The following is a 115,343-nucleotide window of genomic DNA, read 5'->3' as shown; positions in this document are numbered from 1 at the left end:
TTCAGCTCGAAGTTACCGGATTGGCCGGCGACGGTAATGACCGTGTCATTGCCGATCACCTGGGCCGCGACCATGGCGGTCGCCTCCGGAATCACTGGGTTGACCTTGCCCGGCATGATCGAGGAGCCCGGCTGCAGGCCTTCCAGCTCGATTTCACCCAGACCTGCAAGCGGGCCGGAGTTCATCCAGCGCAGGTCATTGGCGATTTTCATCAGCGAGACCGCGGTGGCTTTCAGCTGGCCGGAGACGGCGACGGCGGTGTCCTGAGAGCCGATCAATGCGAACAGGTTTTTGCCCGGCGTGAACTTCACGCCAGTGAGGCTGCTCAGTTGTTGGCTGAAATGTGCCGCGAATTCAGGGTGCGCGTTGATCCCCGTGCCGACCGCCGTACCGCCCTGGGCCAGGGCCTGCAAGCTCGGCAGCAGGTCTTGCAAGTGGCCGATATTGGCCTTGAGCTGTTGCGCCCAACCATTGAGCACCTGGCTCATGCGTACCGGCATGGCGTCCATCAGGTGAGTGCGGCCGGTCTTGATGTACGGGTGAACCTCCTCGGCCTTGTGTTCGATTACCTGGACCAGATGCAGCAGGGCCGGCAGCGTTTGCTCGTGCAGCACCAAGGCGGCGCTGACGTGGATCGTGGTCGGAATGATGTCGTTGCTGCTTTGGCCACAATTGACATGGTCGTTGGGGTTGATCGCCTCGCCCAACAGCCGTGTGGCCAGAGTCGCAATCACTTCGTTGGCGTTCATGTTTGAGCTGGTGCCGGAACCGGTCTGGAAGATATCCACCGGGAAGTGCGGCATGAAATCGCCTTCCAGCAAGCCTTGGGCGGCATCGACGATGGCCTTGCCCTGGCTTTCGCTGATCTGCTTGAGGTCGACATTGACCTTGGCGGCGGCAGCCTTGGCCAGGATCAGCGCGCGAATAAATTGCTTCGGCATGCGTTGGTTGCTGATCGGAAAATTGTTCACCGCGCGCTGGGTTTGCGCGCCATACAAGGCCTCGGCCGGCACCTGCAGTTCGCCCATGCTGTCGCGTTCGATACGGGTGTTACTCATCGGAGGATCCTTGCACCAGGTCAGAAACAGAAAGGGAAGGCAGCAATTCGCAAGTTGCCAATTGCCAGGCAAAGGTCTGCCAGCGCTTGAGGCGGCAGGCGCAGTGAGAGAGGTTTTCCAGGTCGCGCAGCGGGCGCCACGCTTGGTCGAGACACGTGGATCGCCAATGCCAGGGCAAGGCGATATCGCTGGCAGTGTCGATCAACAGGCGAAAGGATGTTTCGGCAATCGTCCATGGATGCGTCGCGGTGCAACACGCCAGGTATCGACCCTCGTTGAGGTAATGTTCGATCAGGCGAGGTTCATTGGGATCGAGGCCGCAGCGAATCTGACGACTCATCCATCGCCAGCTTTCCAGGTACGGATCCTCATGCAGGACAGAACTCATGATCCACACTCATTCGGTAATGATATTTATTATTAAATGATATTGAGAATCAAAACAAGAGTGGCACATGAATCCACCTATGACACAGGCATAAAAAAGGCGCGCCATCTGTAGGATGGCGCGCCTTTGTAGTGGAGCGTGGTGGTGTTTTAGCTACCGGCTACAGTCATTCGCTCAATCAGTACCGACCCCGTACGAATGTTGCTGCGCAACTCCAAGTCATTACCCACCGCGACGATTTGCTTGAACATATCGCGCATGTTGCCAGCAATGGTCACTTCCTGAACGGCGAACTGAATCTCACCGTTTTCCACCCAGAAACCCGCCGCGCCACGTGAGTAATCACCGGTCACCATATTCAGGCCACTGCCCATCAATTCGGTGACCAGCAAGCCTCTGCCCATACGACGCAACAGCGCAGCCTGGTCCTCGTCGCCATGGGTCACGAACAGGTTGTGCACGCCACCAGCGTTGGCGGTGCTTGGCAGGCCGAGTTTGCGACCGGAGTAAGTACCCAGGACATAGGACACCAACTCGCCCTTCTCGACGAACGGTTTGGCATAGGTAGCCAGGCCATCACCGTCGAACGCCGAACTGCCCATGGCACGCATCAGGTGCGGTCGCTCATCAATGGTCAACCACTCAGGAAACAGCTTCTGGCCGATTGCCCCCTCAAGGAATGAGGACTTGCGGTACAGGTTGCCACCCGAGATGGCGCCCAGGAAGCTGCCGAACAGGCCACCGGCAAGTTCGGCCGAAAACAGCACAGGCACTTCACAGGTCGGCACCGGGCGCGCGCCCAGACGGCTCGCCGCACGCTGCGCCGCGCGCTGGCCAATGCTGACCGGGTCCGCCAGCAATTCGCCCTTACGGCTCACGTCGTACCAGTAATCACGCTGCATCTGGCCATCGGCTTCGGCGATCATCACGCAGCTCAGGCTGTGCCGAGTGGAGGCGTAACCACCGATAAAACCATGGCTGTTGCCGTATACACGGCAGCCCTGATGCGTGTTCAACGTGGTGCCGTCAGCATTTTTGATACGGGGGTCGGCATCAAAGGCCGCTGCTTCGCAGGTCAGCGCCAATTCGATCGCCTGTTCAGGCGTGATGTCCCAGGCGTGAAACAGATCGAAATCCTTCAAGTCTTTCGCCATCAACGCTTTGTCGGCAAGACCCGAGCTTTCGTCTTCAGAGGTGTGCTTGGCAATTGCCAATGCAGCGGCGACAGTTTCACGAATCGCCTCCGGCCCGCTGGCCGACGTGCTGGCCGAGCCCTTGCGCTGCCCCGAATACAAGGTGATACCGAAACCCTGGTCGCGGTTGAACTCAACGGTTTCCACTTCCCGCTGGCGTACCGACGTCGACAGCCCCTGCTCCAGCGACACCGCCACTTCACAGGCACTGGCCCCCTGGCGCTTGGCCTCGGCAAGGATCTGCTCGACTTGTTCCTGCAGTGCCGGTAACGCTTGCGGACCGACGCTTTGGGCTGCACTCATGGTTTTCTCCACTCAAATTCTGCTTTCGGTTAAGGCCATCGAGCGACCGGGCCGGACAAGCGGCCCCCGACTGGTTATCATGGCGGCGTTTCTTTGCGGACTGCCACCATGGTTGATTCTTACGACGACTCCCTCGATGGGGAGAAAAGCAAAACCCAGGTCAAACGTGAGCTGCATGCTCTGGTTGACCTCGGCGAGCGCCTTACAACGCTCAAGAAAGACTTGATTGCAAAACTGCCACTGACCGACGAAATGCGCCGGGCGCTTGCGGATGCACCCAAGCACACCGCGAATATCGCGCGTAAAAGGCACATCATGTTTATCGGCAAGCTGATGCGCGATCAGGACACTGACGCGATTCTGGCGTTGCTTGATCAAACCGATGCCTCCACTCGCCAGTACAACGAACGTTTCCATAACCTGGAACGTTGGCGTGACCGCCTGATCTCGGGCGATGACGCGGTGCTGGAGAAATTCGTGCTGGACTATCCGGATGCTGACCGCCAGCAACTGCGCTCCCTGATCCGTCAGGCTCAGCACGAGCAGGCGCATAACAAGGCGCCGGCCACCAGCCGTAAAATCTTCAAGTACATCCGTGAGCTGGACGAGACTCAACGCGGCCTGCGCTGATCCTCTTCCCCGGGTGGCGACCTTCGCCACCCGAAGCTCCGGCCCTTACGACCCCGTGCCACCCACGGTGATCGCATCAATTTTCAAGGTTGGCTGGCCGACACCCACCGGCACCGACTGCCCATCCTTGCCGCACGTGCCGACACCGCTGTCCAGCGACAGGTCGTTACCGACCATCGACACCTTGCTCATGGCTTCCGGCCCGTTACCAATCAACGTCGCCCCCTTGACCGGCGCGGTAATCTTGCCGTCTTCGATCAGGTACGCCTCGCTGGTGGAGAACACAAACTTGCCGCTGGTGATATCCACCTGGCCGCCGCCGAGGTTGGCGCAGTAGATCCCGCGTTTTACCGAGGCGATGATTTCTGCCGGGTCGCTTTCGCCGCCGAGCATGTAGGTGTTGGTCATGCGTGGCATCGGCAGGTGCGCGTAGGACTCGCGACGGCCGTTACCGGTGCGCGCCACGCCCATCAGGCGAGCATTGAGCTTGTCTTGCATGTAGCCCTTGAGCACGCCGTTTTCAATCAGCGTGGTGCACTCGGTGGGCGTACCTTCGTCGTCGACGCTCAGCGAGCCACGGCGACCGGCCAGGGTGCCGTCATCGACAATGGTGCACAGCTTGGACGCGACCATTTCGCCCATGCGCCCGCTGTAGGCGGAACTGCCCTTGCGGTTGAAGTCGCCTTCAAGGCCATGGCCCACCGCTTCGTGGAGCAGAACCCCGGACCAACCCGAACCCAATACCACCGGCAGCGTACCCGCCGGCGCCGGAATGGCCTCCAGGTTGACCAGCGCCTGGCGCAGCGCTTCACGGGCGTAACCCATGGCGCGGTCTTCAGCGAGGAAATAACGGTAGTCGGTACGCCCGCCGCCGCCATGGCCGCCGCGCTCGCGGCGACCGTTCTGCTCGACGATCACGCTGACGTTAAATCGCACCAGCGGCCGCACATCCGCCGCCAGGCCACCGTCAGTAGACGCCACCAGAATGCGTTCCCAAACGCCGGCCATGCTCACCGTGACTTGCTGGATGCGCGGGTCGAGCGCGCGGGTAGCGGCGTCGATACGCTTGAGCAAATCAACTTTTTCCGCGCGGCTGATCACTTCAAGGGGATTGTCCGGGGCATACAACTGCGCCACGTCCTGAGTGCTGAACGCCTGCACCGTACCGTTCTGGCCGGCGCGGGAAATCGAGCGCGCCGCACGCGCCGCCAGGCCCAGGGCTTCAGGGGTGATTGCGTTGCTGTAGGCAAAACCGGTCTTTTCACCGGATTGCGCGCGCACGCCCACACCTTGGTCAAGGTTGAAGCTGCCTTCCTTGACGATGCCGTCTTCCAGAGCCCAGGACTCGGAAATCTGCCCCTGGAAATACAGGTCGGCTGCGTCGATGCCTGGCCCGGCCAGATCGCCGAGCACGGTTTGCAAACTTTCGATGGTCACGCCACCGGGTGCCAGGAGGTGTTCACTGACTGAGGACAACAACTCGCTCATAGGTTTGGCCTTAAATTCATCGTTCCGAGGCAGGCCGCTGCGCGCCCTGCGAGAAAAAGCGCCGATGGTTGACCACCGGCATGCGCGCCCGTATCGACGCCTGTTCACTGCTGTCGCGTTCGGCCAGTAACACCGCTTCGCCTTGATCCTGTTGTGTCAGCACGCGCCCCCAAGGGTCGACAATCGCCGCGTGGCCGTAGGTTTCACGCGGGCCTGGATGTACGCCGCCTTGAGCGGCCGCCAGCAGATAGCACTGGGTTTCGATGGCACGCGCACGAATCAGTACATCCCAATGCGCAGCACCGGTTACCGCTGTAAAGGCCGAGGGCGCGGTAATCAATTCAGCCCCCGCCGCGCGCAACTCGCTGTACAGCTCGGGGAAGCGCAAGTCGTAGCACACCGTCAGGCCCAAACGCCCCACCGGCGTGTCCGCCACCACCACATTGCCACCGAAAGCATAGTCGTCGGATTCGCGATAACGACCTCGAGCATCCGCCACGTCGACATCGAACAGGTGCAGCTTGTCGTAACGGGCAACGATTTCGCCCTGATCGTCGATCAGCAGCGAGCAGGCGTTTGACTTGGCGTTGGGTTGGTCCTTGGGCGGCAACGGCAATGTGCCGGCCACTATCCATAAGGTGAGGTCGCGGGCGGTCTGTTTCAACCATGGCAGGATGGGGCCTTCGCCTAATGCTTCGGCGCGACCGATATCGGCTACGTCACGGCGGCCCATGGCGGCGAAGTTTTCCGGCAGCACTGCCAGCTTTGCACCGCCTGCCGCCGCTTGTTCCAGCAAGCGCCGGGCCTGGGCCAGGTTGGCCAGGACATCGCTCTGGCTGACCATTTGAATTACCGCAAAGGACATAGGCCGACACTCCGTAAAGGGCATGCGGCCATGCTACTCCACAGGCTCTCAGTTTGGTTTTTCAAATGGCTTGTCGAAAGTGATTTTTGGATCCTTCCAAGGACCTTGCACCTTGTATTGCACGCTGGCGAAGCGCGACACGCGGTCACCGATCAACTTGTCGATCAGGAACAGCGCGCCACCAATGGCCGGCGCCCCCACGATCAACGCGGCAATCGGCAGGTTATTGGTCACCGGCAATGTAACCAGCAGCTTGGCATCGACCCGGTCAGCGACCAGGTCCAACGTGCCATTTAGCTCAAGGTTAGTGGATGGCCCAGTCATGGTGATGGGCTCACGGGTCACGAACACGCCATTACTGGCGGCCAACAAACCTTTGACCCGGTCATAACTCAAGCCTTTGCCCAACAAGTCCGAGAAGTCCAGTCGCAAACGGCGCCCAATAGAATTGAAGTTCAGCAAACCAAACACCCGCAGGGCTTGGGCACCACCTTCAACCTCAACGAACTGGCCTTTGCGGAACGCCGCATCCAGGCTGCCGGAGAAACGCTTGGGCCCGACCCAGGCCGGCGAACCCGGCCAGCGACCGTCCACGTCGAGGTGGAAGTCCTCGCTGGTCACCGTTGGCGCAAAGCCCCAGCCCTTGAGTACATCGGCGATGTTCTTGCCATCCAGGCGGCCTTTGTACCAACTGCTGCTGGCGCCCGGCGCACCTTCCCAGCCACCGGCCCCCTTGAGTTGCATGCCTTTGAGGCCCAGGTCCAGGTTGTTGAAGGCCAGCCCTTTGGCGGTTGGCCGGATCTTCAGCGACCAGGCCCCCACCAGGTCCGGCCCCTGGAACAACTGATTGATGGCGATATCCAGTGCAGGGATGTCTTTTGGATCAATATCAGCCAACGGGTCGGGCGCATTCTCATCCGCCTGCACCGTCGGGTCCACCGCCGGCAATTTCACGTACTGCAAGTTGATCGCAATAGGTGCCCCCTTGGCATCTGGCAGGTTCACAGCGCCTTTGGCCTGCTGGCTGTCGAACTGCAAACCCCAGGCAGCCGGCTTGCGATCCAATTGCAGATTGACCTGATCAAACTGCGTACCAAAACCGGTGAGCTTGCCGACCTTGAAATCTGCGCCACTGAGCAGTTGCTTGGCACTGCCGCCTGGATCATTGCCGGCGTAGCGGTTGACCAGTTTTTTCCAAGGGTCGATGTCCAGCTCAGACAACACACCGCGAATGCGCAGGCCTTTTGCAGCTGGCAGCACGGCGTCCCCATCCCCCAGGAACAACTCCCCGCGGCCGTCATTGAATTTGTCGGGTGGCGAGGCAAAGGTAAAGCTCGCCAGCTCGCCGTAGTCGAACCAGTAGCGACGCTCCGGGCCCTGCAAAGTCATGCGAAACACGCTGTCGCGACCCTGGCTGGCGGGCATGCCAAACGGTGCCGGCAAATCGACCGCTACGCCCTTCATGCTGGAGCTGACCATCAGCTGGCTATCGGCGCCATCCAGGGTCAGTTGCAGTTGATAGGGAATATCGCCGGACACCGGCATTGGCTGGCTGATTTTCAACCAGTCCGTCAGGCGTTTAACCGTGACTTGGCCTTTGGCGGTAACGCGCGTACTGATATTGCCCGGCTTGCCATCAGCGAAGATTTGCGCGGTGATCGGTCGGTCAAACGCTTGCGCCGAGATGTTCTGACCACTCAAGCCCTTGGTACTGTCGAAGCGGAAATCACCTTTGAGCTGAGTCAGGTCCAGGGTCGGCTCGGCCAATTGCAGACGGGACTTGTCGGTCTGGAAGTCCACCACAATCTTTGGCTCAGTGCCCTTGGCCAATGGAATGTCCAGGTCCAGCGAGCCTTGCAGGTCACCCTCGCCTTTCCACCCGGCAAAAGTCGAGCCGGTGCCTATCGGCGCCTCCTGGAGGATTTTCAAGCCATCGCCCAAACCACCGGCAAACCCACCGGTGATCAGCAGGTGACTGTCCTTGCCGGCCGGCGCGTGAGGAATGTTGACGTAGACGTCCTTGACCTTGGTGTCGAGCAACTGGCCCTTGCTCGCCAGGATGCGTACGCCGCTCTCCTCGACGAACACTTCGCCACTGACCTTGCTCACATGGGGCCAGCCCGGCTGGAATGCCAGTTCGGCGTCATGCACCTTGAAGAACAGACTGATATTGCGTGCAGCCGGCAGTGCATCGTGGTTCAGCGAGCCTTGGTACTGGAAGAAACCCTGGTCAACCGCACCTTTGAGAATCGCCGTGCGCAGCCATTCATCCAATGACGGGCTCAACACCGCTGGCAGGTACTTGGGTGTGAAACGGCCATCGCCATCGACCATGCCGACCCGCAGGTCCATATAGTCTTCCTGGCTGTGGTCAAAATGCAGACGAATCAGGAAGTCCGCAGCAACCTTGCCCTCCTCGCCCAGCACCTTGATGTACGGAGCGATCAGGGTGAAGCCTTCCTTATCGAGCTTCCACGTCAGGCGCGCGTTGGCCTGGATGTACTGCCAGGGCTTGGCGAAGATCGGGAACAGGTGCAAGGAAAAGTCCTTGCTGTCCATGCGCAGTTCGCCGTGGCCCAGGTCGCCGCTGATGCTGCCGGACACGTTCCGCGCGGCCGGTGCGCCAAAATATGCATCGAAGCCGATGCGCTCCAGGTTTGCGGCAAAGCTGACCTTCTGGTCGCTGGTGTCCTGGGGGCGGAAATCCACCAGCACATTGCGCAGCAAGCCGGTGGCTTTGAGGTGTTCTATGGTTTTGGCAAAGCCTTCAGGAAAGGGTGCCAAGGCATTCAGCAGCGGCGTGATGGGCGTCAGGTCGAGGCGATCAGCCTGCAGCTTCCAGACTTCCAGGTCCTTGTCGGTAGCCAGGCTCTGCTGCAATTGCAGGCGTGACTCCCAGCGCGTGTCACCGATGTTCATCGCCAGCGAATCAAACAGCACCTTGAGGCCGGAATCGCTGCGTTGCAGGTAAGCTGTCAGGGCAAGGTTTTCAATATGCACCGGCTTGCGCTCGGCGTAGCTGCCCTTCACCTGAGGTGAATTGAGGCGTACCGCTGCGCTTTGCACTGTGCCCTTTGCCCAGGTCAGCCAGAACTCGCCACCCGCTTTGAATTGGGTGAGTTTCCACTGCTGGGTCAGCTTGGCCGGAATCCATTTTGCCCAATCGCTTTGGGGCAGGCTGAGGTAGGCTTCGACTTGGCCGTCTTTCCATTGGCTGGCGCGAATTCGGCTGCGCAGGCTCAGGGCAAGAGGCTGGCCATCAGGCAAGGTCAGGCGGGCATCGAGGCGTTGGCGGGTGGCGCCGGTGTGCAGGCTCAGGCCTACGTAAGTCAGGGTCAGCGGCGACTGGTCGAAGGGTTGCAAGGTGACTTGGCTATCGAGCAGCGACACACGCTTGACCATTTGCATACGCGTGAGCAATTGCTCCGGGTCCAGCGGCTGGTCATCCTGCACCGGCAAGCCTTGCAGCGCCCAATGGCCATCCTTGTCTTCCTTGACGCTCAATTGCAGGCCACTGACTTCCAGGTGGGCAATGCGCACTTCGCGTGCCATCAGGCTGGCCCACAGATCCGGCACCAATTCAACCTGGTCAAGGCGCAAGGCACTGCTGCCCTCGCCGACCATCACGTCGTGGGCCAGCAGCACCGGCGCGAAGCCGCTCCAGCGCCCTTCCAGGCTGCCGATGTGCACGGGCATATCCACCGCGGCCTGGGCCTTGGCTTCGATTTCGGCGCGGTATTCAGCCACCAGCGGGGTCAATTCACGACCCAGGCTCACGTACACCGCTGCCAACACCAGCAGCAAGGCGCACAAGCCCAGGCCCCAACGGGTCAAAGCGGCAAAAAAGCGTTTCAGACGCTCCATGTCAGGCGACCCTCAAGGCAGTTAGCGGACGGCAGATCAAGGTCTGCCGGTCTCGAAGAAAGAAAGCGATTGGGGATCAGAGCAGCACCACGTCGTATTGTTCCTGGGAATACATGGTTTCGACCTGGAAGCGAATCGTGCGCCCGATAAAAACCTCCAGTTCAGCGACGTTACCGGACTCCTCATCCAGCAACCGATCAACCACTTTCTGGTTGGCGAGCACTCTATAACCTTCGGCTTGATAGGCGCGTGCCTCCCGTAAGATTTCGCGGAAAATCTCGTAGCAAACCGTTTCCGGGGTCTTTAACTTGCCGCGTCCCTGGCAACTGCTGCACGGCTCGCAGAGCACTTGCTCGAGGCTTTCGCGGGTACGCTTGCGGGTCATCTGCACAAGGCCAAGCTCGGTGATGCCGATGATATTGGTCTTGGCGTGATCGCGTTCCAGTTGCTTCTCGAGCGTGCGCAGCACCTGGCGCTGATGTTCTTCATCTTCCATGTCGATGAAGTCAATGATGATGATGCCGCCCATGTTGCGCAGGCGCATCTGACGGGCAATGGCGGTGGCCGCCTCGAGATTGGTCTTGAAGATAGTCTCTTCGAGGTTGCGGTGGCCAACGAACGCGCCGGTATTGACGTCAATGGTGGTCATGGCTTCCGCCGGGTCGACCACCAGATAGCCGCCGGACTTGAGCGGCACCTTGCGCTCCAGAGCTTTCTGGATCTCGTCTTCAACGCCATACAAGTCGAAAATCGGCCGTTCGCCAGGGTAGTGCTCCAGGCGATCGGCAATTTCCGGCATCAATTCGGCGACAAATTGCGTGGTGCGCTGGAAAGTTTCCCGCGAGTCGATGCGAATTTTCTCGATCTTCGGGCTGACCAGATCGCGCAGGGTGCGCAGGGCCAGGCCGAGGTCTTCATAGATGACGCTTGGTGCGCCGATGGTTTTGATCTGAGCGCCGATCTGGTCCCACAAACGCCGCAGGTAGCGGATATCCATGAGGATTTCATCGGCACCGGCACCTTCTGCGGCGGTGCGCAGGATAAAGCCACCCGCTTCCTTGATACCTTCGGCAGCCACGCAGTCGCTGACCACCTTTTTCAGGCGCTCGCGCTCGGCTTCATCTTCGATCTTCAAGGAAATGCCGACGTGGGCGGTGCGCGGCATGTACACCAGGTAACGCGAAGGAATCGACAGCTGAGTCGTCAGCCGCGCGCCTTTTGAGCCGATAGGGTCCTTGGTGACCTGCACCACCAGGCTCTGCCCTTCATGCACCAGCGCACTGATGCTTTCGACCGCCGGGCCTTCGCGCAAGGAGATTTCCGAGGCATGGATAAACGCCGCGCGGTCCAGGCCGATATCGACGAAAGCAGCCTGCATCCCCGGCAACACGCGCACGACTTTGCCTTTATAGATATTGCCGACAATCCCGCGCTTTTGAGTGCGCTCGACGTGCACTTCTTGCAGAACACCGTTCTCTACCACCGCCACGCGCGATTCCATCGGCGTGATATTGATCAGAATCTCTTCACTCATGGCTGGGTCTCGTTCAGGCGTTTTCACAATAGTGACCGATCGCTTAAGGCTTGGCGCGCAAGTAAGGCGTTCAGCGCGCGGTAAGGTTTTGCCAACAGGGTATGCCGAATTGGCCAAGCAGTTGCGCGGTTTCGCACACCGGCAGGCCTACCACGGCGGAATAGCTGCCATTGAGCCCGGCGACAAACACCGAACCAAGCCCCTGGATAGCATAGCCGCCTGCCTTGTCCTGAGGTTCGCCACTGTGCCAGTAGGTTGTAGCCTCCTCGACAGAAATACCGCGAAACCGTACGCGACTGCTGACACAGCGTGTTTCGCAGCGCGAACCGTCGGTGACGGCAATGGCGGTCAGCACCTCGTGCTCACGCCCGGCCAAGGCCATCAACATCGCCAGGGCGTCGGCCTGATCCACCGGTTTGCCGAGGATCTGCCCATCTACGATCACGGCCGTGTCAGCACCCAGCACGCAGATGCCCGCGCCGTGTTCAAGCGCAGCAAAACCCGCCGTAGCCTTGCCGCGCGCAAGGCGCTCGACGTAGGCCACAGCAGGTTCGTTTGTAAGAGGAGTTTCATCAATAGCGGCGCTGACCACGGTGAAGGGCACACCGATCTGGGTCAGCAATTCACGCCGCCTTGGGGAACCCGAAGCCAGATAAAGCGAATTCATTCCAGACTCTCCCTGTAGGGTTCGATAACCAGGCAGAGCCTCGCAATCCATTCAATTGATTTTGTAGCGACGACGTAATCCACGCAGACCGAAACTGACCCATGGCCACAGCAACGCACTGACCAGCGCCGGCAGCACCAACGCCAGGGTCGGCTGGCGGTTACCGGTCAAGGCGCTGAGCCACAGTTGCACCAACTGCGCCAGGCCGAAGATCACCAGGATCACCAGGCACTGCTGCCACATCGGGAACATGCGCAAGCGTTGTTGCAACGACAGCACCAGGAAGGTGATCAGGGTGAGGATCAACGCGTTCTGGCCCAGCAAGGTGCCATAGAGCACATCTTCCGCCAAGCCCAGGCACATCGCGGTGACCATCCCGACTTTATGCGGCAAGGTCAGCGACCAGAAAGCCAGCAGCAAGGCCAGCCATAAAGGACGCAGGATTTCCATGAATTGCGGCAGCGGCGAAACGCTGAGCAGCAAACCGATGGCGAACGTCAGCCAGACGATCCAGCCATTGCGCGAATGAGTACCGGCCATTATTCCTCCCTCTGCCGCGTGGTTGCCGGGGCGGTAGCCGCTGGCCGGGTTGCCGGTGTGGCAGCAGGCGTCGACGCTGGCGGCTTGGCCGCAGCGGGTTTAGCCGCACGCGCGCTGTGAGCTGCTGGCTTGGCAGGCGTCGCGACAGGTGCGGCCGGGGTTGCCGACGGTGCGGGCGGCCCGACGAACGCCGGTTTCGGCACCGTAGCGGGGATGGTGGGTACGGCGCCGTTCTGCTTGTCTTCCGCTTCCTGCGCCTGGGCGGCGTCATTGGCACGTTCTTCGGGGGTGCGGTTGTCGCTGAACACCAGCAGCAAGTAGCGGCTACGGTTCAAGGCAGCCGTCGGCACGGCACGCACGATGGCGAACGGCTGACCGGAATCGTGGATCACTTCCTTCACCGTCGCCACTGGGTAACCCGCCGGGAAGCGCTGGCCCAGGCCGGAACTGACCAACAGGTCGCCTTCCTTGATGTCGGCAGTATCGGCAACATGGCGCAACTCAAGGCGCTCCGGGTTACCGGTACCGCTGGCAATCGCGCGCAAGCCGTTGCGATTCACCTGCACCGGGATGCTGTGGGTGGTGTCCGTCAGCAGCAATACCCGCGAGGTGTAGGGCATCAACTCGACCACCTGGCCCATCAGGCCACGGGCATCGAGCACCGGCTGGCCAAGGACGACACCATCGCGCTCACCCTTGTTGATGATGATGCGATGGGTAAACGGATTCGGGTCCATGCCGATCAACTCGGCCACTTCGACCTTCTCGTTGACCAGTGCGGAAGAATTGAGCAACTCGCGCAGCCGAACGTTCTGCTCGGTGAGGGCCGCCAGCTTTTGCATGCGCCCCTGCAGCAGCAGGTTTTCAGTCTTGAGTTTTTCGTTCTCGGCGACCAGCTCAGTGCGGCTGCCGAATTGGCTGGCCACGCCCTGGTAGAGACGTTGCGGCAGGTCGGTGATCCAGTAGGTCTGCATCAACACCAGCGACATCTGGCTACGCACGGGCTTGAGCAGCGCAAAGCGGGCATCGACCACCATCAGCGCGACCGAAAGCACGACCAGCACCAATAAGCGCACGCCCAATGAGGGGCCTTTGGCGAAAAGCGGTTTAATAAGCCGCTCCTCCCAGGCAAATGTTCTCTTTATTCATACGGCATCAAACCGGCCTGGATGCAGATTGAAGAAGATAAACGCCAACAGGCAGCACTGCAAAGTGCTGCCTGCGGACGAAGCATGAACCATCCAGGCAATCTTATTCGCTGGAGAGCAGGTCCATGGTGTGTTTATCCATCATTTCCAGTGCACGGCCACCGCCACGGGCGACACAGGTCAGCGGGTCTTCGGCGACGATCACCGGCAGGCCGGTTTCCTGGGCCAGCAGCTTGTCGAGGTCACGCAGCAAGGCGCCACCACCGGTCAGCACCAGGCCACGCTCGGCGATATCGGAAGCCAGTTCCGGAGGCGATTGCTCCAGGGCGCTTTTCACGGCCTGAACGATGGTGGCCAGGGACTCTTGCAGAGCTTCCAGCACTTCATTGGAGTTCAGGGTGAAGGCACGTGGAACGCCTTCGGCCAGGTTGCGACCGCGAACATCAACTTCGCGCACTTCGCCGCCTGGGTAGGCGGTGCCGATTTCCTGCTTGATGCGCTCGGCGGTGGATTCGCCGATCAGGCTGCCGTAGTTACGGCGCACATAGGTGATGATCGCTTCGTCGAAGCGGTCGCCGCCAACGCGTACGGATTCGGCATACACCACACCGTTCAGGGAAATCAGGGCGATTTCGGTAGTACCACCACCGATATCCACCACCATCGAACCGCGTGCTTCTTCAACCGGCAGGCCGGCACCGATCGCAGCAGCCATTGGCTCTTCGATCAGGAACACTTCACGCGCACCGGCGCCAAGGGCCGATTCACGGATGGCACGACGCTCAACCTGGGTGGACTTGCACGGAACGCAGATCAGCACACGAGGGCTGGGCTGCAGGAAACTGTTTTCGTGAACCTTGTTGATGAAATACTGCAGCATCTTCTCGCAGACACTGAAGTCGGCGATCACGCCGTCTTTCATCGGACGAATGGCAGCAATATTGCCTGGTGTTCGGCCGAGCATGCGCTTGGCCTCGGTGCCAACGGCAACGACACTTTTCTGATTACCATGGGTCCGAATGGCCACAACCGATGGCTCATTCAGAACGATTCCGCGCTCGCGCACGTAAATAAGGGTGTTGGCAGTGCCCAGGTCAATGGAAAGATCGCTGGAAAACATGCCACGCAGTTTCTTGAACATGGGGAAAGGACCCTAGGCAACGCGTGGGTAAAAAAGTGCGGCAAACTCTAACAACGACAGGGATTTTGGGCAAGGCGCCAATGTGCTAAATTGGCCGACTTTCTGTGCACCAACCCCCACAATCGCGGCCATATGACCGTAGAAATGCGGTAGTGTTCCGACAATCTAACACACGGACGCCCTCCGTTCTGTTTTCCACTGGAGAATCCCATGGCGCTTGAACGCTCCGACGTGGAAAAAATCGCTCATCTGGCCTCGCTTGGCCTGAATGAAGCCGATCTTCCACAGACCACCGCAGCCCTGAACAGCATTCTCGGGCTGGTTGACCAAATGCAGGCCGTCAATACCGACGGCATCGAGCCCCTGGCTCACCCGCTGGAAGCCAGCCAGCGCCTGCGCGCAGACGTTGTGACCGAGCGAAATAATCGCGAGGCCTACCAGTCCATCGCGCCAGCGGTCGAAAACGGCCTGTACCTGGTTCCGAAAGTCATCGACTAAAGGGAAAGAGCCTTTCATGCATCACATGACTCTGGCCGAGATCGCCCGCGGTCTCGCCGACAAAAAGTTTTCTTCCGAAGAGCTGACCAAGACCCTGCTTGCGCGCATTGCCGAGCACGATCCCAAGGTCAACAGCTTCATCAGCCTCACCGAAGAGCTGGCCCTGAGCCAGGCCAAGGCCGCCGACGTTCGTCGCGCCAACGGTGAGAATGGCGCACTGCTGGGCGCACCAATCGCCCACAAAGACTTGTTCTGCACCCAGGGCATTCGCACCAGTTGCGGCTCGAAGATGCTCGACAACTTCAAGGCGCCGTACGATGCCACCGTGGTCTCCAAGCTGGCCGCCGCCGGGGCCGTGACCCTGGGCAAGACCAATATGGACGAGTTCGCCATGGGTTCGGCCAACGAATCCAGCTACTACGGCGCAGTTAAAAACCCGTGGAACCTGGAACACGTGCCCGGCGGTTCGTCCGGTGGTTCGGCTGCCGCCGTTGCCGCGCGCTTCCTGCCGGCCGCTACAGCCACCGACACCGGTGGCTCGATCCGCCAGCCAGCGGCCTTCACCAACCTCACCGGCTTGAAGCCGACCTATGGTCGCGTTTCCCGTTGGGGCATGATCGCCTACGCGTCCAGCCTGGATCAGGGCGGCCCTCTGGCGCGCACTGCTGAAGACTGCGCGATTTTGTTACAAGGTATGGCCGGGTTCGACACACAGGACTCCACCAGCATCGATGAGCCGGTGCCGGACTACAGCGCCAGCCTCAATACCTCGATCAAAGGCCTGCGCATCGGCGTGCCGAAAGAGTATTTCAGCGCCGGCCTCGACCCGCGTATCGCCGAACTGGTGCACAACAGCGTCAAGGAGCTGGAAAAGCTCGGCGCCGTGATCAAGGAAATCAGCCTGCCGAACAATCAGCACGCGATTCCTGCGTACTACGTGATCGCGCCGGCAGAAGCCTCTTCCAACCTGTCGCGTTTCGACGGCGTGCGCTTCGGCTATCGCTGTGAAAACCCGAAAGACCTCACCGACCTGTACAAACGCTCCCGTGGCGAAGGCTTCGGTGCCGAAGTACAACGCCGGATCATGGTCGGTGCCTACGCCCTGTCGGCCGGCTACTACGACGCGTACTACCTCAAGGCGCAAAAGATCCGTCGCCTGGTGAAGAACGACTTCATGGCCGCCTTCGAAGAAGTCGACGTGATCCTCGGCCCAACCACGCCGAACCCGGCCTGGAAGATCGGCGCCAAGACCGGCGACCCGATCGCCGAGTACCTGGAAGACCTGTACACCATCACCGCCAACCTCGCGGGCTTGCCGGGCTTGTCCATGCCTGCCGGTTTCGTCGATGGCCTGCCGGTCGGCGTGCAATTGCTCGCCCCGTATTTCCAGGAAGGCCGCCTGCTCAATGTGGCGCACCAGTACCAGTTGAACACCGACTGGCACACCCGCACCCCTACCGGCTTCTGAGGAGAACACTATGCAATGGGAAGTTGTGATCGGGCTGGAGATTCATACCCAGCTCGCCACCCAATCGAAGATTTTCTCCGGTAGCGCCACCACGTTCGGCTCCGAGCCGAATACCCAGGCCAGCCTGGTAGACCTGGGCATGCCCGGCGTCTTGCCGGTGCTGAACCAGGAAGCGGTGCGCATGGCGGTGATGTTCGGCCTGGCGATTGACGCCGAGATCGGCCAGCACAACGTGTTCGCGCGCAAGAACTACTTCTACCCGGACCTGCCCAAGGGCTACCAGATCAGCCAGATGGAGTTGCCGATCGTCGGCAAGGGCTACCTGGACATCCCGCTGGAAGACGGCACCATCAAACGTGTCGGCGTGACCCGCGCGCACCTGGAAGAAGACGCCGGCAAGAGCCTGCACGAGGAATTCCCGGGCGCTACCGGCATCGACCTGAACCGTGCCGGCACGCCGTTGCTGGAAATCGTGTCCGAGCCGGACATGCGCAGCGCCAAGGAAGCCGTGGCCTACGTCAAGACCATCCACGCGCTGGTGCGCTACCTGGGCATCTGCGATGGCAACATGGCCGAAGGCTCGCTGCGTTGCGACTGCAACGTGTCGATCCGTCCAAAAGGCCAGATCGAGTTCGGCACCCGCTGCGAGATCAAGAACGTCAACTCGTTCCGCTTTATCGAAAAGGCGATCAACAGCGAAGTGCGTCGCCAGATCGAGCTGATCGAAGACGGCGGCAAGGTGATCCAGCAAACGCGCCTGTACGACCCGAACAAAGACGAAACCCGCGCCATGCGCAGCAAAGAGGAAGCCAACGACTACCGTTACTTCCCCGACCCGGACCTGTTGCCGGTGGTCCTTGAAGATTCGTTCCTCAATGACATCCGCGCCACCCTGCCGGAATTGCCGCAGCAGAAACGCGAGCGCTTCCAGGCGCAGTTCGGCCTGTCGGTCTACGATGCCAGCGTGCTGGCTTCCAGCCGTGAGCAAGCCAACTACTTCGAAAAAGTCGTGAGCATTGCCGGCGACGCCAAACTAGCGGCCAACTGGGTGATGGTTGAGCTGGGCAGCCTGTTGAACAAACAGGGCCTGGAAATCGACGAAGCCCCTGTCACCGCCGAGCAACTGGGCGGCATGCTGCTGCGCATCAAGGACAACACCATCTCCGGCAAAATCGCCAAGACCGTGTTTGAAGCCATGGCCAGCGGTGAAGGCAATGCCGACGACATCATCGAAAAGCGCGGCCTCAAGCAAGTCACCGACAGCGGCGCGATTTCGGCCGTTCTCGATGAAATGCTGGCGGCCAACGCCGAACAGGTCGAGCAATACCGCGCCGCCGACGAAGCCAAGCGCGGCAAGATGTTCGGCTTCTTCGTCGGCCAGGCAATGAAAGCGTCCAAAGGCAAGGCCAACCCGCAACAAGTGAACGAACTGCTGAAGAGCAAGCTCGAAGGCTGATTCGCAACACTCTGAGAGCAGGAACCGGCCTATGTGGGAGCCGGGCTTGCCCGCGATGCAGGCACCTCGGTCCTTCAAATCGACCGCGGTGATGCCATCGCAGGCAAGCCAGCTCCCACATGAGCCGGGGCCTGCATTTGATACGGGGGCATCCTTGATAATGAAGCGTCTACTCGGCCTGCTGGCCCTGTTCTCTCTGTTGGCCGGTTGTGCCAGCGGCCTCATCGACCCCAACGGCTACGACGAAACCGGCACCGCCTCGTATTACGGCGCCAAGCACCATGGCAACAAAACCGCCAGCGGTGAACCCTTCAACCAGAATGCCCTGACCGCCGCCCATCGGCGCCTGCCCTTCGGCACGCAGGTCAAGGTAACCAACCTCGACAACAACAAATCCGTGGTACTGCGCATCAATGATCGCGGCCCACATACCCGTGGGCGCCTGATCGACGTTTCACGCAGGGCCGCCGAACAACTCGGTATGCTGGGCAGCGGCACTGCGCGGGTTCGCGTGCAAGCCATGAGCAACTAATCAAGGGAGCCTTGGCCATTTCCGCATTAACCGCCCTCTCGTCCTGGAGCCTGATCGAACTGGTCAGCGGCCTGGTGTTGCTGATCGTCGGCGCTGAAATCCTGGTGCGCGCCGCCGTGCGCCTGGCGGCCAGCCTCAAGGTGCGGCCACTGATCATCGGCTTGAGCATCGTCGCCTTCGGCAGCAGCGCGCCACAGATGACCGTGAGCCTGCAGGCCACCCTGGCCGGTAATACCGATATCGCCGTGGGCAGTGTGATCGGCAGCAGTATCTTCAACACGCTGGTCACTCTGGGCCTCGCCGCGCTGATCATCCCATTGCGCGTGTCCCGGCAGTTGGTGCGCCTGGATATCCCGGTGATGATTTGCGCCGGCCTGCTGGTGTTTACCCTGGCCGCCAACGAAGAACTGACCCCGCTCGATGGCCTGTTCCTGCTGATTGCACTGGCGGCCTACCTGGGTGTTTTGCACTATCAGACTCGCCACTCCCGCCGCCCGCGCACACTGGACACCGTGGCCAGGGCGCCCTGGCTGAGCAGCGCATCGCTGATGCTGAGCGGGCTGTTGATCCTGGTGCTGGCCGGGCATTTGCTGCTGGGCGCAGCAGTGGACGTGGCGAGCGACCTGGGCTTGTCCGAGCGCATCATCGGCCTCACGCTGATGGGTGTCGGCACCTCGCTGCCGTGCCTGGCAACCTCACTGATTGCCGCGCTGCGCGGCGAGCGCGAGATCGCCGTGGGCAACGTGATCGGCAGCAACCTGTTCAACCTGCTTGGGGTGCTCGGGTTTACCGCCCTGGTGGCGCCGTCGCCGCTGTCCGTGTCGCCCAATGCGCTGGATTTTGATTTGCCGGTGATGCTCGGCGTGATTGTGCTGTGCCTGCCGGTGTTTTATACCGGCTACCGCGTCACCCGCGCCGAAGGCCTGGTGTTCCTGGGCCTGTACCTGGCGTATGGGCTGCATGTGGTGTCGTTCACCTTTGGCATGCCGCTGGCCACCAAACTTGAACAATTGATGCTGTATTACGTCCTGCCGGCGCTGGTGGCGTTCCTGTTGTTCAGCTCGCTGCAAGCCTGGCGCCGCCAACACAAGAGGGAGTCGCTATGACCGATCAGAAAAAGCCCGGGGTTGAAATGCGTCGCCAGGTGATGGGTGATGTGTTCGTCGACCGCGCCTTGGGGAATGCCACCGAGTTCACCCAGCCGCTGCAGGATTTCGTCAACGAACACGCATGGGGCAGCGTGTGGAACCGTGAAGGCCTGCCGCTGAAGACGCGCAGCCTGATCACCCTCGCCGCCCTCACTGCGCTCAAGTGCCCGCAGGAACTCAAGGGCCACGTGCGTGGCGCCCTGAACAACGGGTGCACGGTGGAGGAGATTCGCGAGGCGCTGCTGCATTGCGCGGTGTATGCCGGCGTGCCGGCGGCGATTGATGCGTTTCGGGCGGCGCAGGAAGTGATTGAGGCGTATCAGGCAGATAAGCAGTGACTGCTAGATAGCTATCGCAGCGATGCGGCGATCCGACAAGCCAGCTCCCACATTTGAAGGTATTCACAGTTCAAAATGTGGGAGCTGGCTTGCCTGCGATTGGCCCTCAAACACACCGAAAAACTCAGATCCAACCACCCGCCTGCAACACAAAAATCCCGATATTGGTGGTCACCGCCGCCATCAAGGTAGTAATCACAATAATCGCCGCCGCCAGTTCATGATTGCCCTCGGCCGCCCGGGCCATGACAAAACTCGCCGCCGCCGTCGGTGCGCCGAAGTACAAAAACAGAATCCCCAGTTCCGGCCCTCGAAAGCCCAGCAACCACGCGCCCAGCGTCGCGAACACCGGCAGGCCCACCATCTTCACCAGGCTGGCACTCAACGCCATGCTCCCGCTTTTGCGCAAGGCCGCCAACGACAAGGTGCCACCGATGCAGATCAACGCCAGCGGCAAGGTCATGTCCGCCAGGTACTGCCCCGACGACTCCAGCCAGCCCGGCAGGCCGATCTTGAAAATCGCGAACGGCGCCGCGGCAATCACGCTGATGATCAGCGGGTTGGCCGCCACACTTTTGAAGATGCTCCACGGGTCGGACTTGATCACCGGGCTGTACACCGCCAGCACGATGGTCGACAGGGTGTTGTAGAACAGGATCACCAGGGCGGCGAGGATCGCGCCGAGGGAAATGCCGTAGTCGCCGTACATGCTGGCCGCCAGCGCCAGGCCGATCACGCCGTTATTGCCGCGAAACGCGCCCTGGGTGTAGATGCCACGGTCTTCGGGCGGGCAGCGGAAAATCGCCCAGCCCCAGGCCAGGGCAAAGCTCAGCAGCGTGGCGACGGCAAAGTAAATCAGCAAACCCGGCTTGAGCGCCGCGTGCAGGTCGGCATGCAGGATGCCGAGAAACAGCAGCGCCGGCATGGTGACGTTGAACACCAGGGACGAGGCTGTGTGGATAAAGTTGTCGTTGATCCAGTTGATGCGCTTGAGCAGCACACCGAGAAACAGCATGGCAAACACCGGCGCGGTGATGGTGAGGGTGGTGAGGAAGATAGCCAGCATGCCGGGGAGAACCTTGGGTGGGTGTCGTCAGGTGGCTAATGATAAGCCAGATTCACCCGGATCGTTCCCACGCTCTGCGTGGGAACGCATCCGCGCCCCTTCACAGCGGACGCGGAGCGTCCAAGGAGGCATTCCCACGCGGAGCGTGGGAACGATCAGCGGAGCGTGGGAACGATCAGCGGAGCGTGGGAACGATCAGTCAGGTGATCGGTGCCGGGTTGAACAGGGTGATGTCGTTATGCAGTTTATGCCGCTCCGCCCACGTCTGTTTCTTGCCGCTGGCCACGTCCAGGTAAAAGTGGAACAACTCCCAGCCCAATTCCTCAATGCTCGCACGCCCGGTAGCGATGCGTCCGGCATCGATATCGATCAGGTCCGGCCAGCGTTGCGCCAATTCCGTACGCGTCGAGACCTTCACCACCGGCGCCATCGCCAACCCATAAGGCGTGCCACGCCCAGTGGTGAACACGTGCAGGTTCATCCCGGCCGCCAGCTGCAAGGTGCCGCAGACAAAGTCACTGGCCGGCGTCGCGCAAAAGATCAGGCCTTTGCCTTTGAAGCGCTCGCCTGGGCCGAGCACGCCGTTGATCGCACTGCTGCCGGATTTGACGATGGAGCCCAGGGACTTCTCGACGATATTCGACAACCCGCCTTTCTTGTTGCCCGGCGTGGTGTTCGCGCTACGGTCCGCCTCGCCTTTGGCCAGGTAACGGTCGTACCAGTCCATTTCCCTGACCAGGGCCTGGGCAACTTCTTTGCTCTCGGCACGAGAAGTCAGCAGGTAAATGGCGTCACGCACTTCAGTGACTTCGGAAAACATCACCGTCGCCCCGGCCCGCAGCAGCAGGTCCGAGGCATAGCCGAGCGCCGGGTTGGCGGTGATGCCGGAAAACGCATCACTGCCGCCGCACTGCATGCCCAGGATCAGCTCCGACGCCGGCACGGTTTCGCGGCGGCGCAGGTCGAGTTTCTTCAAGCGCACTTCGGCCAGCGCCATGATCTGCTCGATCATCTCGGTAAAGCCATGGCTGGAATCCTGCAGCCGATACAGCCACGGCTCGCTCAGGTCGACGGAGCTGTCGTTGTCGTGCATCACCTGCCCGGCCTGCAGCTTCTCGCAGCCCAGGCTGATCACCAGCGCTTCGCCGCCCAGGTTCGGGTTGCGCGCCAGGTTGCGCACGGTGCGGATCGGGATGTAAGCATCCGTCGCGGTGATCGCCACGCCGCAGCCGTAGCTGTGGGTCAGCGCCACCACGTCATCGACATGTGGGTACTTGGGCAGCAACTCGTCCTTGATGCGCTTGACCGCATGGTCCAGCACGCCGGTGACGCACTGCACCGTGGTGGTGATGCCGAGGATATTGCGCGTGCCCACGGTGCCGTCGGCGTTGCGATAACCCTCGAAGGTAAAGCCTTCCAGCGGCGCCTGGGTTTCAGGCACTTCGGTGGACAGCGGCAGGCTGTCCAACGGCGGCGCGGTGGGCATGCGCAGTTGGTCTTCCTGCACCCAACTGCCACGTGGGATCGGCGCCAGGGCGTAACCAATGGTCTGGCCGTAGCGAATAATCTGACCGCCTTCCGGGATGTCTTCCAGGGTCACTTTGTGGCTTTGCGGGATGAAATCCACGGTCACCAGGCCGTCCGGGAACTCGGTCCCGGCCGGTACGCCCTGGTCGTTGACCACGATCACCACGTTGTCGCGCTCGTGCAAACGGATCGAGCGCGGCGAGTCGGCATGTTCAATCAACTGCATTACATCGCCCCTCAGGAATGCGCTTGGGTAAATTGGGTCAGCTCGGGCCCTTTGCTGGGCGGCTCTTTGAGCACCACACGCTTGATCGGGCCAACGATCACCAGGTAGCTGAACACCGCCAGCAGCGCGTTGGCACCGACAAACACCAAGGCCCACTTGAACGAGCCGGTGGTGGCGATGATGTAGCCAATCACGATCGGCGTACTGATGGACGCCAGGTTGCCAAACATATTGAACAGGCCGCCACTGAGCCCGGCGATTTGTTTCGGCGAGGTGTCGGACACCACCGCCCAACCCAGTGCGCCAACGCCTTTACCGAAGAAGGCCAAGGCCATGAAGCCCACCACCATCCATTCGATATCCACGTAATTGCACGCGACGATGCTGCACGACACCAGCAAGCCGCCAATGATCGGCGCCTTGCGCGCGAAGGTCAGCGAGTGGCCCTTGCGCAGCAGGTAATCGGAAATCAACCCGCCCAATACGCCGCCGATAAATCCGCAGATCGCCGGCAGCGACGCAATGAAGCCGGCCTTGAGAATGGTCATGCCGCGTTCCTGCACCAGGTAAACCGGGAACCAGGTCAGGAAGAAATAGGTGATGCCATTGATGCAGTACTGCCCCAGGTACACGCCGAGCATCATGCGGTTGGTCAGCAGTTGGCGGATGTAATCCCATTTGGGTCCGTCGGTTTTCTGGCCATTGGCCTTTTCCTGATCCATGTCGACCATCGCACCGTTCTCGGAGATGTACTTGAGTTCGGCGTCGTTGATCATCGGGTGTTGGCGCGGGCTGTGGATAATTTTCAGCCAGATCAGCGAGAACAGTACGCCAATGCCACCCATCACGATAAACACGTGCTGCCAGCCGAAGGTGTAGACGATCCAGCCCATCAGCGGCGCGAACAGCACCGTGGCGAAGTATTGCGCCGAGTTGAAGATCGCCGAGGCCGTACCGCGTTCGGCGGTGGGGAACCAACCGGCCACGATGCGCGCATTACCGGGGAACGACGGCGCTTCGGCCAGGCCCACCAGGAAGCGCAGCATAAACAGCGCGACGATGGCAGTGGAGACACCAAACTCGCCGACATAGCCTTGCAAGATGGTGAACAGCGACCAGGTGAAGATGCTCAGGGCATAGACTTTTTTCGAGCCGAACCGGTCCAGCAGCCAGCCACCGGGGATTTGCCCGGCCACGTAGGCCCAACCGAATGCGGAGAAGATGTAACCGAGGGTGACCGCGCTGATGCCGAGGTCTTTTTGCAGGCTGGAGCCGGCGATAGCGATAGTAGCCCGGTCGGCGTAGTTGATCGTGGTCACCAGAAACAGCATGAGCAGGATCAAATAGCGGACGTGGGTCGGCTTGGTCGCTTGCATGAAGATGTACTCCCACTAATTATTTTTTTTGCGGGTAAGCATTTCTGTTTTAAGTGCAGGAGCCGCTTTCTGTGGGAGCTGGCTTGCCTGCGATAACGGTGTATCAGTCAACATCTCTGTGACTGATGTACCGTTATCGCAGGCAAGCCAGCTCCCACACAAGCCAGTTCCCACGGGTGTTACGTGTTACGACCCGATGTAGCTGGTTTTCACCACGGTGTAGAACTCTTGCGCATAGCGACCTTGCTCACGCGAACCGTACGACGAACCCTTACGCCCCCCGAACGGCACGTGGTAATCCACACCGGCGGTCGGCAGGTTGACCATCACCATCCCGGCCTGGGAGTGGCGCTTGAAGTGGTTGGCGTACTTCAGCGAGGTGGTGGCAATACCCGCCGAGAGGCCGAACTCGGTGTCGTTGGCCATGGCCAGCGCCGCCTCGTAGTCCGCTACGCGAACCACGTTGGCCACTGGGCCGAAGATTTCTTCACGGCTGATGCGCATGGCGGCTTCGCTGTCGGCAAACAGCGTCGGCGCCAAGTAGTAACCTTCGGTGTCACAGGTGACCAGGCCGCCACCGCTGACCAGCCGCGCGCCTTCGCTTTGGCCGATGTCGATGTATTTCAGGTCCTGATCCAGCTGGGCCTGGGAAACCACCGGGCCAATGTCGGTGCCGCTTTTCAGCGCGTGGCCGACTTTGATCGACTTCATGCGCTCGGCCATGGCCGCGACGAACTGGTCGTGAATACCGGCGGTGACGATCAAGCGGCTCGAGGCGGTGCAACGCTGGCCGGTGGAGTAGAACGCGCTCTGTACCGACAACTCGACGGCCTGCTTGAGGTCGGCGTCGTCGAGAATGATCTGCGGGTTCTTGCCGCCCATTTCCAACTGCACTTTGGCCTGGCGCGACACGCAGCTGACGGCGATTTGACGACCAACGCCGACCGAGCCGGTAAAGCTGATGCCGTCGACTTTCGGGCTGTTGACCAACACATCGCCGACCACACGGCCGCTGCCCATCACCAGGTTGAACACACCGGCAGGGAAGCCGGCGCGGGAAATGATTTCGGCCAGGGCCCAGGCGCAACCCGGCACCAATTCGGCCGGTTTGATCACCACGCAGTTGCCGTAGGCCAGGGCCGGGGCGATTTTCCAGGCAGGGATCGCAATCGGGAAGTTCCACGGCGTGATCAAGCCGACCACACCCAGGGCTTCGCGGGTGACTTCAACATTCACGCCCGGGCGCACCGACGGCACGTAGTCACCGGACAAGCGCAGGCATTCACCGGCGAAGAACTTGAAAATGTTGCCGGCGCGGGTCACTTCGCCGATGGCTTCGGGCAGGGTCTTGCCCTCTTCCCGGGCCAGCAGGGTGCCGAGTTCTTCGCGGCGCGCGAGGATTTCACTGCCGACTTTATCCAGGGCATCGTGACGAGCCTGGATGCCGGAGGTCGACCAGGCCGGGAAAGCAGCGCGGGCGGCGTCGATGGCGGCGTTGACTTGGGCTACGTCAGCCTTGGCGTATTCGCCGATGACATCGGACAACTCCGACGGGTTGATATTGTTGCAGTAGTCGGCACCGGCCACCCACTCGCCGTTGATGTAGTTCTCAAAACGTTTGGCTTGGGACACAAATCTTCTCCTGACGCAAAAGGCCGCTGATCTCTCAGCGGCCTTGTTGATGAGTTACTGCGGACCTTGCTTGTCGATCAGCGCGGCCAGGGCTTCGTATTCTTCCGGCAGCAGATCGGTCAGCGGCGTGCGGACCGGGCCTGCGTCGTAGCCGGCGATTTTTGCACCGGCCTTGACGATGCTCACGGCATAACCGGCTTTGCGGTTACGGATGTCGAGGTAAGGCAGGAAGAAGTTGTCGATGATCTTGCCGACGGTGGCGTGATCGTCCTGGGCAATCGCGTGGTAGAAGTCCATCGCGGTTTTCGGGATGAAGTTGAACACCGCCGAGGAATAAACCGGCACGCCCAGGGCCTTGTAGGCAGCGGCGTAAACTTCTGCAGTCGGCAGGCCGCCGAGGTAGCTGAAACGGTCACCCAGGCGACGGCGGATCGAGACCATCAACTCGATGTCACCCAGGCCGTCTTTGTAGCCGATCAGGTTCGGGCAGCGTTCGGCCAGGCGTTCCAGCAAGGGCGCGGTCAGGCGGCAGACGTTGCGGTTGTAGACCACCACGCCGATCTTGACCGACTTGCACACCGCTTCCACGTGGGCGGCAACGCCGTCCTGGCTGGCTTCGGTCAGGTAATGCGGCAGCAGCAGCAGGCCTTTGGCACCCAGGCGTTCGGCTTCCTGGGCGTACTCGATGGCCTGGCGCGTCGAACCACCGACACCGGCGAGGATTGGCACGCTGGTGGCGCAGGTATCAACAGCGGTCTTCACCACTTGGGAATATTCGCTGGCGGCCAGGGAGAAAAACTCACCGGTGCCGCCGGCGGCGAACAAGGCCGTGGCGCCGTACGGGGCCAGCCATTCCAGACGCTTGATGTAACCCGCCTGGTGGAAGTCACCCTGCGCATTGAAATCGGTCACGGGGAAAGACAGCAGACCGTGGGAGAGGATGGACTTCAGTTCTTGTGGATTCATTATTCGAACACCCTGGGCGAAGACTTTCTATCGAAAGGTTGTTGTTGGTTTTGGTGATGTCGTACGTCATCGTACAACTATAAAAAGATTCGTCAACTGCAATTCATCGGGCTTCATCCGCGGCTAAGCGTTTAAACCTGACTTCTTGACGTAGGAAATTATTCCTCTATGCTCCAGATAACTGTATATGCATACAGTTATCAAGGAAGATTCCTACGACATAGCAAGGAGCTAACATGTCAGGTCTTGAACTCGCAGCACCCGAAAAAACCCCACCGACTCTGCGTTTCGAAGGCGGTGAACACACGGCTATCGGCGATGAAACGCTGTTGCGTTTCGTCAAAGATGCCCCGGCGATTCCCGCCCACCAAGTCGAGCTGCACCTGCCCAACGGGCTGGCGCTCACCTACGGCCAAGTGATCGCCTTGGGCGGTGACTTCTATGGCATCCCTGGCCAACCCATCAGCGATGGCGCCACGCCTGCAGAGCGCGTGCAACGCTTTGGCGCCGCGTTCAATTCGCTGGCAGTGCTGCCCGCCTCGCGGGAAGAAGCCGGGAAGATCCTCGCGGTGATGCAAAAGGAGATCAACGCGGTCAAGCAGGCGATCAAGGACGGCAAACAACCCCATGAAGCCTATGACGCGCTGGGCGATACGTTGTCTGAAGAATGGAACCGCATCACCGGCGGTGGCAGTGCGGTGTCGGCCTTGATTCCACTGGGGCGCTATTTGAAGTTGGCCGCGGACAACGCCGACCATTTCGGCGAATGGGCGCTGTCGGCCTACCTGGCCGGGCATACGGCGGCGTTGCAACAAGCAGTCGTAGCCCATCAAACCGGCACCGACCAGGCACTGGAACTGGCCTATGCAATGAACAGCTTTGCTGATCACTTTTTGACCGACCTGTTTTCCGCCGGCCATCTGCGCGTGCCGCGCAAACAATTGGCCGCGGTGGTGACGCCGGGCGAACTGGGCTCGCTGATCAGCCGCTTCATGCACGATGAAGACAGCAAGTTCGGGCTCAAGGTGCGCAATGCCAAGGGTGATCAATGGCATGCCTATGGGGATAAACGCTACTTCGACGCCATCGACGCGGACAATCGGGCGATGGTCAAACGCGCGGTGCAGGCCTCGGCTGATGAGATCTTTGAGACCTTTATCAGCGGTGTCGCGCCCTCCCCGGCCAACTTCAAGGCGCCGCTGTACGTGCCGGACCTGAATGCCGCGCAGAACCCGGCGAACAATTTCTCGCCGCTGTTCAAGATGGAGGGAGACAAGGTGCTGCGTCGCAAGGACGTGAATGACCTCAACGACAAACACTGGACCAATGATTGGTGGGGTTGGAGTACGTACTTGCTGCTTCAGTCTTACAAACCTAACCAGCCGGCGAACTAAAAAGGTAGATCATTCCTACGCAGAGCATGGGAATGATCACTGTGGGAGCTGGCTTGCCTGCGATGCCGGCGACTCGACCTTTCAGACAGACCGAGGTGCTGCAATCGCAGGCAAGCCAGCTCCTACATTAGATCTGTGTAGCCCTTAAACGCGCTGCGCCTCTGCCTCTTCATGGGCATGGCGCAGGCGCTCGCGGCTGTTGGTCAGGTGCAAGCGCATGGCTGCCCGCGCCGCATCCGAATCCTGGCGGGCAATCGCCTCATAAATTTCTTCGTGTTCGCGGCTCAGGCGGCCCATGTAGTGCTGCTGGTCATCATGGGCCAGGCGCGCCGAATTCAAGCGAGTACGCGGAATGATGCTGGTGCCCAGGTGGGTCATGATGTCGGTGAAGTAGCGGTTGCCGGTGGACAGCGCAATTTCCAGGTGGAACGCGAAGTCTGAGGCCACTGCATCGCCGGCGTGCGCCGCGCTTTCATTCAGGGCATCGAGGGCGGCACGCATGGCGGCCAGTTGCTCGTCGCTGCGACGCAACGCGGCAAGGCCTGCCGACTCCACTTCCAGGCTGATGCGCAGTTCCAGAATCGCCAGCACATCACGCAGTGTCACCACCGTGGCCGGGTCAATGCGAAAACCGCTGGGGCTTGGCGTGTCCAGCACAAAGGTGCCGATACCATGCCGCGTTTCCACCTGCCCCGCCGCCTGCAAGCGCGAGATCGCTTCACGCACCACGGTGCGGCTGACGCCATGGGCTTCCATGATGGCCGACTCGGTGGGCAACTTATCGCCACGCTTGAGTTGGCCGTCGCGGATCTGCTCGGACAACACCGTGACCAATTCCTGGGCAAGGCTGCGGCGCTTGCGGGGAAGACGAGGGGCGGTGTTGGCGTTTTCCATGATGAACCATCTTTCTCGGCGAACTTGAGCCCGCATCATAGCCCATGGCGGTTGTACGATCACCGTTCTGTCGCGACTTTCATCCACATCCTTCGCGCAAAAAAATGCCCCGACATATGTCGAGGCATTTTTCCGGCTCGCCCGAGGGTGAAAGCCGCTTACTTCACCACTTTCAGGCTCGGCCGACCGCTTGGACGCGGTGGCTCGGAATCGGGTGGTGGCACATCATCACCGTCTTCGCCTTCGATCGATTCGTCGTCCTCGAAAGGCGACTCCAGATCGAACACCATGCCTTGGCCATTCTCACGGGCATAGATCCCGAGAATCGCACCAATCGGCACGAACAGCGTATGCGGCACGCCGCCAAAACGCCCTTCAAAGCTCACCGCCTCGTTGTCCATGTGCAGGTGGCGCACGGCACTCGGCGATACGTTCAGCACAATTTGCCCATCACTGGCAAAACCCTGCGGTACGTCAACTTTCGGAAATTCAGAGTTGACCAGCATGTGCGGGGTGCAATCGTTGTCCACAATCCACTCATAGAGCGCGCGGACCAAATAGGGTCGACTGGAGTTCATCAGCGGCTCCTTAAGCCTTAGCGCATATCGCGTTCGACACCAGACAGACTCGCCTGGAAAGCCTCACGCGCAAACTGGCGCTCCATGTAATCAAGCAACGGCTTGGCCGGCCGCGGCAGTTCAATACCGAGAATCGGCAAGCGCCAGAGTATGGGTAATAGGCAGCAGTCCACCAAACTTTGTTCCTCGCTGAGGAAAAAAGGTTTGTCGGCGAACAGCGGCGAAACACCGGTCAGGCTCTCACGCAATTCCTTGCGTGCCTGCACTCGAACGGCTTCTTTTGTACGTGAATCCAGAATCACATCCACCAGCCCGCACCAGTCACGCTGGATCCGATGGATCAGCAGGCGGCTGTTGGCACGCGCCACCGGGTATACCGGCAGCAAAGGCGGATGAGGGTAACGCTCATCCAGGTATTCCATCACCACGGTTGACTCCCACAACGCCAGGTCACGATCGACCAGGGTGGGCAAGCTGCCGTAAGGGTTCACTTCGATCAGTTTTGGTGGATGACGACCCACCTCCACACTGATGATCTCGGCGCTGACACCCTTCTCTGCGAGCACGATGCGTACTCGGTGGGAATAGTGGTCGGCGGGGTCGGAGTAACAGGCCAACCGATTGGTCACGCCCATGGCGGTCCTCCTCGCTTGTTGAAATTATCGAAAGCTCAAAAACGAGCGCGCCCAGAGAGCATCTCTGTAGTGCCTGGTTCAACCAGACCGCTACATGTTCAGAGATGCCGCTGGGCGCGCAAGATTAACAGCAATTGCTTACGGTTGGATCAATGCACATCCTTCCAGTATTCGCGTTTGAGCAGATAGGCGAACACGAAGAAGAAAGCCAGGTACAGCAATACATAGGTGCCGATGCGCTGATGTTGCAATTTGACCGGGTTGGCCGAGTAGGCCAGGAAGGTCACCAGATTCTTGACCTTCTCGTCGAACTGCTCTTCATTCAGCGTACCGGTCTTGGGCACGATGGTCAGTTGATCGCACGCTTCATGAGTCAAAGGCGTGCCGGTCAACGGATCATATTGCTTCTTGCCGTCTTCAACGACCTGAACCTGCTTGCATCCTACCACTTGGCGACCCTGCAGGCCGACCAGAACGTTAGGCATGCCGACGTTCGGGAAGACTTTATTGTTCACACCCCAAGGGCGCGCCGGGTCCTCGTAGAAGGATTTGAGGTAGCCATACAGCCAATCGGTGCCGCGCACGCGCGCCACCAGGGTCAGGTCAGGCGGTGCAGCACCGAACCAGGCCTTGGCGTCGGCAGGCTGCATGCCGATGTTCATGTGGTCGCCGATCTTGGCGCCCGTGAACACCAGTTTCTCCATCATCAGTTCGTGGGGTATTCCCAGGTCATCGGCGACACGCTCATAACGCTGGAACTTGGCGCTGTGACAACCCATGCAGTAGTTGGCGAACGTACGCGCGCCATCCTGCATGGCGGCCTTGTCAGACACGTCAATGTCGACGCTCTCCAGTTCTGCGCCATGCTCGGCGGCGAAGGACAGTAGCGGCAGCGCCGCAAGCATCAATGCAACAAATAATTTTTTCATCAGCCAGTCACCCTTTCCGGAACCGGTTTGGTCTTCTCGAGCCGGGTGTAGAACGGCATCAGAATGAAGTAGGCGAAGTACAGGAAGGTGCAGACCTGCGACAGCACTGTCAGCGCAGGCGTCGGTGCCTTGACGCCGGTCCAGCCCAGCAGCATGAACGCGATGCAGAACACGACCAGCCAGATCCGGCTCAACCACCCCTTGTAGCGCATTGACTTGACCGGGCTGCGGTCAAGCCACGGCAGCACGAACAGCAGCGCAATCGACGCCCCCATGGCAACAACACCCATGAGCTTGTCTGGAATCGCCCGCAAGATCGCGTAGAACGGCGTGAAGTACCAGACCGGTGCAATGTGTTCAGGTGTCTTGAAGGCGTTGGCCTGTTCGAAGTTAGGCTTCTCGAGGAAATACCCGCCCATCTCCGGGAAAAAGAACACGATCGAGCAGAAGATGAACAGGAACACCACTACGCCGACAATGTCTTTCACGGTGTAGTACGGGTGGAACGGAATGCCGTCCAACGGTATGCCGTTTTCGTCTTTGTGTTTCTTGATGTCGACGCCATCCGGGTTGTTCGAACCCACTTCGTGCAGCGCCAGGATGTGCAGTACCACCAGGCCCAGAATCACGATCGGCAGCGCCACGACGTGCAGGGCGAAGAAGCGGTTCAGGGTGATGCCGGAGATCAGGTAGTCGCCACGAATCCACTGGGTCAGGTCGTTGCCGATGACCGGGATTGCGCCGAACAGCGAGATGATCACCTGGGCGCCCCAGTACGACATCTGGCCCCACGGCAGCAGATAGCCCATGAAGGCCTCCGCCATCAGCGCCAGGTAGATCAGCATGCCGAACACCCACACCAGCTCGCGGGGTTTCTGGTACGAACCGTAGAGCAAGCCACGGAACATGTGCATGTAGACCACGATGAAGAACGCCGAGGCGCCGGTGGAGTGCAGCAAGCGCAGAATCGAGCCGTACTCGACGTCGCGCATGATCCCTTCAACGGAGGCGAAGGCCTCTTCGGCCGACGGCGTGTAACTCATCGTCAGCCAAACACCCGTGACCAACTGGTTAACCAGCACCAACAGTGCCAGTGAACCGAAGAAGTAGAAGAAGTTGAAGTTTTTTGGTGCGTAATATTTGCTGAGATGGTCTTCCCACATCTTGGTAGCGGGGAAACGCGCATCCACCCAATCCATGAACTTGCTCATCAGGCTTTCTCCCCCTCGTCGACGCCAATGACAATGACACTGTCAGTCTCGTAGTGATGTGGCGGAACTGGCAGGTTCAGTGGTGCGGGTTGTGACTTGTAGACGCGACCAGCCAGGTCGTAATGGGAGCCGTGGCAGGGGCAGAAGTAACCCCCGACCCAGTCTTTGCCCAGGTCGGCAGGTGCAACTTCAGGGCGGAAAGTAGGCGAGCAACCCAAGTGGGTGCAGATACCGATCAGCAGCAGGATCTCTGGCTTGATCGAACGGATTTCCTTATCGACGTAGGCGGGTTGTTCGGAATTCTTCGAATCGGGATCAGACAGCTGACCTTCGATTTTCTTCAGATTCCCCAGGATTTCCTCAGTACGACGAACGATGAAGACCGGCTGACCGCGCCACTCAGCAATCATCTGCTGGCCTGGGTCGATCTTGCTGACATTCACCTTCACCGGTGCACCTGCGGCTTTCGCCTTGGCACTGGGAAACCATGACCCCACGAACGGGACCGCAGCCCCCACCGCTCCTGCAGCACCCACCACGGATGTGGCTGCTACCAAGAAGCGACGCCGGCCTGCATTCACGCCGTCATTGCTCATTCAGTCCTCTCCCATCAGCTTTTTGGCCTGTTAAATCAGGCGTCTACTAAGTGTTGAATCTTTACTTATAAAAATTTTGTCGGATGGTAATGAAAAGCCCCACGTATGACAAGGGAATTGCCCGGGGCTGCCCCTCCAGGCCTTGTAGTATAGGGGGTCTACGGATGTGGCAAGTTGTCACGGCGAAAAATGTGCATAAATCGCAGGCAATAAAAAACGCCCAGCTCCGTGAGGAGTTGGGCGTTTTTGTGGAACGTAAAGCGAATTAACGCTTCGAGTACTGCGGACGCTTACGCGCTTTACGCAGACCGACTTTCTTACGTTCAACTTCACGAGCATCGCGAGTAACGAAGCCAGCTTTGCGCAGAGCGCCACGCAGGGTTTCGTCGTACTGCATCAGAGCGCGAGTGATACCGTGGCGGATTGCGCCAGCTTGACCACTTACACCGCCACCGATAACGGTGACGTAGATGTCGAACTTTTCAACGGTCTCGGTCAGTTCCAGCGGCTGACGAACTACCATGCGGGCAGTTTCGCGACCGAAGAAGTTGTCCAGAGTGCGGTTGTTGATCGAGATGTTACCAGTGCCCGGACGCAGGAAAACGCGTGCGGTTGCGGTTTTGCGACGGCCAGTGCCGTAATTTTGAGTCGCCGACATAATGAACTATTCCGTTAAAACTTCAGTTCTTGGGGCTGCTGAGCAGCATGAGGGTGTACAGCGCCCGCATAGACTTTCAGCTTGCGAAACATATCGCGACCCAGTGGGCCCTTCGGCAGCATGCCTTTGACCGCGATTTCGATCGGGGCTTCAGGCTTCTTGGAAATCAGGCCTTCAAAGTTCGAAGACTTGATACCGCCTGGGAAACCGGAGTGACGGTAGTACATTTTGTCTTGCGCTTTGTTGCCGGTAACACGTACCTGCTCAGCGTTGATGATCACGATGTAGTCACCGGTGTCAACGTGAGGGGTGTACTCAGGCTTGTGCTTGCCACGCAGACGGCTGGCGACTTCAGTGGCCAGACGACCCAGGGTCTGACCAGCGGCGTCGACGACAAACCAGTCGCGCTGAACTGTTTCCGGTTTTGCAGTAAAAGTTGTCATTCTTTAATAGCCTCAGGGGCCGCCCTGTAAATTAGACGGCGGATCTTACTGAATAGTGCGTACTTTGACAAGTCAAAGGCAGCCGGATACAGACGCTATCGGGGGCTCGGGTCGGCGCGTCCGTTCAACGGCAAGATTCTTCGGCAGGCGGCGCATCACTTCCACTGCAGAAAGAGGTGGGCAATTATGCAGATTGCGAAAAAAAATTCAACCTGCTTTTATGATTGTTTTCCCCGAAGGAGTACCCGATGGATTATCGACAGCTGGGCCGAACCGATCTGAACGTAAGCGCGATAGCCTTGGGCACCATGACCTGGGGTGAGCAGAACAGCGAGGCAGAGGCCTTCGCGCAGATCGAACGGGCGAAGGCCGCAGGGATCAACTTCCTCGACACAGCCGAAATGTACCCGGTGCCGCCGAAGGCAGACACCTATGCCACCACCGAACGTTACATCGGTAATTACTTCAAAAGCCGCGGCGACCGTGCCGACTGGATCCTCGCCAGCAAGATCGCCGGCCCCGGTAACACCATCGACTACATCCGTGATGGTCACCTGCGCCACAACCGCAAGCACATCGTCGAAGCCCTGGATGCCAGCCTCAAACGCCTGCAGACCGACTGGATCGACCTCTACCAGTTGCACTGGCCGGAGCGCAGCACCAACTTCTTCGGCCAACTGAGCTACAAGCACAAGGACGAAGACGACCTGACCCCGCTGGAAGAAACCCTCGAAGCGCTGGACGAACAGGTGAAGGCCGGCAAGATCCGCCACATCGGCCTGTCCAACGAAACCCCGTGGGGCACCATGAAGTTCCTGGCCCTGGCCGAAGCCCGTGGCTGGACCCGCGCGGTGTCGATCCAGAACCCCTACAACCTGCTTAACCGCAGCTTTGAAGTGGGCCTGGCGGAAGTTGCGATTCGTGAGCAATGCGGTCTGCTGGCCTACTCGCCGCTGGCATTCGGCATGCTCAGCGGCAAGTACGAGAACGGCGCACGCCCATCCAAGGCACGCCTGACCGAATACAGCCGCTTCAGCCGCTACTTCAACCCGCAGTCGGAAGCCGCCTGCAGCCGTTATGTGGCACTGGCGCGTGAGCACGGCCTGGACCCGGCGCAGATGGCGCTGGCGTTCGTGACGCAACAGCCGTTTGTGACCAGCAACATTATTGGTGCCACGACACTGGAGCAACTGGACAGCAACATTGCCAGTGCTGACCTGAAACTGCCGAAAGAAGTGCTGGAAGGGATTGAGGCGATTCAGAAGGATCATCCGAACCCTGCGCCATGATTGATCTTTAGGCCGCCATCGCGGGCAAGCCCGGCTCCCACATTTTGAACTGCGAACACCGTCAAATGGGGAGCTGGCTTGCCTGCGATGGGGCCCTCAGCCACACCACAAAATCAGAGCGCCCGCGCAATAATCTCCTTCATGATCTCATTGGTCCCCGCATAAATGCGCTGCACTCGCGCATCCGCCCAAGCCCGTGCAATCGGGTATTCCCACATGAAACCGTAGCCGCCGTGCAACTGCACGCACTCGTCGAGCACTTTGCATTGCAGGTCCGTGGCCCAATACTTGGCCATCGCCGCGGTAGGCACGTCGAGCTTGCCTTCCAGGTGCAACGCCATGCATTTGTCGACGAACACACGACCAATCTGAATCTCGGTCGCCATCTCCGCGAGCTTGAACCGGGTGTTCTGGAAGTCGGCAATCGCCTTGCCGAACGCCTTGCGCTCGCGGGTGTATTCCAACGTCCACGCCAACGCCGCTTCAGCCGATGAGAGCGCACCAATCGCCACGGTCAAACGCTCCTGCGGCAACTCCTGCATCAAATACGCGAAACCCATGCCGGCCTGGCCCAGCAGGTTGTCCTTGGGCACACGCACGTCCTGGAAGAACAGCTCCGAGGTGTCCTGGGCCTTCATGCCCACCTTCTCCAGGCGCTTGCCCTTGTCGAAGCCCGGCGTATCAGCTTCCACCAAAAACAGGCTGGTGCCCTTCGCGCCGGCCTTGGGGTCGGTCTTGGCCACCACGATCACCAGCTCGGCGAGAAAGCCATTGGTAATGAACGTTTTTGAGCCGTTGATTACGTACTCATCGCCGTCCAGCACCGCCGTGGTCTTGACGCCCTGCAAGTCGGAGCCGGCGCCCGGTTCGGTCATGGCGATGGCTGTGACCATCTCGCCCGAAATCAATTTGGGCAGGTATTTGTGTTTCAGCGCTTCACTGCCGTAATGCAGGATGTACGGCGCGACGATGTCCGAATGCAGGGAAAACCCGATGCCGGTCAAACCGAGGCGGCTGATCTCTTCGATCACCACCGCGCTGTACAAAAAGTCCGCGCCCAGGCCGCCATATTCCTCCGGCAGATGCGAACACAACATGCCCGCCTCCCCCGCCTTGCTCCACAGCCCACGGTCGATATAGCCCTGCTTCTCCCATTGCGCATGGAACGGCGCGGCGTGTTTTTCGAGGAAGGTGCGCACGCTCTCGCGGAAGAGTTCGTGCTCCGAGCTGAACAAGGTTCTGGGGATCATGGGTCACCTGCGTGGATTGTCGGACAAAAGCCAGACCCCAGAGCCTATGCCGCGAAGGCGTCACAGGACACTGGACACATGCGACAAAAAATAAGACGATCCAGCCGTCTGGTGACCACTTTCCCCTATAAGAATAAATGAAATTATGTCTAACCAAATCTCCACGCCGTTGCGGCGCGTCAGCATTTTGGCCATTGATCGGGTATTCGCTTCAACCCTCATGCAAGCCAAGGATTTCTTCCATCTCGCCAGCCTGCGGTATGGCAAACAACAAGGCCTGGGCCTGACCCCAGCGTTTGAAACACGCCTGGTCAGCCCCGACGGGCAATCGGTGCGCAGCTTCAGTGATGTGATCATGCCGGTGGATGGCGGCCTCGAAGATGCCGACATCATCGTGCTGCCGGCCTTCTGGGACGACTTCGACGCGCTGTGCACACGCTACCCGCAAGTGCTGCCCTGGTTGCGCGCCCAACATGCGCGTGGCGCGGTGCTCTGCGGCGAAGCCACCGGCGTGTTCTGGTTGGCCGAAGCCGGCTTGCTCGATGGCAAGGAAGCGACCACCTATTGGCGATTCTTCACGGCCTTCAGCGAACGCTTCCCCAAGGTGCAGCTCAACCAGGACAAGCACCTGACCGACGCCGACAACCTGTATTGCGCCGGCGGCACCACCTCGGCCTGCGACCTCTACATCTATCTGATCGAACGTTTCTGCGGCGCCAACATCGCCCAGGCCGTGGCCCGCGACATTCTTTACGAAGTGCAGCGCAGCTACGCGCCGGGGCGCATCGGTTTTGGCGGCCAGAAGCTGCACCAGGACGTGATCATCCTGCAGATCCAGCACTGGCTCGAAGAGCATTTTGCCGACAAGTTCCGCTTTGAAGACGTCGCGCGGGAGCACGGCATGAGCATTCGCAACTTCATGCGACGCTTCCAGACCGCCACCGGCGACAAGCCGCTGCATTACCTGCAACGCCTGCGCATCGAGACCGCCAAGGGCTTGCTGTCGGGCAGCCGCAAGAGCATCAAAACCATCAGTTATGAGGTGGGTTATGACGATGCGAGCTTCTTTGCGCGGTTGTTCAGGCAGCACACGGAGTTGTCGCCGAACCAGTACCGGCAGCAATTTCAGCAAGCCGCATAGATCCGCTCCCTGACGATGCAAGCGACCCTGCCATACCGCAATGGTGCAGGGTCGAACTAACAACCCGTTGAGCCCTACTCACACCTCAAGCAAGGCCTCCATTTCCTACAGCAGTACAGGACGAAGACGAATCCCCTGCGCCCAGTGCGGCTGGCATGTTAAGCGCTAGAAGAAGTCGGCTGTTTCTGTCGGATTGAATTCAGACTCGCGAAAGGCTTTTTCTCAATTCATTTGGCTTAAACCAGAGCGGAGATTCAACCATGTCATCCATATCAAGCAGCTCGTTCAACCCGGCTGTTCAGTTGAACCAGACAGCCAGCGCCGATAAACCAGACGCGAATCAGGCTGAGTCGCTGCAGAACGATCAGAACGATCAGAACGACGAAGAGAAGAACAAGAAGAAAAAGGGTGCAAGGGATGAACCGAGGGAGGCCAAACTCCAGATCGAGCCAGACGGCGCAGTTAATTTGCTTACTCCAGACGGCCTCACGATCCCCGTGACACCGCCGCCGCCCCGCGACGACCAGATCACTTTTTAACCTGCGCCAACCCTATAAAAGGCCCGTAATGACTGCGGGCCTTTTACAGTTCGATCACTTCACTTACGGCTTATGCCCGCGCGACAGGAACTCGTGGGATTGCATTTCCAGCAAGCGGCTCAGCGTACGCTGGAATTCGAAGTTCAAGCGACCGCCGGTGTAGAGGTCCTTGAGTTCGACTTCCGCCGAGATGATCAGCTTCACGTTACGGTCGTAGAACTCGTCGACCATGTTGATGAAACGCCGTGCGATGTCGTCGGTGGTGACGCTCATCTGTTCTACGCCGCTCAAGATCACCGCGTGGAAGATCTTGCCCAGTTCGATGTAGTCATTCTGGCTGCGCGGGCCGTCGCACAGTTGGCGGAATTCGAACCAGGCCACGTCATCGCACGTGCGCAGCGCGATGATTTCGCGGTTCTCGATCATCAGCTTGTCGTTTTCCACCGCCTTTGTGCATTCCGGCGTGAGCGCGCGGAAGCTCTTTTTCAGGCTTTCATGCGCCGCTTCGTTCAGCGGGAAGTGGAACAGCTCGGCTTGCTCAAGGTGACGCAGGCGGTAGTCGACGCCGCTGTCGACGTTGACGATCTCGGTGTTCTGCTTGATCAGCGCGATGGCGGGCAGGAAGCGTGCGCGCTGCAGGCCGTCCTTGTACAGGCCGTCGGGCACGATGTTCGAGGTGGCGACCAGGGTCACGCCGTTCTTGAACAGCTCTTCCATCAGCGTGCCCAGGATCATGGCGTCGGTGATGTCGGAAACGAAGAATTCATCGAAGCAGATCACCCGCGCTTCTTCGGAGAAGCGCTTGGCAATGATGGTCAGCGGGTTTTTCTCGCCCGGCAGGGTCTTCATTTCTTCGTGCACGCGCTTCATGAAGCGGTGGAAGTGCGTACGGACCTTTTCCTTGAACGGCAACGCTTCGAAGAAGGTGTCGACCAGGTAAGTCTTGCCCCGGCCCACGCCACCCCAGAAGTACAGGCCTTTGACCGGTGTGTGGTCTTTCTTGCCAAACAGCTTGCTGAACATCCCTGGCTTGTTGTGCGAGGCCGCGATCAGGTCGTCGTACAGGCGCTGCAAATGACGCACGGCGTTTTCCTGGGCGGCGTCATGGAAGAATTCAGGGCGTTTCAGATCAGCTTGATATCGTTCTAGGGGCGTCATAATTTCGTTAGCAAGGCAACAAAAACGGGCCGCCACTGTAACGACGGCCCCGGATAATGGCAATCAACCCTTGGTCGGGTTAATCCTCGATTGGCGTCAACGCCACGCGCAGAGCAGCGATGGCGGCGTCACGCGACGTTTCGTCGGCGAACGCGGCACTGTCAGCTACCACAGCGCCATCCAGCCATACGCTGAAGCTCAGGGCCTCGGGGCGTACATCCAGCGCGTCACCGTTTTGCAATTGCTTGGTCACCGCGCCCGCCGCTTTGCCGTCGGCAAAGTTGCGCGACAGCAGCAGTTGCTCGCCCTCGGCCGACAGCAGGCGGAAGCGGAAGCTGCCGTCGTCTTCACGGAAGCTCACAAAGCGTGCGGCTTTGGCGGCTTTCTTCTTGGCAGCCACCGGCGCGGCGGCCTGGTTGACGAACGAGCGCAGGCCAACAGCCTCACGCAACTCGGCCAGAAACGGCGCCGCGACCGCACGGGCTTTCTTGGCGCCGATCAGCAGCAAGTCTTCCATGTCCGACGGGCGCGACATCAGTTGGTGGTAACGCTCGCGCGCCTCACCCAACTGGCCGTCCAGCAGTTGGAACAGACGGCTCTTCGCCTCGCCCCAACCCAGGCCTTGCAGCAATTCGGCGCGGAACTCTTCTTCCTGGGCTTTGGTGGCAAACGCCTGGAACAAGGTGAACAAGTGCGAGTTGTCCGGGTCTTTGGCTTCGCCAGGCGCGCGGGAGTCGGTGACGATCCGCGAGATCGCGTCCTTCATGTCCTTGGCGCTGGTGAACAACGGGATGGTGTTGTCGTAGCTTTTCGACATCTTGCGGCCATCCAGGCCCGGCAAGGTGGCGACGCTTTCTTCGATCAACGCCTCGGGCATGGTGAAGAATTCTTTACCGTTGCCGAACAGATGGTTGAAACGCTGGCCGATGTCGCGGGCCATTTCCACGTGCTGGATCTGGTCGCGGCCGACCGGCACCTTGTGCGCGTTGAACATCAGGATGTCCGCGGCCATCAGCACCGGGTAGCTGTACAAGCCCATGGTGATACCCGCGTCCGGGTCTTCGCCGGTTTCGACGTTCTTGTCCACCGAGGCCTTGTAGGCGTGGGCGCGGTTAAGCAGGCCCTTGGCGGCAACGCAGGTCAGCAGCCAGGTCAGCTCGGGGATTTCCGGGATGTCCGACTGGCGGTAGAAGGTTACTCGGTTCACATCCAGGCCACCGGCCAGCCAGGTCGCGGCGATTTCCATGCGCGAGCGCTGGATGCGCTGCGGGTCATCGCACTTGATCAGGGCGTGGTAGTCGGCCAGGAAGTAGAAGGAGTCGGCATTCGCGTCCTGGCTGGCAAGGATCGCCGGGCGGATCGCGCCGGCGTAGTTGCCCAGGTGCGGCGTGCCGGTGGTGGTGATGCCGGTGAGGATACGGGTACGAGTCGTCATGGGTAATCGCTTATCAGACTGCTATCAATTCGAGAGGCGCGGCAGCACCAGATCCTTGAGATCGGTCAGCTTGCCATGAAAAAAGTGTCCGCATTCTGCCACTTTCAGCAGCTCATGGGGGCGTTTCAGGGCCGCGGACCAGTCGTAGACCACTTGCGGGTCGACCACCTCGTCGGTTTCCGGCTGGATCAGGGTCAATGGGCAGCCTTGGGGCAGCACGTCGGTATCGCGCAGGCGCATCACGGCGGCAGCGACCATGAACAGGTGCGCAAGCTGTTCGCCCTTGGCTTCCAGGCGCCCGCCGAGGCTGGCGGCCACGTAACCGCCGAATGAGAACCCGAGCAGAGTGATTGGCAAGTCGGGGTGTTTTTCCCGCAGCCAGGTGGCGGCTGCTTCGGCATCGTCCACCTCCCCCGTGGCCATGTCGTGAGTTCCGGCGCTGGCACCGACGCCACGGTAGTTAAAACGTAAAGTAATCAAACCGGCATCGCGGGCGGTGCGTTGCAGGGTCGAAACGACTTTATTAAGCATGGTCCCGCCCTGCACCGGGTTCGGGTGGCAGATCAGCGCCAGGCCGCGTGGCTCGGGGTGATCAAGGTACAGGGCTTCCAATTGGCCAACTGGGCCATCGATCAAAACGGGGGTTTCACGCATGAGCAAGGAATGAACTCCGTGACCTCTCAAAGGGTCGACTCGTCTAGCTAAAAGTCTGTGCTTGGCATGATTGCGAGCTTAATCGCGGTATACAGCGCAGGTCCGAGCCGTTAACGTAAAGCAAAGCCGTTTATAGAGGAAGGACTCGTGGAACACTCGCTCTTAGTTTGGTTGTTGCCGACTCTCGCCTTGGTTGCCGGTGTCGCCATTGGATTCCTGGTTGCCCGCCTGCTGCCGAATGCCGCGCCTAACCGCACGCAGCGTCAGCTGGATGACATTCAGGAACGTTTTGACAGTTATCAGAACGAGGTTGTTACCCACTTCAACAGCACCGCGACCCTGGTCAAGAAGCTCACCCAGAGCTACCAGGAAGTACAGGATCACCTCGCCGATGGCGCCAACCGCCTGGCCCTCGACGACATCACCCGTCAGCGTCTGCTGGCTGCGCTGCATTCCGATGCGCCGCAAACTCCGCGGGAACGCCTGACCCCACCGCGGGAAAACCAGGAGCCACCACGGGACTACGCGCCAAAAACGCCAAACGCCCCCGGCATGCTGGATGAGCATTACGGCTTGAAGAAGTAAGTTATTTTCAAGCACTAAAAAGCCCGGCTGATCGATGATCAGCCGGGCTTTTTTGTGGGGGCTAATAACTTGATTGGTGAAGATCCACTGTGGGAGCGGGCTTGCCTGCGATGGCATCGACTGTATCTCACTGATACACCGAGGCGCTCGCATCGCAGGCAAGCCAGCTCCCACACCGACTGCGTATAACCTTAGGCCGGCAGCTGTTCCTGCAACAACCCACCCTCAATCCGCACATGCCGCCCATGGAAGCGCTTGAGGCTGCTGCGGTGGCCGACGCTGACGATGCTCAACCCCGGCAACTCATCGATCAACGCCTGATACAAACTCGCCTCATCCTCTTCATCCATCGCCGAGGTGGCTTCGTCCATGTACAGCCATTGCGGCGCGAACAACAACGCACGGGCAAATGCCAAGCGCTGCTGCTCACCTGGCGAGAGCAAGCGCTGCCAGTGGTTGGCCTCATCCAGGCGACTGACCAAGTGCGGCAAGCGGCAGGTTTCCAGGACCTGTGCATAACGTTCTGCCGGGTAAACGCTGTCATCCTGTGGATAACTCAGCACCGCCTTCAACGTACCAATCGGCAAATAAGGCTTTTGCGGCAGGAACAGGTAACGCGCAGCCGGCAAACGAATGCTGCCATGACCCGCCGGCCACAAGTGCCCCATCGCCCGCAGCAGCGTACTTTTGCCACTGCCGGAACGCCCGCTGAGCATCACACGCTGCCCCGGCTCTACGGTCATGTCGGCATCGGTGAGCAAGTGACGGCCGTCGGCCAGGTCCATGCCCAAGTCGCTCACCACCAAACGCTCGCCTTCCGGGCGCACATCAATGGCCGGCGCACGCTGTTCGTTTTCGCTCATGGCTTGATGGAAACTCAGCAGACGATCACTGGTGGCGCGCCAGCTGGCCAGGTCGGAGTAAGCGGTGATAAACCAACTGAAGTTGCCCTGTACGTTGCCGAACGCCGAGTTGATTTGCATCAGCTCGCCGAGCTCGATTTTGCCGGCGAAGTAGCGCGGTGCCGCGACGATAAACGCAAAGACGATGGCGATCTGCTCGTAACCGGCGGTAAAGAACGTCAGGCGCTTGGACACTCGCATAATGTCCCAGTAGTTGTGCCAGACCTTGCCGAACCGCGTGCTCAAACGCTGATTCTCGTTTGACTCGCCGTTGTACAGGGCGATGCTCTCGGCATTCTCCCGCACCCGAATCATGGAGAAACGCAGGTCCGCTTCGAAACGTTGTTGTTGGTTGCTCAAGCCGATCAAGCGTCGGCCGATCAGGTGCGTCAGCCAACTGCCGACGGCGGCATACAGCAGCGCACACCAGAACATGTAACCGGGGATGGAGATGCCAAACACTTCGATGCTGCCCGACACGCCCCAGAGGATGATGGAGAACGACACCAGGCTGACCACGTTACGCAGCAGCCCCAGGCTGAGGCTCAACGTCGTGGAGGTGAAGTTATTGAGGTCTTCGGAAATGCGCTGGTCCGGGTTATCGGTGTAGCCGCCCTGCTCCAGCTGGTAGTAGTTCTTGTGGCTGAGCCAGCGCGCAAAATACTTTTCGGTGAGCCAAGCGCGCCAGCGAATGGTCAGCATCTGCGTCAGGTACAAGCGGTAGACCGCCCCCACAATGGCCACGGCGGCAAGCACGCAGAAATAGCCGATCAGTTGCCAGAAAGCCGCCGTGTCCTTCTTCTCAAGGGCGTTGTAGAAGTCTTTGTACCAATGGTTGATCCAAACGGAAAAGGCCACGCTGAACAGCGACAAACCAATCACCGCGGCCAGCAACAACCAGGCCTTGCCCTTCTCTTCACTGCGCCAATAGGGCGCGATCAGCGCCCAGGTGCGACGGAAGAATTGCCCACGCACCGCGTCGTTGACCGCGGAATACTCAGCGTTCTGATTCATCGTTCAGGCTCTGTAAGAAAATGTGACAGGCGTTTGAACCGATCATAGACGATCGGTTCAGGGCTCCGTGCGGCCTGAAGCGGATTGTTCAGACTTTGTTCAGCGCCGTACCGGGCGCTTCTGCAGCTTGCGCTGCAGGGTGCGCCGGTGCATGCCCAGGGCGCGGGCGGTGGCGGAGATGTTGCCTTCGTGCTCGGTCAGCACGCGCTGGATGTGTTCCCACTGCAGGCGGTCCACCGACATCGGGTTTTCCGGCACCAGCGTGTCCAGGTCAGCGTGCTCGGACAGCAAGGCGGCCAGCACGTCGTCGGCGTCCGCCGGTTTGCACAGGTAGTTGCAGGCGCCGCGCTTGATCGCCTCGACGGCGGTGGCGATGCTGGAGTAACCGGTGAGGATCACCACGCGCATTTCCGGGTCAAGCTCGAGCAGCTTGGGCAGCAGCACCAGGCCGGAGTCGCCGTCCATTTTCAGGTCGAGCGCGGCGTAGTCCGGCAGATCGGCCTGGGCGATGGCCAGGCCTTCTTCGGCCGAGCCTGCGGTGCTGACGCGGAAACCACGGCGGCTCATGGCGCGGGCCATCACGCGGGTAAAAGTGGCGTCGTCATCTACCAGCAACAGGTGCGGCAGTTCTTCGCCTTCGACTTGGATCTCGTCACTCATCGATATCTCCTCGTGCGACACGGGGCAGGCGCAGCTCGGTGAGCGTGCCGCCTTCCTCATGACTATAGAGCTTCACTGAGCCGCCCGCGCGGGTCACGCTGGCCTTGCTCAAAAACAGGCCGAGGCCGAAGCCTTTGCCCTTGGTGGTAAAGAAGGGTTTGCCGATTTGCTCGGCAATCGCCAGCGGCACGCCCGCGCCGTGGTCACGAATGCTGATGGTCACGTTTTCCGCGTCCCAGTCCAACTGCACGCCCAGGCCTTCGGGGCAGGCGTCGGCGGCGTTGTTCAGCAGGTTGAGCAGGGCTTGGGTCAGGTCCGGCGGCGGCGCCATGCGCGGCACCGTGCCCTGGCCCAGCAGGTTGAAGCGATAGCTGGCCTCGGGGCGCATCAGGTGCCAGCGGTTCAGGGCTTCATCGAGCCACTGGGTCACGTCCTGCATCTCGACCGCCAGGCGGCGATTGGCTTCGGCGGCACGCACCAGTTGCTGCAAGGTCTGTTTGCATTGCTTGACCTGTTCCTGCAACACACTCAAGTCGTCTTGCAGGGCCGGATCGTGATGGTCCTGGACCATTTCATTAAGCAGCACGCTCATGGTCGCCAGCGGCGTGCCCAATTCATGGGCGGCGCCGGCAGCCTGGGTGGCGACCGCGAGCAATTGCTGGTCACGCAGGCCTTCTTCGCGGCGAATGGCGCGCAATTCTTCCTGGCGGCGCAACTCTTCGGCCATGCGTGCAGCAAAGAAGGTGATCACAGCTGCAGACAGGGCGAAACTCAGCCACATCCCGTAGATCTGCAGATTTTCCCTGGCGATGGGGAATGTCTGCAACGGGTAGAACTGTGCCAGCAGCAAGGTGTACAGGGTCAGCGCGATACCCGACAGCACCACCGAGTAGCGCCACGGCAACGTGACGGCAGCGATGGTCAGTGGCACCAGGTAATACGAAACGAAGGGGTTGGTGGAGCCACCGGAGAAATACAGCAACACGCTGTGGATAAACAGGTCGCAGGCCAGTTGCAGGGCGTACTCCAGCTCGGTCACCGGCCACGTGGTGCGCAGCCGAATGGCCGTGAACACACACAAGACGATGGAGAAGCAGAGGGTCACGGCCAGTTGCAGCCACGGCAACGGCAGCAGGTCGAACCAATACGCGAGCCCGACGGAGCCGGCCTGTGCGGCCAGTACCAGGGTGCGGATAAACGTCAGGCGCCAGAGGTTCTGGCGGGTGGCGGAAGTCAGTTTTACGGCGGCGAGCATGAGCTCTCCCGGTGAGCGCTGCAGGCGGATCGGCAGAAGTATAAACGAAGCCGACCTGCTGGCACGGCGCGTGTGGCTCTTTGCCGCAGGCCGGGCAAATAACCGTTCGTCGGCACCACCACAACTTGTAGCGAATGTGTAAACCCGAAGAACCCGATAGCACCGTCTACAGTCATACCGAACACGAACATTCCAAGGAGCTTCCATGTCTCGTTTCACTCGCAGTGCCGCCGTTCTGACCCTCAGCGCCAGCGCCCTGGCCAGCCTTCCGGCGATGGCTGCCGATGAGCTGCACTACAACCAGATTTCCCTGCGTGCCGAAGTCAGCCAGGAAGTGGCTCGCGACAAGATGATCGTCACCCTCTACACCGAGTCGCAGAACACCGACCCGGCCAAGCTCGCCGCCGAAATCACCAACACGATGAACAAGGCCCTGGGCGAGGCGCGCGAAGTCAAAGGCGTAACCCTGCGCCAGGGCAGCCGTAACAGCTACCCGATCTACGACAACAAGAACCAGAAGATCACCGGCTGGCGTGAGCGCGCCGAGCTGCGCCTGGAAAGTGTCGACTTCCCGGCCCTGTCCAAGCTTACTGGCGACCTGCTGAACACACTGAAAATGGAAAACATGGACTTCGCCATCGCCGACAGCACGCGCAAGTCCAGCGAAGACGCGTTGCTCAAAGACGCCGTCACCGCGTTCAAGGCCCGCGCCCAACTGGCCACCGATGCGCTCGGTGGCAAGGGTTACAAGATCGTCAACCTGAACTTCAACACCAATGGCTACCCGATGCCTTACGCGCGCGGTGCCGGCATGATGATGAAAGCGGCCATGGCGGATTCGGCACCGACCCCTGAAGTCGAAGCCGGCACCAGCCAGGTCAACATGAGCGCCGATGGCGTGATCGAAGTACTGATGTAGTGACCGCTACCTGACAAACCTGAACGGCGGTAACCTCGGTGGCCGCCGTTTTCGTTTGGGCGGCTTTATAGGCCTGCCACTTCAGGAGTTTCCATGGAAAGAACCGCTTTCAAACCGCTACTCCTGGCCGCGAGCCTGCTGGCGTTCATGCCAATGGCCCAAGCGGCCAGCACCCTGGTCTACTGCTCCGAAGCCAGCCCCGCCGGTTTCGACCCCAGCCAGTACACCAGCGGCACCGACTTCGATGCCTCAGCCGAAACCGTGTTCAACCGCCTGACCCAGTTCAAGCGTGGCGGCACCGAAGTCGAACCCGGCCTGGCGACGCGCTGGGATGTATCCAATGACGGCCTGACCTACACCTTCCATCTGCGCGATGGCGTCAAGTTTCACACCACCGACTACTTCACCCCTACCCGCGACTTCAACGCGGATGACGTGCTGTTCACCTTCAACCGCTTGCTGGATGCCGACAGTCCGTTTCGCAAGGCTTACCCGTCCGAGTCGCCGTACTTCACCGACATGGGCTTGAACACCACGATCAAAAACGTCGAAAAACTCGACGAGCACACCGTGCGTTTCAACCTGAACAACGTCGATGCCTCGTTCGTGCAGAACCTGGCGATGAGCTTCGCTTCGGTGCAATCGGCCGAATACGCCGCCCAACTTTTAAAAGAAGGCAAGGCCGAGGAGATCAACCAGAAACCCGTGGGCACCGGACCGTTTGTGTTCAAGCGTTACCAGAAAGACTCGCAGATTCGCTACGCGGCCAATAAGCAGTATTGGAAACCGGAGGATGTGAAGCTCGACAACCTGGTGTTCGCCATCACCCCGGACGCCGCCTCGCGCTTGCAGAAACTCAAGGCCGGCGAATGCCAGGTCAGCGGTTACCCGCGCCCGGCCGATATCGAGGTGATGAAACAGGACCCGCACCTGCGCGTGTTGCAACAAGCGGGCTTCAACCTGGGCTTTCTCGCCTACAACGTGACCCACCCGCCGCTGGATCAACTCAAGGTGCGTCAGGCGCTGGACATGGCCATCGATAAACCGGCAATTATCAAAGCCGTGTACCAAAGCGCCGGGCAATTGGCGCAGAACGCCCTGCCTCCGGCGCAGTGGTCTTATGACCCCACCATCAAGGACGCGCCGTACGACCCGGCCAAGGCTCGGGCGCTACTAAAAGAAGCAGGGGTTGCACCAGGTACCACCATCAACTTGTGGGCGATGACCGTGCAACGCGCCTCCAACCCCAACGCGCGAATGTCGGCACAAATGATCCAACAGGATTGGGAAAAAATCGGTATCAAAGCCAACATCGTCAGCTATGAGTGGGGCGAGTACATCAAGCGCGCCAAAAATGGCGAGCACGACGCGATGATTTATGGCTGGACCGGCGACAATGGCGACCCGGATAACTGGCTCGGCGTGCTCTACAGTTGTGCCGCGGTCAAAGGCAGCAACTACGCCAAATGGTGTAACCCGGCCTACGACAAACTCGTGCAGCAGGCGAAGGTCAGCAGCGACCGTGAGCAGCGCATCAAGTGGTATCAACAGGCGCAGAAAATACTTAAGGAACAAGTACCTATAACGCCTATTGCAAACTCGACGGTTTTCCAGCCCCTGCGAAAGGAAGTAAAGGACTTCAAGATCAGCCCTTTTGGCCTGACGCCGTTTTATGGTGTCAGTCTAGATAAGTAACAGCTACGCCCCAACCGAGTGCGCCAGACCGCTCGGTTGGGCGTTTTTGGTGCGCCAGATGCACCGAAAAAACCCTCTATATATATGCATTTATGTACAAACTTTCATAAATGCGACATTCCTGTACGTTCGTACCACAGTTTTCCCTTCGTAGCCGTTCAGCATCTTGCAATGGGTATGGCCCCTGCATAAGTATCCGCAGGCCGACTCACGAGGTCGCCCTCACCACCAAAAATGACAACAAATCATGAGGCCAACATGCTTAAACACGCAGTCATTCCGCTTTTAGTTAGCGCTGGCCTTATGGCCGCAGCCCCTTTCGCCCAAGCGGCGACTAACCTGGTGTTCTGCTCCGAAGGGAGCCCGGCCGGTTTTGACCCAGGCCAGTACACCACCGGAACAGACTTCGATGCTTCGGCCGAAACCATGTTCAACCGTCTGACCCAGTTCGAACGCGGCGGCACCGCTGTGATTCCTGGGCTGGCCACCAGCTGGGACGTGTCCCCGGATGGCCTGACGTACACCTTCCACTTGCGTGACGGCGTCAAGTTCCACACCACCTCGTACTTCAAGCCGACCCGTACCTTCAATGCCGATGACGTGCTGTTCACGTTCAACCGCATGATCAACAAGGACGACCCGTTCCGCAAAGCCTACCCCACCGAGTTCCCGTACTTCACGGACATGGGGATGGACACCAATATCAAGAACATCGAGAAAGTCGATGACCACACCGTCAAGTTCAACCTTGGCACCGTGGACGCAGCGTTCATCCAGAACCTGGCGATGAGCTTCGCCTCGATCCAGTCGGCTGAATACGCCGCCCAACTGTTGAAAGAAGGCAAGGCTCAGGACATCAACCAGAAGCCAATCGGCACTGGCCCGTTCGTGTTCAAGAGCTACCAGAAAGACTCCAACATCCGTTACACCGGCAACAAGGATTACTGGAAGCCTGAGGACGTGAAGATCGACAACCTGATCTTCGCCATCACCACCGACCCGTCGGTGCGTATCCAGAAGCTGAAGAAAAACGAATGCCAGGTCACTCTGTTCCCGCGTCCGGCCGACCTCAAGGCGCTGGGTGAAGACAAGGACCTGAAACTGCCGCACCAGGCCGGTTTCAACCTGGGCTACATCGCCTACAACGTCATGCCGGTACTCAAAGGCCAGACCGCGCCTAACCCGCTGTCGGACCTGCGGGTGCGTGAAGCCCTGGATATGTCGGTGAACAAGCAGCAGATCATCGACTCCGTGTACCAAGGTGCCGGTCAACTGGCCGTCAACGCCATGCCGCCGACCCAATGGTCCTACGACACCACCATCAAGGATGCCCCGCACGACGTGACCAAAGCCAAGGCTTTGCTCAAGGAAGCAGGCGTCAAGGAAGGCACCGAAATCACCCTGTGGGCGATGCCGGTTCAACGTCCGTACAACCCGAACGCCAAGCTGATGGCTGAGATGCTGCAGAACGACTGGAAACAGATCGGCCTGAAGGTCAACATCGTCAGCTACGAGTGGGGCGAGTACATCAAGCGCTCCAAAGGCGGCGAGAACCAGGCCATGATCATTGGCTGGAGCGGCGACAATGGTGACCCGGACAACTGGCTGAACGTGCTGTTCGGCTGCGACTCGCTGGCCGGTAACAACTTCTCCAAATGGTGCGACAAAAAATTCGATGGCATCGTGAAAGAAGCCAAGGCCACATCGGATGTCGCCAAACGCACCGAGCTGTACAAGCAGGCGCAACATATCCTCAAAGATGCAGTCCCGATGACACCTATCGCGCACTCGACGGTGTATCAACCCATGCGCAACACCGTGCAGGACTTCAAGATCAGCCCGTTTGGCTTGAACTCCTTTTACGGCGTGAGCGTAAGCGGCAAGTAAGGATTAATAACGGCGACGTTTCACAACGTCGCCGTTATTGCATCCGCCCAGACCGTAGGAAACAGACTACGACCGTACTCATTGTGTCTGACAGCAATGAGCCGCGACGTACAGCTCCGTTACCTACAAGGTCAATCCGTTTTGGCGCATTTACTGCGAGGTCCGCGACCCATAACGTCGTAGGACAGCAGAGGCTCCAATCTCGGAAAGGCACTTGCTGCGTGTGGGATCAGTGATGTCTCCCAGGCAAAAGCCTGGGTGATTGCTCACTGATGACAATTACAAACAAGGATCGGGATCGTCATGCGCCATACCACCGTTCTATCCGCAATTTTTGGCACCAGCCTGCTGGCTGTGGCCACGATGGGCCAAGCCGCCGACAAGAAGAGCCTGGTGTTCTGCTCTGAAGGCAGCCCGGCAGGGTTTGACACCGCGCAATACACCACCGCCACCGACAACGATGCGGCCGAGCCGCTGTACAACCGACTGGTTGAGTTCGAAAAGGGCGCGACCAATGTGGTGCCTGGGCTGGCAACTAAGTGGGATATTTCCGAAGACGGCCTGACCTACACCTTTCACCTGCGTGAAGGGGTGAAATTCCACAGCAACAAGGAGTTCAAGCCGACGCGCGACTTCAACGCCGACGACGTGCTGTTCACCTTCAACCGCATGCTTGACCCCGACCATCCGTTTCGCAAGGCCTACCCCACCGAGTTTCCGTACTTCAACGGAATGAGCCTGAACAAGAACATTGCCAAGGTCGAAAAAACCGACCCGCACACCGTGGTGATCACCTTGAACACGGTCGACGCCGCGTTCGTGCAAAACATCGCCATGAGCTTTGCCTCGATTCTGTCGGCCGAATACGCCGAGCAATTGCTTAAAGAAGGCAAACCCAGCGACATCAACCAGAAGCCCATCGGCACTGGCCCGTTTGTATTCCAGCGCTACCAGAAAGACTCGCAGATCCGTTATGTGGGCAACAAACAGTACTGGGACCCGAGCCGGGTCAAGCTGGACCAACTGATCTTCGCCATCAACACCGACGCCTCGGTGCGGGTGCAAAAACTCAAGGCCGGCGAGTGCCAGGTAACCCTGCACCCACGCCCGGCCGACGTCGACGCCCTCAAGGCCGACCCAAACCTGCAACTGCTGACCAAGCCAGGCTTCAACCTCGGCTACATCGCCTACAACGTTCGCCACAAACCCTTCGACCAGCTCGAAGTGCGCCAGGCGCTGGACATGGCGGTGAACAAGCAAAGCATCCTCAATGCCGTGTACCAGGGCGCCGGCCAGCTGGCAGTCAACGCCATGCCGCCGACCCAGTGGTCCTACGACGACACCATCAAGGACGCCGCCTACAACCCGGAAAAAGCCAAAGAGTTGCTCAAGGCGGCCGGCGTGAAGGAAGGCACCGAGATCACCCTGTGGGCGATGCCGGTGCAACGTCCGTATAACCCCAACGCCAAGCTGATGGCCGAGATGCTGCAAAGTGACTGGGCCAAGATCGGCCTCAAGGTCAAGATCGTCAGCTACGAGTGGGGCGAGTACATCAAGCGCACCAAGAACGGTGAGCACGACATCAGCCTGATCGGCTGGACCGGCGACAACGGTGACCCGGACAACTGGCTGGGCACTCTTTATAGCTGCGACGCCATCGGCGGGAACAACTACTCCATGTGGTGTGACCCGTCGTACGACAAGCTGATCAAGCAAGCCAAGGTCGTCACCGACCGCGAACAACGGACTGTTCTGTACAAACAGGCGCAGCAACTGCTTAAAGCACAGGTGCCGATCACGCCAGTCGCCCACTCGACGGTCAACCAGCCGTTAAGCGCCAAAGTCGAAGGTTTCAAAGTGAGCCCCTTCGGCCGCAACGTGTTCTCGGGCGTCAGTATCACCCCATAAAAAAATAACCGGATTGCAGGGAGCCAAACTGGCTTCCTGGCAAACGTGCAGCCTTTTGTTGGGAAATTTCCTACGGCAAACGTTTGCAAAGGCTTGAACGAGTTACACACCCAATAGCCGGTTCACCTAAAAAGACCGGCATTAAAAAGAGAACCAAAGGAGCTCCACCCATGAAACTGAGCAGCAAAGCGCTTCTGGCCTTGGCCATCAGCAGCATCACGGCAACCGCCTTCGCTGAAACCCAAAGCCAGGACTTCGTTCCAACCACCTTGGCCGGCACCAGCGCCCAAAGCGAGGCCAAAGGCTTTATCGACGGCCAAAGCCTGGGCGGTACAACCCGTAACTGGTTCTCCAGCGAGCGTAAATTCCGTGGTCAGCGCTTCTCGTATCAGAAGCACGGCGTGACAGAAACCGACGCGAACCGCACGAACTGGCTGCAAGGCACCATCCTCAACTACTCCTCGGGCTTCACCCAAGGCACCGTGGGCGTGTCGACCGAAGTGGCGGCTTACAACGTTGTGGCACTGGATCGCAGCAAGCGTGACATCAAGGGCGGTTCCAACCGCACCCTGGCTGACTCCGACGGCGATGCCGTAGGCCAGTGGAGCAAACTGGGCCTGGCCAACGTCAAGTTCCGTGTTTCGAACACCACCTTGACTGCCGGTCGCCAGAACTTCAGCAGCGGCATCGTCGACACCATCGGTAACCGTGCGCTGCCTTCGAGCTTTGAAGGTGTGTCGTTCGACAGCCAGGAATTCAGCAACCTGTCCTTCCAGGGCGGTATCTTTGATCGCGTATCGCCACGTACCGAGCAGAGCCTGTCGAAATTCCGTTCCGAATACGGCAATGGCAAGCAGGAAACCGACAAGGTAAGCACTGTAGGTTTTAACTACCAGCCGTTCAAAAGCCTGAAGACCAGCGTGTTCGCCGCTAACGTCGAAGACTTCTGGAACCAATACTACGTCGGTGCTACCCACGAGCTGGGTGACAGCCAGACCCTGTCCCTGACCACCGGCCTGAACTACTACAAAACCGTCGACGAAGGCAAAAAGTTGATGGGCAAGATCGACAACGACACCTACTCGCTGTCGCTGGGCCTGACTCACCAAGCTCACAGCCTGACCTTCTCCTACCAGGCCGTTAACGGTGACGAGTACTTCGACTACCTGCACGAAACCAACGGCATCTACCTGGCCAACTCCTTGACCTCTGACTTCAACGGTCCGAACGAGAAGTCTTTCCAGGTCGCCTACGGCCTCAACATGGCCGAATACGGCGTGCCTGGCCTGAAGTTCAACATCTACTCGGCTCGCGGTTGGGGCATCGACGGTACTCACTACACCGGCGACGGCGGCGTGAAAGGCTTCGCTTATAACGGCATTCAGTCGCAAGACGGCGAGAAGCACCAGGAATACGGCGTGGGTACTTCCTACGCTATCCAGAGCGGCCCTCTGAAAGCCACCACCATCCGTGGCACCTACGTCACTCACCGTGCGAGCGCCCAACAGGCTGACGGCAACATCCGTGAGTTCCGCCTGGTGACCACCATCCCGTTCAACATTCTTTAATTAGCGCCAGGTAGACGGCGGGCTCATCACGAGCCCGCCGTCTACGCTCGTCTGGTTCAATCGATTGCAGAGGGCTCTGAATGAAAATGCTCCCGCTACAAGCCGCCATTGCCGCTGCGCTGTTGAGCGTCGCGATCGGCGTTTCGGCCAAACCGCTGGTGGTCTGCACCGAAGCCAGCCCGGAGGGTTTCGACCCGGTCCTGTACACCACGGCCGTCACCGCTGACGCCGCCGCCGAGACCATGTTCAACCGCCTGGTGGACTTCAAGCCCGGCACCACCGAAGTCGTGCCTGCACTGGCCAAAGACCTGCCGGAAATCAGCGCCGATGGCCTGACCTACACGTTCCACCTGCGTGACGACATCAAGTTCCACACCACCGACTACTTCAAACCCACGCGCAACATGAATGCCGACGACGTGCTTTGGAGCTTCCAGCGCCAGTTGGACCCGAATCACCCTTGGCACAAAAAGTCCAACGTGGGCTACCCGTACTTTGAAAGCATGGGTTTCAAGGAACTGCTCAAAAGCGTCACGAAGACCGACGACCACACCGTTGTCTTCACGCTGACCCGTCCTGAAGCCCCATTCCTGGCCGACCTGGCCATGGCGTTTTCCTCGATCCACTCCGCCGAATACGCCGACCAGTTGCTCAAGTCCGGCAAGACCGATGACCTGAACGCCAAGCCAATCGGCACCGGGCCGTTCATCTTCAACCGCTACGCCAAAGACGCCCAAGTGCGCTTCAAGGCCAACCCGGAGTACTTCCGTGGCAAGCCGCCGGCTGACCCGTTGATCCTGGCCATCACGATCGACAGCAACGTGCGCCTGCAAAAGCTCAAGGCCAACGAATGCCAGATCGCGCTGTATCCCAAGCCCGATGATGTGCCGAGCGCCAAGGCTGATCCAAACTTGAAAGTCGCCGAACTGGCGGCCATGACCACCAGCTATACCGCCATGAACACCACGCACAAGTACATGAGCGACGCGCGGGTGCGTCACGCGATCAACATCGCGTTCGACAAAAAAGGCTACAACGAGTCCCTGTACGGCAAAGGCAACGCCATTGATGCCACCGGCCCGTATCCGCCAACGCTGCTGGGCTTCAGCGACAAACTGAAAAACCCGGCGCGTGACCTGGATAAAGCCCGCGCCCTGCTCAAGGAAGCCGGTGTACCGGAAGGCACCGAGTTCACCCTGTTCACCCGTAACGGCGGCGGCCCGACCAACCCGAACCCGATGCTCGGCGCCCAGCGCATGCAGGCGGATCTGGCGCAGATTGGCCTGAAGGTCAATATCAAAGTTATGGAATGGGGCGAGATGCTCAAGCGCGCTAAAAATGGCGAGCACGACATGGTTTCCGCCGGCTGGGCAGGCGATAACGGTGACCCGGATAACTTCCTCACGCCAAACCTGAGTTGCGATGCAGCCAAAAACGGCGAAAACTACGCCCGCTGGTGTAACAAAGAGTTTCAAGACTTGATCGACAAGGCGCGCGCTATCGCTGAACCCGCCCAGCGCGCTGCACTCTATGAACAAGCCATGGACGTTTTCGAGAAGGACCAACCATGGATTCCCATGGCTTACCCGAAAATGTTCACCGCCATGCGCAAAAACGTCGAGGGTTATACCCAAAGCCCTCTGACCACCAATAACTTCGCCACCACCCAGGTGAAGTAATAAGAGAAGACGCTCGGCACCGTCGCCATTGACGGTGCCGAACCTGCCTAACCGGCTGATTGAGGTACACAACAAGATGTTTAGTTTTATTGCCCGCCGATTGGGGTTATTGATCCCCACGTTTTTCGGCATCACGTTGCTGACGTTTGCGTTGATTCGCATGATCCCCGGCGACCCCGTCGAAGTCATGATGGGCGAACGACGAGTCGACCCCGAGATGCACGCACAGGCAATGGAACGCCTCGGCCTTAACAAGCCGCTGTACGCGCAATACTTTGACTATGTAGGCAAGCTCGCCCACGGCGACCTCGGCGAATCCCTGCGCACGCGCACCAGCGTGTGGACCGAATTCACCGCCCTCTTCCCCGCGACCCTGGAACTGTCCATGGCCGCCCTGCTGTTCGCCGGTATCCTGGGCCTGTTGGCCGGGGTGATCGCGGCCTTGAAACGAGGATCCCTGTTCGACCATGGGGTGATGGGCATCTCCCTCGCGGGATATTCGATGCCGATCTTCTGGTGGGGCCTGATCCTGATCATGTTCTTCTCCGTAAGCCTGGGCTGGACCCCGGTTTCCGGGCGTATCGACCTGCTCTACGACATCGAGCCGCGCACCGGCTTCATGCTGATCGACACCCTGCTGGCTGACGAGCCGGACGCCTTCTTCGACGCCCTGCACCACCTGATCCTGCCGGCCATCGTGCTCGGCACCATCCCGCTGGCGGTGATTGCGCGGATGACCCGTTCGTCGATGCTCGAAGTACTGCGCGAAGACTACATCCGTACCGCCAAGGCCAAAGGCCTGTCGCCGGCGCGCGTGGTCTTCGTACACGGCCTGCGTAACGCGCTGATTCCGGTACTCACCGTGGTCGGCCTGCAAGTCGGCACCCTGCTGGCCGGTGCGGTTCTGACCGAAACCATCTTCTCGTGGCCCGGCATCGGCAAATGGCTGATCGAAGCCATTGGCGCGCGGGACTACCCGGTGGTGCAAAACGGCATCCTGCTGATCGCCTGCCTGGTGATCCTGGTGAACTTCGTGGTGGATATCCTCTACGGCTTCGCCAACCCACGCATCCGTCACCAGCGCTGAGATCATGAACATGAGCACACCTACTCAAGCGGTAGCAGTCGATCAAAGCCTGCTGTATCCGTCCCCGTACAAAGAATTCTGGCAAGCCTTCTCCAAGAACAAAGGCGCGGTTGCCGGCCTGCTGTTCATGTTGCTGATCGTGTTCTGCGCGATCTTCGCCCCGTGGGTTGCACCGCATAACCCCAGCGAGCAATACCGTGACTTCCTGCTGACCCCGCCAGCCTGGCTGGAAGGTGGGCAGATGCAATTCCTGCTCGGCACCGACGAACTCGGCCGTGACCTGCTCTCGCGCCTGATCCAGGGCTCACGCCTGTCCTTGCTGATCGGTTTGTCGTCGGTGGTGATGTCGCTGATTCCGGGCATCCTGCTCGGCTTGTTCGCCGGGTTCTTCCCGCGCGTGCTTGGCCCAACCATCATGCGTTTGATGGACATCATGCTGGCCCTGCCGTCGCTGCTGCTGGCTGTCGCCATTGTCGCGATCCTCGGCCCTGGCCTGATCAACACCGTGATCGCCATCGCCATCGTGTCCTTGCCGTCCTACGTGCGTTTGACCCGCGCGGCGGTGATGGGCGAACTGAACCGCGACTACGTGACCGCCGCCCGCCTTGCCGGCGCCGGCCTGCCGCGCCTGATGTTCATCACCGTGCTGCCTAACTGCATGGCGCCGCTGATCGTACAGGCCACCTTGAGCTTCTCGTCGGCGATTCTCGATGCCGCGGCCCTGGGCTTCCTGGGCCTTGGCGTACAACCGCCAACCCCTGAGTGGGGCACCATGCTGGCTTCGGCCCGTGACTACATCGAACGCGCCTGGTGGGTGGTGAGCTTGCCTGGTTTGACCATTTTGCTCAGCGTGCTGGCAATCAACTTGATGGGTGACGGCCTGCGCGACGCGCTGGACCCGAAACTCAAGAACGCCGCCTGAGGAGATTCCCATGTCACTGTTAGAAATCAAGAATCTCAACGTCCGCTTCGGCGACAAGACCGCCGTGCCGGTGGTCGATGGCCTCGACATTTCCGTCGACAAAGGCGAAGTATTGGCCATCGTTGGCGAGTCGGGCTCGGGTAAATCCGTGACCATGATGGCGTTGATGGGCCTGATCGAGCACCCCGGCATTGTCACCGCCGACGCGCTGAACTTCGACGGCAAGGACATGCTCAAGCTGAGCAACCGCCAGCGCCGCCAAATCGTCGGCAAAGACCTGGCGATGGTGTTCCAGGACCCGATGACCGCGTTGAACCCCAGCTACACCGTGGGTTTCCAGATTGAAGAAGTGCTGCGCCTGCACCTGAAAATGTCCGGCAAGCAAGCGCGTAAACGTGCGATCGAACTGCTCGAAAAGGTTGAAATCCCAGGCGCTGCCAGCCGTATGGACGCCTACCCGCACCAACTGTCCGGCGGTATGAGCCAGCGTGTTGCAATCGCCATGGCGATTGCTGGCGAGCCGAAACTGCTGATCGCCGACGAACCGACCACGGCCTTGGACGTGACCATCCAGGCGCAGATCATGGAACTGCTGCTGGCCCTGCAGAAAGAGCAGAACATGGGCCTGGTGCTGATCACCCACGACCTGGCCGTGGTAGCCGAAACCGCCCAGCGCGTGTGCGTGATGTACGCCGGCCAAGCCGTGGAAGTCGGCCAGGTGCCGCAGTTGTTCGACATCCCGGCGCACCCGTACAGCGAAGCGCTGCTCAAGGCGATCCCCGAGCACAGCATGGGCGCCACGCGCCTGGCCACGCTGCCGGGCATCGTGCCCGGTCGTTACGACCGCCCGCAGGGTTGCCTGCTGTCGCCGCGTTGCCCGTATGTGCAGGAATCCTGCCGTGCCCAGCGCCCCGGCCTTGACCCGAAAACCAACAGCCTCGCGCGCTGCTTCTACCCCTTGAACCAGGAGGTGGCGTAATGGCCGTCGTTCTTACCGCCCGCGACCTCACCCGTCACTATGAAGTGTCCCGTGGCCTGTTCAAGGGCCACGCGCTGGTACGCGCACTTAATGGTGTGTCGTTTGAACTGGAAGCCGGCAAAACCCTCGCCGTGGTTGGCGAATCGGGTTGCGGCAAATCCACCCTGGCCCGCGCGCTGACGCTGATTGAAGAGCCGTCTTCAGGCTCCTTGAAAATCGCCGGCCAGGAAGTTGCCGGCGCCGACAAGGCCCAGCGCAAGCAATTGCGCAAAGACGTGCAGATGGTGTTCCAGAGCCCGTACGCCTCGCTGAACCCGCGCCAGAAGGTCGGTGATCAACTCGGCGAGCCGCTACTGATCAACACCAACCTGTCCGCCGCCGAACGCCGCGAGAAAGTGCAGGCAATGATGAAGCAAGTGGGCCTGCGCCCTGAGCATTATCAGCGCTACCCGCACATGTTCTCCGGTGGCCAGCGCCAGCGTATCGCACTGGCCCGCGCGATGATGCTGCAACCCAAAGTGCTGGTGGCGGATGAGCCTACTTCTGCACTCGACGTGTCGATCCAGGCCCAGGTGCTCAACCTGTTCATGGACCTGCAGCAGGAATTCAACACGGCCTACGTGTTCATCTCCCACAACCTGGCTGTGGTGCAACACGTCGCCGATGACGTGATGGTGATGTACCTCGGTCGCCCGGTGGAAGTCGGTCCCAAGGACGACATCTACGCCCGCCCGCTGCATCCCTACACCCAGGCGCTGCTGTCGGCCACCCCGACCATTCACCCGGACCCGAACAAGCCGAAGATCAAGATCGTCGGCGAGCTGCCCAACCCGCTGAACCCGCCGCCTGGCTGCGCTTTCCACAAGCGCTGCCCGTACGCGACCGCGCGGTGCAGCAGCGAAGAGCCGCAGTTGCGTGCGTTGGATAACCGTCAGGTGGCTTGCCACTACGCGGAGCAGTTTGTGGCGTGAACCCGCAATAAAAATGCCCCGGTGGTTTGCTCCGGGGCATTACATGCGTTCTACAGCCCTTCCCATCAGGTTGCGCATCAGCCTGGCGGGAGGGGCTTTCTTTTGGGTGTTCACCACCCGCTTTCTACTAGTCACATCCGTTAAGTATTCGAAAGCAATCTAACCAACTGTGAGTTCTCACAGTAGTCAGCCAACCCTATTTGCACTTTGATGGATTCACGAACTTTATCCAATGGACGGGTAAGCGCTCATGACAACCTTCACTGTGTTTTTCTGTGGCACCGGCTCAACTAAATTCGATGACAGCAACGCCAATTACTGGAACGGCGAGCTGATTTCCACCCTGGCGCAAAACACCCAAAGCCTCAGTAAAGAGTTTGCCGAATGGATCGTTATCGACGGCCCCGGCAGCGGCAACCTGCAAGCCGACGAGATGTCCACGAAGTCCGGCAATTACTCTCAACTCAAGGGCACAGCCTTGGGTTCCGGCTGGGAAGACAACGTTACTCACGCCGCCAACATCATGAAAGGCACGTTTACCTGGCAGCGAGAGAAACTGACCGAGGAAAACTACAACCAACTGCAGAAAGCCGGCGTGCCCATTGAAGAGGTCAAAATCACCGGCAGTTGGTACTGGCGCACCTATGATTACGGTACGCGCAAAGTCACGCAACAAGCGCTGCAAGAGCAGATCATCAAGACCTTTCGCAAAGACGGCATCATTCCGACCCAGGTCAACCTGGTCGGTTGGAGTCGCGGCGGGATCAGCTGCCATATGCTCGCCAATGCCATGTTGAATGACAGCGCCTTAAAGACAGTGCCCGTTAACATCTTCGCCGTCGATCCGGTTCCTGGGCTCTTGAACTTCCAGGACAGTCGGGTAAAGCTCGGCAGTAACGTCAAGGAATATGTGGCTTTTTACGCCAGGGATGAACGCTCACTGGGCTTCGCGTGTGTGGTTCCTGAATGTGATAAAACCACCAAAGTTCATATCTATCCCATGCCCGGCCGCCACGCGACCTTAGTCGGCAATGCTGCCGCCAACGGCGACCAGGGTGCAAAGGTCTATGCAGAACCGGGCCAGATCGTTCGCCACTTTGCAGAGGTGTGCCTGACGCGTTGGGGTGTGCGCCTGGAAAAGAAACTTAATCTTTCGCCAGCACACATTAATGAACAGCTCGCGAAGATAAAAGCTGACCTGGGCGGGTATGTAAAAATGCGCAGTACGGTGTACACCACCAGTACGCAAACGGCAGGCGAGCGCAGCATTACCAAAGGCAGTAAGGATATTAAATTTACTGCAGCTACTAGTGCCGACTACAGCCCGGAGGCGGGGCTTTCAATCGAACATATCCTGAGCAGCGACTACTTTAAAGATATTGGCTGACGGGCGTAGTGAGTGTTCTAAAGCCCCTCCCACCGGACGGTACATGCGTCTGGCGCAAGGGGCTTTTTGATCACTCAGGTATCGCTGTCGCCTTCGGAGTCATCGTCGTCTGGCGGAGCTTGCTGGTCATCGTCATCCTTGGAGCCACCCTGGTCTTCATCACCGGGCTCGGCCTCGCTCTTGGCCAGCTGCAAACCACCGGTCTGCACCGTTTTCGCTGCCACAAACCCTGCCTGGCTGCCCTGCACCGGGTTATGCGCCCAGGCCGTCGACATCCCCAACGACAACAGCACCAGCACTTTTATCAACAGCACTACACGTTGAAAAATACTCATGGTCGATTTCCGTCCAGTCAGTAGATGAATCCTGCACGACAGCCGTTTACCGTCGCCAGGTTAGAAGCTAGTCCCAATGCCCGGTTTGCGCCAGGCCTCAGGTGTCACCGTCGTCATAGGTTTCGCTGTCTTCCCCTTCGTTATAGGGGTTTTCCGCATCCTCCTTGGGTGCGGGTTGGGCTTGGGGTTGCCAACTGCCGGAGTTGACCTCGTTGCGCTTTTTCTTGGTGACGGGGCCGGTGTCTTTCCATTGGGGTGTTCCTGCATCTGCGAACAGCAGGCCGGCGACCGGCACCGGGGTGTGCGCCCAAGCGATAGATGTACCCAAGGCTGCCAGCAGCACCAGATGGAAGGCGTGGTGAACAATACGCACGGTGGTCTCCTTATCAGTCGATGGGTTTATTCCTGCATCCAAAAAGCTAGACCTGATGCCGAATTTTCGCCAGACCTTTTGGAGGAGCGTAGAGAAGGCTCGCGAGCTTGATAGCGCAATTGTTCGAAATAACCCAACGTACTGAAATCGCGAACTCAATCGTAATCGACGCTGACGAGCACTAAATGAACATGGCAGACCGCTAGCCTGCGCAAACAAAACCGCATAAGAATATTTATTACAGGCCTATAAGTTATAAAAAACTGTTATTTCTAACAGTAGTTCTTCGCATTTTAAGGTGTTTTGATCCATGGGCACCTTCACACCTATGAGAGCATCCAATGAGCATTTTTACTGTCTATTTTTGCGGCACCAGCTCGACCAAATTTGACGATTCCGCAGCAAACTATTGGAATGGAGAGCTCGTTTCAACCCTGGCACAAAACAACCAAGGCAAAGAATATGTCGACTGGATAATCCTTAACGGGCCTGGTAGCGGGAACCTTCAAGATGACGAGTTGTTCACAAAACCGGGAGGCTATGACAAATGGGCAGGAGTAGCCGCTGGCCAAGGATGGGAAGAAAATGTAAAACATGCAGTTAATATGATCAAAGGAAAATTTGATTGGCAGCGTGAGACGCTCACAAAGGAAAACTATGACCAATTGAAAAATGCCGGAATTCCAATTGAAGAGGTTAAAACAACAGGCAGCTGGTTCTGGCGTAAATTTGACTATGGTGATCGCCCTATCACCCCACAGCAATTGCAAGAGCAAATCATAAAACAATTCCGTAAAGACGGTGTTATTCCAACTCAGGTCAATCTGGTGGGCTGGAGTCGAGGCGGCGCCAGTTGTACGATGCTGGCCAATGCGATGCTCAACGACAGCCAGCTGGCTAACATACCTGTCAACATTTTTGCAATCGACCCTGTTCCCGGCCTACTAAGATTACAGGAAAGCAGAACACGGCTTGGTAAGAACGTAAAAGAATACGTGGCCTTCTATGCGAGAGATGAACGATCATTGGGCTTTGATTGTGTCATCCCAGAGTTTGATGACAGTACAAAAGTGCATATTTACCCTATGGCGGGTCGGCACGCTACGTTAGTCGGAAATGCGGCAGCGGACGGCAACAGTGGTGACAAAGTATTTTTTGAACCCGGCGATATCGTTCGTCATTATGCAGAGACCTGCCTGACTCGTTGGAGTGCGACACTCAGTAAAAAATTAATGCTTACAAAAACTGATATTGATCAACGACTGTCCACTATTAAAGCATCCTACGACAGTTACACGGTGATGCGAGATAAGTCCTATACCGTAAACTGGGACGTATCGGGCGAGCGAAGCATATACCTCAATGGTAAAAGTAGTCACTTCACCGCGGCCCACGGCCCTCGCTACAGTCCAGAAAAAGGTTTGTCTACAGGGCATATCCTCACCAGCGAATATTTTAACGATATTGGTTAAGCACGCGTCGCCCCCTCAATGACTCGCGCACAACAACACTTTGGCAATACGCTAATAAGGAATATGGCCATGTCAACCGCTCCCACTCGTTTTGCTATTCTTACGCCAAATGAAGTCGAGGTCATCAAACGATATGTAGGACTCGCCGAACGGCTCGAAACAAATTTCGGCCAAATGAAAGAGTTCGCCGGAGCCGATCTCATTTCCAGCAACTTTGAAAAAATGACGGGTGTTTACAGCCTCGGCGCAGATCACATCATCAGCGCAATTGTAAAGCATGCCACCGAATGGCCGCAGCAAGAAGCTGCTATTAAACAGCTCTGTACAGAATTAGTCTCGACGTATGAGACGTTCAAAAAGCTGGCAAACACACTGGTGAGCACTATAGAACAATCACCGGATTATGCCAATTATTCTCGCACGTTTAAACAAGCATTAGACCAGAACGTTGAAAATAGCGACAGCTGCCCCGTGTGCGCAGAAGATGAAAATTTACTGTCGAGTGCAATGATCGATTTGGGGGAAATTATAAAAGAGCTTGGCACGTTGGGCAAGAAAGCTGAAGCGGGGGCTCAGGGTATTCAGAAGTTCAAAGAAAGCCTTATGAATGAGATACAAACACATATCAGAAAATTTTTACAGCTAGACACTGTAGAAGAAATGGAGGGCATGCTCCTACAAATGCCTATCAATGACTTTATGCGCACCTTGGTCAGCAATCACATGGGAATACTACGCGGTCTCGTAGTGACAGTGCTCAATGAATCACCACCGGGTGGGCCAGGTAATCTTGAAGAGACCGTAACCTCAAGAATCCACCCCAATCACCTGCACGAATATAATTCAGCGGTTGCAGAGTTGGACGACAACACCCGCCAGAAAATTGAATCACTCGTATCACAGACTAAAAAAGGGCACGTCCTGTTCGCGCAACTGGAAAGCCTGCACAACTGGCTTCAGATATTCGACAAACCGTTGGTCAAGGCTGACCAAGGCATTGGGCAAATCAGGACACTTTGGCTTAGCACGGGCGACGAGTTAGATCGAATCAATACCAGGGCCAAGCAAGTCAAAACCTATTCAACGCTTCACAGCATCGTAAATTCTCTGAACGCAGCAATGAAAATATGGGAGACAACTGTTGAAGATACAAAAACTATCAACCAACTGATAACCCGAGCGTATTAGACGCTCGTAAAAAGTAGCCCCTCGATACCGTGCGGTGAAATTTCGCCCAGACTCGCCGCACATTTCCCTGTCCGTATGCTACGCCACGGATTATGACGCGGATTTAACCATGAGCAGTCCAGGGGTATTCAGGGGACATCGCCTACCTGGCGATATCTACCGCCCCATATAACAAACAGATCTAGTTCAGCGACACTCCATTCCAAATAAGTATTTTTACCTGTCATATTTCACAGTATCCACATCCACTTCATTGCTGCTTACTGAGCCCCAGGGCTTATGTGAAAAAGGAAAACTTTTCGACAAGCGCCCTAAACAATGCGCCTGGCGGCTTTTAATTAGCGCCCAACAATCTGGATTTAGTCATCATGGAGGATCGATTCAGTGACAGCACCCCCGTATCGAAATTAAGTAAATGAGGCGTTGGCCCTAACGAAGGCCAACGCAATAGCCGACTGAGGATTTTTCCCTCATCAGAACATAGGGATTAACACTCGGCACGTTATTCACATCTTCAATAGCACCGACGAAGTTCCGTCTACCGAGACGTAACTCGATAAACACAAACAACTTTAGTTAAAGGAAATTGATAATGGAATATGGCCCGGAATACCCAATACCCGTTGTGACCAGTGACGATGTGCGCGTTATCGCCCGCTATGTCGATACCGGAAAACTCCTTCCCTTGACAGCAGGGGATGTAAAAAAAGAATTAAAAGACGCCCCCGATACACTCATCACAGACATCGTGACCCACTACAAGATCATCAACAAACATGCCCTTTCATGGGAAAAAACCCAACAAAGCATGATTGTCGTCAGCAACGCCCTCGTAGGTTTTTCAAAAGATCTTCATCAGTATGGCGATGACGCGGTTAAAATTATTAAAAACATGGAGAACTATCAATCCATGAAAATAGGGGACTTGACGGAAGACGACCTCAGTGCACTCCCGGCGATATCACTGAATGGTGGCGACGAACTAAAAATTGAAACCCTGCAGAAAACAATCGACTACATCAAGGAATCTATCAAGGAAAAAAAACTGAAAACCAGTGCAGCGTTAACGGAACTGGATACTTTTAAACGTACCCTCATCAACGAAATCCAACCGTGGGTTGGACAAATGATACAAATTTCAAATCCCGACACACTGGATACCGAAATATCCAACATTCATCGCGAGCTCAATCGGCTTGCAACCGATATTAAGCAAACACACACTAAACCCAGCGCATTAATGGACCTCCTGGAGTTCAGTCCGCTCATCCGTATTGCCAGGGCAGCCACTGAAGAAATGAAAGCCTCCGGAAAAACCGGCGGCGAGCTTATAAAGCGTCGAGAAGAAGCAATCAGCAAGCTGGCAGTAGACAACAAACTTAAAGGCGTACTTCAAATACTGAAAGTTGGCATGGGTTCATTATACGACGTCGTGAACCCAGCAATAATCGCAACCATGCAACTGCACAGTCATTGGGAAAACATCCTATTGCTCATTGACCAATCATCCAATCAGTTCAAAACTAACGCGAATTACGCTTTCCTCGGCATGTTTGTGAGAAGAATGGAAGCGCTGTTGCGGAACTGGAGTAGCATTCAAGAAAACTCTGACGCCTTGAAAGACGCCTTCCGGCTGGAAAACCGATAACACCTCCCCGTCAAACTTTTCGCAAAGGCATATCACCATGACCACTGATATAACACTTAGCACGCCGAATTTAATGACCGTCAAAGACTGCCGAGCAATTATCAACTATTATGCAAGAGTACACCTCAGCCTGATTAACATATCTGCGTTGCACAGTGATCTATCAGCACTGGCCAACAACCTGAACACGGTTGATCAGAATGCCAATGACGTTTTACTAAAACTTAAAAGCGTCATTGACACGGCTGACATCGAAGCGGCCCTGCTAGACCTTGGTACTGTGGAAGGCACCGTGTTAGACGCTTACAAACGCGATTTGAACTCGACGCTTACCGACAGGAAAAAGGAATTGACCGCGCTGCGCGACGAACTTTACAAACCAACATTCAACTTGAAAAACATGAGCTATACCAGTAACGTCTTTAGGCTTCAAGAACTCGCTGGCACCAGAGCGAACCTTCAAGCCATTTCAAAAATAGAGAAAGAAGAAGACCACTATGATGTAATGCTGGAAAAAAAGCACGCGCTTGACATGGCAATTAAGGCCTATGAAGAAGAGTCTTTTTATGATAAGACCCTGCCTATCTTAAACCAAATAGACAAAGTTGTAACAGCCACTGAGTCACCCGCCACCTTCAAAAAAGAATTACTAAAAGAAGGGGTAGCAGCCGCGAAAACCATCCTCAAGCTTGCCGACTCAGCTGTAAAACATAATGACATGGTAAACGGCCGCGTTGAACTTATTAAACTAATCAACGAACGAAATACTCGTAACAATGAAATCGACAGGCAACTCAAGGATAACTTCGAAGAGGCAAGACAGTTACGCCAGTATGAAAAGTTACGGGATCCAAAGGCTCAGTACGTTGCAGAAGTCGAAAACATATATAAATCGATCGACGCTTTTATCGCTGGCGTCTTTGCGGGTTCTGACCCAGAGCAAATTGCCAAGCGCTTGGTAGAGCAGACCCCCGCGCTGAAAGCGTATGCCAGTAACCTTTCTCCGCTATGGCTGCGAACCTAGTCGGCCCGACGGCCCACTCACGTCGGCAGGCTATGGCTCCTGACGTGGGTGAACACAGTCATTCATTGGATTCTATTCAGCTAATTTTGATACGAAGAAATCTACTCCACTCCAACGGGTTGTCCACCTATGAGCACGTTAACCATCTTCTTTAACAGCGACGGTGATATCAGTGAGCAAGGCGAAGAGACCGTCTACGGCTTGGATAACATAGCCACAGGCTCAAGACCACACTTAATGACTGCGCTGTCAAGTAGAACAGCACACTTTACAAACCGCTATTTTAGAAAGCTCTTTAAGAACGGCATTCATCAAGTCGATACCACACTTCAAATCATTGACAAAAAAGGAAATTTTATTGTAAATGGCCCTGGCAGCGGATACTACTTAAATGATGCTAAATTTAGCAACTCGCCTAGTTTTGCTGAAGGGGCTGGCATACCGTTCATTGATCTTTGGAATGACGACATATATAAAATATCTCAAATCGTCAGCGAAAATAGATCTGCATTCAACGATCGACGGCATAACCTCTCAAAGCTTGATCAGCTTATAAAAGAATTACCAAGGGACTGGATCGCCAGACAATTTCAATTAAAACCCGGTGTGTTTTTCGAAAGCGATTCAGTCCAATGCACTAAAATAAATCTCGTGGGCTGGGGACGCGGTGGGGTCAGTTGTCACATGCTGGCAAATAGAATGAAGAATGACAGTAATCTGAGTAATGTCACTGTCAACATACTGGCCATAGACCCAGTCACCGGCAATGACTTTGCACCCGACCAGATAACGCTGGGGAGCAATGTCAAAGAGTATGTTGGGCTGTATGCTCGAGATGAACGATCTGCCAGCCTGCCTTGCATCGTTCCTGATACCGATCCGAACACACGGGTTCATATCTACCCAATTGCTGGCCGCCATACCACCTTGATAGGTAACCAAGCGGTAGATGGCGATAAGAGCCCCGGGACGTTCTCTGAACCTTCCGATTTGGTTTTTTACCTGGCAATGAAATGCCTGAACCGTTGGGACCCCTCCCTTTCGATCAACGCAGCTGATAGCGGTGGTTATCCGGACCTGAGCATCAGTGGCAACGAAGTGCTCGCTAAGATAAAAAGTGAATACGATAACTATCTCAATATGCGCAGCACCACTTACGCCAACCAACGCCAGGAGCTTATCAACGACCGAGAGATCCTGTTGAACGGGCAACTTACAAACTTCAAGTCTGCCCAGGGCCCTCGTTTCACTCCCAGCCAAGGGCTCGCCAAAGGCCACATCGAAGACATGTCCTATTTCCAGGACATTACCTGACTCCCAATCGCGTGGTCAGGCCAATCATGGAATCGGGCACCCATGAGAAATGAAGAACATAAATGAATGATCTTGTTCGTCGCCTTGCTTATTGGGAGGGCGCTACAAGTTATTAAACAGAGCAAATGGAGTGATCTATCGATGAACGCAAAAACATTTATTTTCAACAGCGACGGCGATTGCATTCGGCGCCGCTCAACTGTATACGGCCTAGATAAAATCAACACTGGCTCAAGACCTCATTTAATGAGCGCACTTTCAAGTAAACGAGCGCGTTACTTATTTGATTTTATGAACAACATCAAAGGTAGGAATTTATTTGATGAGCTTACCGGTGAAAGAATAGACTCTCGTAACTTGAGTGGAAGCGTAATTTTAAATGGCCCCGGAAGCGGCTACCTATTAAGTGACGACACCTTTACTCATTCAACTCTTATTCCACTATGGGCATCCACCGAGTTCAGCAGTCTGTGGAAAGACAATATAAATCAAATTTACCTACAAATGGTGCCCCCCGGCTCCCCCCTCGTCCCCCTCCCCTATTTACCTGATAGAACCGAGACTGAAAATCTTTTGAATGCGTTGTCAAACGACTGGCTTATTGGGCAACTGGGAGGGAGGCGCGGTCTCATTTTGGGTGGGAAGGAAGACACTGACTTATACACCCATGTCAATCTGGTGGGATGGGGGCGCGGTGGGGTCAGCTGCCACATGCTGGCGAATCTTCTGAGGCCTCATAATATCTCTATCAATATACTGGCCATAGACCCAGTCACCGGCACTGACTTTGCACCCGACCAGATTACGCTGGGGAGCAATGTCAAAGAGTATGTTGGGCTGTATGCTCGAGATGAACGATCTGCCAGCCTGCCTTGCATCGTTCCCGATACCGACCCGAACACACGTGTTCATATCTACCCAATTGCTGGTCGCCATACTACCTTGATAGGTAACCAAGCGGCAGATGGCGATAAGAGCCCCGGGACGTTCTCTGAACCTTCCGATTTGGTTTTTTACCTGGCAATGAAATGCCTGAACCGTTGGGACCCCTCCCTTTCGATCAGCACGGCTGACAGTGGCGGCTATCCCGATCTGAGCTCAAGTGGCAACGAACTGCTCGCAAAAATGAAAAGCGACTACGACAACTATCTCACTATGCGAAACACCACTTATTCAAACCAATTTCAAGAACTTAAGAACGAACGTGAGATCGTGCTGAATGGGCAGCACACAAATTTCAAGTCCGCCCAAGGCCCGCGCTTCACCCCAAGCCAAGGCCTCGCCAAAGGCCATATCGAAGACATGTCTTATTTCCAGGATATTATTTAAAACCCTATTGCATGGCTAGCCTAACTATTTCGTCCGGGAATGATGACGGCTTAGGCCATATACAAACTCTCAAAAGGGAAGCGGAGTCTGCGCACATGAAAAGGGCGAAGCCATCACGGCCTCGCCCTTTTTGTTCCATTCAGCCTCAGTGATGCTCGCGCGTCGCGCGGAATTTCACATCCGGCCAACGCTCTTCCATCAACGCCAGGTTCACCCGCGTCGGCGCCAGGTAGGTCAGGTGACCGCCGCCGTCCACCGCGAGGTTTTCCACGGCCTTGTTGGAGAACTCCTCCAACTTCTTCTTATCGGCACAATCGATCCAGCGCGCGGAGTACACGGTGATCGGCTCGTAGGAGCATTCGACCTTGTATTCCTCTTTCAAGCGGCTGGCGACCACGTCGAACTGCAGCACACCGACGGCGCCGAGGATGATGTCGTTGCTGCGCTCGGGGAAGAACACCTGGGTGGCGCCCTCTTCCGCCAATTGCTGCAGGCCTTGGCGCAGTTGCTTGGACTTGAGCGGGTCACGCAGGCGCACGCGGCGGAACAGTTCCGGGGCGAAGTGCGGGATACCGGTAAAGCCCAGCACTTCGCCTTCGGTGAAGGTGTCACCGATCTGGATGGTGCCGTGGTTGTGCAGGCCGATGATGTCGCCGGCGTAGGCTTCTTCGAGCTGTTCACGCTCGGAGGAGAAGAACGTCAGGGCGTCGCCGATGCGTACATCCTTGCCGGTGCGCACGTGGCGCATCTTCATGCCTTTTTCGTATTTGCCCGAGCAGATACGCATGAAGGCGATACGGTCGCGGTGTTTAGGGTCCATGTTTGCCTGGATCTTGAACACGAAACCGGTGAATTTCTCTTCGACCGGTTCCACCGTACGCTCGTTGGCGACGCGGGCCAGCGGCTTCGGCGCCCAGTTCACGACGGCGTCGAGTACGTGGTCGACACCGAAGTTGCCCAGCGCAGTACCGAAGAACACCGGGGTCAGCTGGCCGTCGAGGAATTCCTGCTGGTTGAACTCGTGGCAGGCGCCCTGCACCAGCTCCAGCTGATCGACGAAACGGTCGTACTCGTCACCCAGGTGGGCGCGGGCTTCGTCGGAATCGAGCTTCTCGATGATCTTGACGTCGGTACGCTCGTGGCCGTGACCGGCGGTGTAGACAATGATGTAGTCGTCGGCCAGGTGGTACACGCCCTTGAAGTCGCGGTAGCAACCGATTGGCCAAGTGATCGGCGCAGCCTTGATCTTCAGGACCGCTTCAATTTCATCCAGCAGCTCGATCGGGTCGCGGATATCGCGGTCGAGTTTGTTGATGAAGCTGACGATGGGCGTGTCGCGCAGGCGGCACACGTCCATCAACGCGATGGTGCGTGGCTCAACGCCTTTACCGCCGTCGAGGACCATCAGGGCCGAGTCCACCGCAGTCAGGGTGCGGTAGGTATCTTCGGAGAAGTCCTCGTGACCTGGGGTGTCGAGCAGGTTGACCATGTGGTCGCGATACGGGAATTGCATGACCGACGTGGTAATGGAAATACCCCGTTGTTTTTCCATTTCCATCCAGTCGGAGGTGGCATGGCGGTCGGATTTGCGGGATTTCACCGTGCCGGCCACAGCGATTGCCTTGCCCATCAGCAGGAGCTTCTCGGTGATGGTGGTTTTACCGGCATCGGGGTGGGAAATAATGGCGAAAGTGCGGCGTTTCGCGACTTCGGCGGCCTGGTGGGTCATGGGAAATCGCCTGGCAGGTGAGTCAAAAAAGGGCGGCGAGTATAGCGCAAACCCAGGGAGCCAGACCACCGTTCACCCGATTGGGGGTGGCTAAATGCTGCCAAGTGTGGAACCTTTTAAAAGGTCGAGACGTCCACTCCCCTGCTACCGCACTCGTACCAGGGGCTGATAAATCAGCAAGTTAGCCTGACGAGGCTGCGCTCATGGCTTGATCGCATACCGCGTTGCCGGTATCGACAAGCTGCATTTCGCGACCATATTTGCCGACAGCCAGGAATGGCATTGCCGCTCGGAAATGTGTTCGCCGACAAAAGAAAAAAAGGAGTCCGCCTGTGGCTATTCGCTATGGCAAAGGGCTGATAGGAGGAGCGGTTGTCGTCGCTCTCCTGGCCCTGCTGGTCCACTGGATCGGCATCAACACGATCGAACTGTACCGCGACGATTTGTTGTTTTACCTGCAAGCACACCTGATCCTCGTTCTAGTCTCCATGCTGGCCGCCCTTGTTGTGGGCATCCCCGCCGGTATCCTGCTCAGCCGACCGAACATGGTCGGGCGCGCAGAACGCTTCATGCAAATATTCAACATCGGCAACACCGTCCCTCCCCTGGCCGTACTGGCCATCGCCCTCGGCGTCCTCGGCATCGGCAGTGGCCCGGCCATCTTCGCGTTGTTCCTCGCCTCGTTGCTGCCCATCGTGCGCAACACCTACGAAGGCCTCAAAAACGTTCAAGGCTCGCTGAAAGAAGCCGCCACCGGCATCGGCATGACGCCGCGCCAAGTGCTGTTTCGCGTGGAATTGCCCAACGCCGTGCCGATCATCATCGGCGGCGTGCGCGTGGCCCTGGCGATCAACGTCGGCACCGCACCGCTGGCGTTCCTGATTGGCGCCAACAGCCTGGGCAGCCTGATTTTCCCCGGCATCGCCCTGAACAATCAGCCGCAATTGCTGCTCGGCGCCGCGTGCACCGCGTTGCTGGCATTGCTGCTCGACGGTCTGGTGACCATGGCCAGCCGCCTCTGGCTGGAACGCGGGTTGCGTGCGTCTTAAGGCTTGGCAAAGGAAATCACATGAAAAAACTGACGTTGATATTGAGCTGCGTCCTGCTGTTTGCAGGCATTGCGCAAGCCGCCGAAAAACCGGTCATCCGCATCGGCGCCCGGGTGTTCACCGAACAGACCCTGCTCGCCGAAATCACTTCCCAGTACCTGCGCGCCAAGGGTTACGACACCCGTGTGACCGGCGGCCTGGGCAGCAACCTGGCGCGCAGTGCCCAGGAAAGCGGGCAACTGGACCTGATCTGGGAATACACCGGTGTGTCGCTGGTGGCCTACAACCATGTGGACGAGAAGCTCGACAGTGAACAGTCCTACGCCCGAGTAAAAGAACTCGACGCGAAAAAAGGCCTGGTCTGGCTCTCCCCGTCGAAATTCAGCAACACCTACGCGCTGGCATTGCCGGAGAACGTGGCCAGGGAATTCCCGCAGATCAACAGCATCAGCGACCTGACCCAAGCCCTGGCGGAAAAAACCAAAGGCACCCGCCTGGTGGCCCTGGACACCGAGTTCGCCAACCGTTCCGACGGCATGGCTGGCATGGTCAAGCTGTACGACATGAACCTCACGCGCAAAAACACCCGGCAGATGGACGCCGGCCTGGTCTACACCGCGCTGCGTAATGGCCAGGTGTTTGCCGGTTTGGTCTACACCACCGACGGTCGCTTGAACGCCTTCAAATTGAAGCTGCTCGAAGACGACAAGCATTACTTCCCGGACTACACCGCCGCGCCCGTGGTGCGTCAGGTTTATCTGGATGCTCACCCGCAGCTGGAAGCGGACCTCAAGCCTCTGGCCGCGCTGTTCGACGATGCAACCATGCGCCAGCTGAATGCGCGGGTCGACGTCGATCATGAGAGCCCGTCCGCCGTGGCCGCAGATTTCCTGCGCCAACATCCGATCAACCCATAAGAGGAGAAGACATGGAATTTCTGAACGCCTTTTCCCATCTTGATTGGGCACAAGTCCTGCACCTGACCTGGCAGCACATCACCCTGGTCGGCATTGCAGTCATCCTGGCAATCGTCGTCGGCGTGCCCCTGGGCGTGCTGATGACGCGCTTCCCAACCCTCGCCGGCCCGCTGCAAGCCAGCGCCACGGTGCTGCTGACCGTGCCGTCCATCGCGCTGTTTGGCCTGCTGCTGCCGTTCTACTCCAAGTTCGGCCAGGGCCTGGGGCCGATGCCGGCAATTACCGCCGTGTTCCTCTATTCCCTGCTGCCGATCATGCGTAACACCTACCTCGCCCTCACCGGCGTGGAACCGGGCATTCGCGAAGCCGCCAAAGGCATCGGCATGACCTTCGGCCAGCGCCTGCGCATGGTCGAGCTGCCCATCGCCGTACCGGTGATCCTCGCTGGTGTGCGCACCGCCGTGGTGATGAACATTGGTGTAATGACCATCGCCGCCACCATCGGCGCCGGTGGCCTGGGTGTACTTATTCTGGCTTCCATCAGCCGCAGCGACATGTCGATGCTGATCGTGGGCGCCGTGCTGGTCAGTCTCCTGGCCATCTTCGCCGACCTGCTTCTGCAATGGCTGCAACGCTCGCTGACTCCAAAAGGACTGCTCAAATGATCGAACTTCAAAACCTGACCAAGACTTTTCAAAGCAACGGCAAAACTGTCTCCGCCGTGAACGACGTAAGCCTGACCGTCAACGAAGGCGAGATTTGCGTATTCCTCGGCCCATCGGGTTGCGGCAAGAGCACCACGCTGAAAATGATCAACCGCCTGATCAAGCCCACCTCGGGCAAGATCCTGATCAACGGCGAAGACACCACCGACCTGGATGAGGTGACCCTGCGTCGCAACATTGGTTATGTGATCCAGCAGATCGGCCTGTTCCCGAACATGACCATCGAGGAAAACATCGTGGTGGTGCCCAAGCTGCTCGGCTGGGACAAACAGAAATGCCACGACCGTGCCCGCGAGTTGATGAGCATGATCAAGCTGGAGCCCAAGCAATACCTGCATCGCTACCCGCGTGAACTGTCGGGCGGCCAGCAGCAGCGGATCGGTGTGATCCGCGCACTGGCCGCCGATGCGCCGCTGTTGCTGATGGACGAACCGTTCGGCGCGGTCGACCCGATCAACCGCGAGATGATCCAGAACGAGTTCTTCGAGATGCAGCGCGCGCTGAACAAGACCGTGATCATGGTCAGCCACGACATCGACGAAGCCATCAAGCTGGGCGACAAAATCGCCATCTTCCGTGCCGGCAAACTGCTGCAGATCGACCACCCGGACACGCTGCTGGCGCACCCGGCAGATGAATTTGTGAGCAACTTCGTCGGCCAGGACAGCACCCTCAAGCGCCTGCTGCTGGTGAAAGCCGAAGACGCCGCAGACAACGCCCCGTCGGTGAGCCCGGAAACCCCAGTGGCCGAGGCGCTGGAGCTGATGGACGAAACCGACCGTCGTTACGTGGTGGTCACCTGTGCCGAGAACAAGGCGCTGGGTTATGTACGACGCCGCGACCTGCACCGTCAGACCGGTACTTGCGGCCAATACTTGCGCGAATTCAACGCCACGGCGGCGTACGACGAGCACTTGCGCATCCTGCTGTCGCGCATGTACGAGTTCAACCGCTCGTGGTTGCCGGTGATGGACGCTGAGCGGGTGTTCCTGGGTGAAGTGACCCAGGAGTCGATTGCCGAGTACCTGAGCTCCGGTAAGTCGCGTGGCGGCAAGACCAGCATCGTTTCGCCTGCCGAAACCGCGCTGGCCTGACCAATGATCGTTCCCGCGCTCCGCGTGGGAATGCCGCCTGGGACGCTCCGCGTCCCGCCTTTCGTGACGCAGAGCGTCACCGCATACGTTCCCACGCAGAGCGTGGGAACGATCATTCTTGCCCCTCCCGGGGAACATCAATCCGTCACACCGGTCGGTTAAATAAGTAGCTGCACACGGCTCCGCGACGAACGCGTGCAAAAACGCGACATTTTTAGTTGATCTATGGCCCCTCACGTCCTAAAGTTCGCGCCGAACGTCCATGCTGGAAACGATCCATCCGGCTCAAGTACTGACGACGAGACAGCAAGGCCAAGGGAAGCGTCTATTCCCATGGCCTTTTTGCTTTCGGCGACATGCCTTGGGAAGTAGGCGAACCAAAGTGGGGATACGGAGGACGTTCATTTGCACCCATTGCTAATTTTAGTTTGCCCTTAGGAGTTCCCAGCATGTCGATCAACGTCGAAGATTATTTCGCGCGCGCCACTTTTGACAAAATGAAGGCGTTCGCCGACAAGCAAGAAACCCCGTTCGTGGTGATCGACACCGCGATGATCAGCCAGGCCTACGATGACCTGCGCGCCGGTTTCGAATTCGCCAAAGTCTATTACGCGGTCAAGGCCAACCCGGCCGTCGAGATCATCGACCTGTTGAAAGACAAGGGTTCGAGCTTCGACATCGCCTCGATCTACGAGCTGGACAAGGTCATGGATCGCGGCGTCAGCCCTGACCGTATCAGCTACGGCAACACCATCAAGAAATCCAAGGACATCCGCTACTTCTATGAGAAGGGCGTGCGTCTGTTCTCCACCGACTCCGAAGCCGACCTGCGCAACATCGCCAAGGCTGCGCCAGGCTCGAAAGTCTACGTGCGTATCCTCACCGAAGGCTCGACCACGGCTGACTGGCCTTTGTCGCGCAAATTCGGCTGCCAGACCGACATGGCCATGGACCTGCTGATCCTCGCCCGCGACCTGGGCCTGGTGCCGTACGGCATCTCCTTTCACGTCGGCTCGCAGCAGCGCGACATCAGCGTGTGGGACGCGGCGATCGCCAAGGTCAAAGTGATCTTCGAGCGCCTGAAAGAAGAAGACGGCATTCATCTGAAGCTGATCAACATGGGCGGCGGCTTCCCGGCCAACTACATCACCCGCACCAACAGCCTGGAAACCTACGCCGAAGAAATCATCCGCTTCCTCAAGGAAGATTTCGGCGACGACCTGCCGGAAATCATCCTGGAACCGGGCCGTTCGCTGATCGCCAACGCCGGTATCCTGGTCAGTGAAGTGGTATTGGTTGCGCGTAAATCCCGTACCGCTGTCGAGCGTTGGGTGTACACCGATGTGGGCAAGTTCTCCGGCCTGATCGAAACCATGGACGAAGCCATCAAGTTCCCGATCTGGACCGAGAAGAAAGGCGAGATGGAAGAAGTGGTCATCGCCGGCCCAACCTGCGACAGCGCCGATATCATGTACGAAAACTACAAGTACGGCCTGCCGCTGAACCTGGCGATTGGTGATCGTTTGTACTGGTTGTCGACCGGTGCCTACACCACCAGCTACAGCGCGGTTGAGTTCAATGGCTTCCCGCCGTTGAAGTCCTACTACGTTTAACGGTTAGTGATCGTTCCCACGCTCTGCGTGGGAACACATCCGGTGACGCTCCGCGTTACGCCTTCAAGTACGGACGCAGAGCGTCCAGACCAGCATTCCCACGCAGAGCGTGGGAACGATCGAGTTCGGTAGCGCGTTGTTGGTAAGCGTCGGCCATTGCCCGAATCTGCGGATCATCCGCCGCCGCCAGCGCCGTATACGCTGTTCGCAAAAACTTCAAATTCCCGCCTTTCAGGGCTTTGCGCAACCACTCCAGCGCATCGTCGACCTGCCCTTTATCAGCCAGCACCGCCGCATAACTGAACTGCCCGCGAAAATCCCCGCCTTCGGCTGAACGTCGATACCACTGCACAGCCGCGTCCAGATCCCTTGGGCAATACTGACCGTCGTCCAAATAACGCCCCAGCAGGTTCATCGACTTGGCGTGGCCCTGCTCGGCCGCCTGGCGGTACAGCGCCAGCGCCTGCGGTCGGTCTTCAGCGACACCGCGACCGGTCGCCAGCAGATTGGCGTAGTTGTATTGCGCCCAATCCAGCCCCGCCTCTGCCGCCAGGCGAAACTCGCGCGCCGCTGCCGCTTCGTCCACTGCGCAGCCCCAGCCATGTTCCAGGCAACGCCCCGCCATATTGCGCGCCATTAAATGCCCGCCCTGGGCCGCAATCTGGAACCAGCGCAATGCCAGCGCTTGATCACGCGCAATGCCGCGCCCTTCCAGCAGGATTTGCCCGAGCAAGGCCTGGGCGTCGATCACGCCTTCCTTCGCCGCCATCAGGATCGCCTGGGCGGCGCGCACCGGCGAGTCGTCGAGCATGCTTTGCAGCTGCTCGACGTTGAGCACTTCTTCACGGCGCAATAAAAAGCCCACGTCAGACCTCAACCCAGCGGCGCAGCAGGTTGTGGTAGGTGCCGGTGAGCTGGATCAGCGCCGGGTGGTCCGGCACATCGCGAGTCAGTTGCTGGATCGCGCCGTCCATCTCGAACAGCAAGGTGCGCTGGCTGTCTTCGCGCACCAGGCTTTGGGTCCAGAAGAACGAGGCGTAGCGCGCGCCGCGGGTCACGGCGTTGACCTTATGCAAGCTGGAGCCTGGGTACAGCACCATGTCACCGGCCGGCAGTTTTACCCGCTGCAGACCGAAGGTGTCCTGGATCTCCAGCTCGCCGCCGTCGTATTCATCCGGGTCGCTGAAAAACAATGTGGACGACAGATCAGTGCGCACCCGCTCATGGCTGCCTCGCGCCTGGCGCACGGCGTTATCGATATGGAAGTCGAAACTGCCGCCCGCCGTGTAGCAATTAAGCAGCGGCGGGAAGACTTTGTGCGGCAGCGCCGCTGACATGAACAAGGGGTTTTTCCACAACCGTTCGAGCATCGCCGCGCCGATTTCCTTGGCCAACGGGTGGCCTTCGGGCAATTGCAGGTTGTGTTTGGCTTTGGCGGACTGGTGCCCGGCGGTGATTTTACCGTCGGCCCACTCGGTGGTTTCCAGGGCTTGGCGAATGCGCAGCACCTCCTCGCGAGAGAACAGGCCGGGAATGTGCAGCAGCATTGGGCGTCACCTGAAATCAGAGAGGCGCCAATGGTATTGATTCCTATCCGCCGTGTAAAACACAGCAGACAGACGCGCGCAAAAACGCCCGGCCCAAACCCACGCATCGGATGCGCGAGAGATTTACCTGTAAAACAGAATATTTCTCGTTAACCCACGGCATAATGCGCGCCGTGACCTACTATCCAGCTCAGCGAGGCCGTCCGACGTGTTGAAGAAAACCCTGTTCCAGTTGCACTGGTTCTTCGGCATTACCGCCGGGCTGGTGTTGGCATTGATGGGGATCACCGGGGCCACGGTCTCGTTTCAGGATGAAATTCTGCGCGCACTCAACCCCACGGTACTGCACGTCGAAAAACGCGAAGCCGGGGTGCTGCCGCCTGCGGAGTTGGTGCGCAAGCTGGAAGCCACCGAAGGCAAGACCGTGTCGATGCTGTGGGTGGAAAGCGAAAGCGGCAACGCGGCGCGCGTGTTCTTCACCGCACCGCCCGGCGAGCGTCGTGGCCAGATGCGCTACTTCGACCCCTACACCGGCGACTACATGGGCGACGCTGTCGGCCAGGACTTCTTCGGCTTTGTGCTGCAACTGCACCGCTTCCTGGCCATGGGCGACACCGGCCGACAAATCACCGGCGCCTGCACGCTGATCCTGGTGTTTTTCTGCCTCTCCGGCCTGTACCTGCGCTGGCCGCGCCAAGTGGCAAGCTGGCGTGCCTGGCTGACCCTGGACTGGCGCAAAAAGGGCCGCAGCTTCAACTGGGATTTGCACTCGGTGTTCGGCACCTGGTGCCTGCTGTTCTATCTGTTCGCGGCGCTGACCGGCTTGTCGTGGTCCTACGATTGGTACAACCAGGGCCTGACCAAGCTGTTGTCCGACGCCCCGAACAACGAGCGCATGCGCAAACGCGGCCCACCGCCCGCAGGCCCTGCGCCGGTGGCCAATTACGACGCCATCTGGAGCAGCATCTACGCCAACGCCGGCCCCGGCTTGAGCGCTTACAACATCCGCATGCCGGCCGTCGCCGGGCAACCGGCGATTGTCTATTACCTGCTCAAAACCTCGCCTCACGACCGCGCGCTGAACCAGATCAACCTCGACCCGGCCACCGGCGAAGTCAACTTCCACGACCGCTACGCCAGCAAGACCCTCAAGTCGCAATGGCTGACCAGTATTTATGCGCTGCACACCGGCAGTTATTTCGGCCTGACCGGGCGCATCGTTCTCACCGTCAGCGCGCTGTGCATGCCGCTGTTTTTTATCACCGGCTGGCTGCTGTACCTCGACCGTCGGCGCAAAAAACGCCAGGTACGCGATGCACGCAAAGGCCTCGGCGCCAACCCTGGCGATGCCCCGGCCTGGCTGATCGGTTTCGCCAGCCAGAGTGGTTTTGCCGAGCAACTGGCGTGGCAGACGGCAGGGCAATTACAGGCCGCCGGCTTGCCGGTGAAGGTGCAGCCCTTGGGCACGGTCAGCCAGGACGACCTGCGCCACTCAGAAAACGCGCTGTTCGTGGTCAGCACGTTCGGCGACGGCGAAGCCCCCGACAGCGCCCGTGGGTTTGAGCGCAGTGTGCTCGGCCAAGACCTGTCGCTCAAAGGTCTGAACTACTCGGTACTGGCCCTGGGTGATCGCCAATACCAACACTTTTGCGGCTTTGCCCGGCGCCTGCATTTCTGGCTGACTCACCAAGGCGGCAACCCGTTGTTCGCGCCAGTGGAAGTCGACTGCGGTGACACCGACGCCTTGCTCACCTGGCAACAGCAACTGGGCCAACTCACCGGTCACGCGCCGGCAGCGGCGTGGCAGAGCGCCCAATATGAAAACTGGACCCTGACCCAGCGCCGCCTGCTCAACCGTGGCAGCGTCGGTTCAGATATTTACTTGCTCGGCCTAACCCCGCCCTCGCCGCACAGCTGGCTGGCCGGTGACCTGGTCGAAGTGCTGCCGCGTAATTGCCCCTGGGCCATCGACCACTTCCTCGAAGGCCTGGGCCTGGCCGGCAGCGATGGCGTGCTGATCGACGGCCTGGCGCAAACCCTCAACCAAGCCCTGGCCACTCGCCAACTGCCGGACAACCGCGCGCACTTGGTGGGCCTGCATGCCCAAGCGCTGGTGGACGCCTTGGTGCCCTTGGGCATGCGCGAATACTCCATCGCCTCGATTGCCAGCGACGGCATTCTGGAGCTGATCGTGCGCCAGGAACGGCACCCCGACGGCAGCCTGGGCCTGGGTTCGGGCTGGCTGACGGAACACGCCACCCTCGGCTCCAGCATCAGCCTGCGCCTGCGCCGCAACAGCGGCTTCCATTTGCCGGACGCGCCGATGCCGCTGATCCTGCTGGGCAACGGCACCGGCCTTGCCGGCCTGCGCAGCTTGCTCAAGGCACGCATTGCCGATGGCCAGCAGCGCAACTGGTTGCTGTTCGGCGAGCGCAATATCGCCCATGACTACCTGTGCCAGGACGAACTGCAAGGCTGGCTGGCCAGCGGCGACCTGGCCCTGCTGGACCTGGCGTTTTCGCGTGATCAGGAAGAGAAGATCTATGTGCAGGATCGCCTGCGCGAGTCGGCGGATGTGCTGCGCCGATGGCTGGCGGAAGGCGCGGCGATTTATGTCTGCGGCAGTTTGCAGGGCATGGCGACCGGTGTGGATCAGGTGTTGCACGAGGTGCTGGGCAGCGAGGCGGTGGAGCGGTTGATCGAGCAAGGGCGTTATCGTCGGGACGTCTACTGATTGATCGTTCCCACGCTCTGCGTGGGAATGCATCTTGTGACGCTCCGCGTCACGACTTTAAAAGCGGACGCAGAGCGTCCATAGCGGCGTTCCCACGCAGAGCGTGGGAACGATCGTTTAATGCATTTCAGGTCAGACGGGTTGCAGTTTTTGCTCGAATACTGACACCCCATCCAAATCGCGCAATATCACCGTCATCTCCGCCGTCTGCCCATCAATCTGCACCTCACCAAAAAACTGAAAGCCGGCAAACGGTGAAGTGTTTTGCGCAGGTGGCGCCTTCTCGAACACCACCTCAGGGCCAAACGTCTTATCCAGCGGATTAGGCCCGAAACTCCCGGCATTCAACGGCCCGGCCACAAACTCCCAGAACGGCTCGAAATCCTGAAACGCCGCCCGATCCGGGTGGTAGTGATGCGCCGCGCAGTAGTGCACATCCGCCGTCAGCCACACATGGTTGCGCACCTGCTGGGCACGCAAGAAGCCCAACAGCTCGGCAATTTCCAATTCGCGGCCTTGCGCCGGGCCAGGGTCATTGTTGGCGATGGCTTCCCAACGCGGCACGCCGGGGCTGACCTCACCATCGGGCACGCCAAGGCCGATGGGCATGTCGGCGGCAATCACTTTCCATTGCGCCTGGGACGCCTTGAGTTCGCGCTTGAGCCAGTCGAGTTGCTCACGGCCGAGAAAGGGTTTTTCGCCGCCCAGGTTGTCATCGTTGGGGCCGCGATAGCTGCGCATATCCAGCACAAATACATCCAACAATGGCCCGTAGCTGAGCTTGCGATAAATCCGCCCGCCGCCGTCGGCGCTCTGCCGGCGCATCGGTGAATATTCCAGCCAGGCCTGGCGCGCACGGCCAACCAGGGTTTTGATGTCTTTGGTCTGATAACGCTCATCAAGCTGCTTGCTCGGCGACCAGTTATTCACCACTTCGTGATCGTCCCACTGCCAGATCTGCGGCACCTCGGCATTAAAACGACGCACGTTTTCATCGAGCAGGTTGTAGCGGTAATTGCCGCGATATTCGTCCAGGGTTTCGGCGACTTTGCTCTTGGCCTCGGTGGTGATGTTGCGCCAAATCCGCCCGTCTTCAACGGTCAACTGCGCCGGCACCGGGCCGTCGGCGTAGATGGTGTCGCCACTGTGGATAAAGAAGTCCGGCAGGCGCAGGCGCATGGCCTCGTAGATGCGCATGCCGCCGATGTCCGGGTTGATGCCGAAGCCCTGGCCGACGGTGTCGCCGCTCCACACAAAACGGATGTCGCGGCGTTGCTGCGGCACGCTGCGCAAATGGCCGAACCACGGCTCGCTGGCGACGCCGGTCTGGGCGTCTTCGAAATGCACGCGGTAGAAGATCGCCTGGTCGACCGGCAGCCCGGTGAGTTCAACGCGGGCGGTAAAGTCGGAGCGGCTGTCGGCCAGTGGCGAGATGAATTTGCGCGGGTTGCTGAATACGCTGCGAGTGTCCCACTCCACCACCATTTTTGCCGGGCGGTCGCTGCGGCTCCAGATCATCGCGCGGTCGCCCAGCAGGTCGCCGGACTGCACGCCGTCGGTGAGTTGCGGCCGGTCCTTGACCGAGGCGATCACCGCCGGCGCCAGGCCCGGCAGTAACAGCCCGGCGCCGACGGCTTGCATCACACGGCGACGGCCGAGATCGAAGTGGCTCATGCAGGTGCCCTCTTGAGGATCAAAAGGGCAACTAAAGCATGGCGGGATGAAGCGGATGTGACACTGACCTAAAGGACAATGGAGATCAACTGTGGGAGCTGGCTTGCCTGCGATGCGGGCACCTCGGTGTATCAGTGACACCGAGGTGATGCTATCGCAGGCAAGCCAGCTCCCACATTTTTTACCCTGTGTCAGGCTTTGGCAGAGCTGACTGCCAACTCCACCGCTTCCGGACGCTTGATCAGCGCATACACCAACCCCGTCAACAGGCTACCGGCAACAATCGCCAGCAAGTACAGCAACGCATGGTTCATCGCATTCGGGATCACCAGCACAAACAAGCCACCGTGCGGCGCGGCGAGTTTGCAGCCGAAGTACATCGACAATGCGCCGGTCAGTGCACCGCCGGCGATGCTGGCCGGGATGACGCGCAGCGGGTCTTTGGCCGCAAACGGAATCGCGCCCTCGGAGATAAAGCACAGGCCCAGAATCATCGCGGCCTTGCCGGCTTCGCGCTCGGTCTGCGCAAACTTGCGGCGCGCCAGAAACGTGGCGATGCCCATGCCAATCGGCGGCACCATCCCGGCGGCCATGGTCGCGGCCATCGGCGCACCGCTGGAAGCCGCGAGCAAGCCGACCGAAAACGCGTACGCCGCTTTGTTGATCGGCCCGCCCAAGTCGACGCACATCATGCCGCCCAACAGAATGCCCAGCAGCACCGCGTTGGTGGTGCCCATGGTGCTGAGAAAGTCCGTGAGGCTGGTGAGCAACCGCGCGACCGGTGGGCCGACCAGGTAGATCATCGCCAGGCCCGTGAACAAACTCGCCAGCAACGGAATGATCAGGATCGGCTTGAGCGCCTCCAGGCTCTGCGGCAGTTTCACCGCGCGAGTGATCAGCTTGACGCAGTAACCGGCAAGGAAACCAGCGAGGATGCCGCCGATAAAACCCGCCCCCAATGTACCCGCCAACAACCCGCCGATCATGCCGGGCGCCAGCCCAGGCCGATCAGCAATCGAGTAGGCGATGTAGCCCGCCAGCAGCGGCACCATCAGCATAAAGGCCTGGTCGCCGACGGTTTTGAGGGCCGCCGCCAAGGTGCCTTTTTCTTCAAAGGCGTGAATGCCGAACACAAACGACAAGGCGATCAACAACCCGCCCGCCACCACCATCGGCAGCATGAACGACACGCCAGTGAGCAGGTGTTTGTACACGCCGGTTTTTTCCGACTTCCTGGCCGTCGTACCACTGGCTGCGCTTTCCACCGCGCCTTCAGCCAGGGCCTTGTTGAGCGTGGCTTCGGATTGCTTGAGCGCAATGCCGGTGCCGCAGCGGTAAATCTTCTTGCCGGCGAAGCGCTCGGTGGCGACTTCAATATCGGCGGCCAGCAACACCACGTCGGCCTCGGCAATCGCCTGCGGGCTCAACGGCGTGCGTGCGCCGACCGAGCCTTGGGTCTCGACCTGCAAGTCATAGCCCAGGCGCTTGGCGGTTTGCTGCAAGGCCTCGGCGGCCATGAAGGTGTGGGCGACGCCCGTCGGGCAGGCCGTGATCGCGACGATTCGCGGAGCGTTTTTCACCGCCTGTTCAGTCGCGGCATACACCGCAGCCTCTTCAGCGCCCAGGCGCAGCACGGCTTCGACATCCGCCAGCGCCTGGGCCGGCGTGCTCTGGAACACGCGCTTGCCGACAAACCGCTGCATGTCCACCGGCGTGCTGCTGACCAGCAACACCCATTCGGCGTCATCGAGCGTGGCCTGGGACAACTGGCGTTCCGGGCGCTGCACGTCCACCACTTCGACGCTGGTGCTCCAGCCTTGGCGTTGCGCGGCGGCGTCCAACAAGCGGGCGCACAGCACACTGGTGACCATGCCGTTCGGGCAGGCGGTAACAATGGCTAACTTCATCACAAACCCTCTTATTGTTCTGTCAGCGCGCGCACGTGAACGCCGCTTTCGAGACGCGCCAGCTGCGCGTCATCGCTGATACCGAAGCCAATTTGCGTGACCGCCATCGCGGCAATCGCCGTGGCGCGGCGCAGGGTGGTTTCCGGCAGATCAGCATTGAGCAAACCGTGGAGCATCCCGCCCAGCAACGAGTCGCCCGCGCCCACGGTGCTGGCGACGCTGACTTTGGGCGGCGTGGCATGCAACGCCGTGCCCGGGCTGAACCAGTTCACACCGTCAGCGCCGTGGGAGATCACCACATGCTCCACGCCTTGAGCGTGCAAGCGCTCGGCAGCCAGGGCCTGTTGTGCGATGGAATCGGTGGGGCAATCCAGGGCTTCGGCGAGTTCTTCTGCGTTGGGTTTGATCAACCACGGGCCCACCTTGAGGCCTGCACGCAAGGCTTCGCCACTGGTGTCGAGGGCGATTTTCAAACCGAGCGATTTGAGTTCCTCCAGCAATGCCTGGAACCACTGCACGCTGACGCCACGCGGCAAACTGCCGGCGACCACCACCACGTCGAATTCAGGCGCGATCACCGCCACCAGCTTCAGCAGTTGTTTTTGCGCCTGCTCGCTCACCAACGGCCCCGGCGCGTTGATGTCGGTGACCCGACCGTCCTGTTCGGCAATCTTGATATTGCTGCGGGTTTCGCCCGGCACGCGGACGAACGCGTCGCCAAACCCACGGCTGGCGATCAATGCTTCAAAAGCCTCGGGGTTTGCGCCGCCGAGAAAACCGCCCACGCTCACGTAATGGCCGAGGTCGGCCAACACCTGTGCCACGTTCACGCCCTTGCCGGCGGCGTGGGTCAGCAGGGTTTCGCTGCGGTTCACCGCGCCCGGTTCCAGGTGCGCCAGGCGTACGGTGAGGTCCAACGCCGGGTTCAGCGTCAGGGTCAGAATCTTCGCCATTTACACGGCCTCCACTAGGGCTCGCACTTGCGCGGGCGAACCCACCGCAAGGGCTTTTTGCGCCAGGCCCTGGGCCTCGCTCAGACTGAATTCACGCACCCGCGCCTTCACTTCAGGAATGCTGCGGGCCGACACACTCAACTCATCCACACCCAGGCCGACCAGCACCGGCACCGCCAGCGGGTCCGCCGCCAACTCGCCACACACACCGACCCATTTGCCATGGGCATGGGCGGCGCGCACGGTGATATCGATCAGTTGCAGCACGGCGGGGTGCAGGCCATCAGCCTGGGCCGACAAGGTCGGATGACCACGGTCGATGGCCAGGGTGTACTGGGTCAGGTCGTTGGTGCCGACGCTGAAAAAGTCGACTTCCTTGGCCAGCACCGGCGCGAGCAAAGCGGCGGACGGCACTTCGATCATGATGCCCAGCTGCAAGTCGGCCACCGGGATTTCCAGGCGCAGGCGCTCGGTCATATCGCGGGCGGCGCGCCATTCATCGACGCTGCCGACCATGGGAAACATGATGCGCAGCGGCCGGTTATCCGCCGAGCGCAGCAGCGCGCGCAATTGCGCTTCCATGATCTGCGGGCGTTGCAAGGTCAGGCGGATACCGCGCACGCCAAGGAAGGGGTTTTCTTCCTGGGCAATAGGCCAATACGGCAGCGGTTTATCGCCACCGACGTCGAGGGTGCGCACCACCAGCGGACGGCCGCCGAGGCCATCGAGTACGCGGCGGTATTCGGCTTCCTGGGTGGCTTCATCCGGCGCCTGCGGGTGGGCCATGAAAATCAATTCGGTGCGTAGCAGGCCGATGCCTTCGGCGCCCTGCTCCACCGCCGCGGCAACACCGGCGCTTTCGCCGATATTGGCGAACACTTCCACGGCGTGACCGTCACGGGTCAGGGCGGGCTCGTGGCGCTGGGCCGAGGCGGCTTGCAGACGTTGTTCGCGGGTGTCGCGCTCAACGCTGGCGCGCTGCAAGGTGGCGGCGTCGGGGTCGACGTGCAGGCGACCGCGCTGGCCATCGAGCAACAACGGCGTGCCAGCGGCCAACAGCAACACTGCTGCACCTGCGCCCACCAACGCCGGAATGCCCAGGGCACGCGCGACAATGGCGCTGTGGGCGGTGGCGCCGCCACGCGCGGTGAGGATGCCGGCGACGCGGGCCGGGTCCAGGCGCGCGACGTCGGAAGGGCCAACTTCGTCCATCACCAGAATATAAGGCTCGCTCGGTTCCTCGGCGGTGTCGACACCGCACAGTTGCGCCAGCACCCGGCGGCCGATGTCGCGCAGGTCGGCGGCGCGCTCGGCGAGCAAGGCGTCCTGCAGCGACTCCTGCTGCTTGGCGGCGGCTTCGATCACGCTCATCCACGCGGCTTCGGCGCTCTCGCCCTGCTTGAGGCGGGTGTCGACTTCGTCGGTCAGTTCCGGGTCGTCGAGCATTTCCTGGTGGGTGATGAAAATCTCGCGGATGGCTTTGGATTTGCTGCGTTCGATCAGGCCTTGGATATCCCCGCGTACATCGCTGAGCGCAGCGTGCAGGCGCTGGCGTTCAACGGATGAAGATTCGCCGCGCAGTGGGTAATCGAAGACTTGCTGAACCTGGATATGTGCAGGGCCGATGGCAATACCCGGCGCGGCGGCGATGGCCTGGATCTGGCTGCCGGACGCGGGGGCGCTGATCACCGGCTCGATGTCGACCGCTGCCGGCTGGGCACTGACGGTCGGCAGCGGCTCGACCTCTTCGCCGAGGCCTTCTTGCACCGCCGCCAGTAAAGCCGGCAATGCATCGCCGGCAATCGTCGGTTCCGCGACGAATTCCAGCACCTGGCCACGCCGCGCGCCGAGGCTCAGCAACTTGCTCAAGCTTTTTACCGAAACAGCGCCCACCGGGCCATCGACGATGCGCACGCGAATATCGCCGTCAAAACTTTTCGCCAATTGCGCAAGGATCTTCGCCGGCCGCGCATGCAGGCCATGGGCGTTGGCCAAGGTGATGCGCGCGCTCGGCCAGTCCGGCGGCAGTTCACCGCCGAGCACTTCAAGCACCGCACGGCTGCTGGTGGCGCGCCCGAGTTCCTGGCCGCGGCCCTCAATCAGCAACGCGCACAGGCGTTCCAGCAGGGTCTGGTGCGCTTCGCCGAGGCTGGCCAGGCAGAACAAACCGTTGAGGGGCTGGCCGAGGTAGCGCATGGGTTTGTCCGGCGTTACAAAAGCCAGGCCGGGGCGCTTCACCGTCTGCTCGCTGTGCAGCCACCACAGGCCATCGCCCAGCGGCAGCGCGTCGACTTGCTGCAAGACGGCGGCAAAGCCGTTGCTCACACAATCGGCCTGGCGCAACAGGCGTGCGCCGCGCCAGACCAGCTCTTCAAAATCATCGGCGGACACGCCAAGGCTGATCATCTGCGCATCCAGCGCCAGTTCCTGCGGCGCGCCTTGCAGCAGTTTCAGCAAGGCTTCGGCGGAACCGGCACGGCGCAGGGCCTGGCCCAGGTCGGTCTCGCCAAGGGCGCGGGTGAGCAGTTGCAGGAGGCGCAAGTGTTCATCGGATTTGGCGGCAATGCCGATGGCCAGGTAGACGATCTGGCCGTCGCCCCAGTCCACGCCTTCGGGGAACTGCAGCAGACGCACTCCGGTAGAAAAGACTTGGTCGCGGGTTTCCGGGGTGCCGTGGGGGATGGCAATACCCTGGCCGAGAAAGGTCGAGCCTTGGGCTTCACGGGCTTGCAAGCCACTGAGGTAACCCTCGGCGACCAGGCCATCGGCCACCAATTTGTCAGCGAGCAGGTGCAAGGCAGCAGATTTATCCACAGCCCTCTGGCCCATGGAAATCTGCTCTACAGTGAGCTCAAGCATGCCGTTCTCCTAGTTAGTGCGTGGAACGCACTAGGTATTGTTTTGAATAAATCAGCGTGGCGGTGTTCAAAAATAACTGACTGAGTGGTCAATTGGCAGTAGCCACTCAGTGGCGAACATCGCAAAAATACGCCTGCTGAAACGTTTAATCTAGAATTTATGGCAGATTACGCGCTAATTATGCAAGCTTGAAGAACCACTCGGCGCTTGAGCTCAGACAATAGTCGTGTGCAGGAATCGGTTACGATTGGACAAAATGTCGGGGCACGCTCTAAAAAACAAGGAAATCCCGGTTTGAAACTCAGTGATATCGCACGTCTGGCCGGTGTGTCCGTGACCACCGCAAGCTACGTCATCAATGGCAAGGCCGAACAGCAACGCATCAGCAACGCCACCGTCGAGCGAGTGCGTGCGGTGGTCGAAGCCCATGGTTTTACGCCCAACCCTCAGGCAGCCGGGCTGCGCAGCCGGCATACGCGTACGTTGGGTTTCATCCTGCCGGACCTGGAAAACCCCAGTTATGCACGCATCGCCAAGCTGCTGGAGCAAGGTGCACGAGCGCGCGGCTATCAGTTGCTGATTGCCAGCTCCGACGACGAGGCCGACAGCGAGCGCCAGTTGCTGCAGCTGTTTCGCGCGCGGCGCTGCGATGCGTTGTTTGTCGCCAGCTGCCTGCCGGCCAGCGATGACAGCTACCGCGAGCTGCAAGCCAAGGGCCTGCCGGTGATCGCCATCGACCGGGTCATGGAGCCTGGGCAATTCTGCTCTGTGGTCAGCGATGACCGCCAGGCCTGCCAGCAACTGACCAGCAGCCTGTTGCAGCCGCTGCCCAAGCAGATCGTGCTGATTGGCGCCCGGCCTGAGCTGAGCATCAGCCAGGAGCGTGCGGCGGGTTTCCGTGAAGCCCTGCAAGGGTTCACGGGTGACGTCATCATTGAACAGGGTGAAGCCTTCAGCCGTGATTGCGGCCGACAGTTGATGGAGCAACTTCTACAGCAACTGGGGCATTTGCCTGACGCGCTGGTGACTACATCCTACGTGCTGCTGCAGGGCGTGTTTGACGCGCTGCATGACTTCCCGCTCAAGTCCCGGCCGTTGCGCCTGGGCACCTTTGGCGACACCCAACTGCTGGACTTCCTGCCGCTGCCGGTCAACGCCATGGCCCAGCAACATCAGTTGATTGCCGACACCGCCCTGCGCCTGGCCTTGGCCGCCATCGAGGAAGAACAGTACCAACCGGGCGTGCATGCCATTGGCCGGACCTTCAAGCAGCGTATTCACGAGGCCTGAGCGTGGAGCTGATCGACACCCACACCCACCTGGACTTCCCGGACTTCGATGATGATCGCCGGGAAGTCCTCGCCAATAGCCGCCAACTCGGCGTGCGGCGCATGGTGGTGCTGGGCGTGTATCAGCAGAATTGGCAACGGCTGTGGGACCTGGTGCAAGACGATGAAGGCTTGTTCGCCGCCTTCGGCCTGCACCCGGTGTACCTCGATGACCATCGCCCCGCCGACCTGACTGAGTTGGGCGACTGGCTGACCCGCCAGCACGGGCACCGGCAACTGTGCGCTGTGGGTGAGATCGGCCTGGACTACTTTCTTGAACATCTGGACCGCGAGCGCCAGCAAAGCCTGTTTGAGGCCCAACTGAAACTGGCGGTGGACTTCCAGCTCCCCGCGCTGCTGCACGTGCGCCGCAGCCACGCAGCGGTGATCGCCACGCTCAAGCGCATCCGCCTGCCGCGCGGCGGCATCATCCACGCATTCGCCGGCAGCGTTGAAGAGGCCCGCGAGTACATCAAGCTCGGCTTCAAGTTGGGCCTGGGCGGCGCGGCCACCTGGCCCCAGGCGCTGCGCATGCACAAGGTGCTCGCCCAATTGCCCCTTGATGCGGTGGTGCTGGAAACCGATTCGCCGGACATGGCGCCCGCCATGTACCCCGGCCAGCGCAACAGCCCGCAACACTTGCCGGACATCTGCACCGCCCTGGCCGAACGCATGGGTATCAGCCCGTTGCTATTGGCTAAGGCGAGCACACGCAATGCGTGCGAGTTGTTCAATTGGTAGTGGGTTGACGGCCTGCAAGTCCAACGTGAGTCGCTGCCGATGCCGGGCATAACGCAGCACCAGGAAGTGCACCAGCACGACCACCAGTGACACATTGAGTTGCCCTATCACGCTGAGCAGCCCAAGCCATTCGGCCACCATCGCCACAATCAGCACCACACTGGTCAGCACCATCATGCTCGGGTGCACCATGGCCCAGTGGTCCAGCGACTTGAATTGGCGCAGCTGTCGTGGGCAGCTCAACTGCAAGATGCGCTGACAGTACGTGCAACCAAAGGGCTCATGGATGGCAATGGCGTTCAGCTGCCAAGGCTTGAGTGAAAACGTGATGTCGCAATGGGCGCAGTGCCCTTTGATGCCGATAACAGCGGTCATCGCCGTGCCTCTCCGGGTCCGTGACTGGTTGAAACAAATTCTCCCCCATTCACGTACCCAGAAAAGATCCACAGGTAAATCAGGACAGGCACCACATCACGCCAGGGTAAATTCCTACGCACCCGACCTACACGCGAAACGCTCCGATCAATTGCTTCAACTCGATGACCTGCATCGACAGCAGGCGGCTGGCCGTTTCGGTCTGATGCGCGCCTTGGGCTGCATGCTCGCCCGCGCGGTTGATAGCCACGATGTTCTGGTCGATATCGTGGGCCACAGCGGTCTGCTGCTCCACGGCCGCGGCAATCTGCTGGTTCTGGTCGACGATCATGCCGACGGCGCCGAGGATATTTTCCAGGGCCTGCTGGACCTTTTCCGACTGCCCAACCGTACCGTTCGCCATGGCATGGCTGGTGCCCATGGCCTTCACCGCCGCGCCAACTCCGCTGTGCAGCCGGCTGATCATCTGTTCGATTTCTTCGGTGGAATGCTGGGTGCGCCGGGCCAGGGTGCGCACCTCGTCGGCGACCACCGCAAAACCCCGGCCTTGCTCACCCGCGCGCGCCGCCTCAATCGCAGCGTTCAGCGCCAGCAAGTTGGTCTGTTCGGCGATGCTCTTGATCACTTCCAACACACTGCTGATCGACTGGCTGTCGATGGCCAATTGATTGATGACGCGCACCGACTCATCAATCTCGGTGGCCAGGCGCGCGATGCTGCCCTGCTGGGACTGCACCAGGCCACGGCCGCTGACGGTTTCATCGTTCACGCTGTGGGCGCTGCTGACCGCCGCCGCCGCGCTGCGCGCCACTTCCTGGGCGGTGGATGACATCTGGTTCATCGCCGTCGCCACCTGCTCGATCTGGCTGCGCTGCCCGGCCACCGCCTGATTGCTGTGCGCCGACACCGTCTGCACCTGGCCGGCCTGCTGTTCTACCTGGCTGACGGTATGCCCGACACGTTCGATCAAGTCGTGAATCTTGGCCACGGTGGCGTTGAACACCTGGCCCAAATCCCCAAGTTCATCGCGGCTGTGGGCAACAAAGGTGACGGTCATGTCGCCGGCCGCGACCTTGTCCATCGTCGCCCCCAGGCGGCGCAAGGTGGTGCGGGTGGAGGCATAGAACCCGGCATACAAATAGAAGATCAGTAAAAACACCGCCGCCAGGGCACAGACCAGCACCAGCATGTGCGTACGGTTTTGCGCCAGGCGTTGCTCGAGTTGCTGCTGGATGAACATCAGGGTGGCTTCGTTGAGCTGATAGGTCTGGGCCATCAGCTTGCTGACGTCTTGGTAAAAGGGCTGCCAAGGCGCGTCGAGTGTATCGACCATCACGACCTGCTCTTCAAACACTTCACTGCCTTGCTTGAGGCTCGCGCTGCTGGCCCTGGCCAGGTTGTCGAGCGCCGCATGCGCGGCCTGGCTGGCACCCAGTGCATCCTGCAACTTCAAGGCGTACTCAGCCTGGAGTTTTTCCAGCTGTTGCAGCAGCTCGTCAAAGCGCGTGCTGGAGGCTGAATTGAGAAAGCCCTGGCCCAGGGAATACGCGCCCATGGCCCGCCCTTCACCCAAGGTTTGAGTGACCTGCGGGGTGACGCTGGTGACCAACTCGCTGAGTTGCCGCACATCGCTCTGGGCGTCGCGGCTCAAGCCGGCTTGGCTGGCGATGATTTGGCTGAGCATCTGCGCCTGGTTAAGCAATTTGCCGATCAACGCGCTTTTGCTCAGCAGCGAGGTTTCCTGTTGCTGGGCTTTGAACGCGGTAATCATCTCGTCGCGCTTGCCGTTAAACGCGCTGACGCGTTCCGGGTCGCGGGCCATTGCTTCAAGGCCTTGCAGGCGGCTTATTACGCTCTGTTCCAGGGTGGTGATGGTGCCTTCCAGCTCACCGGCCTTGCCGGATTGACCGAGCACCGCGTTGATCTGAACCTGGTTATTGAGGGTTTCCAGGTCGCGGCGCAGCGCCAGGCTGCTGCCCAGCAGGTCGAGGCTTTGCAGTTCGATCCGCGTGCCCTGGAATTCAGACCAGGAGTCGCGCACCAGGAAGTAGTTGGTCGCCAACATCGGCAGCAGGAACAGCACACTGATCAGGCTGAATTTCATGCCGAAACTCAGGCGGTTCATCAGCGCGACGGCGGGATAGAGCAAGCTCTTCACAGGTGAACTCCCTTTCTATTATTTTTATTGAGGCGCAGGGAAATACGGCAGATAGCCACTATTTGGCGCTCTGTCTGTATAGCTCAATTTGAAAGGGAGTTTTGTAACGTAAGGTTAACGGAACTTAGGCGCACCACAAAACCAATGTGGGAGCGGGCTTGCTCGCGAAGGCGGAATATCAGTCAACAAATTTGTGACTGAGCTACCGTATTCGCGAGCAAGCCCGCTCCCACATTTTTAAACGCGTTCAGCCGTTTACGGCAACACCGTCCAGATCGCAAACCCGGCGTACCACAGCACCGCCGCACGCAGCAGCAGTTCCCACAGGCGATCGAGGCTGTTGATACCGTCAGCCCCCACCACCGGCGGTGGGATTTCCGCGGCCACCAAACCGACTTTTTCCATCAGCTGTGCAGCGCTGATGTCCCAGCTCAGCAGTTCATGCAGCATCACTCGGCTGACCGCGACAAAGTTACCCACCAAGGCAAAACTCGCCGCCAGCAGGCGCACCGGTAACCAGTCGAATGCATGGCGCAACTGCCCGGCACGTTCAGCGACCAAGGGGTTCTGGCTATGCTCGCTGGCCAACGCCAACAGGCGATAGGCCAGCGCCGCGACCGGCCCCAGCAAGAAATACCAGAAAATCACCGCGAAAAAACTTTGGTATGCCTGCCAGAGCAGATGGCCTTGCACACGCTCCAGCAATTGCTCGCCAGTGTCGGCCGCAATCTTCAGGTCGCGTTCGGCCACGTGCTCGGCGGCTTGCAGATCGCCGCGCCGCCAGGCATCGCGAAACGGCCCAAGCTCGGCCAACAAGTCGCCACGGCCCAGGCTGTAAATCACCACCAGCAAGTGCACCGGCAGCGCCAGCAACCCATAAGCCACCGGCTCCAGCACCAACAATAACAGCGCCAGCAGGGCCACCGGCAACAACACCAGCAGCACAAGAATCAACCACGGCCGCTTGCCCAGGCGTGGGCTCGACTCCAGTTTGGCCAGCTCTCGCAACCATCCGCCGTCGCGCTGCAATCGCCGACGCAGGGCCGAGAATTTCTCGATCCAGACTGCCAGCACCAACACCAGGAAACTCATCGTGCGTGTCCTCCATCCTGCAGGGCGCTGCGAAAGCGCAACCAATCAAAAGCCGGGCCCGGGTCGGTCTTGCGCCCCGGGGCGATATCACTGTGACCACAAATACGTTGCTGGGTAATGTCCGGGTAGGCGGCCAGCAATTGACGCGTCAGGTCGATCAGCGACGTATATTGAGCATCGGTAAACGGTAGCTCGTCCGTCCCTTCCAGCTCGATCCCCAAGGAAAAATCATTGCAGACTTCACGCCCTGCGAAACTGGACACGCCCGCATGCCAGGCGCGGTCCAGGCACGATACAAATTGCGTCACCGCGCCGTCGCGTTCAATCAGAAAATGCGCAGACACCCGTAAGTCGCTAATCCCTTCAAAGTAAGGATGCTCCGTGACATCCAGGCGATTCTGGAAAAACTCATGCACCTTGCCCGTGGCAAATTGCGCCGGTGGCAAACTGATGTTATGCACCACCAACAGTGAGATTTCGCCGGCGGGGCGCTCGTTGAAGTTGGGCGAAGGGCAATGTCGAATGCCCTGGCACCAACCACTGGTGGGGTCCAACTGCATACAGGTTCCTTGAATGAGACGAGGTGTTACCAGTATGCCGCGTTCAGCCCTGCGGTTGCGATCACTTGCCGCGATTGAGTTGACGCAGGTTGCCCACCACGCACGCCAGCGCACGGTCGAACAGCGGTTTATCGTCCAAGGTGCGCAGCGCGTCGCGTTTGAACGCCATGGCCAGTTGGCCGGCGCTTTTCTCCAGGACTTTGAGCCCGGTACGGCTGACAAAAATATAGGTATTGGCCGGTGCCATGATCGCCGTCAGCTTGCACCGCAAGCAGGTGCCTGCGTCTTGCCGATACTCAAACCAGCCGCCGATGCGCAGTTGGTGGGCCTTGAGCAGGTCCGGATCATCGCTCGGCAAGTCTTCGACGGGGTCAGGCCCCCCGGCACCGAATGAAAAGGGCTCGCGCACCTTGATCAACGCGTCGATGCCCTCGCCTTCGCAAGACTGAAGGTGCATGGCCTGTAACCGCACAAAAAATTCACGCGTGCTGAAGGGATCGAATGCTGCGCTGGTCAAGCCGTTGCGCAATGCCGCGAGCAGCCCGGGCAGTTGCTCCAGCAGGTGCCGGCCCGCTTGCGTGTCTTTCTGCAGGCCCACACTCCAGATCAACTCGTCCATGGTGCGCACCGCCGCCTGCCATTGCACCGACTGCTCGTCGTGCTTGAGGCTGGCCAGCAACAACACCTGGCTCCAGGCCTGCTGGAGAAATTGCACCACCGATTGTGGCAATACCTTGCCCAGCAAACGCCGGTTAAGCAGGTCGGCTACACGCTCACGGGCGGCTTGCGTGCGCACGCGCCCTTCTTCGGCCTCACGGGTGTGCTGTTCAAGCAGCTCGCTACGGCGACGCTCATCCGAAGTAAACGCCGTGAACTGCGCGAGCAGTTGGGAAAAAATCGCCGGGTCTTCGACAAAATCATTCAACAGGCACTGCACCACTTGCTCAATCTGCAGGTACAGGCCGTCATGCTGGTAGTCAGCGTGCGGGCTCCAGCCCATGGCGGCTGAAGCGATTTCATTAAGCAGTCGCCGCGCCGGGTGGCTGGTACGGCTGAAGAAACTCTTGTCCAGCACCGCGACTTTCAACATCGGGATCTGCAGGCGCGCGATCAGGCCCTTGAAGGCCGCAGGCACGGTGCGGTCGGTAAGGATGAACTCGAACAGCAAGGCGATCAGGTTGATCACGTCCTCGTCCGCTTCTTCCACGACGCGGGATTTACCACTCTTGACGCTGACCCGGGTCAACAACTGCCCAAGCTGGTTGCGCAGGTCGAAATCATCCTCAACCTCGGGTTCCGGCACGTATTGCTGCAGGTGCGAGAGCAACCGCAACAGGTCACGCGTGGCAATGGGTTGCGGCTCGGCGCTGGCTTCCAGGGTCGGCGCTACGCTGCCACGCACGGCAGCCAGCAATTTCTGCAAGGCGGCGAAGGCTTCCTGGCCGGTTTCATCAAGGGGCTGGTCGACGCTGGGCGAGCCACCCTCATGCTGTTGTTCGCGCGCCGCCCGCCCGCCGGGTCGACGTGACGGCACCGCCTTGAGCTCAGGCAACACCCCGGTGGCAACCAGTAACTGGTTGGCTTCGCCGAACAACTGGTCAGCGTCACTGAGCACATACTTTTCAAACAGCTTGAGCATGATCAGCTTGACGCGGATCTCCACCCCCAGGCTGCGTCCCGCACGTAAAAAGAACTCACACAGCAGTGCCGGTCCCAGCGGGTTGTCGCGCTCATCCAAGGGCTTGCCGAGCAACACGCTCAAGCGCGCGGTCAATTGCCCCAGCGCCAGGCCATCGCGATGCCGCACCCGACCGAGCATGGCCTCCAGCGCCACGGCTTTTTCCAGCTCATCGCTGGACGTACCGGGCGCCGCGTCAAAGGAGAACACCGGCACCAAGTGCGGATCGCCCCGCCCGGCTTGCCCCAGGCTGGCGAACGCGGCGAACAACTGCTCCATGAACACGCGTTCGAAATTCTTGCGCTTGAGGCGCAAGTCGCGCATGGCTTCGAAGAAAATGTGATGGTCAACGTTGCTGCGAGCCTTGTCGGCCATTTCGAACAGGGTGTCGTCGGCGTTATCGAACAACTCCTGCAAGCCTTGTTGCAGTTGTTGCGCAGCCTTGTCACGCACCTGCAGCAACACCACCGGCAAGCGCGCGAGCGGCGATGGCGTGGCCTGTGCCTTGTTGATTGGCACCACCTTTCCGTCAATGTGCATCCTGGCCTCCTGAAACGGCGGTGTTGGGGTGGGGAAATATCGGCGACAGGCCCCATTGGGGGCTGCAAAAAACCGTTTATCACCAGGACGTCAAAGCTATGACGCCAATTGCAAGGCGCGAGATTATCTTGCAAATGAGGGTAGTTGCGCCAGCAAACTCTGCCGTTACGCTGCAAATGAGTGGTGAGCCTGTGTTCATCGCTGCACTGCCCCTATAATCGAGGCACTTTGTTTGTGGAGCCTGTTATGCCGAATCTCCGTCTTGCCGACCTCACCGCCGAAATCGAAGCCAACGTGCGCCGCGCACTGCTGGAAGACATCGGCAGCGGCGACATCACTGCGCAACTGATCCCGGCCGAACGGCTGGCCAAGGCCACGATCATTACCCGCGACGCGGCCGTTATTGCCGGCACCGCCTGGGTGGACGCCGTCTTCCGCCAACTCGACCCGCGGGTTGCGGTGCATTGGCAGGTGACCGACGGTGAGCGCGTCAGCCCCAACCAGGCGTTGTTCCATCTGGAAGGCCCGGCCCGCTCGCTGCTGAGCGGTGAACGCTGTGCACTGAATTTTCTGCAAATGTTGTCAGGCGTCGCCACCCGCGCTCAGTCCCTGGCAGACTTTGTCGCAACCACTCAGGTCAAGCTGCTGGACACCCGCAAAACCCTGCCGGGCCTGCGCCTGGCGCAGAAATACGCGGTGACGTGCGGCGGTTGCCATAACCACCGCATCGGCCTGTATGACGCGTTCCTGATCAAGGAAAACCATATCGCGGCCTGTGGCGGCATTCCCCAGGCTATTACAGCGGCCCACAAGATCGCCCCGGGCAAGCCGGTCGAAATCGAAGTGGAAAGTCTGGATGAGTTGCGCGAAGCCCTGGCGGCGGGCGCCGATATCATCATGCTCGACGAGTTGAGCCTGGATGACATGCGTGAGGCGGTGCGCCTGAACGCCGGCAAGGCCAAATTGGAAGCCAGCGGCGGGATCAACGAAACCACGCTGCTGCCCATCGCTGAAACCGGGGTGGATTACATCTCCATCGGCGCGATGACCAAGGATGTGAAGGCGGTGGATTTGTCGATGCGCCTCAGTCTCTGAGGCACATGACCGAAAATTGTGCGGCTGCTTGTTGCGGTGAGCGGGGCTGTCGTGGCGAGCGGACTGTCGTGGCGAGCGGGCTTGCCCCGCGTTGGGGCGCGAAGCGGCCCTGAAACCAGACGCCAGGGTGTAACTGGAACTACGCGGTGCCTGTATTGGGGCCGCTTCGCAGCCCAACGCGGGGCAAGCCCGCTCGCCACAACAAACCCACTAACCCGTTCAAGCCACTCGCCAACCAAGCGCGTCTTCCACAACGAGCTCGCGTCAGTCTTGGTACTTAGATCGCGAGGTTGTTCATCCCGCAATATTCGTTCCAGTCGACACCCAGCACCTCGGCGGCCTCCTTGTGCAAGGCCAGGCGTGCGGCTTCGAATTCTTCCGGAGTCGAGGTGTACTTGAGCGTCAGCTCCCACGGCTGCAGGCCCTGGGCCTCGGCCTCATCCTCAAATGCCCATTGGATCTGATCGCGCTGATCATCAGCACTCAGGTCCTTGATCTCGTCCAGCAGTTCCGGCGACTCCGCGACGTACTTTTTGAGGGCTGCTTCGTGCCGCTCTTCCTGGGTCATTTCTGGTGTGGTCATGTTGTTCTCTTAGATCGAGGAATGGGGATGCATCTGGGTCATCAAGGTTGCGCAGATACGAAAGAGCGGGCACGAATGCCGGCTCGTCTGGCCTTCAGAACCATTCTGGGATCATCTGAAAACAGTGCTGCCTTTGAAACGTTGCCTTTGAAACGTTGCCTTTGAAACGCTGCCTTTGAAACAGTGCTGCCTTTGTGCCCGAGACAGGAATCGAACCTGCGACCTTCGCGTTACGAGTGCGCTGCTCTACCGGCTGAGCTACACGGGCGGTGGGCTAAAGCTAGCACCGCATTGGGCATGCAGCAACTAACTCGCCCACCGCCCAGCGGCAATCAGGCCCCGTCGGCGCCGCAACCCTTTACAACGTATTGCGCGTCGGCGTTGGTAGCGCACTTCCAGCCCGTGGTGGCGCTGCGCGTCAAGGTGATGGTCTTGCCCAGCACGGGCGCAGGCGCATCAAGGATTTCACAGCTGATGGAACCGGCGCCGGTCGTCACATCACCGGCCACGTCGATCTTGCAATTGGCGGTGGGGCTGATGCCACCGATCAAGGCAAGGGTCGGCACGGTGCCCTGGTTGAGGGTGTCTTCGAAACCGGCCTTCAGCGCCGAGATTTCGGCCAAACCCGCCGTCAACTTGGCCTTGGCCTGATGCTTGGTGTACAGGGGCAAACAGACGGTGGCCAAAATGCCGATGATTGCCACGACGATCAATAACTCAATCAAGGTAAAGCCTTTCTGACGCATCACTTTCACTCTCCAGATATAGAACTCATAACAAGGCGCGTCCTGCGCCCCGCAGTATGCAGCGGCGCCAGTGTACTCATGCGCGAGCGGCCAATCGCGCGTAAGACGCACAATCTGACATTTTACTCCCCGCCGCCAGCCTGTCCGAATCCCGCAGCTGACTAAGCTATAAATCTTCAACGAGCTGCGTGCGGAAACGTGACATGAATGACACTGCAACGATCTACGCCTGGGAAGGCATCAACCGCAAAGGGCGCAGGGTGTCCGGGCACACCGTCGGCCAAAACCTGGCGCTGATCAAGGCGCAACTACGCCAGCAAGGGATCTGCCCCGGCCGCATGCGCAAGAAGACCACACGCCTGCCACGCTTCGCGCCGCCGATAAACCCCGCCGATATTGCCTTGTTCACGCGCCAGTTGGCGACATTGCTGAAGGCTGGCATTCCGTTGCTGCAAGCCTTCGACATTATCCGCGAAGGCTTCGATAGCCGCCCGATGCGCGAGCTGGTCAGGGCCTTGAAACAGGAGATCGCCGCCGGCAACAACCTCGCCGCAGCACTGCGTAAGCACCCTCGTCACTTCGATGACCTGTATTGCAACCTGGTGGCCGCCGGTGAGCAGGCCGGCGCGCTGGAAACCCTGCTGGAACGAGTCGCCGTGCACCTGGAGAAAAGCCAGCAGCTCAAGGCTCGCATCAAGAAGGCCATGACCTACCCCATCGCCGTCATCGTGGTCGCCTGCGTAGTCAGCAGCGTCCTGCTGATTCATGTGGTGCCGCAGTTCCAGAACCTGTTTGCCGGGGTCGACGGCCAACTGCCCGGCCTGACGTTGACGGTGATTGCCCTGTCCGAATTCCTCCAGCGCGCCTGGTGGATGCTTGCGCTTGGGGTGGCCGCCACCCTGACCGGCCTGCGCCAGGCCTACCTTACAGCGCCAGGTTTTCGTCACTGGCTGGATACCAGTTTGTTGAACGCGCCGCTGGCAGGCACACTGCTGAAAAAAACCGCCGTGGCCCGCTATGCCCGCACACTCTCTACCACTTTTGCCGCGGGCGTGCCCTTGGTGCAGGCGTTGGATTCCGTGGCAGGCGCGGTAGGTAATGGGTTGTTCAAACAGGCGATCGAGCATATGCGTCACGATGTATCCACAGGCATGCCGTTGCATCAATCCATGGCCAGCAAGGGGTTGTTTCCCGGTATGGCGGTCCAGATGACGGCGATTGGCGAAGAGTCGGGCACCCTGGACACCCTGCTGGAAAAAGTCGCCAATCACTACGAGGCCGACGTGGACAACCTGGTCGACAACCTCACCAGCCTGATGGAGCCGCTGATCATGGTGGTACTGGGTGGCATTGTCGGCACCTTGGTCATCGCCATGTACTTGCCGGTATTCCAAATGGGGTCGGCATTTTGAGCCTGTTGCTTCAGGAAGAGCCTTGGGTCTTTGTCTCGATAGCGCTGCTGCTTGGGCTGATCGTCGGCAGTTTCCTCAATGTGCTGGTGTGGCGCCTGCCGAAGATGCTCGAGCGCGAGTGGCGCGCCCAGGCCCAGGACGTGCTTGGCTTGCCTGCCGACCCTGCGGGCGCCAGGTATAACTTGATGCATCCCGGTTCGTGCTGCCCGCAGTGCAACCATCCGATTCGCGCCTGGGAAAATATTCCGCTGCTCAGCTACCTGCTGCTCAAGGGCCGTTGCGCCCATTGTCGGGAACCTATCAGTGCCCGCTACCCTTTCACCGAGGTGGCCTGCGCGCTGATCTCGGCGACAGTTGCCTGGCATTTCGGCTTCGGCTGGCAAGCCGGCGCGGTGATGTTGTTGAGTTGGGGGTTGCTGGCGATGAGCCTGATCGACGTGGACCATCAATTGCTGCCCGACGTTTTGGTGCTGCCGCTGCTATGGGTGGGGTTGATCCTCAACAGCGCTGACGTGCTGACGTCGCTGCCCGCTGCGCTATGGGGCGCGGTCATTGGTTACTTGAGCCTGTGGACGGTGTTCTGGCTGTTCAAGGTTATTACCGGCAAGGACGGCATGGGTTATGGCGACTTCAAGTTATTGGCCTTGCTCGGCGCCTGGGGTGGCTGGCAGATTTTGCCGATGACACTGCTGATGTCGTCGCTGCTGGGAGTAGCTGCCGGGCTGATTCTGTTGCGCTTGCGCAAGCCCCAGGCATCGATTCCGATGCCGTTTGGTCCATGCCTGGCGATTGCCGGCTGGATTGCATTGCTCTGGGGTGGTCAAATAACCGACTTCTATTTGCAGTCTGTCGGTTTCAGATGACCACTTCTGTCGCAACACCTTGGATTCTTGGCCTCACTGGCGGCATTGGCAGTGGTAAAAGCGCGGCGGCCAAGCACTTTATGGAACTGGGCATCGACTTGATCGACGCCGACCACGCCGCCCGCTGGGTGGTTGAGCCCGGCCGACCGGCATTGGCGCAGATCGCTGAGCATTTTGGTGCGGGCGTATTGCAGCCCGACGGCCAGTTGGACCGTGCCGCGCTGCGCAAGCTGATTTTTGAAGTACCCGAAGAGCGTCGCTGGCTGGAGGCCTTGCTGCACCCGCTGATTGGTGAGGAAATTCGCAGCCATCTGGCGCGCGCGCAGTCGCCTTACGCGATTCTGGTCTCGCCGCTGCTGATCGAGTCCGGCCAGTACAGCATGACCCAGCGCATCCTGGTGATCGACGTGCCGCAATCACTGCAGATTCAGCGTACCCTGCAGCGCGACGGCATCAGCGAGCAGCAGGTGCAGGCAATTCTGAAGGCCCAGTTGAGCCGTGAAGACCGCCTGAACCATGCCGATGACGTGCTGGTCAATGACCAGGACCTCGCTTGGTTGCACAGCGAGGTCGAGCGACTGCACCACTTTTACCTTACTTTGCGTGGAGGCCGATCATGAGCCAACCTATGACCGTCGATTGCCCAACCTGCGGTGCACCCGTGGAATGGAAAGCGACCAACCCGAACCGGCCGTTCTGCTCGGACCGTTGCAAACTCATCGACCTCGGCGCCTGGGCGTCGGAAGAGCACAAGATTCCGGTCAGCCCGGATGCCGAGGACGAGCTGTTCTCCGAAGACCTGCCGCCGCGCCACTAAGGCCGCATAAAGGCGTATTCCTGCTGGTCGTCGAGGTTCTCTGCAAGGTATTGCAGCTCGTCGGCCAGGTCTTCGAAACTGCGCACACCCTTGCTCTGCTGCACCACCGCACTGAGCATGGCGCGCAGGGTAAGGCCTGGGTCAAAACCGATTTCCTGGGCTGCGTCCTGGCTTCTGCGCAACTCCTGCCGTGCCCACTCGTACACACTCATCATTCAAGCCTCTGGAAGAATTTCGCAGAGCATGGGCGTGCGCGTCAGCCCGGGATTTGACCTGGATCAACGCTGCGTATCGTCGTCCTTCCAGGGCGCCGAGAGATAGCGCGTGCGGTTGAACGTCTCCAGCCATTCCGGGCAAAAAACCACCAGGGCACTGACGACCATGCCGTTGATAAAGGCTTCGGGGAAGATGATCAGCCACAGGTAGCCGACGAAGTCTTCCAACCATTCCGGCATTGCAAAACGGCCGTCGAACCACAGCAGCCCCAATGCCGCCAAAAGACAGAGCAGCGCCGACAGCGCGGCGGCAAAAAAGCCGGAGCAGAAGATATACACGAAGGGATTGCGTGGTTGCGCCCGCTCGACCAGCACCGCGCAGGCCTCGGTCACCAGCACCGGCAACACGATCAGCAGCAAGCCATTAATGCCGACAGCGGCCAGATCCTGACGCCCCAGCAGCACCAACCCGAACTGCGCGGCCAACCCGCCGACGATTGCCAATGGACAATCGAGCAGCAGCGTGACGGCAGTCATGCCGATAAAGTGGTAGGACACGCCGGTATCAAAATCCCGCCGCACCAGCCACAACATGAACAGCGCGAATACCGTGCCGAACAGCAAATGCTGACGCCGACGGTCGGCAAACAGCTCGACCCACGGCGAGCGCAGGATCGCCCACATCACCACCGGCACATACAGCAGCCAGCCGATGCTGAGGGTTTGCGGCGCCAGCACGGCGGCGCTGATCACGGCTTCACCTGCTCCAGTGCCTGGCGCAACTCGGCAGCCGAACTGTATTCATGTTGCGCGACCAACTTGCCGCTATCGAGTTGCAGCCACAGCACCTTATCCACAGCGCCTGGATAACGCGGGGCGACACGCGCATCGCGGTCGAGCATGACTCGGTAGTTGTAGGCCTGCATGGCCGGCACGGCGAACAGCTTGGCAATTAGCCGGGGCATGCGCTGGATATCGGCAACAAACACGGCGTGCCGCGCATCGAGATAGCCTTTGGGCTGGCCTTGCAGCGCAGCATCTACCAGCTTGGCGGCGTCCATGCTGCGCGCCACCAGCAGAATCTGCGCCTGGTCGTCCAGGGTGTAGGCTTGGTCGAACTGGTCGAGCAAGGTCCACGGCGCCACGCGTTCACCGACTTCGATGGCTTGGGCCCACAAGGGCAAAAGGCTCAAAAACAGCACTACAAAACACTTCACCGCGTACTCCTTGGTTCGGATGACAGTCGAGTCGCCAGTCTACACCGGCGTTTTAAAGCAAGACTTCCTGCGGTCATCATTTGGACGCTAAGCTGCAAATATGGATGACTCAGATTACCTGCGCCTGCTCACCGTAGCGGCCGAACAAGCCAATGCGTTCCTGTCCAATGCCCGCAAATGGGAGCGTGAGCGTTGGGTCTGCCAGCGCCTGCTGCAAGGCTTGAATGTGCCCTATCGGGCCGAGGAGTTTCATGCCGCCGGTCAAGAGCCGCCGGATGTGCTGTTTCGCGACGCCAGTTTCGAAGTGTTTTTTGTGCTGGATGAAGGGCGCCGCCTGAACGACGAATGGCGCGATGAACTGCTGCGAAGGCGCAGTGCGTTTTCCCTGAGCCAATTGGTGCGGCGCGAGGCCAAGCCGCGGCGCATCCCGGCCCATGAGTTCCTGCTGCGCCTGGCGCCGACCCTGCGTAAAAAAGCGCACAACTATAAAGAGCGCGGCATGGACCTGGGCGAGCTGGACCTCATTGCCTTCACCAGCCTCAAGCGCGAAGTGCTGGACCTCAACAGCCATTTCCCACCGCCCACCGAATATTTACGCCAGGGCTGGCGCTCGCTGTCGCTGGTAGGGCCGACTTTTGCCCGCGTGCTGTTCGCCCATCCGGATGCACCGGACTTCTTGCGCAACAACCTGGGGCGCAGCATAGTATTCGACGTGGGCATCAGCCTGTGACGCGGGCACAGGCTACGCTTGTGGCGATGCCGCCAATCTCCTGACTGTAACGTGGCGCCCTTTCGCAACGTCTACCTGACGAGGCCTTTATGACCAGCCGCCTGAACCCCGATGACCAACAGCATGTCGAAGAGTACCTGCAACTCTCCCAGAACCGAGTCGAGCGCAAGCCTTTCCGGCCGTGGCTGCTCCTTGGTGTGGTGCTGGTGGCGGTGATCGGGCTTGGTCTGCTGAGCCGCCTTTTGAGTTACCTGACGCTATGAGCTGCCTGGCGCTCGCGGGGGTAACTGCTCCGATTTCTTTTAGCCTTGCGAGATATCCCCATGACCCATCGTATTATTATCGTCGGCGGCGGCGCCGGCGGCCTGGAGTTGGCTACCCGCCTGGGTAAGACTCTGGGCAAGCGCGGCACCGCCAGCATCACGCTGGTGGACGCCAACCTGACCCATATCTGGAAGCCGTTGCTGCACGAAGTGGCAGCCGGTTCGCTGAACTCTTCCGAAGACGAACTCAACTATGTCGCCCAGGCCAAATGGAACCACTTCGAGTTCCAACTGGGGCGCATGAGCGGGCTCGACCGCGAACAGAAGAAGATCCAGCTGGCCGCCACCCTCGATGAAGAGGGCCGCGAACTGGTGCCCGCGCGCGTGCTGGGCTATGACAGCCTGGTGATTGCGGTCGGCAGCACCACCAATGACTTCGGCACCGAGGGCGCGGCGCAGCACTGCCTGTTCCTCGACACGCGCAAGCAGGCCGAGCGTTTCCACCAGCAATTGCTCAACCACTACCTGCGCGCCCATGCCGGGCAGACCGACACCATTGAACAGATCAGCGTCGCCATCGTCGGCGCCGGTGCCACCGGCGTCGAGCTGGCCGCCGAGCTGCATAACGCCGCCCATGAGCTGGCCGCCTACGGCCTGGACCGGATCAAACCGGAAAACATGCACATCACCTTGATCGAAGCCGGCCCACGGGTATTGCCCGCGCTGCCGGAGCGCATTGGCGGGCCTGTGCATAAAACCCTGGAAAAACTCGGGGTCACCGTGCTGACCAACTCGGCGGTCAGCGAAGTGACGGCCGACGCCCTGATCACCAGCAGCGGCCAGGTCATCCCGGCCAGCCTCAAGGTGTGGGCGGCCGGTATTCGTGCGCCTGGCTTCCTCAAGGACATCGATGGCCTGGAAACCAACCGCATCAACCAGCTCCAAGTGCTGCCGACACTGCAGACCACTCGCGACGAAAATATCTTCGCCTTCGGCGACTGCGCCGCCTGCCCGCAACCGGGCACCGACCGCAACGTACCGCCGCGCGCCCAGGCGGCTCACCAGCAGGCGTCGTTGCTGGCCAAGTCGCTGAAACTGCGCATCGAAGGCAAGGACCTGCCGTCCTACAAGTACACCGACTACGGTTCGCTGATTTCGCTGTCGCGCTTTTCGGCGGTGGGTAACTTGATGGGCAACCTGACCGGCAGCGTGATGCTCGAAGGTTGGTTGGCCCGCATGTTCTACGTGTCGCTGTACCGCATGCACCAGATGGCGTTGTACGGTTTATTCCGTACGGCAATGCTGATGCTGGGCAGCAAGATTGGGCGCGGGACTGAGCCGAGGCTCAAACTGCACTGATCGGCTGAATGGCAACAAAAAAATCCCCTTGTCCAACGACAGGGGGATTTTTTATTGGGCTAACTCTGCTGGTAGAACTCGGCCATGTAGTCGACAAATGCGCGCACTTTTGGCGCCAGGTGCCGAGACGGTGGATAGAGCGCGTAATAATGCCGTTCACCCAATGAGTAGTTGGGCAGAATGCGCACCAACTGGCCCTGCGCCAGATCATTGTGCACGGTGGCCTGGGTGAAGCACGCAATGCCAGCCCCGGCCAATGTAGCTGCGTGCAACGCACTGATAGTGTTGGTGCTGAACCGCCCCGATGGCGTGACCTTGACCACCGCGCCACGTGCTGCGCTCAACGCCCAATCCGAAGACGCCCCCATGAACGTCAGCAGGCGATGCTTGTCGAGCTCCTGGGCCGAACGCGGCAGACCATGGCGGCCGATGTATCCCGCTGAGGCCACCAGCACCAGGCTGGAAACCGTCAACGTGCGGGCGATCAATGAGGTGTCCGCCAGGGCACTGGCGATGCGTATCGCGACATCAAACCCGTCGGCAACCAGGTCGACGAACTGATCGTCACAACACAACTGCAGCTCGATATCGGGGTAGCGTCGCTGAAAGCCCGGCAGCCAGTGCGCAAGGTCCAGGGTCCCCACCACCAGCGGCACACTGACTCTCAGTACCCCGGCGGGGCGTTGGTGCCCATGCGCGATGGCCTGGGATGCGGCGTCGATGCGGTCGAGGATATCCACACACGCCGCGTAGTACTGCTCCCCGGCCGTCGTCAGACTGAAGCGCCGCGTATTGCGGTTGATCAGTTGGGCGCCCAGTTCAATCTCCAGTTGCTGCAATTGCCGGGATATCGTCGAGTGCGTGGTGTCCAGGCGCTCTGCTGCGGCAGAAAAGCCTTTGGCTTCGACGATGCACCGAAAGGCGCGCATGGCGGATAACTGGTTCATGAAACGGGCGATCCCAGCGGTTTTAGGGGGAATCAGTTAACCGGTAACGCGATAATTTGCGCGGTGGTCAGCACGGAACCGAAGGTGTCTTCGATTTCAGCCAGCGCCGAGTTGTGCAACTCATCCTTGGTGACCGAACGGCCATCGGCGCGGGTAATCGCCCGGGTGGCAGTGGCATCGGATGCTACCACAACGTCATAACCCAACGGCGCGGCGTCCCGAGCGGCGCCTGCGACACACGCGTGGGTCATCAGGCCACTGATAATCAGCGTTTTGACGCCGGCTTTCTTCAATTGCGCATCCAGGTCGGTGCTGGCAAACACACTGACGGTGGTCTTCTGCACCCGCTTGTCTTGCGGCCGAGGCTTCATCAGCGGGTGAAAATCAACGGTTTTGCCGTTGTTGGCGAATACCGCCGCATCGTCTGGGGCGATGTGCTGCACATGAATGACCTGGATTTTTTCTTTGTCGGCAAACTGGATCAGGCGCTGGGTGTTTTCCAGGGCTTTCATGCCGTCCGGGATCGGCATGCGACCGGTGAAGTATTCGTTCTGGAAGTCGATGACCAGCAAGGCAGTGGTTTTCGGGTCGAGTCGATCGGTCGGCTTGGCGCCCAGCATGGCGCGAATGGTCGGCTGCTTGTTCGCGGCGGCTTCTGCGGCGACGGCATAGTGGCCGAGGCCCATCAGCATGCCGAGCCCCACAAGCGTGGACTTGAGCAAGGCAGGCAACGAGCGCGTGGGTTGAGCGGTAACGGCGAGTGTCATGACGAATTCCTTTGGGCTGGTTGGATTGACGAAGCCCAGTCTAGGAGGCCGCGCCCACCACTCCAACGCACCAATGAACACAATGCCTGTTTGTAAATTGCACAAATAAAGCAAAAAAAAGACAAAAAAAATCCCCGTATCTTTCGATACGAGGATTTTTAATATGGTCGGGGTAAGGGGATTCGAACTCCTGACATCCTGCTCCCAAAGCAGGCGCGCTACCGGACTGCGCTATACCCCGGTAAAAAAAAGGCGACCTCTCAGTCGCCTTCTTCGATCAGCGCTTTTGGCATCTGATCTTAAGATTCGATTCCAGCATTAACTGGTCTCAAAAATGGTGGGTCGTGTGGGATTCGAACCTACGACCAATTGGTTAAAAGCCAACTGCTCTACCAACTGAGCTAACGACCCAAATATGGTCGGGGTAAGGGGATTCGAACTCCTGACATCCTGCTCCCAAAGCAGGCGCGCTACCGGACTGCGCTATACCCCGGTTTTGAAATTGGCTCCGTGACCAGGACTCGAACCTGGGACCCAATGATTAACAGTCATTTGCTCTACCGACTGAGCTATCACGGAACTACATATTTCAAATGTACAACTTTTACTGCGATGTAACCTTCTCTTCGACCCGTCCGTATCGCTACGTTCATGTCTCTGAGGCGCGCTATTCTACAATCTTAAAAACCCCTGTCAACCCTTTAAATTGCTTTTAAGACAATGATTTGCGCTTCTTTCTGATTTCTTCTTGGGGAGAAGAAACCCGTGGGCTGACGTTGCTGCGGGGCGCACTTTACAAGCCTTTGCCTTACAGTTCAACGCCCTATCGAAAAAAAAGGCCCCGCAATGCGGGGCCTCCTCTTATCGCCATGCAGGCTGGGCTCAGTGGAAGACGATTTCGTCGTTTTCCACGGTGGCCGCAACGCTGGTCCCCGGCATGAAGCTGCCCGACAGGATCAACTGCGCCAGCGGGTTCTCGATCCAGCGCTGGATCGCACGTTTAAGCGGCCGTGCGCCATACACCGGGTCGTAACCCACCGCGATCAGCTTGTCCAACGCCTCGCTGCTCAGCTCCAGGTCCAGCTCGCGCTCGGCCAGACGGCTGCGCAGGCGGCCCAACTGGATCTCGGTGATGCCCGCGATCTGATCCCGCGCCAGAGGCTCGAAGATCACCACTTCATCGACCCGGTTGATAAATTCCGGGCGAAAGTGCGACGTCAGCGCATCCATGACCGCAGCACGCTGTGCTTCACGATCGCCGACCAGCTCCTGGATCTGCGCCGAGCCCAGGTTGGAGGTCATCACGATCACCGTGTTGCGAAAATCCACGGTACGCCCGTGGCTGTCCGTCAGACGGCCATCTTCCAGCACCTGCAGCAAGATGTTAAACACATCCGGATGGGCCTTCTCGACCTCGTCCAGCAGGATCACCGAGTAAGGCTTACGCCGCACGGCTTCGGTCAGGTAACCGCCCTCCTCGTAGCCCACGTAGCCTGGTGGTGCGCCAATCAAGCGCGCCACCGAGTGTTTCTCCATGAATTCGGACATATCGATCCGCACCATGGCCTCTTCGGTATCAAAGAGGAACTCGGCCAAGGCCTTGCACAGCTCGGTCTTGCCCACGCCGGTTGGGCCGAGGAACATGAACGAACCGCTCGGACGGTTCGGGTCGGACAAGCCGGCCCGGGAACGCCGTACCGCGTTGGACACCGCCACCACCGCCTCTTCCTGGCCGATGACGCGCTGGTGCAACAGGCTTTCCATTTTCAGCAGCTTGTCACGCTCGCCCTCGAGCATTTTCGACACGGGGATGCCGGTCCATTTCGAGACGACTTCGGCGATTTCTTCCTCGGTCACCTTGCTGCGCAGCAGCTGGTTCTCGGGCTTGCCGTGCTGGTCGACCATTTGCAGGCTGCGCTCCAGGTCGGGGATTACCCCGTACTGCAACTCGGCCATGCGGTTCAGGTCGCCTTTACGGCGCGCGGCTTCCAGCTCCTGGCGCGACTGCTCGATCTTTTGCTGGATCTGCGCAGAACCCTGCACTTCGGCTTTTTCCGAGGTCCAGATCTCTTCGAGGTCCGAATATTCACGCTCCAGCCGCACGATTTCTTCCTGGAGTTTTTCCAGGCGTTTCTTCGCAGCCTCGTCCTCTTCCTTTTTCAGCGCCTGGGATTCGACTTTCAGTTGAATCAGGCGCCGATCCAGGCGGTCGAGCACTTCCGGCTTGGAGTCGATCTCCATGCGAATGCGGCTGGCCGCTTCGTCGATCAGGTCGATGGCCTTGTCCGGCAACTGACGGTCAGTGATATAGCGATGGCTCAACTTGGCCGCCGCAATGATCGCGCCGTCGGTAATCGCCACCTTGTGGTGGACCTCATAGCGCTCTTTCAGGCCACGCAGGATCGCGATGGTGTCTTCTTCGCTCGGCTCTTCCACCAGCACTTTCTGGAAACGACGCTCAAGCGCTGCGTCCTTTTCAATGTACTGGCGGTATTCGTTGAGCGTGGTCGCGCCAACGCAATGCAACTCGCCACGAGCCAGTGCCGGCTTGAGCATGTTGCCCGCATCCATAGAGCCTTCGCCTTTACCGGCGCCGACCATGGTGTGCAGTTCGTCGATAAACAGAATGATCTGCCCTTCCTGCTTCGACAGTTCGTTGAGCAGGGATTTCAGGCGCTCCTCGAACTCACCACGGAACTTGGCACCCGCGATCAGCGAGCCCATGTCCAGGGACAGCAGGCGCTTGCCTTTGAGGCCGTCCGGCACCTCACCATTAATGATGCGTTGGGCCAGGCCTTCGGCAATCGCGGTTTTACCCACGCCAGGCTCACCGATCAGCACCGGGTTGTTCTTGGTACGACGTTGCAACACTTGAATGGTGCGACGAATCTCATCGTCACGGCCGATCACCGGGTCCAGCTTGCCTTCTTCGGCACGCTTGGTCAGGTCGACGGTGTATTTGTCCAGGGCCTGGCGCGACTCCTCGTGGTTCGGGTCGTTGACTGCCTCACCGCCACGCAGGTTGTTGATGGCGTTCTCCAGGGCCTTTTTGCTCACGCCCTGGCCCAGCAACAATTTGCCAAGCTTGCTGTTGTCGTCCATCGCGGCCAGCAGCACCAGTTCGCTGGAAATGAACTGGTCACCTTTTTGCTGGGCCAGGCGATCCGCCTGGTTAAGCAGGCGCGCCAAGTCCTGCGACATATTCACGTCGCCGGTAGGGTTTTGGATTTTCGGCAGTTGGTCGAGCTCTTTGCTCAACTCCTTGCGCAGGCTGTTGACGTCGAAGCCCACCTGCATCAGCAAGGGTTTGATAGAACCACCTTGCTGCTCCAGAAGCGCCTGCATCAAGTGCGCAGGCTCGATGGCCGGGTGGTCGAGGCCCACCGCCAAGGATTGAGAGTCTGATAGAGCCAACTGCAATTTGCTGGTTAAACGATCAATACGCATTAGTCACCTTCCTTTTGAGCAGGCCGGAGCTGTAAATACATCCTGAATGAAGAAACCTGCCAGATACCCCTATAGATGTGGTCGATTCTGGGAGATTCAAGCGGTGGATAGTTGACGCAGATCAGGAGAGTCTAGCGGTCAAGCCAGATCAGGGAGGCAAACCGACCGGTGCGAGCGCTGCGGCGGTAAGAAAAGAAGCGTGGGTCGGTCACGGTGCAGAAACCACCACCATAAACAGCAGTGACACCGCGAGCGGCCAGGCGCAGGCGCGCCAACTCATAGATGTCGGCCATGTACTTGCCAGGGTTACGGCTTGGTACAAAGGCTTGGGCAGTGATCGGCAATTGCTGCACAAAGGCTTCGCGCACTTCCGGGCCGACTTCAAAGGCGTGCGGGCCGATGGCCGGGCCGAGCCAGACCAACACGTCGTCGGGCTCGGACTCCAGGCGCTCGAAAGCCGCTTCGAGCACGCCTGCCGCCAAGCCACGCCAGCCGGCATGGGCAGCGGCCACACGCGTGCCGGCACGGTTGCAGAACAACGCGGGCAGGCAATCGGCGGTCATTGATGTGCAGGCAATGCCGGGGATGCTGGTCCAACTGCCATCGGCTTCGGCGGTGCGCGACGGATCAGCTTCGACCACGGTGGTGCCGTGGACTTGGCGCAGCCACGCAGGCTGAATATCAAAGGCATCGGTAAGGCGACGGCGATTTTCAAGAACGGCCTCAAGGCTGTCCTCGACATGATCGCCCAAATTGAGGCTGTCGAACGGCGCCAGACTGACGCCGCCCGCTCGTGTGGTGACGCAGGCTTTCACCCCGGCCGGCGCGGGCCAGTCAGGAATCAGCCAGTCACTCATCCGATAAACGCCTCGCGATCCTGCTTGAGCAGCGACAACAACCAGACCAAATCGTCTGGAAGTGGCGATTCCCAGCTCATCCGCTTACCGCTCGTCGGATGATCCAGCTCCAGGAAACGTGCATGCAGTGCCTGGCGCGGGAAGGATTTCAGCGATTCGACCATGGTCTGGCTCGCCGCCGGCGGAATACGGAAGCGACCGCCGTAGGCCGGATCTCCGACCAACGGGAAGTTAATGTGCGCCATGTGCACGCGAATCTGGTGCGTACGACCGGTTTCCAGCTTCACCCGCACGTGCGTGTGGGAGCGAAAACGCTCCAGTACACGGTAGTGGCTGACGGCTTGCTTGCCGCCTTCCATCACCGCCATACGCTGGCGCTGCTGGCCGTGGCGGCCGATAGGCGCGTTGATCTTGCCGCCTGCCACTACCACGCCGATCACGATGCATTCGTAGATGCGGCTGACGCTGCGACTCTGCAATTGTGTGACCAACTGCGTCTGGGCCTGGATAGTCTTGGCCACCACCATCAGGCCGGTGGTGTCCTTGTCCAGGCGGTGCACGATGCCGCAGCGCGGCACATTGATGATGTCCGGCACGTGGTGCAACAGGGCATTGAGCAAGGTGCCATCAGCGTGCCCGGCTGCCGGGTGAACCACCAGGCCTGCGGGTTTATTGATGACCAGGATGTCGTCGTCTTCATAGACGATGTCCAGCTCGATGTCCTGGGCGACCCATTCTCCCTGGGCTTCCTGCTCGGCAGTCAGCTCAAGAATCGCACCGCCATGGACTATGTCTCGCGGGCGGATAACCGCTCCATCCACAGTCAGGCGGCCGTCTTTGATCCAGGCGGAAAGGCGCGAGCGCGAGTGCTCAGCGAATAATTGTGCGGCGACTTGATCGAGGCGTTGGCCGCCCAATTCGGACGGCACCTCTGCGCGAAGTTCAATTTTATCGGACATGCTCAGACTAGGCGTGGCACAGCCTTTGGTTTCGGCTGCGCGCTTGTGGTTAAATACGGCGTCTTTTGCCCCGAGGCTTTCAACGGGGCGCTCATCATAACAGGACGGCCCCGCCCAAGACAGCGGCCGTCATAGGGACGCAAGCCGCCATGCAAGTGAAACACCTGCTGCTGATCGCCATCCTCGCCATGACTGCTGCTTGCTCGTCAACAAAGGAAGTCGTCGACGAAAACCTGAGCGAAGTCGAGCTGTATCAATTAGCTCAAAAAGACTTGGACAATAATAGCTACACCAGCGCCACAGCGAAGCTGAAGGCCCTGGAGTCGCGCTATCCGTTCGGGCGCTACGCCGACCAGGCACAGCTCGAGCTGATCTACGCCAACTACAAGAACGCCGAGCCGGAAGCTGCCAAGTCCGCCGCCGAGCGTTTTATCCGTCTGCACCCGCAGCATCCGAACGTGGACTACGCCTACTACATGAAGGGCCTGACCTCGTTCGACCAGGACGTGGGCCTGCTGGCGCGCTTCCTGCCGCTGGACATGACCAAGCGTGACCCGGGCGCTGCCCGCGACTCCTACAACGAGTTCGCCCAGCTGACCAGCCGCTACCCCAACAGCCGCTACGCGCCGGACGCCAAGCAGCGCATGATCTACCTGCGCAACCTGCTGGCGTCCTACGAGATTCACGTGGCCCACTACTACCTGACCCGTCAGGCGTACGTGGCAGCCGCCAACCGTGGCCGTTATGTAGTGGAAAACTTCCAGGAAACCCCATCCGTGGGTGACGGCCTGGCAGTGATGACCGAGGCTTACCAGCGCCTGCACCTGGACGCCCTGGCGGCCACCAGCCTGGAAACCCTGAAACTCAACTACCCGGATCACCCAAGCCTGAAAGACGGCCAGTTCGTGCCTCAGGTTGCCGAAGCGGACAACCGTTCGTGGCTGAGCAAGTACACCCTGGGCCTGATCGAATCCCGTCCACCGCTGCCGCCGGGCGAAACCCGCGCCAACCAGGACGTGATGAAGCAGTACCAGGACGCCAAGGAAGCCATTCCTTCGGAGCTCAAGCCGCACGACGAAAACGGCGACGTGATCGAAGAGCAGGAGCCGCAGGCACTCGGCAACAATCAGGACCGTTCGTGGTTCAGCTACATGACCTTCGGTGTGTTCGACTGATTGTTCGATGCAACGCAAAAAGGGAGCCCCTCGGGGCTCCCTTTTTTATGGGCCAGCATTATTGCGCTGTGCGCCTGCTACGACCTTGGCTAAACTGGCGCATTCCTTGTCGAGAAACTGCCCATCATGCTTCGTCTACTGTTCTGGATTGCCGTCATTGCTGCCGCGGTATGGTTCTGGCGCAAATTCAAAAGCCCGTCTGCCAAGCAGCAACGCAGCGGCGAGCCCGACGCAGCCTTGATGGTGCGCTGCGCCCACTGCGGCGTGCATTTGCCGCAGGATCGCGCACTGAGTTCAAACCGACAGTGGTACTGCACCCAGGCACACCTGGAGCAAGGCCCGAAGTCTATCCAGCGTTGAGCCGACCTTCAGGCGCATAGGGCGCCGGGTCGATGATCGGTGTGCGCCCCAGCAACAAGTCGCAAAACAACTGGCAGGATGCCGGCGCGAGCACCAGGCCATTGCGGTAATGCCCGCAATTGAGCCACAGCCCTTTGAGGCCTGGGACTTCACCGATGTAGGGGATGCCCTCCGGTGAGCCGGGCCGCAGACCCGCCCAATGCCCCACGACCTCGGCGTCCGCCAGCGCGGGTATCAATTGCACCGCAGAAGCCTTGAGGCTTTCCAGCGCAGCGTCGGTTGGGGTCTTGTCGAACCCTTC

103 protein-coding genes and 5 tRNA genes (2 of these 108 cut by a window edge) are annotated in these 115,343 nt (G+C 59.4%); 47 read left to right on the top strand and 61 right to left on the bottom strand.

Annotated features, from left to right (window positions below; all coding sequences use genetic code 11):
• The 3 genes from L8I05_RS21145 to pmbA form a co-directional block, all read right to left on the bottom strand.
• Nucleotides 1-1,058, bottom strand: partial view of a class II fumarate hydratase gene (locus tag L8I05_RS21145; protein WP_242171388.1) — the 5' portion only. It extends 319 nt beyond the left edge of the window; the window shows 1,058 of its 1,377 coding nt (coding positions 1-1,058); its start codon is at nt 1,056-1,058; its stop codon lies off the left edge, out of view.
• Complete coding sequence (locus L8I05_RS21140) at nt 1,051-1,446, bottom strand: FagA protein (protein ID WP_242171386.1); 396 nt, start codon at nt 1,444-1,446, stop codon at nt 1,051-1,053. Before L8I05_RS21140 ends, L8I05_RS21145 begins: the two co-directional genes overlap by 8 nt.
• A gap of 149 nt (nt 1,447-1,595) precedes the next feature.
• Nucleotides 1,596-2,942, bottom strand: coding sequence for a metalloprotease PmbA (pmbA, locus tag L8I05_RS21135; protein ID WP_242171385.1), 1,347 nt, complete (start codon nt 2,940-2,942; stop codon nt 1,596-1,598).
• 108 nt (nt 2,943-3,050) lie between these two features.
• Between pmbA and yjgA the strand changes: the two genes are divergently transcribed.
• A complete protein-coding gene (gene yjgA, locus L8I05_RS21130) occupies nt 3,051-3,572 on the top strand; it encodes a ribosome biogenesis factor YjgA (protein WP_017138246.1) in 522 nt (173 codons plus the stop codon).
• Between the two features lie 45 nt (nt 3,573-3,617).
• Here the strand turns inward: yjgA and tldD are convergent, their stop codons facing one another.
• From tldD to mreB, 8 genes are all read right to left on the bottom strand, one after another.
• Complete coding sequence (tldD, locus tag L8I05_RS21125; RefSeq protein ID WP_159954250.1) at nt 3,618-5,060, bottom strand: metalloprotease TldD; 1,443 nt, start codon at nt 5,058-5,060, stop codon at nt 3,618-3,620.
• Nucleotides 5,061-5,076: 16 nt separating this feature from the next.
• Nucleotides 5,077-5,925, bottom strand: a complete 849-nt coding sequence (locus L8I05_RS21120) for a carbon-nitrogen hydrolase family protein (protein WP_242171384.1) — start codon at nt 5,923-5,925, stop codon at nt 5,077-5,079.
• Between the two features lie 48 nt (nt 5,926-5,973).
• Entirely contained in the window at nt 5,974-9,789 is a 3,816-nt protein-coding gene (locus L8I05_RS21115) for a YhdP family protein (RefSeq protein ID WP_242171383.1), read from the bottom strand.
• A gap of 76 nt (nt 9,790-9,865) precedes the next feature.
• Nucleotides 9,866-11,323 (bottom strand): ribonuclease G, encoded by a 1,458-nt coding sequence (gene rng, locus L8I05_RS21110; RefSeq protein ID WP_159954247.1) that lies wholly within the window; start codon nt 11,321-11,323, stop codon nt 9,866-9,868.
• Nucleotides 11,324-11,393: 70 nt separating this feature from the next.
• A complete protein-coding gene (locus L8I05_RS21105) occupies nt 11,394-11,990 on the bottom strand; it encodes a Maf family protein (protein ID WP_242171382.1) in 597 nt (198 codons plus the stop codon).
• Between the two features lie 51 nt (nt 11,991-12,041).
• Nucleotides 12,042-12,530 carry a rod shape-determining protein MreD gene (gene mreD / locus L8I05_RS21100; RefSeq protein WP_017138250.1) on the bottom strand — a complete coding sequence of 163 codons (489 nt, stop codon included), beginning with the start codon at nt 12,528-12,530 and terminating at the stop codon, nt 12,042-12,044.
• The gene (gene mreC, locus L8I05_RS21095) at nt 12,530-13,642 is read right to left on the bottom strand and encodes a rod shape-determining protein MreC (RefSeq protein ID WP_347341232.1); all 1,113 of its coding nucleotides are present in this window, start codon (nt 13,640-13,642) and stop codon (nt 12,530-12,532) included. Before mreC ends, mreD begins: the two co-directional genes overlap by 1 nt.
• Before the next feature lie 139 nt (nt 13,643-13,781).
• Nucleotides 13,782-14,819 (bottom strand): rod shape-determining protein MreB, encoded by a 1,038-nt coding sequence (mreB, locus tag L8I05_RS21090; RefSeq protein WP_002555108.1) that lies wholly within the window; start codon nt 14,817-14,819, stop codon nt 13,782-13,784.
• A gap of 210 nt (nt 14,820-15,029) precedes the next feature.
• Here mreB and gatC point away from each other — a divergent pair, with 210 nt between their 5' ends.
• The 6 genes from gatC (at nt 15,030) to L8I05_RS21060 (ending at nt 20,259) form a co-directional block, all read left to right on the top strand.
• Nucleotides 15,030-15,317: an Asp-tRNA(Asn)/Glu-tRNA(Gln) amidotransferase subunit GatC gene (gene gatC / locus L8I05_RS21085; RefSeq protein ID WP_003171764.1), complete on the top strand. Its 288-nt coding sequence runs from the start codon at nt 15,030-15,032 to the stop codon at nt 15,315-15,317.
• A gap of 16 nt (nt 15,318-15,333) precedes the next feature.
• A complete protein-coding gene (gatA, locus tag L8I05_RS21080; RefSeq protein ID WP_177016509.1) occupies nt 15,334-16,785 on the top strand; it encodes an Asp-tRNA(Asn)/Glu-tRNA(Gln) amidotransferase subunit GatA in 1,452 nt (483 codons plus the stop codon).
• 10 nt (nt 16,786-16,795) lie between these two features.
• The gene (gatB, locus tag L8I05_RS21075; RefSeq protein ID WP_242171380.1) at nt 16,796-18,241 is read left to right on the top strand and encodes an Asp-tRNA(Asn)/Glu-tRNA(Gln) amidotransferase subunit GatB; all 1,446 of its coding nucleotides are present in this window, start codon (nt 16,796-16,798) and stop codon (nt 18,239-18,241) included.
• 160 nt (nt 18,242-18,401) lie between these two features.
• Entirely contained in the window at nt 18,402-18,773 is a 372-nt protein-coding gene (locus L8I05_RS21070) for a septal ring lytic transglycosylase RlpA family protein (RefSeq protein ID WP_159954243.1), read from the top strand.
• A gap of 50 nt (nt 18,774-18,823) precedes the next feature.
• Complete coding sequence (locus L8I05_RS21065) at nt 18,824-19,879, top strand: calcium/sodium antiporter (protein WP_242171532.1); 1,056 nt, start codon at nt 18,824-18,826, stop codon at nt 19,877-19,879.
• The gene (locus L8I05_RS21060; RefSeq protein ID WP_065875108.1) at nt 19,876-20,259 is read left to right on the top strand and encodes a carboxymuconolactone decarboxylase family protein; all 384 of its coding nucleotides are present in this window, start codon (nt 19,876-19,878) and stop codon (nt 20,257-20,259) included. Before L8I05_RS21065 ends, L8I05_RS21060 begins: the two co-directional genes overlap by 4 nt.
• A 124-nt stretch (nt 20,260-20,383) precedes the next feature.
• Here the strand turns inward: L8I05_RS21060 and L8I05_RS21055 are convergent, their stop codons facing one another.
• The 5 genes from L8I05_RS21055 to kdgD form a co-directional block, all read right to left on the bottom strand.
• A complete protein-coding gene (locus L8I05_RS21055; protein WP_242171378.1) occupies nt 20,384-21,325 on the bottom strand; it encodes an AEC family transporter in 942 nt (313 codons plus the stop codon).
• A gap of 199 nt (nt 21,326-21,524) precedes the next feature.
• Entirely contained in the window at nt 21,525-23,078 is a 1,554-nt protein-coding gene (gene garD / locus L8I05_RS21050; RefSeq protein ID WP_159954240.1) for a galactarate dehydratase, read from the bottom strand.
• A gap of 11 nt (nt 23,079-23,089) precedes the next feature.
• Nucleotides 23,090-24,454 carry an MFS transporter gene (locus tag L8I05_RS21045; protein ID WP_242171377.1) on the bottom strand — a complete coding sequence of 455 codons (1,365 nt, stop codon included), beginning with the start codon at nt 24,452-24,454 and terminating at the stop codon, nt 23,090-23,092.
• A 186-nt stretch (nt 24,455-24,640) separates the two neighbouring features.
• On the bottom strand, nt 24,641-26,086 hold the full coding sequence (locus L8I05_RS21040; RefSeq protein ID WP_110622098.1) for an aldehyde dehydrogenase family protein: 1,446 nt from the start codon (nt 26,084-26,086) through the stop codon (nt 24,641-24,643).
• 54 nt (nt 26,087-26,140) lie between these two features.
• Nucleotides 26,141-27,052, bottom strand: coding sequence for a 5-dehydro-4-deoxyglucarate dehydratase (kdgD, locus tag L8I05_RS21035; RefSeq protein ID WP_159954238.1), 912 nt, complete (start codon nt 27,050-27,052; stop codon nt 26,141-26,143).
• Nucleotides 27,053-27,288: 236 nt separating this feature from the next.
• Here kdgD and L8I05_RS21030 point away from each other — a divergent pair, with 236 nt between their 5' ends.
• Entirely contained in the window at nt 27,289-28,446 is a 1,158-nt protein-coding gene (locus L8I05_RS21030) for a phospholipase (RefSeq protein WP_242171374.1), read from the top strand.
• 144 nt (nt 28,447-28,590) lie between these two features.
• On the opposite strand, the gene L8I05_RS21025 is transcribed toward L8I05_RS21030, so the two are convergent.
• The 8 genes from L8I05_RS21025 to rplM form a co-directional block, all read right to left on the bottom strand.
• Nucleotides 28,591-29,340: a FadR/GntR family transcriptional regulator gene (locus L8I05_RS21025; RefSeq protein WP_159954236.1), complete on the bottom strand. Its 750-nt coding sequence runs from the start codon at nt 29,338-29,340 to the stop codon at nt 28,591-28,593.
• A gap of 158 nt (nt 29,341-29,498) precedes the next feature.
• Nucleotides 29,499-29,918, bottom strand: a complete 420-nt coding sequence (locus L8I05_RS21020; protein ID WP_159954235.1) for a ClpXP protease specificity-enhancing factor — start codon at nt 29,916-29,918, stop codon at nt 29,499-29,501.
• 17 nt (nt 29,919-29,935) lie between these two features.
• Nucleotides 29,936-30,553: a glutathione S-transferase N-terminal domain-containing protein gene (locus tag L8I05_RS21015; protein ID WP_159954234.1), complete on the bottom strand. Its 618-nt coding sequence runs from the start codon at nt 30,551-30,553 to the stop codon at nt 29,936-29,938.
• A 149-nt stretch (nt 30,554-30,702) separates the two neighbouring features.
• Nucleotides 30,703-31,482 carry a cytochrome c1 gene (locus L8I05_RS21010; protein ID WP_159954233.1) on the bottom strand — a complete coding sequence of 260 codons (780 nt, stop codon included), beginning with the start codon at nt 31,480-31,482 and terminating at the stop codon, nt 30,703-30,705.
• Nucleotides 31,482-32,693 (bottom strand): cytochrome bc complex cytochrome b subunit, encoded by a 1,212-nt coding sequence (locus tag L8I05_RS21005; protein ID WP_159954232.1) that lies wholly within the window; start codon nt 32,691-32,693, stop codon nt 31,482-31,484. Before L8I05_RS21005 ends, L8I05_RS21010 begins: the two co-directional genes overlap by 1 nt.
• Entirely contained in the window at nt 32,693-33,289 is a 597-nt protein-coding gene (gene petA / locus L8I05_RS21000) for a ubiquinol-cytochrome c reductase iron-sulfur subunit (RefSeq protein WP_053254389.1), read from the bottom strand. The genes L8I05_RS21005 and petA overlap by 1 nt, the downstream gene beginning before the upstream one ends.
• A gap of 265 nt (nt 33,290-33,554) precedes the next feature.
• Nucleotides 33,555-33,947, bottom strand: a complete 393-nt coding sequence (gene rpsI, locus L8I05_RS20995; protein WP_003171743.1) for a 30S ribosomal protein S9 — start codon at nt 33,945-33,947, stop codon at nt 33,555-33,557.
• Between the two features lie 14 nt (nt 33,948-33,961).
• A complete protein-coding gene (gene rplM / locus L8I05_RS20990; protein WP_003171742.1) occupies nt 33,962-34,390 on the bottom strand; it encodes a 50S ribosomal protein L13 in 429 nt (142 codons plus the stop codon).
• Nucleotides 34,391-34,638: 248 nt separating this feature from the next.
• Here rplM and L8I05_RS20985 point away from each other — a divergent pair, with 248 nt between their 5' ends.
• The gene (locus tag L8I05_RS20985) at nt 34,639-35,679 is read left to right on the top strand and encodes an NADP(H)-dependent aldo-keto reductase (protein ID WP_242171371.1); all 1,041 of its coding nucleotides are present in this window, start codon (nt 34,639-34,641) and stop codon (nt 35,677-35,679) included.
• A 113-nt stretch (nt 35,680-35,792) separates the two neighbouring features.
• On the opposite strand, the gene L8I05_RS20980 is transcribed toward L8I05_RS20985, so the two are convergent.
• Nucleotides 35,793-36,929: an acyl-CoA dehydrogenase family protein gene (locus tag L8I05_RS20980; RefSeq protein WP_159954230.1), complete on the bottom strand. Its 1,137-nt coding sequence runs from the start codon at nt 36,927-36,929 to the stop codon at nt 35,793-35,795.
• Between the two features lie 220 nt (nt 36,930-37,149).
• Here L8I05_RS20980 and L8I05_RS20975 point away from each other — a divergent pair, with 220 nt between their 5' ends.
• Both L8I05_RS20975 and L8I05_RS20970 read left to right on the top strand, forming a co-directional pair.
• Nucleotides 37,150-38,070 carry a GlxA family transcriptional regulator gene (locus L8I05_RS20975; protein ID WP_174245663.1) on the top strand — a complete coding sequence of 307 codons (921 nt, stop codon included), beginning with the start codon at nt 37,150-37,152 and terminating at the stop codon, nt 38,068-38,070.
• Nucleotides 38,071-38,330: 260 nt separating this feature from the next.
• Entirely contained in the window at nt 38,331-38,609 is a 279-nt protein-coding gene (locus tag L8I05_RS20970; RefSeq protein ID WP_242171370.1) for a hypothetical protein, read from the top strand.
• Between the two features lie 63 nt (nt 38,610-38,672).
• Here L8I05_RS20970 and zapE read toward each other — a convergent pair whose 3' ends face one another.
• From zapE to L8I05_RS20955, 3 genes are all read right to left on the bottom strand, one after another.
• Nucleotides 38,673-39,767: a cell division protein ZapE gene (gene zapE, locus L8I05_RS20965; protein WP_177016519.1), complete on the bottom strand. Its 1,095-nt coding sequence runs from the start codon at nt 39,765-39,767 to the stop codon at nt 38,673-38,675.
• Nucleotides 39,768-39,846: 79 nt separating this feature from the next.
• Nucleotides 39,847-41,202: a tryptophan--tRNA ligase gene (locus tag L8I05_RS20960; protein WP_242171369.1), complete on the bottom strand. Its 1,356-nt coding sequence runs from the start codon at nt 41,200-41,202 to the stop codon at nt 39,847-39,849.
• 24 nt (nt 41,203-41,226) lie between these two features.
• Nucleotides 41,227-41,856 (bottom strand): alpha/beta fold hydrolase, encoded by a 630-nt coding sequence (locus L8I05_RS20955; RefSeq protein ID WP_177016521.1) that lies wholly within the window; start codon nt 41,854-41,856, stop codon nt 41,227-41,229.
• Between the two features lie 147 nt (nt 41,857-42,003).
• On the opposite strand from L8I05_RS20955, the gene L8I05_RS20950 reads away from it, so the two are divergent.
• Nucleotides 42,004-42,441: a DUF1043 family protein gene (locus L8I05_RS20950; protein WP_003171734.1), complete on the top strand. Its 438-nt coding sequence runs from the start codon at nt 42,004-42,006 to the stop codon at nt 42,439-42,441.
• Nucleotides 42,442-42,632: 191 nt separating this feature from the next.
• On the opposite strand, the gene L8I05_RS20945 is transcribed toward L8I05_RS20950, so the two are convergent.
• The 3 genes from L8I05_RS20945 to L8I05_RS20935 form a co-directional block, all read right to left on the bottom strand.
• The gene (locus tag L8I05_RS20945; RefSeq protein ID WP_242171368.1) at nt 42,633-44,357 is read right to left on the bottom strand and encodes an ABC transporter ATP-binding protein/permease; all 1,725 of its coding nucleotides are present in this window, start codon (nt 44,355-44,357) and stop codon (nt 42,633-42,635) included.
• 99 nt (nt 44,358-44,456) lie between these two features.
• Nucleotides 44,457-45,017 (bottom strand): response regulator transcription factor, encoded by a 561-nt coding sequence (locus L8I05_RS20940; protein ID WP_010565532.1) that lies wholly within the window; start codon nt 45,015-45,017, stop codon nt 44,457-44,459.
• A complete protein-coding gene (locus tag L8I05_RS20935; RefSeq protein WP_159954223.1) occupies nt 45,010-46,272 on the bottom strand; it encodes an ATP-binding protein in 1,263 nt (420 codons plus the stop codon). Before L8I05_RS20935 ends, L8I05_RS20940 begins: the two co-directional genes overlap by 8 nt.
• Before the next feature lie 205 nt (nt 46,273-46,477).
• On the opposite strand from L8I05_RS20935, the gene L8I05_RS20930 reads away from it, so the two are divergent.
• The 11 genes from L8I05_RS20930 to L8I05_RS20880 all read left to right on the top strand — a co-directional run bounded on the left by L8I05_RS20930 (nt 46,478) and on the right by L8I05_RS20880 (nt 61,274).
• The gene (locus tag L8I05_RS20930; RefSeq protein WP_242171367.1) at nt 46,478-47,191 is read left to right on the top strand and encodes an SIMPL domain-containing protein; all 714 of its coding nucleotides are present in this window, start codon (nt 46,478-46,480) and stop codon (nt 47,189-47,191) included.
• A gap of 93 nt (nt 47,192-47,284) precedes the next feature.
• The gene (locus tag L8I05_RS20925) at nt 47,285-48,886 is read left to right on the top strand and encodes an ABC transporter substrate-binding protein (RefSeq protein WP_242171366.1); all 1,602 of its coding nucleotides are present in this window, start codon (nt 47,285-47,287) and stop codon (nt 48,884-48,886) included.
• A gap of 258 nt (nt 48,887-49,144) precedes the next feature.
• Entirely contained in the window at nt 49,145-50,773 is a 1,629-nt protein-coding gene (locus L8I05_RS20920; protein ID WP_242171364.1) for an ABC transporter substrate-binding protein, read from the top strand.
• A 303-nt stretch (nt 50,774-51,076) separates the two neighbouring features.
• A complete protein-coding gene (locus tag L8I05_RS20915) occupies nt 51,077-52,681 on the top strand; it encodes an ABC transporter substrate-binding protein (protein ID WP_242171362.1) in 1,605 nt (534 codons plus the stop codon).
• A 170-nt stretch (nt 52,682-52,851) separates the two neighbouring features.
• The gene (locus tag L8I05_RS20910; protein ID WP_159954217.1) at nt 52,852-54,249 is read left to right on the top strand and encodes an OprD family porin; all 1,398 of its coding nucleotides are present in this window, start codon (nt 52,852-52,854) and stop codon (nt 54,247-54,249) included.
• A gap of 80 nt (nt 54,250-54,329) precedes the next feature.
• Entirely contained in the window at nt 54,330-55,928 is a 1,599-nt protein-coding gene (locus L8I05_RS20905; RefSeq protein WP_242171359.1) for an ABC transporter substrate-binding protein, read from the top strand.
• A gap of 76 nt (nt 55,929-56,004) precedes the next feature.
• A complete protein-coding gene (locus tag L8I05_RS20900) occupies nt 56,005-57,015 on the top strand; it encodes an ABC transporter permease subunit (protein ID WP_078740765.1) in 1,011 nt (336 codons plus the stop codon).
• 10 nt (nt 57,016-57,025) lie between these two features.
• Nucleotides 57,026-57,937, top strand: coding sequence for an ABC transporter permease subunit (locus L8I05_RS20895; protein WP_159954214.1), 912 nt, complete (start codon nt 57,026-57,028; stop codon nt 57,935-57,937).
• 10 nt (nt 57,938-57,947) lie between these two features.
• Nucleotides 57,948-58,916 carry an ABC transporter ATP-binding protein gene (locus L8I05_RS20890; RefSeq protein WP_242171356.1) on the top strand — a complete coding sequence of 323 codons (969 nt, stop codon included), beginning with the start codon at nt 57,948-57,950 and terminating at the stop codon, nt 58,914-58,916.
• Nucleotides 58,916-59,887, top strand: a complete 972-nt coding sequence (locus L8I05_RS20885) for a peptide ABC transporter ATP-binding protein (protein ID WP_064450678.1) — start codon at nt 58,916-58,918, stop codon at nt 59,885-59,887. Before L8I05_RS20890 ends, L8I05_RS20885 begins: the two co-directional genes overlap by 1 nt.
• 250 nt (nt 59,888-60,137) lie before the next feature.
• Entirely contained in the window at nt 60,138-61,274 is a 1,137-nt protein-coding gene (locus L8I05_RS20880; RefSeq protein WP_242171354.1) for a hypothetical protein, read from the top strand.
• 74 nt (nt 61,275-61,348) lie between these two features.
• On the opposite strand, the gene L8I05_RS20875 is transcribed toward L8I05_RS20880, so the two are convergent.
• Both L8I05_RS20875 and L8I05_RS20870 read right to left on the bottom strand, forming a co-directional pair.
• Complete coding sequence (locus L8I05_RS20875) at nt 61,349-61,609, bottom strand: hypothetical protein (RefSeq protein ID WP_242171353.1); 261 nt, start codon at nt 61,607-61,609, stop codon at nt 61,349-61,351.
• 97 nt (nt 61,610-61,706) lie between these two features.
• Nucleotides 61,707-61,982 carry a hypothetical protein gene (locus L8I05_RS20870; RefSeq protein WP_242171352.1) on the bottom strand — a complete coding sequence of 92 codons (276 nt, stop codon included), beginning with the start codon at nt 61,980-61,982 and terminating at the stop codon, nt 61,707-61,709.
• Between the two features lie 341 nt (nt 61,983-62,323).
• Here L8I05_RS20870 and L8I05_RS20865 point away from each other — a divergent pair, with 341 nt between their 5' ends.
• The 6 genes from L8I05_RS20865 (at nt 62,324) to L8I05_RS20840 (ending at nt 69,957) form a co-directional block, all read left to right on the top strand.
• The gene (locus tag L8I05_RS20865) at nt 62,324-63,454 is read left to right on the top strand and encodes a hypothetical protein (protein ID WP_242171350.1); all 1,131 of its coding nucleotides are present in this window, start codon (nt 62,324-62,326) and stop codon (nt 63,452-63,454) included.
• A gap of 69 nt (nt 63,455-63,523) precedes the next feature.
• Entirely contained in the window at nt 63,524-64,642 is a 1,119-nt protein-coding gene (locus L8I05_RS20860; RefSeq protein ID WP_242171349.1) for a hypothetical protein, read from the top strand.
• A gap of 592 nt (nt 64,643-65,234) precedes the next feature.
• Nucleotides 65,235-66,290 (top strand): alpha-xenorhabdolysin family binary toxin subunit A, encoded by a 1,056-nt coding sequence (locus L8I05_RS20855; RefSeq protein WP_242171347.1) that lies wholly within the window; start codon nt 65,235-65,237, stop codon nt 66,288-66,290.
• A gap of 37 nt (nt 66,291-66,327) precedes the next feature.
• Nucleotides 66,328-67,314, top strand: a complete 987-nt coding sequence (locus L8I05_RS20850) for an alpha-xenorhabdolysin family binary toxin subunit B (protein ID WP_242171344.1) — start codon at nt 66,328-66,330, stop codon at nt 67,312-67,314.
• Nucleotides 67,315-67,443: 129 nt separating this feature from the next.
• On the top strand, nt 67,444-68,628 hold the full coding sequence (locus L8I05_RS20845) for a hypothetical protein (protein WP_242171340.1): 1,185 nt from the start codon (nt 67,444-67,446) through the stop codon (nt 68,626-68,628).
• A 66-nt stretch (nt 68,629-68,694) separates the two neighbouring features.
• Nucleotides 68,695-69,957 carry a hypothetical protein gene (locus L8I05_RS20840; RefSeq protein WP_242171338.1) on the top strand — a complete coding sequence of 421 codons (1,263 nt, stop codon included), beginning with the start codon at nt 68,695-68,697 and terminating at the stop codon, nt 69,955-69,957.
• A gap of 145 nt (nt 69,958-70,102) precedes the next feature.
• Here the strand turns inward: L8I05_RS20840 and L8I05_RS20835 are convergent, their stop codons facing one another.
• Nucleotides 70,103-71,686: a peptide chain release factor 3 gene (locus L8I05_RS20835; protein ID WP_159954205.1), complete on the bottom strand. Its 1,584-nt coding sequence runs from the start codon at nt 71,684-71,686 to the stop codon at nt 70,103-70,105.
• A gap of 332 nt (nt 71,687-72,018) precedes the next feature.
• Between L8I05_RS20835 and L8I05_RS20830 the strand changes: the two genes are divergently transcribed.
• From L8I05_RS20830 to L8I05_RS20810, 5 genes are all read left to right on the top strand, one after another.
• Nucleotides 72,019-72,735: an ABC transporter permease gene (locus L8I05_RS20830; protein ID WP_242171336.1), complete on the top strand. Its 717-nt coding sequence runs from the start codon at nt 72,019-72,021 to the stop codon at nt 72,733-72,735.
• 20 nt (nt 72,736-72,755) lie between these two features.
• Nucleotides 72,756-73,652: a glycine betaine ABC transporter substrate-binding protein gene (locus L8I05_RS20825; protein ID WP_242171335.1), complete on the top strand. Its 897-nt coding sequence runs from the start codon at nt 72,756-72,758 to the stop codon at nt 73,650-73,652.
• Nucleotides 73,653-73,663: 11 nt separating this feature from the next.
• On the top strand, nt 73,664-74,317 hold the full coding sequence (locus L8I05_RS20820; protein ID WP_027604864.1) for an ABC transporter permease: 654 nt from the start codon (nt 73,664-73,666) through the stop codon (nt 74,315-74,317).
• Complete coding sequence (locus L8I05_RS20815; protein ID WP_053131666.1) at nt 74,314-75,471, top strand: ABC transporter ATP-binding protein; 1,158 nt, start codon at nt 74,314-74,316, stop codon at nt 75,469-75,471. The genes L8I05_RS20820 and L8I05_RS20815 overlap by 4 nt, the downstream gene beginning before the upstream one ends.
• Nucleotides 75,472-75,920: 449 nt before the next feature.
• Nucleotides 75,921-77,084 (top strand): type III PLP-dependent enzyme, encoded by a 1,164-nt coding sequence (locus tag L8I05_RS20810; protein WP_053254366.1) that lies wholly within the window; start codon nt 75,921-75,923, stop codon nt 77,082-77,084.
• Nucleotides 77,085-77,139: 55 nt separating this feature from the next.
• Here the strand turns inward: L8I05_RS20810 and L8I05_RS20805 are convergent, their stop codons facing one another.
• Entirely contained in the window at nt 77,140-77,949 is an 810-nt protein-coding gene (locus tag L8I05_RS20805) for a tetratricopeptide repeat protein (RefSeq protein ID WP_242171334.1), read from the bottom strand.
• A gap of 1 nt (nt 77,950) precedes the next feature.
• Nucleotides 77,951-78,631: a Fe2+-dependent dioxygenase gene (locus L8I05_RS20800; protein ID WP_159954203.1), complete on the bottom strand. Its 681-nt coding sequence runs from the start codon at nt 78,629-78,631 to the stop codon at nt 77,951-77,953.
• A gap of 208 nt (nt 78,632-78,839) precedes the next feature.
• Between L8I05_RS20800 and L8I05_RS20795 the strand changes: the two genes are divergently transcribed.
• Entirely contained in the window at nt 78,840-81,365 is a 2,526-nt protein-coding gene (locus L8I05_RS20795; RefSeq protein WP_242171333.1) for a sulfite reductase flavoprotein subunit alpha, read from the top strand.
• A gap of 132 nt (nt 81,366-81,497) precedes the next feature.
• On the opposite strand, the gene L8I05_RS20790 is transcribed toward L8I05_RS20795, so the two are convergent.
• The 4 genes from L8I05_RS20790 to ptsP form a co-directional block, all read right to left on the bottom strand.
• Nucleotides 81,498-83,039: an alkaline phosphatase D family protein gene (locus L8I05_RS20790; protein WP_242171332.1), complete on the bottom strand. Its 1,542-nt coding sequence runs from the start codon at nt 83,037-83,039 to the stop codon at nt 81,498-81,500.
• A gap of 191 nt (nt 83,040-83,230) precedes the next feature.
• Nucleotides 83,231-84,946: a PTS fructose-like transporter subunit IIB gene (locus tag L8I05_RS20785; protein ID WP_242171331.1), complete on the bottom strand. Its 1,716-nt coding sequence runs from the start codon at nt 84,944-84,946 to the stop codon at nt 83,231-83,233.
• An 11-nt stretch (nt 84,947-84,957) separates the two neighbouring features.
• Entirely contained in the window at nt 84,958-85,899 is a 942-nt protein-coding gene (gene pfkB, locus L8I05_RS20780) for a 1-phosphofructokinase (RefSeq protein WP_242171328.1), read from the bottom strand.
• The gene (ptsP, locus tag L8I05_RS20775) at nt 85,900-88,758 is read right to left on the bottom strand and encodes a phosphoenolpyruvate--protein phosphotransferase (RefSeq protein WP_242171326.1); all 2,859 of its coding nucleotides are present in this window, start codon (nt 88,756-88,758) and stop codon (nt 85,900-85,902) included. It lies immediately after the preceding gene.
• Nucleotides 88,759-89,052: 294 nt separating this feature from the next.
• On the opposite strand from ptsP, the gene cra reads away from it, so the two are divergent.
• Complete coding sequence (gene cra, locus L8I05_RS20770; RefSeq protein ID WP_159954197.1) at nt 89,053-90,048, top strand: catabolite repressor/activator; 996 nt, start codon at nt 89,053-89,055, stop codon at nt 90,046-90,048.
• A gap of 2 nt (nt 90,049-90,050) precedes the next feature.
• Nucleotides 90,051-90,827, top strand: coding sequence for a TatD family hydrolase (locus L8I05_RS20765; protein ID WP_242171324.1), 777 nt, complete (start codon nt 90,051-90,053; stop codon nt 90,825-90,827).
• Here the strand turns inward: L8I05_RS20765 and L8I05_RS20760 are convergent.
• The 5 genes from L8I05_RS20760 to L8I05_RS20740 form a co-directional block, all read right to left on the bottom strand.
• Complete coding sequence (locus L8I05_RS20760; protein ID WP_177016542.1) at nt 90,777-91,202, bottom strand: hypothetical protein; 426 nt, start codon at nt 91,200-91,202, stop codon at nt 90,777-90,779. The two genes, L8I05_RS20765 and L8I05_RS20760, sit on opposite strands and share 51 nt — an antisense overlap.
• Nucleotides 91,203-91,329: 127 nt before the next feature.
• Nucleotides 91,330-93,360, bottom strand: a complete 2,031-nt coding sequence (locus tag L8I05_RS20755; RefSeq protein WP_242171320.1) for a methyl-accepting chemotaxis protein — start codon at nt 93,358-93,360, stop codon at nt 91,330-91,332.
• A 255-nt stretch (nt 93,361-93,615) separates the two neighbouring features.
• Nucleotides 93,616-94,452: a regulatory signaling modulator protein AmpE gene (ampE, locus tag L8I05_RS20750; RefSeq protein WP_242171317.1), complete on the bottom strand. Its 837-nt coding sequence runs from the start codon at nt 94,450-94,452 to the stop codon at nt 93,616-93,618.
• Nucleotides 94,449-95,012 carry a 1,6-anhydro-N-acetylmuramyl-L-alanine amidase AmpD gene (ampD, locus tag L8I05_RS20745; protein ID WP_159954192.1) on the bottom strand — a complete coding sequence of 188 codons (564 nt, stop codon included), beginning with the start codon at nt 95,010-95,012 and terminating at the stop codon, nt 94,449-94,451. Before ampD ends, ampE begins: the two co-directional genes overlap by 4 nt.
• Before the next feature lie 61 nt (nt 95,013-95,073).
• Nucleotides 95,074-97,230 carry a DUF1631 domain-containing protein gene (locus L8I05_RS20740; protein WP_242171313.1) on the bottom strand — a complete coding sequence of 719 codons (2,157 nt, stop codon included), beginning with the start codon at nt 97,228-97,230 and terminating at the stop codon, nt 95,074-95,076.
• Between the two features lie 246 nt (nt 97,231-97,476).
• Here L8I05_RS20740 and nadC point away from each other — a divergent pair, with 246 nt between their 5' ends.
• Complete coding sequence (gene nadC / locus L8I05_RS20735; RefSeq protein ID WP_242171312.1) at nt 97,477-98,325, top strand: carboxylating nicotinate-nucleotide diphosphorylase; 849 nt, start codon at nt 97,477-97,479, stop codon at nt 98,323-98,325.
• Nucleotides 98,326-98,602: 277 nt separating this feature from the next.
• On the opposite strand, the gene L8I05_RS20730 is transcribed toward nadC, so the two are convergent.
• The 3 genes from L8I05_RS20730 to L8I05_RS20720 form a co-directional block, all read right to left on the bottom strand.
• Nucleotides 98,603-98,908 (bottom strand): DUF6388 family protein, encoded by a 306-nt coding sequence (locus tag L8I05_RS20730; RefSeq protein WP_197625260.1) that lies wholly within the window; start codon nt 98,906-98,908, stop codon nt 98,603-98,605.
• A gap of 195 nt (nt 98,909-99,103) precedes the next feature.
• Nucleotides 99,104-99,176, bottom strand: a tRNA-Thr gene (locus L8I05_RS20725).
• Nucleotides 99,177-99,240: 64 nt separating this feature from the next.
• The gene (locus L8I05_RS20720; RefSeq protein ID WP_242171531.1) at nt 99,241-99,654 is read right to left on the bottom strand and encodes a pilin; all 414 of its coding nucleotides are present in this window, start codon (nt 99,652-99,654) and stop codon (nt 99,241-99,243) included.
• Nucleotides 99,655-99,857: 203 nt separating this feature from the next.
• Here L8I05_RS20720 and L8I05_RS20715 point away from each other — a divergent pair, with 203 nt between their 5' ends.
• The 4 genes from L8I05_RS20715 to yacG are packed head-to-tail and all read left to right on the top strand — an operon-like array spanning nt 99,858 to nt 102,746.
• Nucleotides 99,858-101,066: a type II secretion system F family protein gene (locus tag L8I05_RS20715; protein ID WP_242171311.1), complete on the top strand. Its 1,209-nt coding sequence runs from the start codon at nt 99,858-99,860 to the stop codon at nt 101,064-101,066.
• On the top strand, nt 101,063-101,929 hold the full coding sequence (locus tag L8I05_RS20710; protein ID WP_242171310.1) for an A24 family peptidase: 867 nt from the start codon (nt 101,063-101,065) through the stop codon (nt 101,927-101,929). Before L8I05_RS20715 ends, L8I05_RS20710 begins: the two co-directional genes overlap by 4 nt.
• Nucleotides 101,926-102,549: a dephospho-CoA kinase gene (gene coaE / locus L8I05_RS20705; protein WP_242171309.1), complete on the top strand. Its 624-nt coding sequence runs from the start codon at nt 101,926-101,928 to the stop codon at nt 102,547-102,549. Before L8I05_RS20710 ends, coaE begins: the two co-directional genes overlap by 4 nt.
• On the top strand, nt 102,546-102,746 hold the full coding sequence (gene yacG, locus L8I05_RS20700; RefSeq protein WP_197625272.1) for a DNA gyrase inhibitor YacG: 201 nt from the start codon (nt 102,546-102,548) through the stop codon (nt 102,744-102,746). Before coaE ends, yacG begins: the two co-directional genes overlap by 4 nt.
• Here yacG and L8I05_RS20695 read toward each other — a convergent pair.
• From L8I05_RS20695 to L8I05_RS20685, 3 genes are all read right to left on the bottom strand, one after another.
• Nucleotides 102,743-102,958: a hypothetical protein gene (locus L8I05_RS20695; protein WP_003171680.1), complete on the bottom strand. Its 216-nt coding sequence runs from the start codon at nt 102,956-102,958 to the stop codon at nt 102,743-102,745. The two genes, yacG and L8I05_RS20695, sit on opposite strands and share 4 nt — an antisense overlap.
• Nucleotides 102,959-103,024: 66 nt before the next feature.
• A complete protein-coding gene (locus L8I05_RS20690) occupies nt 103,025-103,714 on the bottom strand; it encodes an energy-coupling factor ABC transporter permease (protein WP_242171308.1) in 690 nt (229 codons plus the stop codon).
• Complete coding sequence (locus tag L8I05_RS20685) at nt 103,711-104,178, bottom strand: FAD/FMN-containing dehydrogenase (RefSeq protein ID WP_242171307.1); 468 nt, start codon at nt 104,176-104,178, stop codon at nt 103,711-103,713. The genes L8I05_RS20690 and L8I05_RS20685 overlap by 4 nt, the downstream gene beginning before the upstream one ends.
• A gap of 100 nt (nt 104,179-104,278) precedes the next feature.
• Between L8I05_RS20685 and L8I05_RS20680 the strand changes: the two genes are divergently transcribed.
• The 3 genes from L8I05_RS20680 to L8I05_RS20670 all read left to right on the top strand — a co-directional run bounded on the left by L8I05_RS20680 (nt 104,279) and on the right by L8I05_RS20670 (nt 106,530).
• Nucleotides 104,279-104,908 carry a DUF1780 domain-containing protein gene (locus tag L8I05_RS20680; RefSeq protein ID WP_083360208.1) on the top strand — a complete coding sequence of 210 codons (630 nt, stop codon included), beginning with the start codon at nt 104,279-104,281 and terminating at the stop codon, nt 104,906-104,908.
• 89 nt (nt 104,909-104,997) lie between these two features.
• Complete coding sequence (locus L8I05_RS20675; protein WP_064450648.1) at nt 104,998-105,171, top strand: DUF3094 family protein; 174 nt, start codon at nt 104,998-105,000, stop codon at nt 105,169-105,171.
• Nucleotides 105,172-105,231: 60 nt separating this feature from the next.
• Nucleotides 105,232-106,530 (top strand): NAD(P)/FAD-dependent oxidoreductase, encoded by a 1,299-nt coding sequence (locus tag L8I05_RS20670; protein WP_242171305.1) that lies wholly within the window; start codon nt 105,232-105,234, stop codon nt 106,528-106,530.
• Between the two features lie 59 nt (nt 106,531-106,589).
• Here L8I05_RS20670 and L8I05_RS20665 read toward each other — a convergent pair whose 3' ends face one another.
• From L8I05_RS20665 to rluD, 9 genes are all read right to left on the bottom strand, one after another.
• A complete protein-coding gene (locus L8I05_RS20665) occupies nt 106,590-107,477 on the bottom strand; it encodes a LysR family transcriptional regulator (RefSeq protein ID WP_242171302.1) in 888 nt (295 codons plus the stop codon).
• Between the two features lie 32 nt (nt 107,478-107,509).
• Nucleotides 107,510-108,244, bottom strand: coding sequence for a cysteine hydrolase family protein (locus L8I05_RS20660; RefSeq protein ID WP_242171300.1), 735 nt, complete (start codon nt 108,242-108,244; stop codon nt 107,510-107,512).
• Between the two features lie 164 nt (nt 108,245-108,408).
• Nucleotides 108,409-108,485, bottom strand: a tRNA-Pro gene (locus tag L8I05_RS20655).
• Between the two features lie 94 nt (nt 108,486-108,579).
• Nucleotides 108,580-108,655 (bottom strand) — tRNA-Lys (locus L8I05_RS20650).
• A gap of 5 nt (nt 108,656-108,660) precedes the next feature.
• A tRNA-Pro gene (locus L8I05_RS20645) sits at nt 108,661-108,737 on the bottom strand.
• A 10-nt stretch (nt 108,738-108,747) separates the two neighbouring features.
• Nucleotides 108,748-108,823: transfer RNA gene (locus L8I05_RS20640), tRNA-Asn, on the bottom strand.
• Nucleotides 108,824-109,126: 303 nt separating this feature from the next.
• Nucleotides 109,127-111,691: an ATP-dependent chaperone ClpB gene (gene clpB / locus L8I05_RS20635; RefSeq protein WP_159954109.1), complete on the bottom strand. Its 2,565-nt coding sequence runs from the start codon at nt 111,689-111,691 to the stop codon at nt 109,127-109,129.
• A 131-nt stretch (nt 111,692-111,822) separates the two neighbouring features.
• On the bottom strand, nt 111,823-112,548 hold the full coding sequence (gene pgeF / locus L8I05_RS20630) for a peptidoglycan editing factor PgeF (protein ID WP_242171299.1): 726 nt from the start codon (nt 112,546-112,548) through the stop codon (nt 111,823-111,825).
• The gene (rluD, locus tag L8I05_RS20625; RefSeq protein WP_005784662.1) at nt 112,545-113,507 is read right to left on the bottom strand and encodes a 23S rRNA pseudouridine(1911/1915/1917) synthase RluD; all 963 of its coding nucleotides are present in this window, start codon (nt 113,505-113,507) and stop codon (nt 112,545-112,547) included. Before rluD ends, pgeF begins: the two co-directional genes overlap by 4 nt.
• Before the next feature lie 149 nt (nt 113,508-113,656).
• Here rluD and L8I05_RS20620 point away from each other — a divergent pair, with 149 nt between their 5' ends.
• Together L8I05_RS20620 and L8I05_RS20615 are read left to right on the top strand one after the other, a co-directional pair.
• Nucleotides 113,657-114,682: an outer membrane protein assembly factor BamD gene (locus tag L8I05_RS20620; protein WP_159954107.1), complete on the top strand. Its 1,026-nt coding sequence runs from the start codon at nt 113,657-113,659 to the stop codon at nt 114,680-114,682.
• 126 nt (nt 114,683-114,808) lie between these two features.
• Nucleotides 114,809-115,042, top strand: a complete 234-nt coding sequence (locus L8I05_RS20615; protein WP_242171298.1) for a PP0621 family protein — start codon at nt 114,809-114,811, stop codon at nt 115,040-115,042.
• Here L8I05_RS20615 and thiO read toward each other — a convergent pair.
• Nucleotides 115,029-115,343 carry the end of a glycine oxidase ThiO gene (gene thiO, locus L8I05_RS20610; protein WP_242171297.1) on the bottom strand. Its footprint extends 795 nt past the window's final position, so only the last 315 of its 1,110 coding nucleotides appear in the window; its start codon lies off the right edge, out of view; it ends in the stop codon at nt 115,029-115,031. The two genes, L8I05_RS20615 and thiO, sit on opposite strands and share 14 nt — an antisense overlap.

It is taken from the genome of Pseudomonas sp. MONT-RG-20F-20-E-7-02 (genome assembly GCF_022662395.1).
Classification (GTDB): domain Bacteria; phylum Pseudomonadota; class Gammaproteobacteria; order Pseudomonadales; family Pseudomonadaceae; genus Aquipseudomonas.
This window is presented reverse-complemented; position numbering and strand designations above follow the sequence as displayed.

Bases quoted from the DNA above. Each gene is read 5' to 3' on its own strand.
- L8I05_RS20675 (WP_064450648.1), top strand. From the start codon at position 104,998: ATGACCAGCCGCCTGAACCCCGATGACCAACAGCATGTCGAAGAGTAC.
- L8I05_RS20665 (WP_242171302.1), bottom strand. From the start codon at position 107,477: ATGAACCAGTTATCCGCCATGCGCGCCTTTCGGTGCATCGTCGAAGCC.
- L8I05_RS20800 (WP_159954203.1), bottom strand. From the start codon at position 78,631: ATGCTGCTGCACATTCCCGGCCTGTTCTCTCGCGAGGAGGTGCTGCGC.
- L8I05_RS20940 (WP_010565532.1), bottom strand. From the start codon at position 45,017: ATGAGTGACGAGATCCAAGTCGAAGGCGAAGAACTGCCGCACCTGTTG.
- rng (WP_159954247.1), bottom strand. From the start codon at position 11,323: ATGAGTGAAGAGATTCTGATCAATATCACGCCGATGGAATCGCGCGTG.
- petA (WP_053254389.1), bottom strand. From the start codon at position 33,289: ATGAGCAATGACGGCGTGAATGCAGGCCGGCGTCGCTTCTTGGTAGCA.
- L8I05_RS20925 (WP_242171366.1), top strand. From the start codon at position 47,285: ATGGAAAGAACCGCTTTCAAACCGCTACTCCTGGCCGCGAGCCTGCTG.
- mreB (WP_002555108.1), bottom strand. From the start codon at position 14,819: ATGTTCAAGAAACTGCGTGGCATGTTTTCCAGCGATCTTTCCATTGAC.
- rpsI (WP_003171743.1), bottom strand. From the start codon at position 33,947: ATGTCGGCGACTCAAAATTACGGCACTGGCCGTCGCAAAACCGCAACC.
- L8I05_RS20680 (WP_083360208.1), top strand. From the start codon at position 104,279: ATGGATGACTCAGATTACCTGCGCCTGCTCACCGTAGCGGCCGAACAA.
- L8I05_RS20910 (WP_159954217.1), top strand. From the start codon at position 52,852: ATGAAACTGAGCAGCAAAGCGCTTCTGGCCTTGGCCATCAGCAGCATC.
- L8I05_RS20895 (WP_159954214.1), top strand. From the start codon at position 57,026: ATGAGCACACCTACTCAAGCGGTAGCAGTCGATCAAAGCCTGCTGTAT.
- L8I05_RS21070 (WP_159954243.1), top strand. From the start codon at position 18,402: ATGAAGCGTCTACTCGGCCTGCTGGCCCTGTTCTCTCTGTTGGCCGGT.
- L8I05_RS20890 (WP_242171356.1), top strand. From the start codon at position 57,948: ATGTCACTGTTAGAAATCAAGAATCTCAACGTCCGCTTCGGCGACAAG.
- L8I05_RS20945 (WP_242171368.1), bottom strand. From the start codon at position 44,357: ATGAATCAGAACGCTGAGTATTCCGCGGTCAACGACGCGGTGCGTGGG.
- zapE (WP_177016519.1), bottom strand. From the start codon at position 39,767: ATGACGCCCCTAGAACGATATCAAGCTGATCTGAAACGCCCTGAATTC.
- L8I05_RS21120 (WP_242171384.1), bottom strand. From the start codon at position 5,925: ATGTCCTTTGCGGTAATTCAAATGGTCAGCCAGAGCGATGTCCTGGCC.
- L8I05_RS20790 (WP_242171332.1), bottom strand. From the start codon at position 83,039: ATGAGCCACTTCGATCTCGGCCGTCGCCGTGTGATGCAAGCCGTCGGC.
- pgeF (WP_242171299.1), bottom strand. From the start codon at position 112,548: ATGAGTGACTGGCTGATTCCTGACTGGCCCGCGCCGGCCGGGGTGAAA.
- ampE (WP_242171317.1), bottom strand. From the start codon at position 94,452: ATGAGTTTCCTGGTGTTGGTGCTGGCAGTCTGGATCGAGAAATTCTCG.
- L8I05_RS20875 (WP_242171353.1), bottom strand. From the start codon at position 61,609: ATGAGTATTTTTCAACGTGTAGTGCTGTTGATAAAAGTGCTGGTGCTG.
- L8I05_RS20695 (WP_003171680.1), bottom strand. From the start codon at position 102,958: ATGAGTGTGTACGAGTGGGCACGGCAGGAGTTGCGCAGAAGCCAGGAC.
- L8I05_RS20865 (WP_242171350.1), top strand. From the start codon at position 62,324: ATGAGCATTTTTACTGTCTATTTTTGCGGCACCAGCTCGACCAAATTT.
- L8I05_RS20935 (WP_159954223.1), bottom strand. From the start codon at position 46,272: ATGCTCGCCGCCGTAAAACTGACTTCCGCCACCCGCCAGAACCTCTGG.
- kdgD (WP_159954238.1), bottom strand. From the start codon at position 27,052: ATGAATCCACAAGAACTGAAGTCCATCCTCTCCCACGGTCTGCTGTCT.
- L8I05_RS20955 (WP_177016521.1), bottom strand. From the start codon at position 41,856: ATGCGTGAAACCCCCGTTTTGATCGATGGCCCAGTTGGCCAATTGGAA.
- L8I05_RS20660 (WP_242171300.1), bottom strand. From the start codon at position 108,244: ATGACACTCGCCGTTACCGCTCAACCCACGCGCTCGTTGCCTGCCTTG.
- L8I05_RS21020 (WP_159954235.1), bottom strand. From the start codon at position 29,918: ATGAACTCCAGTCGACCCTATTTGGTCCGCGCGCTCTATGAGTGGATT.
- L8I05_RS21060 (WP_065875108.1), top strand. From the start codon at position 19,876: ATGACCGATCAGAAAAAGCCCGGGGTTGAAATGCGTCGCCAGGTGATG.
- ptsP (WP_242171326.1), bottom strand. From the start codon at position 88,758: ATGCTTGAGCTCACTGTAGAGCAGATTTCCATGGGCCAGAGGGCTGTG.
- L8I05_RS21015 (WP_159954234.1), bottom strand. From the start codon at position 30,553: ATGGGCGTGACCAATCGGTTGGCCTGTTACTCCGACCCCGCCGACCAC.
- L8I05_RS21005 (WP_159954232.1), bottom strand. From the start codon at position 32,693: ATGAGCAAGTTCATGGATTGGGTGGATGCGCGTTTCCCCGCTACCAAG.
- nadC (WP_242171312.1), top strand. From the start codon at position 97,477: ATGCCGAATCTCCGTCTTGCCGACCTCACCGCCGAAATCGAAGCCAAC.
- L8I05_RS20900 (WP_078740765.1), top strand. From the start codon at position 56,005: ATGTTTAGTTTTATTGCCCGCCGATTGGGGTTATTGATCCCCACGTTT.
- rluD (WP_005784662.1), bottom strand. From the start codon at position 113,507: ATGTCCGATAAAATTGAACTTCGCGCAGAGGTGCCGTCCGAATTGGGC.
- L8I05_RS20920 (WP_242171364.1), top strand. From the start codon at position 49,145: ATGCTTAAACACGCAGTCATTCCGCTTTTAGTTAGCGCTGGCCTTATG.
- L8I05_RS21055 (WP_242171378.1), bottom strand. From the start codon at position 21,325: ATGCTGGCTATCTTCCTCACCACCCTCACCATCACCGCGCCGGTGTTT.
- ampD (WP_159954192.1), bottom strand. From the start codon at position 95,012: ATGCAGTTGGACCCCACCAGTGGTTGGTGCCAGGGCATTCGACATTGC.
- L8I05_RS20975 (WP_174245663.1), top strand. From the start codon at position 37,150: ATGCAAGCCAAGGATTTCTTCCATCTCGCCAGCCTGCGGTATGGCAAA.
- L8I05_RS21115 (WP_242171383.1), bottom strand. From the start codon at position 9,789: ATGGAGCGTCTGAAACGCTTTTTTGCCGCTTTGACCCGTTGGGGCCTG.
- L8I05_RS21140 (WP_242171386.1), bottom strand. From the start codon at position 1,446: ATGAGTTCTGTCCTGCATGAGGATCCGTACCTGGAAAGCTGGCGATGG.
- L8I05_RS20815 (WP_053131666.1), top strand. From the start codon at position 74,314: ATGATCGAACTTCAAAACCTGACCAAGACTTTTCAAAGCAACGGCAAA.
- L8I05_RS20715 (WP_242171311.1), top strand. From the start codon at position 99,858: ATGAATGACACTGCAACGATCTACGCCTGGGAAGGCATCAACCGCAAA.
- L8I05_RS20840 (WP_242171338.1), top strand. From the start codon at position 68,695: ATGATCTTGTTCGTCGCCTTGCTTATTGGGAGGGCGCTACAAGTTATT.
- L8I05_RS20930 (WP_242171367.1), top strand. From the start codon at position 46,478: ATGTCTCGTTTCACTCGCAGTGCCGCCGTTCTGACCCTCAGCGCCAGC.
- L8I05_RS20835 (WP_159954205.1), bottom strand. From the start codon at position 71,686: ATGACCCACCAGGCCGCCGAAGTCGCGAAACGCCGCACTTTCGCCATT.
- L8I05_RS21105 (WP_242171382.1), bottom strand. From the start codon at position 11,990: ATGAATTCGCTTTATCTGGCTTCGGGTTCCCCAAGGCGGCGTGAATTG.
- pmbA (WP_242171385.1), bottom strand. From the start codon at position 2,942: ATGAGTGCAGCCCAAAGCGTCGGTCCGCAAGCGTTACCGGCACTGCAG.
- L8I05_RS21045 (WP_242171377.1), bottom strand. From the start codon at position 24,454: ATGCAAGCGACCAAGCCGACCCACGTCCGCTATTTGATCCTGCTCATG.
- garD (WP_159954240.1), bottom strand. From the start codon at position 23,078: ATGCAGTTGATTGAACATGCCGACTCGCCGCGCTCGATCCGTTTGCAC.
- L8I05_RS20825 (WP_242171335.1), top strand. From the start codon at position 72,756: ATGAAAAAACTGACGTTGATATTGAGCTGCGTCCTGCTGTTTGCAGGC.
- L8I05_RS20980 (WP_159954230.1), bottom strand. From the start codon at position 36,929: ATGATCCCCAGAACCTTGTTCAGCTCGGAGCACGAACTCTTCCGCGAG.
- mreD (WP_017138250.1), bottom strand. From the start codon at position 12,530: ATGGCCGGTACTCATTCGCGCAATGGCTGGATCGTCTGGCTGACGTTC.
- yjgA (WP_017138246.1), top strand. From the start codon at position 3,051: ATGGTTGATTCTTACGACGACTCCCTCGATGGGGAGAAAAGCAAAACC.
- gatB (WP_242171380.1), top strand. From the start codon at position 16,796: ATGCAATGGGAAGTTGTGATCGGGCTGGAGATTCATACCCAGCTCGCC.
- L8I05_RS20850 (WP_242171344.1), top strand. From the start codon at position 66,328: ATGACCACTGATATAACACTTAGCACGCCGAATTTAATGACCGTCAAA.
- L8I05_RS20855 (WP_242171347.1), top strand. From the start codon at position 65,235: ATGGAATATGGCCCGGAATACCCAATACCCGTTGTGACCAGTGACGAT.
- pfkB (WP_242171328.1), bottom strand. From the start codon at position 85,899: ATGGCGAAGATTCTGACCCTGACGCTGAACCCGGCGTTGGACCTCACC.
- gatC (WP_003171764.1), top strand. From the start codon at position 15,030: ATGGCGCTTGAACGCTCCGACGTGGAAAAAATCGCTCATCTGGCCTCG.
- L8I05_RS20760 (WP_177016542.1), bottom strand. From the start codon at position 91,202: ATGACCGCTGTTATCGGCATCAAAGGGCACTGCGCCCATTGCGACATC.
- L8I05_RS20885 (WP_064450678.1), top strand. From the start codon at position 58,916: ATGGCCGTCGTTCTTACCGCCCGCGACCTCACCCGTCACTATGAAGTG.
- L8I05_RS20615 (WP_242171298.1), top strand. From the start codon at position 114,809: ATGCTTCGTCTACTGTTCTGGATTGCCGTCATTGCTGCCGCGGTATGG.
- yacG (WP_197625272.1), top strand. From the start codon at position 102,546: ATGAGCCAACCTATGACCGTCGATTGCCCAACCTGCGGTGCACCCGTG.
- L8I05_RS20985 (WP_242171371.1), top strand. From the start codon at position 34,639: ATGGATTATCGACAGCTGGGCCGAACCGATCTGAACGTAAGCGCGATA.
- L8I05_RS20905 (WP_242171359.1), top strand. From the start codon at position 54,330: ATGAAAATGCTCCCGCTACAAGCCGCCATTGCCGCTGCGCTGTTGAGC.
- L8I05_RS20620 (WP_159954107.1), top strand. From the start codon at position 113,657: ATGCAAGTGAAACACCTGCTGCTGATCGCCATCCTCGCCATGACTGCT.
- tldD (WP_159954250.1), bottom strand. From the start codon at position 5,060: ATGAGCGAGTTGTTGTCCTCAGTCAGTGAACACCTCCTGGCACCCGGT.
- L8I05_RS20740 (WP_242171313.1), bottom strand. From the start codon at position 97,230: ATGCACATTGACGGAAAGGTGGTGCCAATCAACAAGGCACAGGCCACG.
- L8I05_RS20960 (WP_242171369.1), bottom strand. From the start codon at position 41,202: ATGACGACTCGTACCCGTATCCTCACCGGCATCACCACCACCGGCACG.
- L8I05_RS20820 (WP_027604864.1), top strand. From the start codon at position 73,664: ATGGAATTTCTGAACGCCTTTTCCCATCTTGATTGGGCACAAGTCCTG.
- L8I05_RS20970 (WP_242171370.1), top strand. From the start codon at position 38,331: ATGTCATCCATATCAAGCAGCTCGTTCAACCCGGCTGTTCAGTTGAAC.
- coaE (WP_242171309.1), top strand. From the start codon at position 101,926: ATGACCACTTCTGTCGCAACACCTTGGATTCTTGGCCTCACTGGCGGC.
- L8I05_RS20880 (WP_242171354.1), top strand. From the start codon at position 60,138: ATGACAACCTTCACTGTGTTTTTCTGTGGCACCGGCTCAACTAAATTC.
- L8I05_RS20670 (WP_242171305.1), top strand. From the start codon at position 105,232: ATGACCCATCGTATTATTATCGTCGGCGGCGGCGCCGGCGGCCTGGAG.
- L8I05_RS20785 (WP_242171331.1), bottom strand. From the start codon at position 84,946: ATGAAGTTAGCCATTGTTACCGCCTGCCCGAACGGCATGGTCACCAGT.
- gatA (WP_177016509.1), top strand. From the start codon at position 15,334: ATGCATCACATGACTCTGGCCGAGATCGCCCGCGGTCTCGCCGACAAA.
- L8I05_RS21025 (WP_159954236.1), bottom strand. From the start codon at position 29,340: ATGGAAAACGCCAACACCGCCCCTCGTCTTCCCCGCAAGCGCCGCAGC.
- rplM (WP_003171742.1), bottom strand. From the start codon at position 34,390: ATGACAACTTTTACTGCAAAACCGGAAACAGTTCAGCGCGACTGGTTT.
- L8I05_RS20860 (WP_242171349.1), top strand. From the start codon at position 63,524: ATGTCAACCGCTCCCACTCGTTTTGCTATTCTTACGCCAAATGAAGTC.
- L8I05_RS20845 (WP_242171340.1), top strand. From the start codon at position 67,444: ATGAGCACGTTAACCATCTTCTTTAACAGCGACGGTGATATCAGTGAG.
- L8I05_RS21010 (WP_159954233.1), bottom strand. From the start codon at position 31,482: ATGAAAAAATTATTTGTTGCATTGATGCTTGCGGCGCTGCCGCTACTG.
- L8I05_RS20810 (WP_053254366.1), top strand. From the start codon at position 75,921: ATGTCGATCAACGTCGAAGATTATTTCGCGCGCGCCACTTTTGACAAA.
- L8I05_RS20730 (WP_197625260.1), bottom strand. From the start codon at position 98,908: ATGACCACACCAGAAATGACCCAGGAAGAGCGGCACGAAGCAGCCCTC.
- L8I05_RS20915 (WP_242171362.1), top strand. From the start codon at position 51,077: ATGCGCCATACCACCGTTCTATCCGCAATTTTTGGCACCAGCCTGCTG.
- clpB (WP_159954109.1), bottom strand. From the start codon at position 111,691: ATGCGTATTGATCGTTTAACCAGCAAATTGCAGTTGGCTCTATCAGAC.
- L8I05_RS21030 (WP_242171374.1), top strand. From the start codon at position 27,289: ATGTCAGGTCTTGAACTCGCAGCACCCGAAAAAACCCCACCGACTCTG.
- L8I05_RS20720 (WP_242171531.1), bottom strand. From the start codon at position 99,654: ATGCGTCAGAAAGGCTTTACCTTGATTGAGTTATTGATCGTCGTGGCA.